Below are 111,744 nucleotides of genomic sequence, written 5' to 3'. Positions count from 1 at the left end.
CTCGCACCATTCGACCGCATCGTTGCGGGTCGGGAACGCCTGGTGAGGCCGATCCGTCCCAAAGAAGCCGGCGCCAAGGAACGCGGCATGCATGGAATCGCTCAGTCCACTGAAGACAAGCGTGACGTCACGCTCCTCGCAATAGTTGCGCAGCTTGACGAGGCTCAAGACGGCCGAGGTGTCGAGCCCCTGCACGGCGCTGAAGTCGAGAACGACATAGCCGACCGGTTTTTCCTTCTGTTCCTCGATCTCGCGCCGAATGCGCTCGAAGAGCCCATTCGAGGATCCGAAGAAGATAAAGCCCGACAGCCAGAACACATGAACGCGCTTGCCTTCCTCCTGGAGAAGGCGCGTCTGCTCCGGCGAGCGGTCCACACTGCTCGACAGCTCGTAGCGCGTCAGGTGACGGCGGATCACGCCGATCCGGCTGTAGGACAGCGCGAAGAGCAGGCAGGCGCCGATGACGCCCAGCACCACGCCGACGAGATAACCGAAATACAGAATGACCAGCGCGATCGCGATGGCGAGCGCGAGGTCCGTGCGGGACCGCTGTGCCGGCGAATGCACCAGCGCTTCGATCAGGATCATCGTACCGAGATAGGCCAGCATGCCGCCCAAAATCGCCTTGGGTACGAAGCTGCCGACATCGGCCCCGGCGAACAGCACCAAGCCGCACACGACCGCAACCGACACGCCGCTGATCCGCGTCACGGCGCCGGCTTGTTGCAACAGCAGGCTGTTGTTGAGCGACAGATTGCCGGCCACGCCGCCGAGCACCGACGCCAGTACGTTGGCGAGACCGTTGGTGCGGAACTCCTTGTCGAGATCGGCGGATTTCTGCCTGGCGACTTCGAGGCTGGAAACGTCGAGCAGCATGGAGATCGCGGTCACGCCGCAGACCGCGCCGATTTCCGCACTGCTCAGCGCCATGACGCCCCAATCGATGTCGTGGGTCGACAGCGCGCCGATGGGCCACCAGAGCTGCAAGGCGCCGACGGCTGCCAGATACCAGTCCGCCTGGGTGTCGGGATCGGTCACGAACCACATGAGAATGGCGTTCAACACGACAAGGAAAACGAGAAAGGCGATGGGCAGCGTTAGATAATCGTCCATCCACCGCTTGAGCAGGACGATGAAGAAGGCGAAGGCGAGCCCCACCGCGATCTGCGGCGCGTAGCGCATATCCGCCATCACCGCCCAGCTCGACGGCGACAGGGTAAGGTTGCTGCCGGTGATGACTTCGACGCCGCCGGTGATGAGCAGAAGCCCGGAGGCGGCAAGGAAGCCGCCGATCACGGGGAACGGTACGAAGCGCAACCACTGACCGAGCTTGAACCCGCCCAGTCCGAACAAGACGGCGCCGGTGAGGAACGTGCTGACCGTAATGGCGACCATCACGTTGATGATCATCGTTTCGGTGTCCGCGCCCTTCGCGGCGAGCCCCGCGGCCACCGTGGTGGCCAGCACGCTCATGACGGCGACGGCTGGCGTATCGGGCCCCGCATCGGCGGGAACGAGCGTCGTGGTCAGCGATACGACGACGCCGGTCACCATGGTGCCCATGATGAGCGCAGCCAGTCCGAGCGGGAATCCGGCGGCGATAGAGCCTTGGAAAATCAGGGCGCTGAACGAGATACAATAGGCGATGTTGACGATCGCCGAGATCGTCCCCGCCATGGCGTCGCGCCCAAGCGTTGCGACGTCAATGTTCTGCGGGCGCTTAGGCGCCAAATTTTCCAGTAAAGACAAAAGCGTATCGGAAATTCACGGGGTTGAATTGTGACCGATCATGGCCGGGCAATACGACAATGCAAGCAAAAACGCTTCGGCCCGCACTTTCTTCGCCGCAAAGCGATGAGCAGGCGCGTCTCACGGTGATCGGCGCAGACGATCAGGCCGACGGCAGAAGCGTGTCGTTGCCGATCCGGCGCGCATGGCCGGTCGCCTTACCCGTGCCGGCATATTGCGGATTCCAATGGGCGGCATCGAGCCCCGTTTCCACGCCCCACTTGCCCACACGGCTCGGATGAAGCACGGCCTTGGACAAGAGCCCATTGAAGGCAAAGCGAGGCACCACCACGAAACCGAGCTGGCTGAGGTGTCCACGCATGCGCTTGCCGTCGTTGAGCGTGAAGCCCCAATGCTGCAAATGACAGCTCAAGGTCACGAAGCCCACATTCGCCGCATCCCGTTCGCGCGCGAACAAGCCCTCGGTGAAGAACGCTCGTCCAATCGCAAGCCCGAATAGACCGCCTGCGAGACGGCCGCTGCGGTCCCAGGCTTCGACAGAGTGCGCATAGCCTGCGCGATGCAGCGCCGTGAAGACCTCGACGAGCCCCTCCTCGACCGCACACCCGCGCAGCACGGCCGCGAAGTCGGTGTCGAAGGTGACGCCGTAAGCCTGCGTCTGGAGCAAACGCCAGACGCGCTGTGAAATACGGACATTTTCGGGAAACGACACGGCGCGCTCAGCCGGCGCCCACCACTTCATGTCTTGGGGGTAGAGCCCTTTCGCGTATGCCGCGACCATGGTCGGTACGTCGAGCGACGAACAACGCCCGGCCAGCCCTTCCGGCTGACGCAGCGCCTTCTCCGGATCGGGCAAGCGCGGACCGAAGCCCACGAATTGTTTGGCAAGGAGGGCAAACGCCGCCGGCTTGCTGTAGAGCCCGGACGTGACAAGGCTTTCTGAGACCTGCTTGAGGACACTCTGTCTCGCGGACACGGGCAACTCCAACGCAATACTCGACGACGCGCGCGGCGGCGCTCACTGGCCACCACACCTCGCGTCAAGCTTGCCCGCAAAGGATTCCCAAGGCGTTAACATCCGTCAGCGCCTTGGATTCCAAGCCCCACGGGACGGAAAAACGCCGCTACGCTTTTCCGCTGCGGACCCGGTCCACGGCTTCGCGCCAGCCGGCATAGCGCGCTTCGCGTTCGCTCTCATCCATCTGCGGCTCATACCGTTTGGACGGCTCCCAGGTCCGCGCAAGCTCCGCATCGTCCCCATAAACGCCTGCCGCCTGACCTGCGAAATAGGCCGCGCCGAGGGCGGTCGTTTCCGCGATGGGCGCCACCTCGACCGCTTCGCCGAGAATGTCGGCGAGCCGCTGCATCGCCCAGCCATTGGTCGTCATCCCGCCGTCGACGCGCAGGACTCCCGTCTCACCGATCCCTGTCCCGGCCATGTCCTCCCGCATGGCGCCCAAAAGGTCGCGCGTCTGAAAGGCGACGGATTCGAGCCCCGCGGCGACAATGTCGGCCTTGTTGGAGGCGCGCGACAGCCCGACGATGGCACCGCGTGCGCCTGCGTCCCAAACCGGCGCGCCGAGCCCCTGAAACGCGGGCACGAGATAGACGCCGCTGTCGGGGTTGGCCTGCCTGGCCAGTTCCTCGCTATCGGCAGCTTCCGCGATGAGACCGAGACTGTCGCGCAGCCACTGGATAGTGGCGCCGGCCATGAAGATCGACCCCTCCAAGGCGAAGGTGCGCGCGCTATCCAACTGCCACAACACGGTGGACAACATGCGGTTGGCTGAACTCATCTCGCTGTCCCCGGTATTGGCGACGACGAAGCACCCGGTTCCGTAGGTCGCCTTGATCATGCTGGGCCGGACGCAAGCCTGGCCTTTGGCGGCGGCTTGCTGATCGCCCGCGACGCCGCGAATTGGCAGCGCCGTACCGAAGGCGTCTGGAAGCGCCTCACCGAAGTCGCCGCGATTGTCGCGCACCTCGGGCAAGATGCCGGCAGGGATTCCAAGGCGGTCGAGAAGTTTGGGATCCCATTGGCCTTTGCTGATGTCGAACAGCATGGTGCGGGCGGCGTTCGTCGCGTCGGTCACATGCAACGCCCCGCCCGTCAGCTTGAAGAGCAGGAAGCTGTCGATCGTGCCGAAGCAGACTTCGTTGCGGGCAGCCCTTTCGCGAAGCCCCGGAACGTTCGCGAGAAGCCAGGCCAGTTTGGTCGCCGAGAAGTACGGGTCGATCAGCAGACCCGTGACGTCCGTGACGTGCGCGCCCCACCCTTCCCGCTCGAGCTCTTCGCAAAGTGGTGCGGTGCGCCGGTCCTGCCAGACGATGGCATTGTGCAGCGGCTCGCCGGTCGCACGATCCCACACCACGGTCGTCTCGCGTTGGTTGGTGATACCGAGCGCGGCGATATTCGATGCGCCGACCTCGCCGATCACCGAGCGGCAGACCTCGCGGACCGCCTGCCAAATCTCGTTCGGGTCGTGTTCGACCCAGCCCGGTTCCGGAAAGATCTGGTTCAACGGGCGCACCGCCGACGCTCCCGGACGCCCCGCCTCGTCGAAGGCGATCGCGCGCGTGCTCGTGGTTCCCTGATCGATGGCCAGTACGTGCCCCATGAGGCTCCCCACCTATGTCTAGGTTCCTTGCGTTTCCTGAACGATCCAAGCGCAGTACTCGGCGCTTCCGCCTGCCGTCGGCAGCACAAGCAATGCCGGCAGGTCGTAGGGATGCAGCCGCTTGACCTCCGCCATCACCTGCTTTGTCAGCCCCTTGCGGGTCTTGATGATCATGGCGACCTCTTCGGCCGTCTCCCGCGCGCCTTCCCATTCGTAGATGGAGACCATGCCGGGGAAGACGTTCACACAGGCCGCGAGGCGTGCATCGACCAGCGCGCCGCCGACGCTTTTGGCTTCGTCGATGCTGGGAAAGGTCGCGTAGATCAGAACCGGAAGATCGGTATCGTCCATGTTGGCTCCCTAGCCGCCCTTCTGAAGAGGCGTTTCGTCACTGTCCCATGTCACACAAGACGGCGGTACTTATTAAGCCTCCGTCTTAAGTGGCACTTGCACGACATTAACACCACAGCTTTAGTGTGGCCTCCCGCAATGGGCAGTTGAAAGCGCAGCAGATCTGTCATGGCCGATTTCGAGAAGATCGCCTTCGTAGCCAGCGAGACGCGCGATGCGGAAGACGCATACGCTGCGCTCGTCAAGCGCTATGGCAACGTGCCGCCCAAGGAGGCGGATGCGATCGTCGCGCTCGGCGGCGATGGTCTGATGCTTCAGACCATGCACGACCACCTCCATAGCCACATCCCGATCTACGGCATGAACCGCGGCTCGGTGGGCTTTCTGCTGAACGACTACAAGGAGAACCGGCTCAAGGAGCGTTTGGCCGCGGCGGAGATCACTGTCATCCATCCGCTGCGGATGGTCGTGCGAGACCGGAACGGGGACACCCACGAGGCTCTTGCGATCAACGAAGTGTCGCTGTTCCGGCAGATCCACCAGGCGGCCAAGCTCAAGATCGGCGTCGATGGGACCACGCGGCTCGGCGAGTTGATTTGCGACGGCGTACTCGTGTCCACGCCGGCCGGAAGCACGGCCTACAACCTATCGGCCCACGGCCCCATTCTGCCGATCACGGCGCCGCTCTTGGCCCTGACGCCGATCAGCCCGTTCCGGCCCCGGCGCTGGCGCGGAGCACTCCTTCCCAACGACGCGCGTGTCCTGATCGAGGTTCTCGAACCCGAGAAGCGCCCGGTCAGCGCCGTGGCCGACCACACCGAATTCAGAAACGTGGTGGCGGTGGAAATCGCCGAAGCGAGCGCGGTCGACATCTTCATGATGTTCGATCCCGGCCATACGCTCGCCGAGCGCATCCTCGCCGAGCAATTCGATTATTAACGGCCGCCGAGCTCGAAGACCTCGTCGATCACCGCGTAGTCCTGATAGCCCAGCCGGGCGATCGGCCGGAGCTTCGTGACATCGACGCGCCCGTCGACCAGCGCATCATCGTCGATATGGATGCCGACGACCTGGCCCAGCACGATCGCATGGTTGCCGGGCCCGCCGTCCACGCCCGGAAGGTCGATAGTCCGCCAATACTTGCATTCGAAGGCAACCGGCGATTCAGCCACCCGGGGCGGCGCGACGATCGTGGACGGCGCGGGGCTGAGACCGGCCAACACCATCTCGTCCACATGCGGTTCCACGTGCTTCGACGTCCGGTTCATGGCATCGCGCAGATCGTATGTCGCGAGCGAGCAGACGAACTCGCCCGTCTCCTCCGCATTCCGCTGACTGTCCTTACGGCCCCCCGACGAGAACATCACGAAATGCGGATTGGTCGAGACAGCATTGAAGAAGCTGTAGGGCGCGAGATTCACGACCCCTTCCGCATCCAGCGTGGAGATCCAGCCGATGGGCCGCGGACTGACCAGCGCCATGAAGGGGTCGCGGGTTAGCCCGTGAGAATTGGAGACTGCGTCGTAGAACATGGTGCCTACCGTAAGGCCCGACTAAGCCAATTCAACATCGATCAGGGCTGCCACGTCGATACGATCTCGTCCAGCGCCGGGCGCGGCCTCTCGTCCGGCTTGCCTTCTGCCGTGCCGATATAGACGAAGCCCGCGACCTTCTCGTTGTCCTCCAGGCCGAGCGCCTGCCGCACGCCGGCGCTGTAGGCGCACCATTCCGTCACCCAGTTGACCCCGAAGCCGAGCGCGCTCGCGGCCACCACCAGATTCTGGCAGGCGGCGCCGGCCGAGAGCACTTGCTCCCATTCCGGTACGGGCGATGGTGACGTGACGCGGGAGACCACGGCAATCACCAGCGGCGCGCGCAGGAACCGCTTCGCCTCCATCTCAAGGCGAACGGCGCTCGCGGCCGGCTCTTCGGCACGGCAGATGTCGGCCAAGGCCCGTCCGAAGGCCTCCCTGGCATCGCCTTGAAAGAGGATGAAACGCCAGGGCGCCAGCTTCTTGTGGTCCGGAACCCGGGCCGCAGCCGTCAGGATTTGGTCGAGTTGGGCCGAATCGGGCCCCGGCTCGCCGAGGGCGTTGGCCGATACCGACCGGCGGGTCAGCAGATGTTCGATCGTAGGTTTGGACATAATATGCACTGTATTGGCTAAGGGCCCGGTGCATATCGCGAAACGGCTGCGCTCACAATGGGGCCAATTGGACGACCGTATAGGGACGGTCTTCCAAAAATCGGCCTCATTCCGCGTCAATTTACAGGAGTGGGGCGCCGACAAAGCCTATAGTGGGCCGGCGTAGGGAAGCGAAATCTGAAAGAGAATTGGTATGCGGGGACAGGTCCTAGCGGCGCGAAGGCTTTTGCTTTTGCCCGTTCTTGTCTTCGGCGCCGTGCCAGCGGCGGCCGAGGAGCCTGCCGCGCCCGCTTCCCAAGCCGCCGTGATCGTCGTCGACGGCTCCCAGGGCATGACTGAGAAGGTCGGCGACAACGCAAAAATCGACGGCGTCACCGGCGTGTTGTCCAAGGCAATCGCCACCCAAGGCGAGAAGAGAGCCCTCGGCCTCGTGGCCTACGGCCACCGCGAGGCCTCCAGCTGCACCGACATCGAAGCCCTCGCCAAGCCCGGCGAGTTGAAGGCCGCGACGGCCGACCCGCTGCTCGGCAAGATCACGCCGAAAGGCCAAGCGCCGGTCGCCGCTTCCATGGAGGAAGCCGCCAAGCTTGGATCTGAGGGACAACCGCTCAATATCGTTCTGATCGCCGGCGGTGCGGATACCTGCAAGGCGGATCCGTGCGCCATGGCTCAGACGCTCAAGCAGCAGCAGAAGGACCTGCGGATACACGTCGTGGGCTTGAGCACGCAGCCGCAAGACCTCCAACCGCTCGCCTGCATGGCCAATGCAACCGGCGGAAAATTCGTCGCCGCGACAAACGAACAAGGATTCGAAGTCGCCCTCGGCGCCGTGTTCGCCGCGATCGATGCCCCCGTCGCCGCACCGCCGCCCGCTCCCGTCGCGGCCGCACCCGCAGCGGCAATGCCGCCGAGGACATCGGCCGCACCCGCCAAATCACCCGGGAGCAGCGCCGGCAAGGGCGCCTCGTCGAAGTCCAGCGACGTCAACACCGTCAACACGGCCGAGAGTATCATCGAGGTGCTGCCGCCTGCCCCCGTCCCGACACCGCCGGCCCAACCCGTGCCGGTCACGTTCCACGCGCTGGCGACGGAAGCGGGCCCGCGGCTGCGGTCGGGGCTCATCTGGAGAATCTTCCACGCCGAGGCCGAGGCCGAAGGCGGCTTCGAGCTCATCAGCACGCACCGCGAGGCCGCCCCCTCTATGACCTTGCTGCCAGGCGAGTATCTCGTGAACGCCGCCTACGGGCTCTCCAATCTGACCAAGAAGATCCGGGTCGAGGGCGGAGAGGAGAAGAACGAAGCTTTCATCCTCAATACGGGCGGTCTGACGTTGAAGGCCGTGTTGGCCACCGGCGAAGACTGTGCCGAAGGCGACGTCGATTTCGACATTCAATCGGACGAGATAGATCAGTTCGGGAAGCGCGAAACGATCCTCGCCGACGCCTCACCGAACAAGGTCGTGCGCCTCAATGCCGGCGCCTATCACATCAATAGCCTGTACGGCGATGCCAACGCCAATGTCGGCGTCGACGTGACCGTCGAACCGGGACGCATCACGCAGGCCACCATCAAGCACACGGGCGCGAAGATCACCTTCCGGCTGGTTCAGAGCCGCGGCGGTGAAGCCCTGGCCGACACGGAGTGGCAGATACTCACATCCGCCGGCGACACCGTGAAGACCAACGTCGGCGCCCTGCCGACCCATATCCTCGCCGCCGGCACTTACGCGGTGATCGCAAAGCACGGCGAGAAATCCTACTCGCGCAAGTTCACCATCGAGCCGGGCAACGACAAACAGATCGAGGTGGCGATCGAGGACGGGCCCACGTCGGCGAAGGAGCTTCAGGTTCTGCTCGAGCCGCCCGAAGCGCCGCGCCCCGGGACGAGCGGCTACGCCGGCCCGCCGCCGGCCGGCGCGTTCGGTGTCGACGGGTTTTCAAATCCCGCCGACCCCAATGGCCCGCTTCTCAATCCGGGTGCTCTGCTGCGGCCTTCGCGCTAAGACAGACGTCTTGGACTAGGCTGCTTTCGCCGCGCCCGACGGTTTCGCGTCCGGCGGAACCGACTCGGCCGCGATCATCGCAACCGCATCCTCCAGGCTCATCACTTCCTGTTTCTGCGAACCGAGACGGCGCACGGAGACCGTGCCCTCCTCCGCCTCGCGCTTGCCGGCAACCAGGATGACCGGCACTTTGGCCACGGAGTGCTCGCGGACTTTGTAGTTGATCTTCTCGTTGCGAAGATCCGCCTCAGCGCGCAGGCCCGCCGCCTTGAGCCGTTCCAACACCATTTGCGCATAGTCGTTCGCATCGGAGACGATCGTCGCCACGACGGCCTGCACCGGCGAGAGCCAAAGAGGCAGATGTCCCGCATGATGCTCGACGAGAATGCCCGTGAAGCGCTCGAGCGATCCGAACATGGCGCGATGGATCATGACGGGGACCTTCTTCTCCCCGTCGGCGCCGATGTAATAGGCCCCAAGCCGCTCCGGCATGTTCAGATCGACCTGGACCGTTCCGCACTGCCAGTCGCGCCCGATGGCGTCGCGCAACACGTATTCGAGCTTGGGTCCGTAGAAGGCGCCCTCGCCCGGGTTCAGCTCGTACGACAGGCCAGCGGCCTCCACCGCGCGCTTCAGCGCGGCCTCGGCCTTGTCCCAGACCTCATCCGCGCCGACGCGCTTCTCGGGACGGTCGGAGAACTTGATCCGCACATCCTCGAAGCCGAAATCGCGGTAGATCGAGAGGACCTGCTCGTTGAGCTTCACGCATTCCTCTGTGATCTGATCTTCCGTACAGAAGATATGCGCATCGTCCTGCGTGAAGTGCCGGACCCGCAACAGACCGTGCAGCGCACCCGAAGGCTCGTAGCGGTGCACCTTGCCGAACTCGGCGATGCGCAACGGAAGGTCGCGATAGCTCTTGAGGCCGTTCTTGAAGATCTGCACATGGCCGGGGCAGTTCATGGGCTTGCAGCAGAACACGCGATCGTCCGGCGTTTCGGCGATGTACATGTTCTCCTGGAACTTCTCCCAATGGCCCGACTGCTCCCAGAGCGTGCGTTCCATCATGTCGGGCGAGTTGACCTCAACATAGCCCCAGTCCTGCTGCCGCCGGCGCATATAGCCGATCAGAGCCTGGAACAACGACCAGCCCTTGGCGTGCCAGAACACAGCGCCCGGCGCCTCTTCCTGGAAGTGGAACAGGTCCATCTCGCGGCCCAAGCGGCGATGGTCGCGCTTCTCAGCCTCCTCCAACTGGTGGAGATAGGCCTTGAGGTCGTCCTCGTTCGCCCAGGCCGTGCCATAGATGCGCTGAAGCATCGGGTTGTTCGAGTCGCCGCGCCAGTAAGCGCCCGCGATCTTGAGCAGCTTGAAGCCCTTCCCGATGCGGCCGGTCGTATCCATGTGCGGGCCGCGGCACAGGTCGAACCAATCGCCCTGATGATAGATCTTGACGTCCTCGCCCTCGGGAATCGCATCGACGAGCTCGACCTTGAAGTGCTCGCCCTTCTCGGCGAACACCTTCCTGGCCTTCTCGCGGCTCCAAACCTCAACCGTGAACGGGTGATTGGAGGCGACGATCTGGGCCATCTTCTTCTCGATGACCGGCAGATCTTCGGGCGTGAAGGAATCCTCGCGGGCGAAGTCGTAATAGAAGCCGTTCTCGATCACCGGACCGATCGTGACTTGCGTGTCCGGATAGAGTGCCTGGACGGCTTCTGCCATCACATGCGCCGCGTCGTGACGGATCAGCGTCAGCGCCTCCGGATCGGTGCGCTTGACGATACGGATGTCGCCATCGTCCTCGATCGGCTCGCCGAGATCGCGGATGGCACCGTCGACCACGACCGCGACCGCGTTCTTCTCGAGCGATTTCGAGATCGAAGCGGCCACGTCGCGCCCCGTGACTCCGGATTCGAAGTCGCGTGCGGAACCATCGGGAAACTTTAGGGAAATCATACTGTCTCTCCTCTCAATCCTGCGTACGAGCGCAGGTAAGATGGAATGGTTGGGTAGGCCGCGGGTTCTAACGGGAATCGCGGCCCAAGTCACCCGTCTTGTCACTCGTATCTAGGTATTCACGCCTTGATACGCCAGCGGCCGTAGCGCCACGGGGCAAAAGGATGGCGTTCGGCGCGGATGTCCGGCACCGGATCGTGCCCGTGGCTGCCCCATGGATTACAGCGGCAAAGCCGCGCCAGCGTCAGCCACCCGCCTTTCCACGCGCCGTTCAGGTCGATGGCTTCGCGCGCGTAGTCCGAACACGTGGGAAGATGGCGGCAATGGGCGCCGACCAGCGCGGAAAAGGTGTAGCGATAGGCCGTGATCGGGGCGAGCATTACCGCTTTCGCGATTTGCCGCCCCAGACGCGCGGGGCCGATGTCGAAGGCGGGTTCATGCGATTGGCGTGCCGTCCTTGCGCGTGAACGCGAAGCCGCCGCTTCCGTCACGCTGGGCTTTCATGTCGATATCGCTGTAATGCGCCGTCTCTTCGGGCGCCCGCGTCCCGACTTCGAGATAGGCGACCGGCGCATCGCTCCTGTTCACCAAATGATGGCCATCCGGCTCGCCCGCAGGGAAGCCCGCCGCCATGCCCGCCTCCAGAGCAAACTCCCCCTCGTCGGTGATGAGCGTGGCCGTGCCCTCGAGGATGTACACGAACTCGTCCTCATTCTCGTGCCAGTGACGCTGGGACGACCACGCGCCTGGAGCAAGCGTAACCAGGTTGACGCCGAACTGGTTCAGCCCGAGGGCGTTGCCAACCGCCCGTTTCACCCGTCCGGCGAGCGGCTCGTCGAACGGAGCCGGGTAGATGCTGCCCGTTCGCGCCGCAACAGCCATCGACTCGATCCTGGTGGGCGTCGTGTCGCTCATGTCCAAGCCTCAAACGGACGGTTGTTCGGGCGCGGCCCGCATAGCCTCGATCTGCGCGATCGCATCTTCGACCGCGTCGAAGACGAGAAGCGTCGACGGCTGACGGGCCTTGTAGTCGCGGACGGACTCGAGCAACGCGAGGTCCCCCCACTTCCCAGTGGGCGGCTCGCCGCCTTGCTTCAGCATCGCGCGCATGGCGGCACCGACCGCACGCAACTCCGCGGCAGAGGACCCGATAATCTCGCGGCCCACCACGGAAGCGGCCGTTTGACCGAGGAGACACGCCCGCACGGTCTGCCCGTAATCGGTGACGACGTCGCCATTCATCGTGAGGTCGACCTCGACGGTGCTGCCGCAGAGTTTCGAGTGGGCTCGCGCCGTTGCCTGCGGCGCAGCCAAGCGCTCGGTCCGGGGTATTGCCGCAGCCAGGGCAAGCAACCGGTCGCTGTAGATGTCCTCTGGCCGCGTCATGAAAATCCTCGTTGAAAGAGCCGCTTGTGTGGTTCTGGTTCCCGCCGCGGGTTGCAGGCCGGGGGTACGCACTATATATGCTCGGAGGAATTTATCTTCTACGCGCCCGTTGCCGCGCTGCCGCACATTTGCGTCAATCGCCTTGCGGGTTCTTTCTCTTTGAAAGAAAATCAAGCGCTTAGACAACCGGAAGGATCTGCCACGTCATGGCTACAAAGTCCGACAGCCGCGCCGACACACGCCAAGGGCGGAAGCTCTACGCAGGCATCGAGATTGGTAAGGGACCCCAGATCACTCGTCCCTCCCGCGAAGAAGCGGAAAGAGCCGTGCGGACCTTGATCGCTTATGCAGGTGACGATCCGGAGCGCGAGGGCCTGCGCGATACGCCGAAGCGCGTTGTCGGCGCCTATGACGAGTTCTTCGCCGGCTACAAGGACGACCCGATCGAGGTCCTATCGCGCACGTTCGACGACGTCGGCGGCTATGACGACATCGTCATGCTGCGCGATATCGAACTGAACTCCCATTGCGAACACCACATGGTTCCGTTCATCGGCAAGGCGCATATTGCCTACTTCCCGACCGATCGGGTCGTGGGCCTCTCCAAGCTTGCGCGCGTGGTGGAAGTCTTCGGACGCCGCCTGCAGACGCAGGAGACCATGACGGCGCAGATCGCCGAGACGATCGATCGCGTGCTGAAGCCCAAGGGCGTGGCGGTGATGATCGAGGCCGTCCATCAGTGCATGTCGATGCGCGGTGTCCGGAAGCCCGGTGTCGCGACCATCACGACGCAGTTCACCGGCGTCTTCAAGGAAGACCCGGCGCAACAAGCCCGTTTCATGCAGTTGGCGGCAGATCGCGGACGCTAGAAGAAGCGCCCGCCGGCCGCAGCGGAAAGACTTTGCGGTGATCGACGCTTCGAGATTCCCAACGATCAAGGACAAGTCCGAGCTCGAGGAAGGCGACACGTTTGCGCCTGCCTTCGACGCCGACGGTCTCGTGCCGGCCATTGTGACGGCGGCGGAGACCGGCGAGGTCTTGATGTTCGCCTATATGAACGACGAGGCCTTGGCCCGGACCATCGAGACCGGCGAAGCCCATTTCTGGTCCCGCTCGCGCAAGGCGCTGTGGCGCAAGGGTGAAACGAGCGGGAACACGCTCCGCATTGTCGAGATGCGGGTAGACTGCGATCAGGACGTGCTCTGGCTCAAGGCCGAGATGACCGGTGCCGGCGCGTGCTGCCACACGGGCCGTGTCTCGTGCTTCTATCGCCGCGTCCCGTTCGGCAAAGAGGCTGGTCAGAAGCTCGTCATGGTGCACACCGACCGTCACTTCGACCCGGCCGACGTTTACGGCGCCGCCTCGCCCAAAACCAAACCTTAAATACCCCTGGTATTGTCCTAATTGACTCGCGCCGCGACAAGCGGATCAAAACGCGTCGGCGCACGTCTTGCGGTAACGTCGTAGCAGCGTTGCGACGTGTCGATACGGGGCCCATATCTCCCGTAAGAGGCTTTTAGAATGGCAAAACCAACTGTCGGCTTAGCGCTAGGGGGCGGCTCCGCCCGCGGATGGGCGCATATCGGCGTTCTGAACACTTTGATCGCTGCCGGCCTAGAGCCGGATGTCGTCGCCGGCACCTCGATCGGGGCCGTCGCGGGCGCCTGTTTCGTGACCGGCAATCTCAAGCATCTCGAGGACTTCGCGCGGCGGCTCACGCCCCGGAAGATCTTCGGCTTTCTGGATTTCAATCTCGCCGGCTCGGGACTGATTACCGGCCAGCGCCTCTCCGGCGAGCTGCAAGACCATCTGAAGGGCCTAAGGATCGAAGATCTGGACCCCCGCTTCGTGGCGATCGCCACCGAGCTCGGGACGGGGCACGAAGTCTGGCTCAACAAGGGCGACCTCGTCACCGCGCTGAACGCGTCGTTCGCCCTGCCCGGCATCTTCAAGCCGGTCCAGATCAACGGCCAGTGGATGATCGACGGCGCGCTGGTCAATCCGGTTCCCGTGTCCGTTTGCAGAGCCCTCGGCGCCCGCATCGTGATCGCGGTCAACGTGACCAGCGATCCGTTCGGCAAGGCCGGCGTAATTCACGACCATGCCTCGTTCAGCGAACCGGCCGATATGGAGGTACCAGCGCTCCAGCCCAACGCCGACGCCGCCCAAGACGGCGGCGCGCTCCGCCTGCTGCACCGTCAGTTGTTTGGCCGCGGCAAGGGTGCACCCGGCATTTCGAGCGTGATGATGGATGCGATCAACATCACGCAGGATCGCATCGCGCGATCACGCCTTGCTGGCGACCCGCCCGATATCACCATCAATCCCAAGACCGGACGCATCGCGCTGTTCGACTTTCACCGCGCGAACGAGGCGATAGCATTGGGAGCAAAGGCCGCGGAGTCTCAGCTGGACGAGATACGGCACACGCTGAAGGCGGTCGCTGCCTAGAGGGCGCGCTCAAGAAACCTGCGGTCAGGATCAGTCGGAAGCCGATCAGCCCGTCGCAATGTACTCGCGCATGGCGGCGGCTTCCATCTCGGCCTCGGCGATACGCATCCGCACTACGTCACCGATAGACACGAGACCAACCAAGCGGCCGCGCTCGATGACGGGCATATGGCGGAAACGGTGGGCGGTCATTTCACCCATGAGTTGATCCGTGGTGTCCGCCTCGCGGCAGCTCACGACAGACTTCGTCATGCAGACCTCGACGGGCTCGTCCATCACGGACGTGCCTGCACGGGCCAGTTCCTGAACGATGTCCCGTTCGGACACGATGCCGATCACATTGCCAACGTCGTCGGCAATCACAATGCAACCGATCTTACGCTCTCCGAGCATCCGGGCGATATCCAACAACTTGGTGCTGGGAGGCGCAGTCAGCACGTCCCTGCCCTTGAGCTTCAAGATCGCTGCGACATTCATGGGGGTGATCCTCCGGCACGGCTCCACAAATTCCAACTGCGGCAGCATTGTGTCGGCAACTCGTGACGCGCGCAAGCAGTCTGGAAAACACTCGAAGATTTCCGCTGCTTACCGCAGTTGCGAAGCATCCGGCGCAGGCCGCGCGGCGTCAAAATACCCGAAGATCAGCAAGCCGCAGACGAACCCGCCAACATGCGCTTCCCACGCGATCTCGCTTTCGGGTCCGGTCCCGAACGACGCGCCGGTCAGACCGAAATAGGCGTTCAGAACCAGCCAGAAAACAATGAACCCCATGACGCGGCCGTCCCGGACTGTCTCCCTCAGGGAGGCCAGCGGCACATGCGCGAAATCGGGGATCTGCCCCCGCGGAGTGCCGCGCGCAAAAAAGATAAAGCGTAAGGCCGCCGCCATCTGTCCCGAAATGGCAGCCGAGGCACCCACCATGGGAGACACTTCGCCCCAATGTAGGACAAGGTGGGTCAGCGCCCCGGCGATCCCGCAGAGGATCGAGAACTGAAAAAACCCGGCCGTCGAGACGCGGCGCGCAACGGCCGTGCCGAAGGCCAGCATCCACAAGACGTTGACGATGAGATGCAGCCAGCCGCCATGGACCACCATGTACGTGACGAATGAGGTCACGGCGGAAATGTAGCCGCCCGGCAGCTCGGGGCGGCGCCCGTGTAACGGGCTGGAATCATTGCCAAACTTAGCAAGACAGTGAGGCCCGTCTGGAGAGGCAGCACGCTCAGGACGAGCTGCATCGCGATCATCGCGCCGGCGGAAAGCGTCACCGCGCGCGGCACGTTCAGGATCGGTTCTCTAGCCGGCATCCGAAGCTCCATGAAAATGCGGTCTCGGCGGCAACCTTAACGGCACCCCTTTCGGTGCCGAGCCCACCCCGCACAGCCGCTGGCACACTCTCTGCTTTCTTAGACCCAATCGCACCGGCTCCTCCGCGGCACCGACGCCCGGACGCAGCCGTGCCTGACAACGAGCGTTTCAAATTGGATGTGTTGAGTACCCGATGCAGCAGGAAACCACCACGAAGCTTTACGCGTATTGGAACGCGATCCGCAACGGCCGGATCGCGCCGCAACGCTTTGAGGTAGACCCATCGCAGATTTCCGGTCTGCTGCGGGAGACCTTCATTGCCGAATGCTGTGAGCCTTCTTCATTCCGTTTTCGCTTGGCCGGAACCGAGGTTTGCCAGCACTTCGGCCGCGAACTGCGCGGTGCCGACTTCCTCAGTCTGTGGTCCCTCGATGACCGGCGGACGATCTCTGCCACGCTCGACACGGTTGTCAGCGAGGGCGCGGTCGGTCACGGGACCTTTTTCGGAGTCACCGAGAACAACCGCGAGGCAGCGTTCGAGTTCGCCCTGTTGCCCCTGATCCATACCGGATCATCGATCAACCGCATTCTGGGAGCCATTACGGCCGTGGACCATCCATTCTGGTTGGGCGCGGATCCCGTCGTTGCTCTGGAACTGCGGGACATCGGCCTTCATTGGCCCGATGGCGGCGCCGGCTTGCTCCCCGCCGGCAATGCCGAAGCGGCCCTCGAGGCACGGCGGAAATTCCGGGTCGTGCAAGGCGGCCTGTCCGGCTGAGAGCCGAAATAGGCGCAATGCGGATAATTGTCGCGTCGCGCGACTCTGTGTAGATACGCTTAGCCATTCCTTAATGCCTTGCGCGCTATACGTGCTTCAGGTTGTATTCAAGAGTGCCTGCTAGAAGGCATGATTAACAGAGCGTGGCATGAGCACTCCCAGACCCCCAGAGCTAGGGCTCGATACGATGTCCGAGCGGTCGAAGCGCCAGACCGACAGACCGAAAATTCTGGAGGAACGTCGCCGGTTCAAGCGCATGGACGTGTCTCTCAACGGGCGCTTCATGGTGGAAAACACCGACGAGTATCCGTGCGAGGTGTTCAACATGTCTCCCGGCGGCATGGCGGTGAAGGCGCCTTTCTTGCCGCGTGTCGGGGAGCGGGTCATCTCCTATATCGAGCAACTGGGCGGCCTGGACGGCACGGTGACCCGGACGTTCGACGGCGGCTTCGCCGTGGAATTCAAGATCAGCGCCCGCAAGCGTGAACGCATTGCCAACGTTCTCACCTGGTACAGCAGCGGTGAGCACAACCTCGAGGACCGCGTGCACGAGCGCTATGCACCGCGCATCGCGGAGCAGAAGCTGATTCTGCCGTCCGGCTCCGTGCATGCATGCCGCGTCATCGATGTCTCTTTGAGCGGCGCATCCGTCGCGACGGATCTGCGGCCGGATATCGACTCCTTGGTCGTTCTTGCACGTCACCGCGGCAGAGTGGTCCGTCATCACGACGAAGGCTTCGCGATCGAGTTTGTCGAAGTACAGGATCCGGACAGCATGGCCCGGACATTCGGCTAACCCAGCCCAAGAATAGCCTTTCCCAATTCTTTCAGCCCTGCCAGGCCCGCTTCGCGCGGCTTAGGTAGAAAAGCATAGTCTATTCAATGACTAAGCGGCTCAACACCAGCCTTCCTAAAAGCCTGGGTAACCAAGCTCATTCAGGTTTAAGTAGGCGCCGCTAAAATTTTCCTACCAACAACCGTTCAAAACTCAGGCTTTCCTTATCCGGATCGCAAATTGTTCCTGCGATAGTTCTCCCTAACAACAGGGGGACGTAATGAAAAACTTTGTTTTGGGGACAGCTTTTCTGATGTTTATTTCGTCGCTTCCAGCAGAGGCGACCAATAAACACACTATCTCGCTGAAGACGTCATCTGACTCTTATCAGATGACCTTCATGCAATCCTTCGGCGAAACCTTGCCGCCCGTTGGCTATGTGAACTTCTGCCGCGCGCGCTCGGCCGAGTGCCGCCCGTCGCGCCGCTTCACCGATCGCATTCAGCTGACGCAGGAGAGAGCCGCAGCGCTGCGCAAGGTGAATGTCGCCGTCAACAAGGCGATCGCACCCGTCACGGACATGGATCTTTACGGCGAGGTCGAACGGTGGACCTACCCGGTCAAGCAGGGCGACTGCGAGGACTATGTGCTGCTGAAGCGCCGCATCCTCATCCAGCGCGGCTGGCCGGCGACCGCCCTCCTCATCACGGTCGTTCGTGACGAGAACAATGAAGGTCATGCGGTCCTGACCGCACGGACCGACCGTGGCGACTTCGTGCTCGACAATAAGGTGAATCAGGTGAAAGCCTGGGCCGATACGCCCTACACCTTCGTGAAGCAGCAATCGGCCCGCAATCCGCTGGTCTGGATCTCGCTCCTGCCGCCGGACCTCGAGCCGCAACCTGCAACTTCGGCGTCGAACCGCCGCTAACAACCGCGTTTTGCCTCCCCAGTCCCCCTCAACGGGAGGCAACCCAAGGGCCCGGTGACAATCCCCCACCGATCCCCACCAGCCGGGCCCTTACTCGAGCCGGTCCTCCTTCCCCGGAGGCCGGCTCCTTCTTTTTCCGAATGCCTATACGTTCAAGAGAATGTCGATCAGCAGACAGCCGATCATGAGGCTCCAGAAGCCCGCGATCCCCGACGCGAGCCAGAACCACCCTTGCGGCCGCTTTTCGAAGTAGACGCCCCGCCAGGCGTTGCGCATGAGGATTTCAGGGCCCGCAAGGACCCGCAGAAGGACGCTTCCGATGGATGCTGCGAGGGACCGGTGCTCCACAAAGAAGCGCATCGGCTGTCCCGAAACGAGCTGAACGAAACTCGAAAGCACACCCGCGGTCACGAAACCGACCGCAATCACGAACGCAAAAACCAGCCCTTCGCTCATTGCCACTCCCCTGGTGGCGCCAATCCCATGGCGCATCTCGACGAGACGCACCATAGCGAGCGAGGCATTTGATGTGACTTTTATTCTTAATGAGTGGTTAACGCGTGACCCACAGCCGACCCGGCCCTGTTACTGCAGGTCGTAATCCAGGATCGCCATCTGGAACTGGTAGGCCGTGTCGTCCGGGTCCTCGTCGTCACGAAACAGAATTCCGATGAACTCGTCGCCGATGTAGACCTCGGCGGAGTCGTCCTTTTGAGGACGTTGCCGGACCTCGATATCCGCCATGCGGAAGGTCTTCTTCAGATAGCTCTCGAGCTTCAGAATTTCGTCGCGTGTCACTGCACTTGCCCCCTTCAGAACCTTAGAATTCGTCGTTGCCGAGGTGAACATCCTCGCCCGGTACGAACTGATCCATGGTCAGCGCCGGCTCTGGGCATGTGTTTTCACCGATATCTCTGGCCGGAACGCCCGCCACCGTGCGGCGCGCCGGAATGTCCTTGAGCACTACGCTGCCGGCCGCGATCCGCGCGCAGTTGCCGACCTTGATATTCCCGAGAATTTTCGCGCCGGCGCCGATCATCACGCCACGGCCGATCTTGGGATGACGATCGCCGTGCTCGTTGCCGGAGCCGCCGAGCGTCACACCGTGCAGGAGCGAGCAATTGTCTCCCACCACGGCCGTCTCGCCGATCACGATGCCGGTGGCATGGTCGATCATGATGCCGCGGCCGATCTGCGCTGCAGGATGAATGTCCACCTGCAGGAAGCGGGAAACGAGGCTCTGCAGATAGAGCGCGAAGTCCTTGCGCCCCGCGTTCCACAGCCGGTGGCCGATGCGGTGCGTCTGCAAGGCGTGGTAGCCCTTGAAATAGATGAGCGGCTCGATCAGCCGGTCGCAGGCCGGATCGCGTTGAATCCAAGCCATCGCGTCCGCCCGGAACTCCTCGCCGAGCGAGGGGTCCTGATCGAGAATCTCATGAAATGTCGTGTGGATCAGGCCGGGATCGAGCACGGCGTGCTGCAGACGCCGCGCCAAACGATGCACGACCGCATCCTCGAAACGCGAATGGCTCAGAATCGAGGCGTAAAGAAACCCGCCCAGAGCAGGCTCGGCCGCGCTGACCTCTTCGGCCTCGCGCCGGACTTGGCTCCACACCGGATCCCAACTTTCGACTTTTGGCTGTGCCGCCACTGCTGGCTTGTTCATGGCTCACCTCTTCGGAGCTCGGCTCAGTTGAGCCCCCCTAGCAGGTACATGTGGTTACGTCTAGCGCGGCCGCCGCTTTTGGCAAACCGGACGTTCACGGGCGCGACGCCAAAAACGCCAGCACGCCCTCTTTGAACTGCTTGTCGCCTACGGCCTTCATATGGTCGCGCCCGGATATGTCCAGGAACTGGGCATTCGGAATCAGTTCCGCAAGCGCCGCTCCCGATCCGCCGATCACATCTTTACTACCGACCGCCACGAGTACCGGTACGGTGAGCTCGCCGAGTTTTTCCCGAGGGACCTTCTCGCGCGGGCCGCGCATACAGGCCGCCAGAGCCTTGAGGTCGCTTTTCGTCTGCTCGGCGAAGACGCGAAAACTGCGCGCGGTGTCGTTGGTGACGTCTTCCAGCCGTGGGGCTTCGAGCGCCGCCGCCAACGGCCCCGCGCCTACCATGCCGCGGACCATGTGGATCCCGAGCCCGCCGAACACGATGCTTCGCACCCGGTCCGGGTGGGCAAAGGCGAGAAACGCCGCTATCCGGGCGCCCATGGAATAGCCAAGCACATCCACGCGATCGATTTCGAGGTGATCGAGGAGACGGATCGCATCTTCGGCCATTTCGGGGCGCCGTAGCGCTCCGGATCGTACAGCTTGTCGCTCTGGCCATGGCCTCGATTGTCGAGCGCGATGACTCGGCGGCCATCCTGCGTCAACGTGCGCACCCATTGCGGATCGACCCAGTTGGTCCCCACGTTGGACGCAAAACCGTGGATCAGAAGGATCGGATCGCCCTCCCCCTCGTCCAGATAGGCGATCCGCACGCCGTCGGAATCGAAACTCTGCATTCTTTGACCTACCGCATTCCGTCAAGGGTCACTATGCTGGAGCCACCGTCCTTCAACCACAGGCGAACGGAATATCATGGCTCAATCGCTCGTGCCCCATTACGTGAATGACATAGGCGTCAACCGGATCAAGATCGGCGTCAAGGAGTTCCAGTGCATGGGCGCGTCGCCGCCGCAGGATCATCCGCACGTCTATCTCGACATGGGCAGCGAAAACGAAGTCATCTGCCCGTATTGCTCGACGCTCTATGTCTACGACGTCGCGCTGGCGCCGACGGAAAGCGATCCCGATGGATGCGTCTACGTGGCCACGGCGCCCGCGGGGGCACCGGCGGCCTAAGACAAAATCTCTATGACGACGAACCGGCCGGTCCTGATTGCGGGCGGCGGCATCGGCGGGCTTACGGCCGCGATCGCGCTGGACCGTAAGGCGATCGATGCCCAAATCCTCGAGCGCTCGACGTTCTCGGAAGAAAGCGGCGCTGGAATTCAGCTCGGCCCGAACGCCACGAGAATCCTCCGGCGATTGGGTGTGCTCGACGCGCTCGACCCGCAGACCTTCCGGCCCGACGCCGTCTGGCTCTTCGACGGCCGGAACGGAAAGAAGCTCGCAACGGTCCCGCTCGGCGCGTTCGCGCAGACGCGCTATGGCGCGCCTTATATCACCGCTCATCGGGCCGATCTGCACGAAGCACTGCGAACCGTCGCTAGCGACTGCACGCACGTCTCGCTCTCCCCTGAATTCACGGTTACCGATGTCCGTGACGAGGACGGGATAAGCGTCACCGGGTCCGACGGCGAGACTCGAAACGGTTCACTGCTCATCGGCGCGGACGGCCTTTGGTCGACGGTCCGCGGCTGGGTCGCGCCGGGCATGGCGCCGTCCTTCACCGGCGCGACGGCCTTTCGCAGCCTCATACCGCGCGATGCGCTGCCCGAGCCGTTCTCTTCGCCCATCGTCGGCCTCTGGCTCGGCCCCCGCTCCCACTTGGTGCACTACCCCGTTCAGGGCGGCGAGGCGGTCAATGTCGTGGCCGTGACGGAGCAAGGCGAGAAGGAAGAGGGCTGGAACAGGTCGGCGGCGAAGGAAACCGTGCTCGGCAACTTCGCGCGCTGGAACGATGCGCCGCTCGGTCTGCTCGATGCCGCGCCGAGCTGGCGCGCCTGGTCGCTGTTCGGCCTGCCGGCCCTGCCCCATTGGTCGCGCGGCGCGACGGTTCTTCTCGGCGACGCCGCCCATCCGGTCCTCCCATATTTGGCGCAAGGCGCCGGACTTGCCATCGAAGACGCCGCCGAGCTCGCAAGTTTTCTCGGCCAAACGCCGTCGCAGCTGTCCCGCGCGTTCCAGGCCTATGAGGCCGTCCGGCACCCGCGCGCGACACGCGTCCAGCAGGCCTCACGGCGCCTCGGCCGTGCCTATCACATGGGAGACGGTTTTCTCGGCGAGGTTTTCCGCAACACACGCAACACGATACTCGGCCTGCGCAGCGAAACAGCGACGTTGCGCGGATTCGACTGGCTCTATGGCCATGGAGGGTAATCCGATGACACAGAAGCAGGTTGGAGTTGCGACCGGAATGGCGATCGCCGTGGCCATCACGGTCATAACGCTCGCGCTGCCGTTCGTCTGGCCGGGATTTCCGGCCGGACCAGACGACCTGGCCGGCACGATGCGGTTGTGGGCCTACGTCACAACCGGAGTGTCGTTCTGGCTGTTGGTGTCGGTGGCCCGTCTTGCCAAACACCGCTTCTTCACGCCGAAAGACATCGATGCCGCAGCGGGATCGAGCGAAACGTCGACAGCGCGAGTGCTGCAGTCGCTGCTGCAAAATACGCTGGAACAGTCGGTTCTCGCCATCGCGATCTATGGGGCTTGGTTCGCCTTGGCGCCTCCCGAGGCACGGCTGCTGCCGCTTCTTTGCGTGGCACTCTTCGGACTGGGGCGACTCCTCTTCTATCTGGGATATGGGCGGGGGGCGGTGGCCCGCTCATTGGGCTTCGCACTGACCTTTTATCCGACCGTGGGGCTCTTTATCCTGCTGCTCGGATTCTCCGCGGCGCGCCTAATCGGCGCGGCGCAGGCAATCCCGCTTCAGACGACTTTCTGCCTTGATCCGTCTATGTTTGGATGACATCAAACGCTGATTCCCGTGCCGCCGTCACGAGTCGCCGCCCTCTCCACAAACCCCGGTAGCCCCACGCATGCTTCTTGCCCTTGCCACGCTCACGCCGTTCCTCGGCGCGGTTATTCCGCTGCTGGCAGACCGTCTGGGGCGTGATGTTTGTGCAATTGCAACCGGCGCGGTCACCCTGACGGCGCTTGCGCTCGTGATGTCGCACGCGCCAGCCGTCTACAGCGGCGAGGTCGTCACCTGGAGCGTGCCGTGGCTGCCCGCAATCGGGCTGTCCTTCTCGTTTTTCGCGGACGGCCTCGGGCTGTTCTTCGCGGGGCTCATTCTCGGCATCGGGCTGCTGATCATTCTCTATGCCCGCTACTACTTGAGCTCCAAGGATTCGCTGAGCCTGCTCTATTTCTATCTGCTGATGTTTCAAGGCGCGATGGTCGGCATCGTCCTCAGCGACAACATCCTTCTGCTGATCGTCTTCTGGGAACTGACCAGCCTCACCTCGTTCCTGCTCATCGGCTATTGGCGGCATCTGCCCGAGTCACGCCAAGGGGCTCGCATGGCACTGATCGTCACCGGCACCGGCGGCCTCGCGCTGATCGCGGGCATGCTGATCCTGGGGCATATCGCCGGCAGCTACGAGATCACGGAGATCCTTCAGCGCGGGGACGCCGTCCGGTCCTCACCGATGTTCCTGCCCGCGATGCTCCTGGTCCTGCTCGGCGCCTTCACCAAATCCGCGCAGTTCCCGTTCCATTTCTGGCTGCCGCACGCCATGGCCGCGCCGACCCCCGTCTCCGCCTATCTGCACTCCGCCACCATGGTGAAGGCGGGGCTGTTCTTGATGGCCCGGCTGTGGCCGGTGTTCTCACCCGCCGATGCGTGGTTCCTCATCGTCGCGCCGATCGGCCTCGTCACCATGCTGATCGCAGCCTGGATCGCCCTGTTCCGGAACGACCTCAAGGCGCTGCTGGCCTACTCGACCGTGAGTCATCTCGGCCTGACGACAATGCTGCTTGGCTTTGGCACACCGCTGGCCGCGGTCGCCGCCATGTTCCACATCCTCAACCACGCCACGTTCAAGGCGGGGCTTTTCATGTGCGCCGGGATCGTGGACCACGAAACGGGCACGCGGGACATCCGGCGGCTCGGCGCGCTGATGACCCTCATGCCGATCACCGCGACGCTGGCGTTGATCGGCGCGGCGTCCATGGCCGGCATCCCCTTCTTCAACGGCTTCCTCTCCAAGGAGATGATGCTCGAGGAAGCCTCGCACACCTCCTATGGCGGACATGCTTGGGTGATCCCGTTACTTGTGACGCTGGCCTCCTTGTTCTCGGCCGCCTATTCGTATCGCTTTGCCATCAGCACGTTTCTCGGACCGGTGCGCGACGACTATCCGAAGAAGCCTCACGATCCGCCCCTCGGCATGTGGCTGCCCGTCGCTCTCCTGGCCGTTCTTGTCGTCGTGATCGGAATCTTCCCGGCGCAGACGGCAGGCGCCATCGTCGAGCGCACCGCGTCGGCCGTCGTCGGCGGGGCGCTACCCGAATATCATCTCGCACTCTGGCACGGCTTCACGCCCGCGCTCCTCATGAGCGCGATCGCACTCATAGGCGGCGCATTCCTGTTCCGGTCCTACAACGCCGCGGATCAGCTGCGCCTCGTCTTCGCCGGCATGGACGCGAAGAGCATGTTCGACGCCGGCGTATCGGGCCTTGTCCGCGGCGCGCGCCGCTTCATCAATGCCACCCATAACGGTTCGTTCTCGCGCTATGCCGGCATCATCTTGGTGACGATCCTCGTGGTCGGCGCGGCGGCCTTTTTCCATGCGCCGCATGGAGCGGGGACACGGGCCGTGATTCCGGGGTCGTTCCCGGCGACCGCCGCCTGGTTGGTCCTCGCCACGTTGTGCATTTCGTTGCTGTTCTGGCACCAGAACCGCCTGCTGTCCCTGGTCCTGACCAGCGGTGTCGGCTTGATCGCCGCGCTGTTCTTCCTCGAGTTCTCCGCGCCCGATCTGTCCCTGACCCAGATCTCGGTCGACATCGTCACGACGATCCTGCTGTTGCTCGCGCTCAATCTCGTGCCGCAGACCTCACCGCAGGAAACAAGCACCGGCGGACGGTTCGCACGCGCGACAGTCGCCGCAGCCGTGGGTCTCGGTATCGCCGCCCTCGCCTACGCGATCATGACGCGCGATTTTCAGACGATCTCGGATTACTACCTGGCCGAGGCCAAGCCCGGCGGCGGCGGGACCAATGTCGTGAACGTCATCCTCGTCGACTTCCGCGGCTTTGATACGTACGGCGAGATCATCGTGCTCGGGATCGCGGCAATCACCATCTACGCGCTGCTCGACAACGCCTTGCGCGGCGCTGCCGCACGCACGCTGGCGTCGATCCGAAGTGACCGCGAGCAAAGCGTCAACGCCCACCCGATGATGCTGGTGGTCGCGACGCGCGTCCTGTTTCCGCTCGTGCTCGTGGTGGCGGCCTTCGTCTTCCTGCGGGGCCACAACATGCCGGGCGGCGGCTTCATCGCCGGCCTGATCGTGGCCATCGCGCTGATCATGCAATACATCGCCAGCGGCTACGGCTGGGCCGCGTCCCGCATGCGCCTGGACAGCCAGGTGCTCATCGGCACGGGCGTGCTGATCGCCGGACTGACCGGCGTCGTGTCGCTGATCTTCGGCTGGCCCTTCCTGACCAGCACGTACACGTATGTGCACCTTCCGATCATCGGCGAGTTCGAAGTCGCCTCGGCCATGTCGTTCGACCTCGGCGTGTTCCTGGCAGTGGTCGGCGTGGTCATGCTGTCGCTCGCCCAGATCTCGCGCGTGGAGGCGCGCGCCGAGCCCGAAGTCGTTCCCGAAGGCCCGATGGACGTTCCCTTGAAGGACGGCCAGGTCGTCAGCTCGAGCAAGAAGGAGAGCTGACATGGAACTCATCGTCTCCAGCGCGATCGGCTTGATGACGGCGGCGGCTGTCTATTTGATCCTGCAGCAACGGACCTTCCCGATCGTGGTCGGACTGACCTTGCTGTCCTATGCGATCAACATCTTCCTGTTCTCGTCGGGACGGCTCGTTATCGACAAGCCGCCGATCATCGCAGGCGCCGACTCCTACACCGATCCCCTGCCGCAGGCCCTCGTGCTCACGGCCATCGTCATCTCGTTCGGCATGACGGCGCTCATCGTCGTGCTCGCGCTACGCGGGTTCCTCGAGACCGCGACGGACACGGCGGACCTTCCGGAGGACGATTTCCCTGACGAGACGGAGACCGGCACATGACGGCTCCTCATATCGCAACAAGCTGGATCATCGCGCCGGCGATCCTACCCGCCATCACCGCGGCGATCATGATTCTGGTGCGGCGGCGCGACATCGAGATGCAGCGCGTGCTCTCGGTCGCCTCCACCGTTGCCCTGCTGGGCATCGCGCTGTTCCTGTACCACGCCGTCAGCGATGGCGAGACGGACGCCTACCGCCTCGGCGCCTGGCCGGCGCCGTACGGCATCGTGCTCGTCATCGACCGTCTCTCCACGACCATGCTCGTGCTCACGGCTGGGCTTGCGCTGGCCGTGCTGCTCTACGCGATCGCCGGATGGGACAGGCGCGGCCGTCATTTCCACGCGCTGTTCCATTTCCAGCTGCTCGGCTTGAACGGCGCCTTCCTCACGGGCGACCTGTTCAACCTCTTCGTCTTCTTCGAGGTCATGCTGATCGCCTCGTACGGCCTCATGCTGCATGGCGGCGGCGCGAAGCGCCTGCGCGCGGGCTTCCAGTACGTGGCGATCAACCTCATCGCCTCGTCGCTGTTCCTGATCGCTGTCGGCCTGATCTACGGCGTGACCGGCACGCTCAATTTCGCGGACCTTGCCGTCAAGGCGCGCGCGGTCGCGGAAAACGACCAGGCGCTGCTGCAGACGGGCGCACTTCTGCTCTTGCTCGTCTTCGCCATCAAGGCCGCGTTCGTCCCGCTGCACTGGTGGTTGCCGGCGACCTATGCCGCCGCCTCAGCACCTATCGCCGCGCTCTTCGCGATCATGACCAAGGTGGGCGCCTACGCCATCATCCGCGTCTTTGGAACGGTGTTCAGCGACGGCGCCAGCACTGATGCACTCGGCGCCGTCGCCGCGCCCTGGGTCGTTCCGGCCGCGCTCGTGACCCTCGCTGTCGGCACGGCGGGTCTGCTCGGCGCGCGAAGGCTGCTTGATCTGGCCGCCTTCAACACGATCGCCTCGATGGGCACGCTCTTGATCGCCATCGGCCAGTTCAGTGTCGATGGGCTGACGGCCGCGCTCTACTACCTCGTCCACAGCACCATCGCAGGCGCCGCCCTGTTCCTGATCGTCGATCTGATCGCCGCGCGCCGTCCGACCAAGCTCGACGCCTTGGTTCCCTGCAACCCGATCAGTCAAGCGCCGGTCCTCGGCGCGCTGTTCTTCCTGGTGGCGATCGCGGTCGTGGGGCTGCCGCCGCTGTCCGGCTTCATCGGCAAGCTTATGGTTCTCGATGCGACATACGGAGCGCCGCGCGCCTGGCTGATCTGGACCACGATCCTCGTGGCCTCATTGATGATGACCATCGCCTTCGCCCGCGCCGGCAGCACGATCTTCTGGAAGACGGACGGTCAGACGACCGGGCCCGGCTGGGAAACCGCATCCAAGACGCCTATGGTCGTGGTGGCGTTTCTCGTGGGCGCGAGCCTGATGCTCGCCGTGTTCGCGGGCCCCGCCGTGAAGGCCCTGCATGCGACCGCGGGCCAGGCGCTCGACACGCAGAACTATGTCGATGCGGTCCTCGGGCCACGCGAGAACACCGAACCGGAGCGGCCGATTACCGAGCCGGCCGATGAGGCCACGGCCGTGCCCGTGCCGGCCGACACGCAGGTGGAGGAGCACTGACGATGTTCGGAAAGCTTGTTCCCCATCCATTGCTGACCGTGCTGATCGTGATCGTCTGGATTCTGCTCAACGGGGTGTCCTGGGGCGCAGCTGTGCTGGGGCTGATCCTCGGCATCGTGGTTCCGCGCGCGACGAGCGCCTTCTGGCCCGACCGGCCCGTGGTCAAGAGCCCGCTGACGATCCTCACCTATGCGCTCATCGTGCTGTGGGACATCTTCGTCGCGAACTTCCAGGTCGCGTATCTGATCCTGTTCCGCCGGGGCGATGATCTGCATTCACACTTCGTTACCATCCCGCTCGACCTCAAGTCGCCGGAAGCCATCTCCGCCCTCGCCGGCACCATCACGATGACGCCCGGCACCGTGAGCGCGACGCTCAGCGCCGACGGACGTGCACTGCTCGTCCATTGCCTTGAAACGGACGACCCCGAGAAGACCGTGGCCGAGATCAAGGCCCGCTACGAGACCAGACTGGAAAGGATCTTCGAGAGATGATCGAAACCGCCTGTGCCATCGCCTTCGTCGCTATCAGCGCGGCCATGCTGCTCTGCCTTTACCGCGTCCTCGTGGGGCCGGACATGCCCACGCGCATTCTCGCGCTCGACACGCTGACGATCAACGCGATCGGACTTGTCGTTCTCGCCGGGATCTATTGGGGCACGGAACTCTATTTCGAAGTCGCCTTGCTGTTCGCGATGGTCGGCTTCCTGACAACGGTCGCGTACTGCAAGTACATCCTGCGCGGCAATGTGATGGAGTAGATCGATGACCGACTTCGGTGACATCGCGGTTTCAGCCCTGATCTGTCTGGGAGCCTTCTTTCTCTTCGTCGGCTCGCTTGGCCTCGCCAAGCTGCCGGACCTGATGCGGCGGTTGCACGGCCCGACCAAGGCGACGACGCTCGGCATCGGCTCGACGCTGATTGCCTCCATGCTCTACTTCATCTTGAAGGGGAATGCGCTGTCGATCCAGGAACTGCTGATCACGACATTCCTGTTTCTGACGGCGCCGGTCACGGCGCTCATGGTGGCAAAGGCCCATCTCTTGCTCGACAAGAGCGAGGCGGCAAATCTGCCGCCGACCGGGCGCAAGGTGGGCTGGTCGGTGTTCGACGCACCGCCTGCCCCGGAGTCGGAGGACGCCCCGTCCAAAGGCAACCAATGACGGTCAATTAACTACCAAGCGCGCCCGGCGGAGAGGCTGCCCGGGCGCCATCAAATTCGAGAAGGACGCAAAGCATGTTCATCGCCATGAACCGGTTCAAAGTACTCAAAGGCGCGGAAAACGATTTCGAGCAGGTCTGGCTGTCGCGCGAGACCCATCTCGAGGATGTCCCAGGCTTCGTCGAATTCCATCTCCTGAAGGGCCCCGAGCGCGACGATCACGTGCTCTATGCCTCGCACAGCATCTGGCGTTCGCAAGCGGATTTCGAGGAGTGGACGCGTTCGGAAGCCTTCCGCAAGGCGCATGCGCGGGCGGGCGAAGGCAAGCCCCTGTATCAGGGCCACCCCGAGTTCGAAGGCTTCACGACCTTGCAGAAAGTGCGCGCGAAGGATGCCGCAGCCTAGCCTCGAGAGACCAGGCCGCCGACAGTCCAAGCGTTAGTTGACGCGTCTCACCTGCACCAGATTGTCGGAGAAGGTGGGCGCGTGGCCTAAGCTCGCGAACTCATCCGAACTGATGCAGTTCACCGAACCGTCCGACCGGTTGAGGCTCCGCCAATAGCCCAGCGTCGCGACGATGACGCCCTTGTTCACGTCGTCGGTGACGCGCGCCAAACCTTCGAAGTCGCCCCGCTCGTTGTAGACCCTGACGGGATCGCCATCGCGGATCGAACGGGCCTTCGCGTCGGCCTTGTTCATCAGAACGAACTGCTCGCCCTGGCCTTTGATCTTGTGCGGCTCGTTGGCGTAGCACGAGTTCAGGAAGCCGTGGCTCTTCGGCGAGATGATGTTGAGCGGATATTGGTCCGCAAGCTTCCGGTTGGTGACCGGAGATTCGCGCGGCGGCAGATAGCCAGGAAGCGAATCCACATCCTCACCGGACTGTTTGTCCTCGTACATCATCCGGAACGGCGGCGCGACGAAGTTCGTGGCGCCGTGTAGGAAGAACTCCACCTTGCCCGAGGGCGTCGGGAAGTTCCCTTCCGCATGCGGCAGCCGGTCGTCAGGCGTACCGACCGCGAGGTGGAAATAGCCGTGCTTACGGAAGTACTCCATGTCGATGCCGGCCATCTGCGGCGCATCCCATTGGATGTAATGCTCCGCAAGCTCCATATCGCTCATAGTGAAGCGCGGATCGTCGTCGAACCCGAAAGCGGCGGACAGACGGCGGAAGATTTCCGCGTTCGATTTGGCCTCGCCGCGCGGCTCGATCGCCTTCTCGTTCAAGGTCAAATAGAAGTGTCCCCACGAGAACATCATGTCGTCGTGCTCGCCCGCCATTGTCGCGGGCAGGATGATGTCCGCATACGCGGCCGTATCCGTGACGAAATGTTCGGCCGCCACGAAGAACAGATCTTCCCGCGACAACCCGTCGACAATGCGATTGGTTTCAGGCGCTTGGCTGACAGGATTCGTGTTGTACACGAATAATCCCTTGATCGGCGGGTCGAGCTGCATGTCGCCGGTGAGCGCGCGGCCCAGTTGGAGATTGTTCACCACGCGCGTGTGGGGGCGGATGTACTCGGGCCGCGAGACCTTGCCCCAGTCGATGGGGAACTCCCAAAGCGGCATCTGCAGAAGGCCGCCGCCCACATGCCGCCACGAACCCGCAAGCGCGGGAATGGCGCACACGGCCCGGATGGTCTGGCCGCCGCCCGCGTGCCGCTCCAAGGCGACTCCCATGCGGATCACGGATGGTTGCACGCTCGCGAACTCGCGGGCGAACTGGGCCACGTCCTCGGCGGAGACGCCGGTGACCTCCTCCACGTAGTCCGGCGTGAAGTCGAGCGCCCGTTGCGCAAGCTCGGGATAGCCGACCGTGTGCGCGTGCACCCATTCATCGTCCACGTAATTGCCGCGGATCATGGCGGCGATGATGCCCATGGCGAGCGCGCCGTCCGTCCCGGGCTTGGGCGCGATGTGCCAGTCGGCGGCCTTTGCCGTGCGTGACCGGTAACTGTCGATCACCACAACCTTCGCGCCCTTCTTCTGCGCTTCCAGCACAAACGGCCAGTGATGCAGGTTGGTGGAGATGGAGTTGCAGGCCCAGATCACGATGTACTTAGAATGGACGAAGCTCTCGGGGTCGACGCCGCCTGTGGGCCCGACGGTCAAGAGCCAGGCCGTCGAGGAGCCGGACGCGCAGAACGTCTTTTCGTTCACGGTCGTGCCCAAACGGTTGAAGAAGGCATCGCCGCAGGTCAGCCCCTGCACCAAGCCTTCATTGCCGAGATAGCTGTAGGGCAGGATCGCCTGCGATCCGTACTCATCGATAATGTCCGTCCACCGCGCGTGGATCTCGGCAATCGCCTCGTCCCAGGATATCTCGATGAACTTGCGGCTCCCCTTGGGGCCGGCGCGGCGCAGAGGGTGCAAAACGCGATCTGGATTGTAGTGGTGCTCGTGGAAGTCCTTGAGCTTCACGCACAACCCGCCGCGGGTCATGGGATGTTCCTTGTTCCCCCGGACGTCGACGAGCCTGCCGCCCTCGACCTCGTAGTACATGGCGCATGTATCCGGGCAGTCATGAGGACACCCACCAAAAAACCTCTCGCGTTTCGGCTGTTCGTTCACAAACTTCCTCCCTCTGTCGCGCTCTCGATGGCAGCTGTTGAAGGAAGCGTACGATGCGCAATCAGGGTTGTCGATTGTGCAGCGCGTCAGCAAAACGCGTCATAGGACTCGACCGAGCGAATGAGATCGCGCCCATCGGAAACAGCCGCACCTGCAACGCCCGCAACTGTTGCGGGCCTCGTTGCCCGGCTACGACCGCCGCACGCCGTGGGAAACCGCCAGCGGTCATATGAGGGATCCACCCCATACACCGAACGGGCGGGCGTCCGTACGTTCCTTCCCAGTTCTGGCGGACAAGCCAGCACACACAGCCTGAACCCACGAAGGAACACATCATGACCCAGATTGCTCAGACCACGACCAAGTTTGCTTTTCTCTCGAAGTTCGCCTTCCTCATCCTCGCCGGCTTCATGTTCGCCGAGATCGCGGCGCCCGTACCCGCGGCGGCGGAGAGTGCTCAGCAGTGCTATTCGCGCGGCAAGTCGGCCGGCTTGAAGGACGGCTACACGGACGGCTTCAACAACGCCTACAAGGCCTCGTTCAACGACACGATCATGGGCACCATGGATCTGTCGGCGCAGGAATGCATGAAGTACTACAAGAAGGGCTACAACGTCGGTTACAAGGCCGGCTGGAAAAACGGCCAGAAGGAAGGCAAGTCCGCCGGCGCGGAAGATGCCCAGGACTGGAAAGACGACCTGCGCGACCGGATGCGTGAATGCATGCGCACAGGCAACAACTGCCCGTAACCGCGAAGGCCTACCCGGCTCCCTGGTTTGGCTCTCTAGGACCGAAACGGTCTTAGGGAGCCGAGCCACGACTCTCCCCGCGCTCTACGACGCTCTCCCCCACGACGCACCCAAGGATCCGATCATGCTCAGAGTCCTCGTCGCCAGCCTCGTTTTCCTCGCCGCCTCTACGCCGTCATTCGCCACCACCGGCCCCGGCTGCCTGAACATCGTCAATGTCGCGCCCGACGATATCTTGAACATGCGCGCGAGCGCATCGTCCAAGGCGCCGATCGTGGACATGATCCCGAACAAGGGCCAGGGCATCCTGCATCTGGACGGCAAATGCGTGCCCCTGGACCGGCCTTGGGGCAGCCGCTGGTGCCCCATCAGCCGTTACTCTGGAGACGGCGTCACAAAGGGCTGGGTCAAGGCCCGGTTCGTACGCGACAGCGAGTGCCCGTGATCGCTTCGGCGTTGTCGCTAGAAGCCTTTGGTGCGGACGGCGGGGGTCGAACCCGCACGGCCTTTCGGCCTCAGGATTTTAAGTCCTGTGTGTCTACCAATTCCACCACGTCCGCGGAGCGAGCGGAACGCGCGCCGCGCGTCCCTCGCCGGAGCCGAACCGCCCTACGGGCGGCCTGGCTTTGGAGAATAGCCCTACTAACCGTTGCGATACGGTTTGTCTAAGGGCACCCGCCCGGCGGACGTGAAGGCGCCCCTTACGAGGGCGCCTTCTTGGTGCGTTTCTTGGTCCCGGACGCTTCCTTGGCGGGCTCTTCATCGGAAGGCTTGTCTTCAGAAGACTTGTCCTCCGCAGGCTTCTCCTCCGAAGAGTCGCCCTTGGGGGCCTCTTCTTTGGAGGTGTCCGCCTCGGACGGCGCTTCTGCCGGCTCGGCCTTCGACTCTTCCTTGGCCTCGGCTTCGGCCTTCTCCTCGGGTTCCGGCTTGGCCTCAGGTTCCAGTTTAGCCTCGGGCTCAGTCTTGGCCTCCGGCTCAGTCGTGGCCACCGGCACCGGCTTGGCTTCGGGGGCCTTGTCGTCAGGCTTTTCCTCGACCGGTTCCGGTAGCGGCTTCGTGCCCGTTTCCAGGCTCGCGCGCATCAGCAGGAAGAGCACGACGGCGTTCAGAAGATGCCAGATGAAGTGCGTGCCAGTGTTGCGCCCCTCGATCACGATGCTGCTGCAATAGGCCATGTCGAGCGACCGCAGCAGGATCGACGCCGCGAAGACGAGCGTCGCGGCCAGAACATAGAGCGCAGCCTTGTGGCGGCGCTCCGCCAGCAGCATGCTGACGATGACAAGCACGCCGAGCGCCGGCAGATAGCCGACACTGCCGTTCATACAGACCTTGGCCCCATCCGGCGCGCCGGTCACAAATCCGACCCCGCCGTCCCAGCAGTGAACCTGGGTGGCCGCGGCCGTCAGTCCGGCGAACAGCACCACCAGGAAAACCGTCCATCCGGGCGGCACATTCAAGAACCGGTTCAAGGCGAAGCCGAGATAGACCAGCATGAACACGGCAATGGGGATCACGTCCGCAAGTTCGGTGCCGCGATCCGCGTAGACATGGAAGGCGACGCTGCCGAAGCAGATCGCAAACACGAGCGCCACGAACAGATAGTGATCGGCGCTGCGTTGCTCCGGCGGCCGCCACAAGACGAGCTGCCAGAAGATCAGAGCGGCTAGAAAGAAGCCGACATTGGAAATGGCGTTGATGGGCTCGGCCCACAGGGCCTCGCTCGTTCCCCGTTCGCAATAGATATAGACGCGCTCGCCTAACGTCATGGTCCCTTATCCTTTCGTCCCGTCACTCCAGGAAAGAGGTTCCCCCTAGCGGCATGCAGCGCACCGCCGACGGCGCTCGTCTGAAACCAGACGCGCTCCGTTGTGTTGTATTTTCAGCAGCACCCTCAGGCTCATGATAACCGCGAAAGAGCCGCGCTGTCAGCGTTGTCATGAAATTGATGCGGACGAAACGGCACGTCGCCTGAGCGAAAGCGAGCAGCAACGCCCTAGCCTTTTGCTTTTCGGAGGGAAATCCGGAAGCTGAGCTTCTGGTGCTACTGGTCGGCGGCCGGCAAAGATGACCGCCAGGGCAAGTCCTCCGCCTGCTGATTCATCGAGATCCAAGTCACTTGCCGCCAAACCGACGTGCCACGAGGTTGCTTGGCCCGAACGGTTGGTTGCCCTATGACTGGCCGTATGACCGATGGGCGATCGTCTTCTCTTTTGAGGCTCCGCGCATGCTGACACGGCTTCTCACAGCCTGGCACCGCATCTGGATGAGCCTTTGGGCGCTCCCGCTACTGATGGTGCTCGTCGCGGCCGCGGCCGCCCTGCTCGCGGTCCATCTGCCGCTGAGCCAAGGCGACAACTCGGTCTGGTTTCTCTACAGCGGCAGCGCCGAGGAAGCTCCGCCGTTCCTGACCAGTCTCGTCACCGCCATGATCACCATGGCGACGCTGGTCATCTCGATCACGATGGTTGTGCTGACACTGGCAGCCCAGCAGCTGGGCCCGCGGCTCATCCGCAGCTTCATGGCGGACCGCCGTACCCAAGTGACGCTCGGCCTCTTCTTCGCGACGGTCGTCTACCTGCTGCTGGTTCTGCGCGGGGCCTACGGCAATGTCGAGCAGGTGCCCAACCTCGCGGTCAGCATCGGAACGCTTCTGGTTCTGCTTTGCCTCGTGGCGCTGCTGGTGTTCGTGCATCACCTCGCCCGCTCTATCATCGCCGACAACACGATCGAACGGGTGGGCGAGACTCTCGACGACGACATCGAGCGCCTGCTCCCCGAGCGAGATGGAAAGAGCGAGAGCGAGCCTGACACGCGTCCCTCCGACACCGGCACCCCCTTAAGCCTGACGGCCAATGGCTACGTGCAGGCCCTCGACTATGAAGGGCTTGTCGATTGCGCAAAGGATGCGGACGCGGTCATCGAGATCTCGTTCAAGCCCGGCCGGCACGTGGTCGAGGGCTCGACCTATGCCTGGATCAGCCCCGCCAGTGCTGCGAACGACGACATTCGGGACCAGATCGAAGACTGCGTCGTGGTCGGCGGCGAGCGCACTTCGGTTCAGGATCTCGAAGCCCCCATACGCCAACTCGTCGAAGTGGCCTTGCGCGCGCTCTCGCCCAGCATCAACGACCCCTTCACCGCCATGGCCGTCATCGACCGGCTGACCACGTCACTCGCCAAGATCATGCGGCGGGGATCGGCGCAATGCGTCTGGACGGACGAGGATGGCGCTGTCCGGCTCATCGCACCGCACTCGACCTTCGCCGACATCGTCCAGGAAGCGTTCCGGCAAATCCGACAGCACGGCTCGGAGCAGCCGGCAATTCTGATCCGGCTGGTGGAGAGCCTCGGACAATTGCTGGCGCTTGCAAACAAGGATCAGCGCGCGGCCCTCAAGGAGCAGGTCGAAATTGTGCTCGAGACCGGACGCCGCGACATTGCGCAGAAGCAGGATCTGGAAGCCCTGGAGCGACGCGCCGCAGAAGCCTTGGACCGTGCGGACGAAAAGAAACCAAAGAAGAACTAGCTCTTCGCCTTTGGCAGGGAAATCCGGATGTTGAGCTCTTTGAGCTGCTCGGGAGATACTTCCGACGGCGCGCCCATCAGCAAGTCTTCCGCCTGCTGATTCATCGGGAACATCACCACCTGGCGCAAATTCTCCTCGCCGCAAAGCAGCATCACCATGCGGTCGATGCCCGGCGCGATACCGCCATGGGGCGGAGCGCCGTATTGCAGCGCACGCAGCATGCCGCCGAACCGGGCCTCGAGCTCTTCCTTCGGGTAGCCCGCGATGGCGAAGGCCTTCTCCATGATCTCCGGCTTGTGGTTCCGGATCGCGCCCGAGGACAGCTCCACGCCGTTGCAGACGAGGTCGTACTGGTAGGCGAGGACTTCCTCCGGCTCCATCGTGTCGAGCGCTTCGAGCCCGCCTTGCGGCATTGAGAACGGGTTGTGCGAGAAGTCGATCTTCTTCTCGTCCTCGTTCCACTCGAACATGGGGAAGTCCACGATCCAGCAGAAGTCGAAACGCCCCGAGGCAGTCAGCTTCAGTTCCTCACCGATCTTGGTGCGCGCCCGCGCGGCGAAGTCGACGAAATCCTTCGGCAGACCTGCCACGAAGAACACGGCATCGCCGTCTTCAAGACCCAGCTGAGTCCGGATCGCTTCGGTGCGCTCGGGCCCGATGTTCTTGGCGACGGGGCCTGCCCCCTCGCCCTCGCGGAAGAAGATGTAGCCGAGCCCCGGCTGCCCCTCGCCTTGCGCCCATGCGTTCAGCCGATCGCAAACCGCGCGGCTGCCGCCCGTCTTGCCGGGGATAGCCCAGACGCGCGCATTCTCGTCCTTGTCCAGCATGCCGGCGAAGACCTTGAAGCCGGAGCCGCGGAAGTGCTCGGACACGTCTTCCATCTCGATCGGGTTGCGCAGGTCCGGCTTGTCCGTCCCGTATTTGTGCATCGCCTCTTTGTAGGCGATGCGCGGGAACTTCGGCGTGACCGGCTGGCCGTTGCCGAAGTCCTCGAACAGGCCGCGAATGATCGGCTCGACCGTATCGAAGATGTCGTCCTGGGTGACGAAGCTCATCTCCAGGTCGAGCTGATAGAACTCGCCCGGCGAGCGGTCCGCGCGCGCGTCCTCGTCGCGGAAGCACGGTGCGATCTGGAAGTAGCGGTCGAAGCCCGCCATCATGATGAGCTGCTTGAACTGCTGCGGCGCCTGCGGCAGCGCGTAGAACTTGCCTGGATGAACGCGGGACGGCACGAGATAGTCGCGCGCGCCTTCCGGCGAAGAGGCCGTCAGGATGGGTGTTTGGAATTCGAAGAAGCCGGCGTCGCGCATGCGCTCGCGGATCGAGGAAATGATCTCGGCGCGCTTCATGACGTTGGCGTGCAGCGTCTCGCGGCGCAGGTCGAGGAAGCGGTAGCGCAGCCGCGTCTCTTCCGGATAGTCCGGCTCGCCGAACACCGGCAGCGGCAGTTCGGCCGACTCCGACAGGATCTCGAGATCGGCGACGCGCACCTCGACTTCGCCGGTGGGCAGGTTCGGATTGACCGTGTCCTCGGAACGCGCGACGACGGTGCCGTCCACGCGCACCACCCATTCGGGCTTCAAAGTCTCGACCGTCGCAAAAACCGGCGAATCGGGGTCGGCGACGATCTGCGTGATGCCGTAGTGATCCCGTAAATCGATGAACAGCAGCCCGCCATGGTCGCGGATGCGATGCACCCAGCCCGAAAGGCGAACGGTATTCCCGACATCGGCGCTACGAAGCGCGCCGCAAGTATGAGTGCGAAAAGCGTGCATGGCTCTATAATCTGTGGCGGAGGGACGGTTTTATAGCTGACGCCTGCTGTTCGAAGGCGAGCGGAACACCGCACGGGAAGGCTCCCCTTGTCAAGGCGGAGGCGCAGGTTTCAGTATCGCGTCGGGCACCCGGCCTCACCGCCCCGGCAAACCCGTTTTTGGGGCCCCGGTATTCAGGGCACTTGGCCATGCGCCTATCCTTAGGCTATATCCGCCATCCATGAATCTCATCACAACCACAGAAGACCTCGAAGCGGCCTGCGCGGAGCTCGCCAAAGCCCCGTTCGTTACGGTCGACACCGAATTCATGCGCGAGCAGACCTTCTGGCCGCGCCTGTGTCTCATCCAGATCGCGGGCGGCGACACCGAAGTCCTTATCGACAATCTGGCACCGGGTATCGACCTGAAGCCGTTTTTCGACCTGATGGTCGACGAAAACGTCTTGAAGGTTTTTCATTCCGCACGCCAAGACATTGAAATCGTTCACCATATGGCGGGCGTCGTGCCCCACCCGATCTTCGACACACAAGTGGCGGCGATGGTCTGCGGCTTTGGCGAAGCGGTCAGCTACGCCATGCTGGTGAAGCGCCTGCTGGGCCGCAATCTCGACAAGAGCTCCCGCTTCACCGATTGGAGCCGCCGTCCGCTCTCGGAGCGGCAACTCACCTACGCCTTGGGCGACGTGACCCATTTGCGCGACCTCTATCCCAAGCTCCAGGCCCAGCTCGACAAGTCCGAGCGGGCGAGCTGGCTCATCGAGGAAATGGCCGTCCTGACCGACCCCGCCACCTACGAGCTCCATCCGGAGCACGCTTGGCGGCGGCTCAAGATGCGCATCAAGACGCAGAAGGCCCTCGCCGTTCTGATGGAGCTGGCGGCCTGGCGCGAACGCGAAGCGCAGAGCCAGGACGTGCCACGCTCGCGCGTTCTCAAGGACGAGGCGCTCTACGATATTGCCGGCCAGGCGCCGCGCACGGTGGAGGACCTCGGGGGCCTGCGATCGCTGCACAACGGCTTCGCGCGGTCCTCGCGCGGTCGCGGCGTGCTGGAGGCCGTGGAGCGCGGCCTTGCGCGCGATCCGGCCACGGTGCCCCCGCTTCAGCGCGGCGAGCCGATGCCGCCCGAAGCTCAAGCGGTGATGGACCTGCTGCGCGTGCTGCTGAAGGCCACGGCGGGCCGGCACGGCGTCGCGCCCAAGCTGATCGCCACGACGGACGAACTCGAGCAGATCGCCCGGTCGAACGATGCGGACACCGCGGCCTTGCGGGGCTGGCGGCTCAAGCTTTTCGGTGAGGACGCGCTGGCGCTCAAGCGGGGCGAACTGGCCCTCACCATCCGCAAAGGCGCGGTGGCGCTGCTAGCGCCGGAAGACCCAGAAGACGGCTCCTAGCAAGAGCGCCACGATCAGTCCCGTGGTGAACGGCACATAGAAATAGAAGCTGCCGAGATCCACGACGATGTCGCCGGGCAAGCGGCCGAGGCCGTACTGCACGCTCGCCATGGTGAGCAGAATCACCAGCAGCACATAGAAGACGACGACACCGTTGGAGCGCATTGCCTAGCCCCGCCGCCACTGCTCGATGCGCAACCGCACCGTCGTCCGCACATCGGGCGGGAGCGCGTCGATGACCTCCACGAAACCGCGCAGTTCCGACCGGAGCCCGTGGATCTGATCGATGAGGTTCAGAAGGACCGGGACGTCCTCCTCGTCGAACCCCATCTCGTCTTCGAGATTGCAGATCAGCGCGGCACGGGCAATGTCGGCCTCCGAATATGCGGGCACTCCGTCTTCTTCCGGCTTGATCAGGCCTTGGGATACGAACACACGCAACCGCGTCACCGTGAGACGCGACACCCGTGCGACAACGTCCTCCTCGGTCAGCATCACGCTTGCTCCTTCATTGTCCGCCGCGGATCGTAGGCATGGGTCTTCTTCCACTCCTCGATGAAGGCCTTGAGCTCATCGTCGACCTTCTCGGGCATCACCACGTTGAGCTTCACCAACTGGTCGCCCTTGCCTTTGACGCCCCGCCCCTTGAGCCGTAGCGTCTGTCCGGAATTGGCGCCCGACGGCACGTTCATGGCGACCTTCCCGCCGATGGTCGGAATCTCGACCTTGCCGCCAAGCACGGCCTCGTCGAGGCTGATCGGCAACTCGACCACGATGTCGTTGCCCTCGCGCTTGAAGACGGGGTGCGGCCTCACGCCGACCTCGACCAGCGCGTCACCCGGCGGTCCTTCGCCGAGACCCGGATGCCCCTTGCCCTTGAGCCGCAGGACCTGGCCCGCGTTGACGCCCGGCGGAATAGTGACATCGAGCGTACTGCCGTCGGGAAGCGTGATGCGCGTCTTGGTGCCGTTGACCGCATCGAGAAACGGAATATCGAGGTGGTACTGCGCGTCCTGTCCCGGCATAGAAAAACGCGCGCCTCCACGCTGACTGCGACCGCCCATCCCCCCGCCAAACATGTCGCCGAACAGATCGCTGAAATCGCCCATGTCTTCGTAGCCGGCCGAGGAGTGATAGCGCGCCCCGCCCGGCCCCCCGGCATATTCGCGGTAGTAGCGCGCCTCGGGCCGCTCCTGGCCGCTCGCGTCGATCTCGCCGCGGTCATACTTCCCGCGCTGCTCCTCGTCTTTGAGGATCGAATAGGCGTGCGAGACCTCCTTGAACTTCTCCTCGGCGACCTTGTCGCCGGGATTGAGGTCCGGGTGCAGCTTCTTGGCGAGCTTGCGGTACGCCTTGGTGATTTCATCGGCGCTCGCGCTCTTAGCAACGCCTAGTGCGGAATAAAGATCGTCTGCCATCGTTATCTCAGGTCTGAACTTTGGTCTGAGCCGGTCTTAGGGCTTGGGTGGTGTGGAAATGATAGGGTCGAAGAGAACAGGAAAGCCCAATGCCGGGCATTTTTCCCTTTGCTCATGGTGATTTGGGGTCTGCACCTGCGTTCAGCAACCTTGAGGTTAGCGGCCATGGGACCCGGTTAGCTCGCGACGAGTTGGAACGGCTCGCCAATCCGAATCTCGGGTTCGCAATCCAGCAGATTGGCGAGGGTCTTGAAGCGGCGGCTGACACGTTCGCCTTCGAGATCCGCATAGGGTTCCGGCAAGGTCCAAGTCAGCCGGTCGCCCTCATAGGTGAGCGGGGTATGCGGCAGCACGCCGGGCATGGCCGCGGAGACCATATGGGCGACGCGGAACGCCGCGCCCAGAATCTTTGCGCGCCTCAGGGATTCTTTGTCGACCAACTCGACCAGGCCCTGGCTCAACTCGTCGCTCACCACGCCTTCGTTGCGGTAGTAGGAGGTCAGAGCCAGGAACGCGCGGCCGGGATGATCGACGCCGATGAGGTCGCCGTTGGTGATCAGATTGAGGCTCTGCGCACCGCGATAATCTGGGTGGGCGCGCCACCCGATATCGGAGAGGAGGCACGCGGCATGACGCAGACGCGTCTGCTCGGGCGTCTCCACCGGCCCCGGAACGCGGAACAGGCCATCCGTCCAGCTCAGCAGCTCATTGGCGTTTTCCACCGAACGGGCGCGCTGCACCGCAAGTACATGGCAAGCCTCGATCAGCGGATCCTTGGCGCGCTCCTCGGCGCTCAGCAGGCTGTAGAGCAGCCCCTCGCGGATACCGAACACCGACGTCACGATGGACCGCGGCTTCATCTGCTTGATGAGGCGTTCGAGCACCAGCGCACCGTAGGGCAACGTCTCGCGCCGGGCGCTGGAGACGTCGCGCAGTCCAGGCATGTCCTCGTCCAGCCGGCCGTACAGGCTGCCGACGAATTTCAGCGCGTCCTGACCGTCCATCCGGTAGTTGTGCATGACGCGCAACGGATAGTCCGTCTGGGCCATATGCAGGCGCGCCACGGCCCGCCAGGTCCCGCCGATCGCGTAGAAGTCCCGGCCCCGGCCCTTCTCGAGCCAGGTCACCTTCGAAAACTCCGAATCGATGACCTCGCGCGCCTTCTTCAGGTTTCCGCCCGACACATCGATCAGACGAAGGCCCCCAAGCGGCAGCGTGAGAGCGTCGGACAAGCGTCCGCCCCGCACATCCACCAATTCCAGGCTGCCGCCACCGAGATCGCCCACGAATCCATCGGCCGCATAGATACCCGAGACGACGCCGAGCGCGGCGAGCTCCGCTTCCATGGTACCGGACAGCACCGTGATTGGATGCCCGAGCACCTCCTGAGCCTTGGCGATAAAGTCGGGGCCGTTTTTCGCATCCCGCGCCGCCGCGGTGGCAATCACCTCGGTCCGGTGCACGTGAAGCTGGGCGATGAGCGCGCGAAACCGCCGAAGGGCCCGAAGAGCGCGCGCGACTCCCGCGGGCTCGAGGCTGCCGGTGCTCGCGACGGTCCGGCCCAGCCCGCACAGCACCTTCTCATTGAAGAGTGGTGCGGGCGCATGCGTGGCGCTGTCATAGACGATCAGCCGCACCGAGTTGGAGCCGATGTCGACTACCGCAACCGGCGCGCGTTTCTTCCTCCCGGCCATGGCGAGAGACTAGAGGGTCTCGTCGACCCGCGTAAAGCGCGGAGGCATGTTTTCCGGTAGAGAAGTGCCCCGTCCAGACAGGCTGGGGTTGGTCATGAAGTAGTTCTGGGCGCTGAAGGGCTCTTCCCCTTCCCGCGGATTGATGCGGACCGAGTTCCCGTCCGGCAGAACGCGCCAGCTCTGAAGATTGTCCTTTAGATTCGCCACCATGATCTGATCCAGAATCTGCTCGTGCACCGTGGGGTTCTTGATGGGCGTCATGGCCTCGACGCGGCGGTTGAGGTTGCGGGGCATCATATCGGCGGAGCTGATATAGACGGCCGCCTTCCGGTGCGGCAGCCCATGCCCTGCCCCGAAGCAATAGATGCGGGAGTGCTCCAGGAAGCGCCCGACAATGCTCTTCACATGGATGTTCTCGGACAGTCCGGGGACGCCGGGCCGCAGGCAGCAAATGCCCCGGCAGACGAGATCGACTTCGACGCCCGCCTGGCTTGCCTCGTAGAGCGCATCGATGATTTCGGGATCGACCAGCGAGTTCAGCTTCATCCAGATGGCAGCCGGCCGGCCCGCCTTGGCGTGATACATCTCCTCGCGCACGTGATCGAGGATGCGCGCCCGGATTCCGCCGGGAGAGACGGCCATGGACTCGAGCTCCGCCGGTTCGGCATAGCCCGTCACGTAGTTGAAGATGCGGGACAGATCGTTGCCGATCGATCGGTCCGCGGTGAAGTAGGACAGGTCCGTGTAGATCTTCGCCGTGACCTGATGATAGTTGCCGGTCCCCACATGGCAGTACGTGGCGAGCTCTCCGCGCTCGCGCCGGACGATCAGGCTGAGTTTGGCGTGGGTCTTCAGCTCGATGAAGCCGTAGACGACCTGAACGCCGGCGCTTTCGAGGTCGCGCGCCCATTTGATGTTGGCTTCTTCGTCGAAGCGGGCCTTGAGCTCGACCACCGCCGTCACCGACTTGCCGGCCTCGGCGGCCTCCTTCAGCGCTTCGATGATGGGCGAGGTCTTGCTGGTCCGGTAGAGCGTCCACTTGATCGCGACAACGTCCGGATCGGCCGCAGCCTGCTTCAGGAACTGCAGGACCACATCGAAGGACTCGTACGGGTGATGCACCACGATGTCCTTCTTGGCGATAGCCGCGAAGCAATCGCCTTGGTGCTCGCGGATACGCTCGGGGAAACGGCTGACATAGGGCGCGAATTTGAGGTCCGGGCGATCCGCCACGATGAGCTGGTCGGTGTCCGTCAACCCGATCAGGCCCTTCTGCACGAAGCTCTCTTGCTCGGTGACCTTCAGCTCCTGCATGACGAAGCGCTGCAGCCGCGACGGCATGGTCGCTTCCATCTCGAGCCGGATGACCGAGCCGCGCTTCCGGCGCTTGAGCGCCGATTCGAACACGCGAACCAGATCTTCGGCCTCTTCCTGGACCTCGATGTCGCTGTCGCGCACGACGCGGAACGCGCCTTGGCTCCGCACCCGGTAGCCGGGGAACAGCCGTGAGACGAAGATGCCGACCACGGTCTCCAGCCGCACGAAGCGAATCCCCGTCGCATCGTCCTTGCCGTCCGGCAGCCGGATAAAACGGTCGAGCTGGGAGGGGATCGGCAGCAGCGCGTGCATCGTACGGAACGATCCTTCGCGCACCAGTTCCAGCCCCAGCGTGAATCCGAAATTCGGAATGAACGGGAACGGATGAGCCGGATCGACGGCGATCGGGGTCAGAACCGGGAAGATCAGATTGAGGAAATGATCCTCGAGCCAGCTGCGCTCCGCATCGGTCAGCTGATCGGCTGTGAGAACGTGAATGCCCGCTTCGCCGAGAAGAGCCTCCAGCGCGACCCAGGTCTCCTGCTGCAGCGCGGTCAGGTCGGCGACGGAGCGATTGATCCGGTCGAGCTGCTGGGCCGGCGTCAGCCCGTCCTGGCTCGGCGTCTCGATCCCGGCCACCATCTGCGCCCGCAGGCCCGCGACGCGGACCATGTAGAACTCGTCGAGATTGTTCGCGGAAATCGACAGGAAGCGCAGGCGCTCCAACAGGGGATGGCGCTCGTTCTCGGCCTCTTCCATCACGCGCTTGTTGAAGTTCAGCCAGGACAATTCGCGATTGAAGTAGCGGCTCGGGCCATAGGCGGCGATTCGGGCAACCGCGCCTTCCGGCTCTATCGCTTCCGGAACATTCATCGATATCCTCTTGGAAAAAAGGGCATTGTGCGCCCGCCAGCTCCTTCAGGGTAGAGCCGTCATGTTAGGCCGACAACTGTATCACCGGCGTAACGGTAAACGTCAAATTCAGTGCCCTACTCAATCGTCGCAGCACGCTCCAGCGCCTCGGCGACCAGTTGCCGGCTGATCTTCCGGCCTGAGCGCAGGGCCGCCTGATCGACCGCCTCCACCGCCGCGGCGGCGGCTTCCAGCGACCGGTCAATCCTGACAGCCAGGAACTCGAGCACCTTGGGCTCGATGGTGAGCTGGCGGTCGGAGAAGTGTTTCAGCATGACCGTCCGCAGCAACACCTCGTCCGGCGCGCCGATCTCCGTCACCGGGACGGCACTGAGGCGCGAAAGCAGGTCCGGCAGAGCGAACGGCCAGCGATTGGGGCTGATCCGCGCGGTCAGCAGTACCGAGAAGCGTTTCTCCGCGGCGAGATTCAGGAGATGAAACAGCGTCCGCTCGTCGAACCCGGCCCGGTCGGCGTCCTCCACCGCGATGGCTGACCCTGGGGCCGCGCATCGAGCGAGCGCACGTCCAGGGTCGTCGGGTCGAGCGCCTCGGCGCCGGATCGCTCCTGCCAAACGCGGACGAGATGGGTCTTGCCACTCGCGGCCGGTCCCACGAGCACCTGCACCGGCCCCGGCCAATCGGGCCACGCATCCACCATCCGGACGGCCGCGAGATTGCAGTCGCTGACGAGGAAATCCTCCGCGCCCAGAGCCGCCCGGTGCGGCAGATCAAATGCAAGCTGCGCCGGACTCACGGCGTCCGGACCTCGGGCCGGGAGGCACCGTTACCGCCTTTCGCGCGTGCCGCCTGCACACCTTTCGGCCGCGTGGCCGCTTGCGGCCGGTGGATTGGCTTGGGCTGCTCAGGCTCGTAGCTCATCATGTGGCGCAGCCATCCGAAGAAATAGACAAGGGCCGACAGGACCGTGAGCCCGCCCGTGACCCAGATGAGCACGCTCACGAGCCAGCTCACGCCAAGGCCGAGCCCTAATTGGGCCAGGACAAACCCTGCCAGGGCGATCTGCGTGAATGTGTTGATCTTGCTGACGATGAGCGGTTTGACCTCGACGGGGCGCCCCATCATCCATGCCAGCAGGACCGCGCCGACGATGAGAATGTCGCGGCTGACCACGATGATCACCAGCCAGACCGGCAGGTGGCCCGAAATCCCCAGCGCCACATAGATCGCGACGAGCAGCGCTTTGTCGGCGATCGGATCGAGATAGGCGCCGAGCTCCGTGCGCCAGCCATAGCGCTTGGCGAGATAGCCGTCGGCCGCGTCGGAAAGTCCCGCCAGCAGGAACACCACAAACGCCGCGTAGAAGTCCTGGTCGATGATCAGCCAGATCAGAAGCGGGACGGACAAGATCCGCGCAAATGTTAGCGTATTGGGGATATTCACCGGCGCTTCTCCCGAGCGTCTTTATGTTCTGGGGTGCTTCGAGCCCGGAGATTATCAGACTGCGGCGGCTCCGCAGCCGAATTTCCGCAAGCTCCGATAAGCCGCAGGAGCAAGCCCCTCATGGTCCAATCGCGCGCATCACGAGCGTCCCGTCTCGCTCATAGAGGCCGACCCCGTTCTGGGCGAGTACGGCCTGCAACTGGTCGGCAGAGCCCTCATAGTCGAACACCACCTCGGCGGCGCGGGCAGACCTGGACACGATCTCGAAGTCCCGAAGATCCTCCACACGCTGAAGCCCAAAATGAATCTGCTGCCAATCCCTTACGCCGAAGAACTCAATGACCGCGCCAACCCGGCCGAGCGCTTCGTCTCCTGAACTCGACGCCTCCTCGGGATAAAGCGCACCGCGCCGCAAGGGTACCTCCGCCGCGGCCCCGAAGGTGGGATCCAGCCGCTGCTTCCAGCGCCGTTCGAGAATGCCCAGCCCCAATTGGGCCGCCCGCTCCTCTGTCGCCCCCAAGTCATCCGCATTGACGGCAGTCGTCGCCACGGCATCGACGTCGCCCGCGGCGTCCTCACCCACAAGGCGGAGGCGAAAGAAACCATCCGCGATCTCTCCGACGGCCACGACGAGACCGCCGTAGCCATAGGTACTGCGCAAGGTCGCGTAGGCCCCCTCGTCGCCCGCGAGAACGGCCTTGATCGTCCCGGCCTCGAGATCGTCGCGGAGTGCGGCCAGCTCTGCCGGTGCGACTCCGTTGTCGATATCCAAACGCTCCCAAGCCTGCCGCCAGTCCGTGCTCGCGTCCTTCGCAACGATGTCGCCCTCAAGCATCACCGGCAGGATCGAAATTGGCGAGGCCTGGCTCTCGACAAACGGTATTGAGCGGCTGGTCAAAAGCTGGCGAACAGCGCCCGGATAGAAGCGCACGTCGACGATGCCGATATAGCGTCTCGCCGACGTCTTCTCGCTGTGGATCGCGATGCCTGCGACGAGCCCTTCGATCTCGCGATGGGAGAATGACGGCAGGCGTTCCTGCCAGCTGAGCGGCGCCAGCCGTTTAAGGAGAATCTGCATCGCCAGGGTCTCGGCCTTCGCCATGCCCTTGTCCCGCGCAACCACCGCATCCTTGGCCGTGACATCGACCCGGACGTTGGCGACATTGAAGAGACTGGCGGCGACGGCGGGACTTGAGCCCAGCAAACCGGTGCCCAGCAGCACCAGGGCCCCCAGCAGGACAACGCGACTCAATTTGGCAGAAGACGGCGCGAAGCCCCTGAAAGCATTGGCTGACTGAAGCGCCATCAACCGCTCCGCGATTCGCGCCGGAACCGCGCGTTCCGGCGCCATTGGCCGAGCATGGACGCCCGGGTTATCCGCGCTCCGGCTCTCTCCTGTGGGCACCCTTGCCTCTATCCCTCTTGCCTGCCAAGAGTGTTATGACAGAACTCTGGAACGTGCACCCCGCTTGGCTGCGGACCCGAATTCTCAACTGCCACCTGAACGCGACGCGCCCCACCAAGCCTGAAGAGTCCATGCCCGAAGACAAGCCGCTGACCTATCGTGAGGCCGGTGTCGATATCGATGCCGGAAACGCCCTCGTGGACGCGATCGGCCCTCTCGCCGCCAAGACGAAGAGACCTGGCGTCCTAGGTAACCTCGGCGGCTTTGGCGGACTGTTCGATCTCGCCGCCTGCGGCTTCAAGGATCCGGTCCTCGTGGCCGCCACCGACGGCGTCGGAACCAAGCTGAAGCTCGCCATCGACACGGGGCTGCACGACGGGATCGGCATCGACCTCGTGGCCATGTGCGTCAACGACCTCGTCGTCCAAGGCGCCGAGCCGCTCTTCTTCCTCGACTATTTCGCGACCGGGCGGCTGGAGGTGGGCGTGGCCGCCGAGGTCGTCGCCAGCATCGCCGACGGATGCCGCCAGGCGGGTTGCGCGCTGATCGGCGGAGAGACCGCCGAGATGCCCGGCATGTACGGGGACGGCGACTACGATCTCGCGGGCTTCGCGGTAGGCGCGGTGGAACGGGACGCGATCCTGCCCCGGCCCGACATCGCCGCGGGCGATGTCCTGATCGGCCTGCCTTCGTCCGGCGTCCACGCCAATGGTTTCTCGCTCGTGCGCCGCGTGGTGTCGGAGAGCGGCCTTGGCTGGGACGACCCGGCCCCGTTCGCGCCCGACGCGAAACTTGGGGCGAGCCTCCTCGCACCGACCCGCATCTATGTCCGCCAAGTTCTTGAAACGATTCGCGAGAATCCAGGCGCCGTAAAGGCCCTCTGCCACATCACCGGCGGTGGCCTGATCGACAATCTGCCGCGCATCCTCCCCCCGACCGTCGCAGCCACGATCGACACAGACTCCATCGACATGCCCGCCGTGTTCTCCTGGCTCGAGACCGAGGCGCGGCTCGATGCCCATGAAATGTTCCGGACGTTCAATTGCGGTGTCGGCATGGTCGTCGCCGTGGCGCCGGACGATGCCGAACGCGTCGCTGCGAGCCTAGGGCCCGAAGCGTTCACGATCGGGAGGCTGACCGAGCGCGGTGACGGACCGGCGGTCGTGCTCGCCGAGGGCACCGGGTCATGAGCGCGAAGACGCGCGTCGGAGTTCTGATCTCAGGGCGCGGCAGCAATCTGCAGGCGCTCATCGACGCCGCCAAGCATCCCGACTATCCGGCCGAGCTCGTGCTCGTGATCTCCAACGTGCCTGACGTTCAGGGCCTCGATCGCGCCGAAGAGGCCGGCATCCCGACCTGTACGATCAACCACAAGGACTTCCCGTCGCGCGAAGCCTTCGAAGCCGCCTTGAACGATGCGCTCGACGGCGCCGGCGTGGAGCTTCTTTGCAATGCCGGCTTCATGCGCCTTCTGACGGAAAGCTTCGTGTCGCGCTGGCTGAATCGCCACCTCAACATTCACCCCTCGCTCCTGCCCGCCTTCAAGGGCCTCGACACCCATGCACGCGTGCTCGAGTCGGGCGCGCGCATCAGCGGCTGCACGGTTCATTTCGTGCGCGCAGCGATGGACGACGGTCCGATCGTGGCGCAAGCGGCCGTCCCGGTGTTGCCGGACGACACGGAGGACGATCTCGCCGCAAGGGTGCTGATGGCCGAGCACCGTCTCTACCCCCACGCCCTGCGGCTGGTGGCCTCAGGTCAGGTCACGGTGGACGGCGAACGTGCCGCAGGCATGCCCTTAGGGCCCGAGGAAGCCGCCCTTTTTTCGCCCCCGCTGAAGGGCAGTTTCTGAGCGGACGTTCGAAAACCTGGAAAAATAGTATGGGTGCTCCAGCAAACTTGACGCATCGCAAGTCTGTGCGGCGCAAGGGCCCGTAGACAATGCAGACGAGCGGATGCTAGGAACAACATCTATTCAGTCGATCTCCGCAACAACGACCGCGCGCGCAAGATTCTTGCAGACCGGAGGTTGCCCGAGACCTAGTGCTGATCTTGCGGTTTGGCCCCAAGCCCTGTCCGGCACACTTGGCCCAACGGGGTTATCTGGCCCAACAATAAGAGGGATGGCGTAAATGGCGGACATGACGGTCGCCTACTCTCCGTCGCACGGCCTCGGAGAAGAAGACAGCATTTGGTTCAAGCTATCGGCGCTATTGAACCAAGAGGACCCCATGCAGGTCCTCATGGCCCTGTGCGAAAAATACAAGGGCGTCCTGCCGGTCAACCTCAAGAACCAGCGCATTGTCCTATTGAGCGAGCCCGAGCACGCCGAGCGCGTCCTTGTGACGAACGCCGATAATTACACCAAGTATTTCGACGGGCTCCGCCCCGTTTTCGGCCGCAGCATGATCACCATCGACGGTGCGCTGTGGCAGAAGATCCGCGTGCCGCAGCAGGCGGCGTTCCACCCGAAGATGTTCGAGGAATACTTCCCCTATTTGATGTCGGCGATCGACTCCAAGATGGACCGCTGGCAGAAGCTCGCCGAATCCGGCGAGACCGTCGAGATGGTGGAAGAGACGTGGACGATGGCCGCCGACATGGTGTGCCGCGCGCTGTTCGACCGCGAAATGCCCTTCAACCCGCACTTCGTCTTCAAGCAGGTCAAGACGTATACGGACGTTGTGAACCACAAGAACGTGCGCCTGAAGAACGTGCGCGGCGAGCTTGAAGAGATCACGGACGAGGATCCCGCCAAGGCCATGGAGGTTTGGCATTCGGTTCCCGACACGGTGATCAGCGCGAACATCATCGATCATCGCGAGAAGACCCTGCTGACGGCGATGCAGGAAGCCGAGGCCGATCCGGACTTCCCGGAGTTCGACCACCGCCAGGTCATCGACGAGATGAAGCAATATCTGTGGGCGGGCACAGAGACGACGGCGCTGACGCTTGCGTGGTCGCTCTATCTTTTGTCGCAGCATCCCGAAGCCATGGAGCGCGTCCGCGAGGAAGCGCATCGAGTCTGCGGCGACGCCGATCCCACTTGGGATCAGGTGCAGCAGCTCAGCTACACCCGCATGGTGATCCAGGAGACGATGCGCCTGTACCCGCCGATCTGGGGCCTGATCCGCATCGCCGCCGGCGACGACGAGATCGCCGGGCACAAGATCAATGCCGGCGACAAAGTCTCGGTCCTCACCTATATCGCCCATCACAGCCCCAAGTGGTGGGAAGACCCGGAGAAGTTCGATCCGGAGCGGTTCGCGCCCGAGCGCGCGAAGAAGCGGCGCAAATACTCCTACCTGCCGTTCGCGGCAGGAAAACGCGCCTGCATCGGCGGGGCGCTGTCGCAGATCGAGAACACGCTGGCGCTGGTTCAGCTCCTGCGGCGCTTCACGCCCGAATATGTGGGGCCGACCCCGGCGAAGATCCGCGCCACCGTCACGCTCTGCCCGCAAGGTGGCCTGCCCTTCAAGATCCGCAAGCTGAGCTAGGCTCAGTTCGCGCCGCTCACGCTGATGAGTTTGGACCTGGAATCGTAACGGCGCGCGAGGATCTTGCGCGCCGTTGGAAGCCTTTCAGAAATCGATATGCCCTGTTAGGGGCCGTGCAAACGCGACGCGTTAACCGACGATCTCGCTCTTCTTGAAGACAAGATCGATTTCGCGCTTGGCGCTCTCGGGGCTGTCGGAACCGTGCACGGAGTTGCGCTGCAGGTTGACGGCGAAGTCCTTGCGGATCGTGCCGGGATCGGCGTCGACCGGGTTGGTCGCGCCCATCACGAGGCGATTGCGCTTGATCGCGTCTTCGCCCTCGAGCACCTGAACCACGATCGGACCGGAAATCATGAACTCCACCAGCTCGTCAAAGAAGTCGCGCTTCTTGTGCATCTCGTAGAATTCTTCGGCCTGCTTCTTCTTCCACCAGACCCGCTTCTGGGCAACCACCCGAAGGCCAGCACCTTCGAGGCGCGCCACGATCAGCCCCGTAATATTGCGCTCGGTCGCGTCGGGCTTGATGATCGAGAGCGTACGTTCGATGGTCATTATTCAAGTCCTTCTAGTCTTTGATTCTTCAGTATTTTCAAATCTCGGCCGGGCTTATAGCCATCGGTCATGACAGCCACAAGGCGCGGGCGCATTATCAATTAGTGTGTGATATGAAAGCCTCAGATGCGTTGCCCATGTAACGCAGCGAGGGAGATGCGATGCTCTATGCCACAATCAAGGTTCTTCTGACGAGCGTACTTGTGGTCGCAGTCTCGGAAGCGGCCAAACGCAGCGCACTCTTCGGTGCACTGATCGCTTCGGTCCCCCTCACCTCGGTCCTGGCCATGATCTGGCTCTACGCGGACACCGGGGATACGGAGAAGATCGCCCGCCTCTCCACCGGGGTTTTCTGGCTGGTTCTGCCCTCGCTGGTCCTGTTTGTCAGCCTGCCCGTGTTCCTACGGGCCGGCCTGGGCTTCCCTGCGAGCCTGGCCATAGCGACCGCCCTGACGGTCTGCGCCTATTTCGCCATGCTCTATGTCTTGGGTCTCGTGGGTATCGAGATCTAGGCGGCCAAGCCCTATCAGGCTTTCTGGTGCCACCGGCCCCCTTCGTCCTGCTGCCAATAGCTCACGGATAGGCCTTGGTCCTTGGCCGATGCCCAGGCCTCGCGCGCCATGGCAACGGCATCCGGATCGTGGCCGTCGAAGATATGGACCACGCGCGCATAGCCGCCCAGGTCATCCAGGCTCGCTCCATCGACTAGGAAGCGGACGTCCGCGTCATTCGGATTGGAGTCCTCGTCCGTGAGATAGACCGGCTGCGCCGCCGGAGCGCCATCCGCATCGGCGCCGTGCGGCAGGAAGCTGTCCTCGCGATAGGTCCACAGCAGCGTGTTGAGAGCCTCGACCCGTTCGAGGCTCGCGGCCTGAACGGCAGCCCGCCAGCCCCGTTCCAAGGACCGCTCCAGAAGCGCCGGCAGCACCTGCTCCAGCGTGCGGCTTTCCAGGTGATAGAAATAGACCTCGGTATCGCCACTCATCGCGCGTTCGCCTTGAGGCCTTGCCGTTACGACTTGGCCTTCACATACGGATTGTTGCCCTTCCGCAGGTTGAAACGGATCGGCACGCCGGGCAAATCGAATGTCTCGCGCAGGCCGTTCACGAGATACCGGACATAGGACTCCGGCAGCGCCTTGGGCTGGGAACAGAAGGCCACGAAGGTGGGCGGCCGCGCGTTGGCCTGGGTCATGTAGCGGATCTTGAGCCGGCGCCCTGCTACGGCCGGCGGGGTGTGCGCATCGATCATGGCCGCAAGCCAGGCGTTGAGCGCGGCCGTGGGCAAGCGCTTATTCCACACCTCATCGGCGGCGAGCACCGCATCCATGAGCCGGTCGACGCCCTTGCCGCTCTGCGCCGAGAGCGTCACCAAGGATACGCCTTTGACCTGAGGCAGCAGGCGCTGACACATCTCGCGCAACTCGGCGAGGCGCGCCTGCTTGTCCTCCACGAGGTCCCATTTATTGACGGCGATGACGAGTGCGCGGCCCTCGCGGACAATCAAGTCTGCGATCTGTAGATCCTGCTTCTCGAACGGCTGTTCGGCATCAAGCAGCAGCACAACGACCTCGGCGAACTTGATCGCCCGCAGCGTATCGCCGACCGACAGCACCTCCGCCCGCGCCTCAATGCGCGCCTTGCGCCGGAGCCCCGCCGTGTCGAACACGCGCAAGCGGCGTGACCCCCATTCGATCTCCGAGGCGATGGCATCGCGGGTGATCCCCGCCTCGGGCCCCGTGATCATCCGGTCCTCGCCGAGAAGCGCGTTGACCAGCGTGGACTTGCCCACATTAGGGCGTCCGGCGATGGCGATCCGCAAGGGGTAGACGCCCTCTTCATCCGGCTCGCCCGCCTCGGGCGCCCCGTGCTCGCCCGCTTCTGCTTGCGCGTTGCGGTAGGCGTCCGCGATCGCCTCCGTCACGTCGCCCACGCCGAGCCCGTGTTCGGCGGACATGGCCAGCGGCTCGCCGAGCCCCAACGAGTAGGCCTCGTAGAACCCCGGCTCCGCGGCTCGGCCTTCCGACTTGTTGGCCGCGAGCACGACGGCCTTGCCGTGCTTGCGCACGAGGTCGCCGAAAATCTCGTCCGCCGCCGTGACGCCCGTGCGCGCATCAATCACAAAGAGGACGAGGTCCGCCTGCTCGATGGCCGCTTCGGTCTGAAGCCGCATCCGCGCGGTCAGCCCCGCGTCGCCGGACTCGAGGCCCGCGGTATCGATAAGCGTCGTCGCAAGGCCTTCGATCACCACATCGGCTTCGCGGCGGTCGCGCGTCAGGCCCGGCTGATCGTCGACCAGCGCGAGCCTCTTGCCCACAAGCCGGTTGAACAGCGTGGATTTACCGACATTCGGCCGTCCGACAATGGCGACTGTGAAAGGCATGGCTCAGCGATCGCGGGATCCGTTGTTTCAGATGAAGGAGCACAAAGGATGCAGCACGCGCAAGCAACGCCGACCAAAATGACGGTGCGTCATGCGCCCCGCCATAGATACTAGTTGGTCGTTGCCTCGCTCGCGTTGGCGTCGTCGGTCTTAGCGTCGTCCGTGTCGGCGTCGCCAGCCTTGGTCTCGTCCGCCTTCGTGTCCGGGGTGGTTGCCGTCTGACTGACGATGAGGGCGAGCAGCACGTTGGCGCGGTCGCGCATGTTCCGGGGGGTTCCGGCGTCCACCAGCAAGGCGCTGAACTGAGCCTCGGCGGCCTTCAGATCGCCGTTCTGATAGGCCGAGAGTCCCAACAGCTCTTTTGCCGAATAGCGCCAAGAACTCTTGCCGCCCGCCAGACCATCGAGGCGCTTCTGCATCTCGGCATAGTCCGCCTGATCGAGCCGGAGCGTCGCGGCCTGCAACGTGGCCAGCCCCTTCAAAATGGCGTCGACCCGGCGATCCGTGGCCAGGGCTTCATAGGACTCCACCGCCTTGTCCGTATCGCCGGCCTTGGCCTGGCTCGATGCGAGCTGGAACCGCGACAAAACGGCGTAACCCGACGGGCCATCCTTGACCAACTCGTCGAACGCCTCGGTCGCCTTCTCCTGCTCGTTGGCATTCTTCAAAGCCAGAGCCGCGGTGAAGGCATCGCCCGCCGTCTCGGCTTCACTCTCCTCGACGTACTTCCAAATATTGTAAGCCGCCACACCGATGATGAGCGCCAACGCAAGGCCAATGACATAGACGCCGAACTTGTCCCAAAGCGCCTTGTACCGCTCCTGCCGAACCGCGTCGTCGACCTCGCGAATGAAACTGTTGTCAGTCATAGGGTTAAGAGCTCTTCCGGCTTTCTTCGTCGGCGCTGGCGCGCGGTTGTGCAGGACTGCTGCGGAACCGGATGGCTCATCCGGCCTAACCCACGCCGTATAGTGAAGCCCGCTTGTTGGCGCAAGACTGAATGCCGCAGGCCAGCGCGGCCACACCCGGCGATCGCGGCCGGACCAGAAAGCCTAACTGACTGACATTTTGAACTTTTTGAGGGCTTCGGGAACCTCTTCCAGCGTGGAATAGGTGTGCTCCTCGGCTGGGAAGGCCCGCCCTCGCACGTCCCGCGCATAGGCTTTCACCGCGTCTTCCACGGCGGTCCGGAGTTCGGCGTATTCCTTCACGAACTTCGGCACCCTCGGGGAGAGCCCAAGCATGTCCTCGAGCACCAGCACCTGCCCGTCGCACTCAGGCGACGCGCCAATGCCGATCGTTGGGATCGGCACGTCTTGCGTAATGCGCGCGGCCAGTCCCTCGGCAACGGCTTCGATCACCACTGCGAACGCGCCTGCCGCGGCGACGGCCTGGGCATCCTGTTCGAAGCGGGCCCATTCGGCCTGGCGCCTGCCGCGGGCCGTAAATCCACCAAGCTGATTGACCGCCTGCGGCGTCATGCCGATATGGGCCATCACCGGAATGCCGCGCGCCGTCAGAAACGCGATGGTCTCGGCCATCTGCACGCCGCCCTCGAGCTTCACCGCACCACAGCCCGTCTCCTTCATGATGCGGGATGCGTTCCGGAAGGCCACGGCAGGGCTCTCTTCATAGGAGCCGAACGGCATGTCGACGACGACCAGCGCGCGCTCCGACCCACGCACGACGGCTTGGGCATGCGCGATCATCAAATCGAGCGGCACCGGCACGGTGGTATCCAAGCCGTGCATGACCATGCCGAGCGAGTCTCCCACCATGAGGACGTCCACGTGCGGGTCGACCAGCGCGGCCGACTGCGCATGGTACGAGGTCAGCACGACAACAGGCTCGCCGCCCTTGCGCGCGGCGATCTCCGGCGCGGTGATACGCTTGATGGTGCTCTGATGCGACACGAGCCTTATCCTCGCGAGTTCCAATGATTAGAGCGTCTTATGCCAGACATATAAGGATTTGTGCAGCGCAATGACAGGCCTTGGTGAAAAGGCCGCCTTTGACCCAAAGTCTACATAAGGCCTTACACGGGCACCACCACCTTGCCGATCAGCAGCGGGTGCAGCCAAAGCAGGAAGACAACGTAGAACACGATGCCGAGCACGACGGCGATGATGTCGTTGCGCGGACTTCCCGGCCCCGGCGTTTCGATCAGCTCGGTCGGCTGGCGATGCTTCAGCGCGATCCGGTCGTAGACGGCATAGGCCAGAAACGATCCGAACAGGATGATGCCGGCCAGATCGCCATTGGCGAGCAGATGCGCCAGCGCCCAGGTCTTGATCGCCGTCAGCATGGGGTGCTTGACGACCGCTTTGATGCGCCCCGGGAAATAGGCGGCCACTAGAAATATGAAGGCCGGCAGCATCAGCAGCATGGCCAGATGACGCATCCAGACCGGCGGCGTCCAAATCGGAATGATGGGCGCGGTGGCGAACCCGTAGACGAGCAGGATGAAGCCCAGGATCGACGCCACCGAGAAGAAGGCCTTGTAGCCGTTCTCGCCGAACTTCTCGATCAACCCTTCACGCGAGCGCGTGAGCGTGGGCAGCAAATGAATACCTAGAAAAACAATGATGCCGACGATGAGCAGCAGCATGACCAACCTCCCTCAATCTCGCGCGCAACCTATCACGCACGGATACCGCTCGCGACAAGGGCCGTCAAAGCCCGACAACCTACGCCGCTGCCGAACCTATTCCTTGATGAAGGCCAATAACTCCGCATTCAAGACGTCGGCATGCGTGGTCAGCATCCCGTGGGGAAGGTCGGGATAGGTTTTGAGAACGCCGTTTGGGAGCAACTCGGCCGACCGGGGACCGGCCGCGGCAAATGGGACGATCTGGTCGTCCTCGCTGTGCACCACCAGGACCGGTATGGCGATGGCCTTCAAATCCTCGGTAAAGTCCGTCTGCGAGAACGCGACGATACCGTCGGAATGGGCCTTGGCGCCTCCCATCATGCCTTGCCGCCACCAGTTCCAGATCACGCCCGGCATCGGCTCGACGCCCTCGCGATTGAAGCCGTAGAAGGGCCCGGCTGGAACGTCATAGAAGAACTGAGCTCGGTTCTCCGCGAGCGCAGCTTGGTAGCCGTCGAATACTTCTTTCGGCGTGCCGTTCGGATTGGCCTCGGTCTTGACCATGAGCGGGGAAACGGAAGCGACGAGAACGGCCTTCGCCGCTCGATCCGTACCATGCCGCGCAAGATATCGAACGACCTCGCCGCCGCCGGTTGAATGGCCCACATGCACAGCGTCTTTCAAATCGAGATGACGGACGACCGCGGCGAGATCGTCTGCGTAGTGGTCCATGTCGTGCCCGTCGTCGACCTGGGTTGATCGGCCGTGTCCGCGACGATCAACGGCTACCACTCGAAAGCCTCGATTATTGAAGAACATCATCTGCGCGTCCCAGTCGTCGGACGTAAGCGGCCAGCCATGGCTGAAGACGATGGGTTGTGCGTCCTTGGAGCCCCAATCCTTGTAGAAGATCTCGACTCCGTCCTCGGTGGTCACTGTCGGCATGGTGTCTAACCTTTCGGGGAAACGCCTCGCGAAAAGGCGTCGGCGCTGTGGTTGCTCCGACGATGCTATGCCCAAATGATGACAACACACCGGCATCACACTGCATCGATGTCGCAGGCTGTTGCAGGGATATGAGCCTGCCTAACCGGATCTGCAGACGGGCAGCGGGCGCGGCGGCGGGCTGGGGTGCGCTTTTCTATACTTGGCGATGATCGGCTCGAGTTTTTCCTTTGGCCAGAACATCGGCGAACCGATCTCGCGCAGACATGTGGCGTTCCAGTAGAGCCCGGCGCTCGACAGGCTCTTGTGCGCCTTCGCCGCTTCTCGCACGGCTTCGATGTCGCGCGACTCCGGATAGATGTAGACCGTAGTCGGACGTTCCTTGATCATGTCCACGATCAGCGCGGAGTCCTCGGGCGTCCAGCTGGTGCAGCCATTGCTGCGGCCTGAGCTGTAATTCAAGAGACTGCCGTAGGGAACGTATCCCTTCTCGTTCGCAAAGGGGCTGTCGGGATTCTTGCGCAGGCACATGCGCCGCAGCAGCACGGCGGAGTGGCCGCCGATGGCCCGCTCCCGTGCATTGGCCGTGTCCCCCTCGCCTTCGAATTGCACGAAGGCGCGCAGGAGCGGCACGGACTTGCCACGTGTCCGGTAATAGCCCTTGAACGAGGTCCGCGTTTCGGCGGTCACATAGCCCCCGCCCGTCGTCAGCTTGGACCCTTCGGCATTGCTGAAGTTCTTCGCGCAGCGCCGCCCGTTCGCGAAGTTCGCACCCGGCAAACGACGCCCGTTGCCGTAACCAGACGAAATCGCGCGGAAGGAGAGGTCGTGTTCGCAGATGATGTAGAACCGGCGCGCCACCCCGCCGCTGCCCGAGACACTCGGGCGTGTCGCATCCATGGCGAAGTAGCAGGGGTTCTTGGCCAACCCCTCCATGACCTTCTCCATGTATAAGGCGCGGGCCCGTTGCAGAACGACCTTCGAAATCTGACCGTCGCCGTCCCCGACATGGGCTTGAAGCCAGGGCGGGATTTCCTCGTACTGTTCGTCGGCAAGCGCGCGAGGGATGAGAGGCCAAGCCACCATGGCGGCGGCGCCCAAAATGACCAGCAGACTGACAACTCTCTGACTGAGAGGAATCAATCGCACGAGATTCAGTCTCCCCGTGTTTCGCACCCCTCCGATGTTGCGCGAAAAAATGCCGTCATTAGGGCATTTCACTGGCGCGAATCGGGTGCACAGAACGACCGGCAGCAATCATAACCGATTACTCCTCCGTGCAAGCCCCATCCCGTGTAGAGACCATCGATCGCAGCCGCGTTGCGATGGGTCAGGTGCCAAACGCATAGGTGTGCAGAGCGCCGCCGAGCACGCCCCGCTCCAGGCACTGACGCATGTCAGCGTATTTCTTCCGGACCTCGTCGAAGAACGCGGGAGAGCGGGCAGTGCCGAGCGCCTCTCTGTTTTCGTCCATGCGCGCGAGGAAGCCGCCGTACCACGCGATGTAAGCCTGATCGAGATTGACGATGCCCGTGCAGGTCCATCCCTGCCGCTCGGGCGCCTGGCGCATCTCCGCCATCGAATGCACGCTTGGGGGCAGACAGTCCGCCTCGGCAAGCGCGGCGGCGTCGTACGCGATGTAGTCGAACACCGCGATCCGCGCGCCCGGATTGGCCACCTCTCGGAAGGCGGCAAAACAGGCTTCCAAATCCTCGCAAGCGTAGAGAGAATTGAACGCGTAGATCACGTCCACCGTCGGCAGACCCAATTCACCGAGCTTGGTGATGTCGCCGGGGATGAACTGCCGGTCCGCGTAGCGGCTGTTGGCGTAGCCCACGGACTCCGCATCGAGATCGACCCCGACGACAGAGGCGCCTGTCTTCCGTCCGATGGCATCGGCCGTGGCGCCGAGCCCGCTGCCGGCATCGAGCACCGTCTCGCGCGGTGCCGGGCGAACGTGAGACAAGACGAGGTCGATAGCGTCCTCCTCGCCGGGATGGGCGAAGTCGCCCCCGCGAATGCGCGCAAGGAAGGACTTGTTGTCGAAGCTGTTCATGCCGGTCATCGGGGTAACTCTACTCTCGCATATCGAGGCAGGGGATGCCCCAACGCCGCGCCAATTGTCACTGGCTCGGCGGGCAGGAGATGGTAGCATTTCGCCCTATGCCGGACCTGATCAAATTCGTGGCCAAGCAATACGCGATCGGCATCGTGGCGGTGGCCCTGTTCGCGGTGACGTTGCTCGTCACCGACGCCTGGGGGCTTGGTACGCTCGTGCGTTCGGACGTGACGCCCCTCACCACCGCGGTCATCTTCATCGTGTTCGGAGTCATCTTGCTGTCGCCGCTCGTGGTCGGCACAGCCATCTTCCTGTCGAGAACAATTCCGGACGAGCACCGCTGAGTCTCGTTGATGCGCGGGGCCTAGCGCGCCGAGCCGACGACCGTCTTGCACAACGGCAAATCCGACAGGGTGCGTGCGCGGCCCGGCTTGTGCTTCTTCGCGTATTGGAGGAGCGCGGGCTCGAGCTTCTCGCGCGGCCAGAAATTCGGCTCGCCGATCTCCTTCAGGCAGGAGGCGTTCCAATAGGCGCCCACGCGCGACGGCGACTGTCCCGCCCGCACCGCGCGTCCCACCGCGACGATGTCTTTCGCCTCGGGATAAATATAGACCGTCGTCGGACTATCCGCGATCGCCAGGAACTGATCGTCGGCGTCCCGGGGCCAGCTTGTGCAGCCGCTCGAACGACCGGCGCTGTAGTTTATGAGCTTGCCGAAGGGCACGTAGCCGCTCTTATCCGCATATTTGCTCGACGGCATTTTCAACCGGCACTGCCACCGCACGATTGCCGCCGAATGGCCGCCAATGGCGCGCGACCGCGCGTTGGCCGTATCGCCCTCGCCCGTGTATTGCACGAACGACCGGACCAGCGGCTGATAGCCACCGGCCTCGCTGTAATAGCCCTTGAAGGAGGTGCGCGTCTCGGCCGTCAGGTATCCGCCGCCGGTGGTCAAATGCGAGTTCGCCGCATTCGAGAAATTCTTTGCGCACCTCGCGTTGTTGGAAACATTGGCGAGACCTTCGAAATTGCGCCCTGCGCCATGACCCGAGGTAACAGCGCGGAAGGTCTGCTTGTTCTCGCAGATGGCATAGAACCGTTTGGCGCCCTCGCCGGGCCGCGTCGCATCGAAGGCGAAATAGCAGGAATTCTTGACCTTCCCGGCGCGCACCTTCGCCTGATGGAAGTCGCGCGCACGCTTCAGCACCGTGGCGGAGATCTGCCCCTCGCCATCGCCGATATGCGGATTGAGCCAGGCGGGCACGCCGGGAATAACCGGGCGGACGGGTTCCGGCGGCGGCGCAGGCGCAAGTGCGGGCCGCATGGCAGGCGCCAGCAGCGCGGGAGGCGCGGCTTGGTAGGTGGGCGCGACCGGCGCGTTCGGCACGGGCATCACCGGCGACGGGGCGGCTGCAGCAGGCGCATATTGGCCGGCCGGCATTGTCTGGGGCGCCGGTGCGGCAACGGGAGCCGGCGCTGCCTGCGGCGGCGGTGCCTGAACGTCCGGCACATAGCGGGATCCCGGCACGACCCGTGTCTTCGGGACGATGGTGACCGCCTGTGGTGAGCCTTGCGGCGGCGCGGCGAGCCAGGGGAGCTGCTCCGCGCCGGCAGGGACGGTCGCGAAGGTGGTCCCAAGCAGAAGCGCGCCCAGGCCCAAGGCCGGAGCGCCGAAACCGCTTTTCACCCGATTTGCCCCTCGCACGAGACAGGCTCCCTCAAATCGCACAGTCCGAACCGCCTGGGATGGGCCCGGCCCGGCCAAAAACCGAACGCGGACACACGCAAGGCGGGTTGTTCCGCGTATTATACCTCACTTTGCGACGTTAGAGCGGCGAGGGTTAATCTGCCGTGAACCGGGACATTTGCCGGATTCGTGGGGCCCCGGGGCAAGGAGCGGCGCTGTGGAGGCTCAACGGTGCGGACAGCCAGGCCAGCAGCAGGGTCTGCGCTTGCCGTCATTGAGGTTGGACCGGCCCCATTCGATACGGCGCTCCCGCGTTTCGACTTTCTTGGCGGACTCGATCCAGCAGATCCATTCGTTGCGCGCGAGCGGCGTGATGTCTTCCCACGTTTCCAAGGCCTTGGCGTCGGCGAGCAGCGCCTTGCGGAAGTCCGCCGGCAGGTCGTGAACCACGCCGCCTGAGATAAGTTTGGCCGCCATTCCCCTCGCCCTCTCCCCTACTCGCTTCCGGACACTCGCCCGATCCGTCCAGTTTGCCTCATCGAGCCGGGCAAACAAGCTACGCCGACCTACTCAAGCGGCGCCAATCGCCCTAACATGGCGGCCAAGACGTCCGGCAAGCACACCAACAACCCCGAAGAGCACGATGCGGAGAATTTCGCCATGACCTCACGAACGACGACCGGACAAGGAAAACTCTACGAGAGCATTGTCGACACGATCGGCAACACGCCGTGCATCCGCGTGAAGCGCCTGGCGCCGGACAATGTGCGGCTCTACGTCAAAGCCGAGTTCTTCAACCCGGCGGCGTCCGTGAAGGACCGGCTGGCGATCAGCATCATCGAAGAGGCCGAAAAGCGCGGAGACCTCAAGCCCGGCCAGACCGTGGTCGAGGCCACGAGCGGCAACACGGGCATCGGCCTCGCCATGGTCTGCGCCGCCAAGGGCTATCCGCTGGTGGTCACCATGGCAGAGAGCTTCTCCATCGAGAGGCGCAAGCTCATGCGCTTCCTCGGCGCCAAGGTCGTCCTGACCCCGAAAGAACTCAAAGGCTTCGGCATGTATCAAAAGGCCGTGGAGCTCGCCAAGGAACACGGCTGGTTCCTCGCCCACCAGTTTGAGACGCCCGACAACGCGCTCATCCACGCGAACACCACGGCACGGGAGATCCTCGCCGACTTCGACGGCGAGCGTCTCGACTATTTCGTGAGCGGCTACGGCACGGGCGGCACGGTAGCCGGCGTCGGCCGCGTGCTGCGTGAAAGAAGGCCCGAGACGAAGATCATTCTGAGCGAGCCAGCGAACGCGGGGTTGGTGGGCAGCGGCATCGTCCAGGAACGGTCAGAGGATGGCGCCCCCAGCGTGAGCCATGCCGCCTTCGAGCCCCACCCGGTACAAGGCTGGACGCCCGACTTCATTCCCCTGGTGCTGCAGGAAGCGATCGACGGGCACTACTACGACGAGCTCGTTCCCGTCACCGGGCCCACCGCCATCGAGTGGTCGCGTAAACTCGCGGCGCAGGAAGGCATCATGACGGGCATCTCCGGCGGCGCCACCTTCGCCGTCGCCCACCAGATCGCCGAGAAAGCAGAAGACGGCGCTGTCATCCTCGCCATGCTGCCCGATACCGGCGAGCGCTATCTTTCGACACCGCTGTTCGAGAACATAGAAGAGGTGATGACCGAGGACGAACGCGCCCTGATGAAGTCCACGCCGGGGTATCAGATGGCTTAGGCTCGGCGGGCGAAGCGCAGGTGTGACTCTGTAACTCACCCTTGATCTCGCACAACGCGCACAACCCTCGCTAGATTAGAATTTGAAGAATTCAAATCTAAGAGGGGGCGTCATGCTGCGGTTTCTCATAGCTTTACTGATACCGGCATTGGCCAGTTCAACCGTCATGGCCGATGAACTGCGCGACCAAGCCGCGGCGATGTTCAAGCCGTTGCCTTCGACCATTCCAAGCGTGAAGGACAACCGGATCACCCCGGAAAAGATCGAGTTGGGGCAAGCGCTGTTTTTCGACCCGCGGCTATCGGCATCGGGCGTGTTCAGCTGCAACTCCTGCCACAACCTCGCGACCGGCGGCGACGACAACCTCGAGACCTCCATCGGTCATGGCTGGCAGAAGGGACCGCGTAACGCGCCGACCGTCCTGAACTCCGTGCTCAACCAGGCGCAGTTCTGGGACGGCCGCGCGGAAGACCTGAAGGAGCAGGCCAAAGGCCCGATCCAAGCCGGCGTCGAGATGGCCAACGAGCCGACCGCTGTCGTCGCAACGCTGAAGAGCATGCCCCAATACGTCGAATGGTTCGAGGAGGCGTTCCCGGACGAGGACGATGCCGTGACATTCGACAACATGGCGCGCGCGATCGAGGCTTACGAGGCGACACTCATTACCCCGGCGCCGTTCGACTCCTATCTCAACGGCGACGACGCCGCGCTGACGCCCGATCAGAAAGAGGGCCTGGCTCTATTCATGAACAAGGGCTGCGTCGCCTGCCACAACGGCGTCAATGTCGGCGGACACGGCTATTACCCGTTCGGCGTCATCGAGAAGCCCGGCTCGGACGTCCTGCCCGAGGACGACAAGGGACGCTTCGCGGTGACCAAGACGGCCACCGACACCTACGTCTTCCGCGCATCGCCCTTGCGCAACATCGCCCTCACGGCCCCCTATTTCCATTCCGGCAATGTGTGGGATCTGGAGCAAGCCGTCGGGATCATGGGCAGCTCCCAGCTCGGCCAGGAACTTAGCGACGAGGAGGTCGAGAAGATCACGGCCTTCCTCCATTCGCTGACCGGCAAGCTGCCGGAAGTCGTCTACCCGGTCCTTCCCGTGGAGACAGAAGACACGCCCCGTCCCAATATCGAGGTGCTGCCGCAGCAATAGCGGCCGAGGGCGGCGGCGCTTTCGTCGTCACCCACCAGATCGCGGAGACGGCCGAGGACGGCTCTGTCATCCTCGCCATGCTGCCCGATACCGGCGAGCGCACTCTCTCGACGCCGCTGTTCGAGACCAACGAAGAGGTGATGACCGAAGACGAACGCGCTCTCATGAAATCCACCCCGGGGTATCAGATGGCTTAGGGGTGGTGGCGGGGCGGGACGGGCTCGGGAACCAGCGATGCTCGTTCGCCCGCACGTTGTCAATTTCCGCGGCTCCTTGTGTTTGGGCCTGACAGCGCCTACCTGGTTATCGCCGATGTCTCTGGCCAGCAGAGCGAGGTCCATTGCGGCCTGAGAACATAGCCACAGCCCCGTGCATCGTCCCGCGCGCACCCTTCAAACGCAAATTTCGACAATCAAAATGCAATTCAAATCTCAGGGATTCTATACAGACGACTTCATGTTCGACGTCATGGGCATCGAACAGCTTCCACCTGTTCTCTATCAATACACATCGGTAGAGAGTCTTCGCCGCATCCTGGAGTCACGCTCAATTCGCTTCTCGCGCTTGGACAGTGTCAATGACCCGGAAGAAGCGATTGCCTCAGATGTGCCCTTGGCTGCGAGTTCAGTTTTTGTATCGTGCTGGTCCAGTGTAGAAGCTGAGCAGATCCCGATGTGGTCCATGTATGGTGACAGGTTCTGCGGCGTCCGTATGCGCCTGCCCGCAAACATGTTCGCCGGCCGACGTGAGCCGGTAATTTACGAGAAGGGTGGCGCTCTCACAATTTTCGATGGGTCTTACACGATTCTTAGGAAGGCTCCGGCAATGCAAACTCAGGGGTGCGCGATTATCGGACCAAACAAAGTGTACTATAGTGACGATGCCTCCTACAGGAGCCATAGGCTTGTATACCACTGCGGCGACACTGCCGCGTTCTATCCATACGATCTCGGGATGGTGAAAAGCACGCACTGGTCCTATGAGCAGGAATGGCGCTTCAAGATCGCCGCGCTTGCCTTTGAGGCCGAATACCCAAACGACAAATACTTTAACGAAGTGACTCTCGACTTCGAACGATATCCTATCGAGAACAATGCTCTTTTCGTTCCCCTCGATGAATCGGCACTGGCTGACATGGAGGTCACGGTTGGCCCGAAGATCACCAAAGCGTCGGCGGACGAGGTCGGTGACATTCTCAGGGAATTTGCGCCAAGGGCCAGCTTGGTTCCCAGTCAGCTCCGCATCCGTTAGAAACCAGCGTTCAGCAAGCTGCTCGTCGCGAAGCGGAGCCTAGTCATGTAAGGGCACCCCAAGCGCAGCCCTCATCAAGGCTCGATGTGCCCCGCCAGTTCCGAGAACAAGCGTTCGAAGGACTCGCCCAGCACATATGATTGATTGGTCCAGCCAACGAGGACGTCGTCCGCCACCTCAGTCGCGAGAGGCAGCAACTCACGCGCCTGAGACTCCGAGATCGCCATCGCCGGTGTAGACACTCCAGTCTCGTCAATGTGAGCGTACAAAGCCCGTTCTCGAAGTCGAACCAATTGGCCCGTGTTGGCATCGCGCTGTAGTCGAGCGCAGTTCTCAGCACCTAACAGGTCCGGAAGCCTGCCCATAAAGGCGGTCCGCCGCACGGCTAGTCTATGCTTGCTTGCATGGTCGCGCATTGGATCGCGTCCCTGCCCGCGCCCGTCTGCCGATTTGAGCGTGCGAAACGCGAGGACCTCTGCCTTGGCCGTCTCCTCCATCGCCGAAATCGCTAGAAAGACACTAGTGCCGAACGAACGTCGCCCAAAGGCTTCTTTGGCATCGATGAGCAACCCGTTGACGTGTTTGGCTACTCGATCGAACAGTTCCGTCGCTGACGTTCCATGTGCAGGCCCGCCAAAAGCAATGGCCGCCTCTATCTCCCGAATGAAATTGAGTTGGTCGTCGCGTTCGGAAGTCAACGCGGTGCTCCTTTCTCGCCCTAGTTCGCCCCTTTCGCCCACTCGATAGTCCGGGGAGGTTCGGGCGAGATATCATACACGACGCGGTTGATGCCGCGCATCGTTGCTGTTGCGGGGGCGCGGCTGCTAAACATCCGGCCATGTGTGAGCCCATCCTGATCCTCGTCGATGCCGATGCCTGTCCTGTAAAAGACGAGGTTTTTCGGGTCGCCGCAAGATACGCGGTCAAGACCATCGTCGTGTCCAACGCCTATATGATGCTGCCGAAGGACGCGAACATCGAGCGCGTGGTCGTCGATCAGGGTCTCGACGTCGCCGATGATTGGATCGCGGAGCGGGCCCGGCCCGGCGTGATCGTGGTGACAAACGACGTGCCTCTCGCCCATCGCGCCGTTACGGCGAGGGCCGAGGCCATCGCGCCGAACGGCAAACCCTTCACCGACGCATCCATAGGCATGACGCTGGCCATGCGCGATCTGATGACCGATTTGCGCTCGGCGGGCGAGATCACGGGCGGCCCGCGACCGTTCTCGAAGGCCGACCGCTCGGCCTTCCTGCAGGCGCTCGATGCGGCCATCGTGCGTCTGAAGCGCGACGGCCACCCCACATAACAGTCAGAGGCGTAGTGCTACCGCCGAAGGCGGTCACTCCCACTCGATGGTGCCGGGCGGTTTCGAGGTGATGTCGTAGACGACGCGGTTGATGCCGCGCACCTCGTTGATGATGCGCGTGGCCGTGCGCCCCAGAAAGTCGTGTGAGAAGTCGAAATAGTCCGCCGTCATCCCGTCCGTGGAGGTGACGGCGCGCAGCGCGCAGACGAAGTCGTAGGTGCGCGCATCGCCCATGACGCCGACAGTGCGCACGGGCAGCAGCACGGCGAAGGCCTGCCAGATCGTGTCGTAGAGGCCGGCGTTGCGAATCTCTTCCAGGTAGATCGCGTCGGCGGCGCGCAGGATTTCCAGCTTCTCTTGGGTGATGTCGCCGGGGATGCGGATGGCGAGCCCCGGCCCCGGGAACGGGTGACGGCCCACGAAGGTCTCGGGCAGGCCGAGCTCGCGGCCGAGCCGGCGCACCTCGTCCTTGAACAGCATGCGCAAGGGCTCGACGAGTTTCAGCTTCATCGTCTCCGGCAGGCCGCCCACATTGTGGTGCGATTTGATGGTGACGGAAGGCCCGCCCGTCGCCGAGACGCTCTCGATCACGTCCGGGTAAAGCGTGCCTTGCGCGAGGAACTGCGCGTCCTCGAGCTTCTCGGATTCTTCCTCGAACACCTCGATGAAGAGCCGCCCAATGATCTTGCGCTTGGCTTCCGGGTCGGAGATGCCGTCCAGCGCGCGCAGGAAACGCTCGGACGCATCCACATGCACGAGCGGGATGTTGTAATGCCCGCGGAACAGGTCGACGACTTCCGTGGCCTCGTTCTTCCTGAGCAGGCCGTGATCCACGAAAATGCAGGTGAGCTGATCGCCGATGGCCTCGTGGATGAGGAGCGCCGCGACGGAGGAATCCACGCCGCCCGATAGCCCGCACACGACCCTTCCCGAACCGACTTGGCTGCGGATGCGCTGCACCTCCGCCTCGCGGAACTGCGCCATGCTCCAGTCGCCGTGACAGCCGCCGATCTTCCGCACGAACGTCTCGATGATCGCGGCGCCCTTGGGCGTATGCACCACTTCCGGGTGGAACTGCACGCCATAAAGCTTGCGCTCGTCGTCCGCGATGGCCGCGAAAGGCGCACCGGTGGACACGCCCACCGCGCGGAAACCGTCGGGCAGCGCCGTAACCCGGTCGCCATGGCTCATCCAGACCTGCGCCCTCTCGCCCTCTTCGAACACGCCGTCGAACAGCGCCGTGTCGGCGACCACCTCGAGCTCGGCCCGGCCGAATTCGCGTTCGTGCCCGGCTTCCACCTGCCCGCCGAGCGCCGCCACCATGGCCTGCTCGCCATAACAGATGCCGAGCACGGGCACCCCGGCTTTGAAGATCTCATCCGGCGCGCGGGGCGTGCCGGTCTCATGCACGGACGCCGGGCCGCCCGACAGGATGATGGCCTTCGGCTTCGCGGCGGCCAGCACCGCCTCGGCCCGGTCGAAAGGCACGATTTCCGAATAGACGCCCGCTTCGCGCACGCGCCGGGCGATGAGCTGCGTCACCTGGCTGCCGAAATCGACGATCAGCACCCAATCCTCGGTGCCTTCTATGGGGTCTTCGTGTGCGGTCTCTTGATCCATATGCGCCATTTTCGGTTTCGCCGTTTCGGCCTCTCTGGCGGCCGTTATAGCAGGAGTCTCCGCAAGGCCAGGGGCTTCGCGCCGGGTTCTTGCGAGTTTTCCGCTCGGAAATGCGCAACATTCCCCCTATCAAGGAATTAGGACGCCAAGCCGGGGGGACGAGCCGCATGGACGAGACGGAGCAGCGCGAGATCGAGGAGCGGCTCAAGGACAGGATAGCCGCCTACCACGAAGCGGCCCTGCTCTTCACGGCGGTCACGGCTGGCCTGCCTGATCTTCTGAAGGCCGAGCCGCGCAACCCCGAAGCGCTCGCCTCCGATCTGGGGCTCGAGGCAGGCCCCCTGCGGCGCCTCCTGCGCGGCCTCGTGGCGATGCGGCTGTGCGAGGAGCTGGACGACGGCCGCTTCGCGCTGACGCCCGCCGCCGAATGCCTCACCCATGGCAGTCCCTCGAACCTCAGCGAGAAGGCCTTCGTCGTGGTGGGGCAGTATTGGATGCCCTGGATGTCCATGATGTATTCGCTGCGCACGGGCGAGCCCTCGCTGCCCTTCGCCCTCAACAAGACCGCCGCAGACTGGCGCGGCGCCAAATCCGACGAAGGCCGGTTCCTGTTCCGCTACGTGGCCAAGGAGGAGCTGGCCAATCCGGGTAGCATGCACGAAGCCCTGGGCGACGTCGCCGAGGGCGCGGTGATCGCAAGCGTCGGTGGAGGCTACGGCGCCTGGCTGGCGGATGTGCTGGAGCGCGACCCGTCGCTCAAGGGCATCGTCTACGATGCGCCACCCGTGCTGGACGACGCGATGCGGCTGTTCGATGTCCTCGGGTTCGCGGACCGGATCGAGTTCCTCCCCGGCGATGCCCGCGAGGAGGTTCCCGCCGTCGCCGACATCTATGTCCTGAAGAGCGTGCTGCAGCGGCACGACGACACGGACGCCGCCGCGGTCCTGGAGAACTGCCGCCGGGCGATGACGCCGGGCGCGCGGCTCGTCATCTACGAGCGGCTGATGCCCGAAGACGCAAGCGCCGACCCCGAAGCCATCATGACCGACCTGCATATGATGGCGATCACGGGCGGCAAAACGCGCACCCTGGCGGAGATGGAAGCGTTGATCGCAGGCGCCGGGTTGAGCGGCGCCGGGCACCGCAAAACTGCCGACGGCATGACCGCGATCGACGTCCGCACCCCGTGAATCAAAAACGCAAGGCTAGGCGCCAACCGATTCAAAGGAATCGGGAATTTCGCGGCGCGCTCTAAGCCTGCCGTTCGAGCGTTGCGACGAAGAAACCGTCCGTGCCGTGGCTGCGCGGCGTCATCAGCAGCGTCTCGTCGGACCCGTCCGCGGAGGACGGCGCGTCTGCCTCGATCGCGCCCTCCCACGCCTCCCGCCAAGGCTTCAGCACAAAGTCCGGATGGCGCTCGAGGAAGCTGTCCACCTGCTCGCGGTTCTCTCCCGGCAGCACCGAGCACGTAATGTAGGTGAGCCGGCCGCCGGGTTTCACGAGGCCCGCGCCCGCATCGAGCACCGCGACCTGGTCGGCCATACGCCCCGAAAGCATCTCCGGCGTCAGGCGCCATTTGGCATCCGGCCGCCGCCGCCAGGTTCCAGAGCCCGTGCAGGGCGCGTCGATGACGACCCTGTCCATGCGGCCCTTCAGGGGTGCAAGCCCCGCGTCGACCCCGCCTTCCAGCACCTGCACGTTGCGGGCGCCCGCGCGCCGCAAGCGATCGAAGATAGGGCGAAGACGCATGCGGTTCGCGTCATAGGCATAGAGCTGGCCGGTGTTCTCCATCGCCGCCGCCAACGCCAAGGTCTTCCCGCCGGCGCCGGCGCACAGGTCGATGACCTGCTCGCGCGGTCCCGCGCCGGTCATGGCGGCTGCGATCTGCGAGCCCTCGTCCTGGACCTCGAGCCATCCTTTTCCATGGGCCGCGTCCGCCTCCACATGGGGCGTCCGCGCCGACCCTTGCCGGGGAGCGATGCGCAGTCCGTGGCGCGCATAGGCGGTCGGCTGCGGCGTGAAACGCGCCAATGCTTTCAAGACCTTGTCACGGTTGGCTTTGAGCGTGTTCACCCGCAGATCGACCGGCGCACGCACCGAGAGCGCCGCGCCTTCGGCCACCGCGTCCTCCCCGAACACGGCCGCGAAGGAGTCCTCCAGCCATTCGGGATAATCCCCGCGCACCCAGGCCGGAACGTCCGGCGACAGCACGCGCGTGAGGCCGGCCCGCTCCGCCTCGGTCAGCGGCTCTGGCGCGAAGCGGCTCCCGTCGAACAGAGTATCGACGCTGTCGGCACTCATGCCCCACGCGCTCACCAGAGCCCGCAAGACGAGCGCCCGGGGGCCGTCATCTTCCATGGCCGCGCCGAGAGAGGCGCGCTGCCGCAGGCAATCGAACACAAGGCTGCCGATCGCCGCCCGGTCGCCGGATCCGGCGAAGCGATGGGCGCTGCCCCAATCCTTCAGCGCCTCGGAGGCCGGCCGTTTGCGCGCCCCCAAGTCGGTGAGCACTTCGATGGCCGCGCTTGCTCGTCCTGCCGGTGTCATCAGTTTGTCTGGAACACGATGATCCGCCCGGCAACGAGGACCCACATCAGCGCCAGAGCGATGGCACCGAGCAGGAACATGGGCGTCCGATGCGCGAGCTTGTTGCTCGTCACATGGATGGCGGTGTGGCCGATCCGGGAAAGGGTGAACATCCACATGAGTACATAGACCGTCGTGTCGAGGGTCTTGGTCATGAAGCCGAGAAGCACGACGACGTAGAACAGCGTGGGCATCTCCATCGCGTTGTGGAAGGCATTGCTGACCTGCTGCACGTAAGGGGGCCAATCCGCCTGACGCGACGCCGCTACTTCGGGGTGCACGTCGCCCTTCCGGATGGCCCGGAGCCGCAAGATGATCATCCAGAACAGCAGGGCAAAGGTCAGCGCGACCTGCAGAAACATGGGCAACAGTATGGCTGCGAGCGACATGAGCTTTCCTTTTGGGATTCGTTGCGCGCAGCGATCTGCGCAGTTCGCGCGCTTTGCGTTGTTATACTCCGCCGGCGCTGCAGTTGTAGATACGCTCTTTGTCGGAGGTATCGGCGCCCTCTCCTAGCCCTCAAGCCTGCCAGAATGTCCTGGAAACATGGAGGGATGTTCAATTGACGAGAGCGTCCCGCCCCTTCTAAACGTACACAAAACAGCAAAGTTCAAAGCGTTTCTAAGGAGGATTTCCATGCGCATCCGCGCTTTTCCCATGTTTTCCGTCGGAGCGGCCCTCGCGGCCGGGCTTCTCGCCGCTGCGCTTCTCGCGCACCCCGCCGCCGCCAAGGACGACAAGGCCTCGGACCCCTGCTTCGACGGCAAGCTGAGCATCAAGGAAGTGCTCGACGCCTGCCAGGCCTTCATCGACGGGGGCAGCGACGACAAGACACTCCTCATTCGCGCCCATAGCGTGCGCGCCATGGGCCTCTCGGCCACCGGCAATCTCGATGAGGCGATGGTCGACATCAACGCTGCCGTCGAGATCGATCCGAAGCGCGCCAACAGCTACTTCATGCGCGCGGCTGCCTACGACGCCATGAAGGATTACGACAACGCGATCACCGATCTGGACCAGGCCATCGAGCTGAAGGACGACGACGGGGACTATTATTTGCTGCGCGGCCTCGTCTACACCCACAAGAACGATCTCGACACAGCGCTCACCGATCTGAACAAGAAGGTCGAGTTGGACCCGAAAGCCGTCAACGGCTATTCGAGCCGCGGCGAGATCTACCGCAAACGCAAGGAATATGATGAGTCGATCGCCGACTACACGAAGGTGATCGAGCTCGACCCCGAGACCGCGAAAGGCTACGTCGATCGCGGCTGGGTCTATGTCCTGAGCGATGATCTCGACAAGGCAGGCCCCGACTTCGACACGGCCCTGAAGATTCAGGGCAACAACGCGCTGGCCCTGGTCGGCCGGGGCGTCGTGAAGAGCCGGACCGGCGAGCCTACAGACGGCAGTGCCGACCTCAGGATGGCCGAGAAGCTGGAGCCCGGCGTCTTCGACCAGGTCCGCGCAATGGGCGTCAAATAGCAACGACGCTGCACCCAGGCATCGAGATGAGCGGGCGGCTACAGAAGCCGCCGCTCAAATCGCGCTTCTAGTTCTCCCGCGGATAGTTCGGCGACTCGCGCGTGATGGTCACGTCGTGCACGTGACTCTCGCGGAAGCTCGCGGTCGAGATGCGGATGAACTTCGTGCGGTCCTGGAAATCATCGATGGTGCGGGACCCCGTATAGCCCATGGAGGCCCGCAAGCCGCCGATAAGCTGGTGCAGCACGCTGCCCGCAGGTCCCTTATAAGGCACCTGCCCTTCGATACCCTCGGGTACCAGCTTCAGGGTGTCCTTGATTTCCTGCTGGAAGTAACGATCCGCCGAGCCGCGCGCCATGGCGCTGATCGAGCCCATGCCGCGATAGGACTTATACGACCGCCCCTGGTAGAGGAACACCTCGCCCGGACTTTCGTCCGTGCCCGCAAGCAGCGAGCCGAGCATCACGCAGTCCGCGCCCGCGGCAAGGGCCTTGGCCATGTCGCCCGAATAACGGATGCCGCCATCGGAGATCACCGGCACGCCCGCTTTCTTGGCCTCCTCGACCGATTCCAGCAGCGCGCTGAACTGCGGGACGCCCACGCCGGCGACGATGCGGGTGGTGCAGATCGAGCCCGGTCCGATGCCGACCTTGATCGCATCCGCGCCGGCATCGATGAGCGCCTTGGTGCCTTCCGCCGTCGCGACGTTTCCGGCGACGACCTGCACGACGTTGGAGATGCGCTTGATGCGGCCCACCTGATCCAAGACCAGCCGCGAATGACCGTGGGCCGTGTCCACGACGATAAGATCGACCCCGGCGTCGATCAGCTGCTCGGCGCGCTCAAACCCGCTGTCGCCCACGCTCGTGGCGGCGGCCACGCGCAGGCGCCCTTGGTCGTCCTTGCAGGCGTTCGGATGAGCGCGGGCCTTTTCGATGTCCTTCACCGTGATGAGGCCGATGCAGCGATAGTCGTCGTCGACCACAAGCAGTTTTTCGATGCGGTGTTGATGGAGAAGCCGCTTGGCCTCTTCCATATCCACATTGTCCTTCACAGTGACCAGGTCCTTGGTCATCAGCTCGGACACGGGCTGCTCCTCGTTGGTCGCGAAGCGCACATCCCGGTTGGTCACGATGCCCACGAGACGGCCCGAGTCGGGTTCGACCACGGGGATCCCGGAGATGCTGTAGCGGGCCATCAGGCCCAACGCCTCGGCGAGGCGCGCGCCGGGATTGGTCGTGACCGGATTGACGACCATGCCGGATTCGAACTTCTTCACCTGCGCCACCTCGGCGGCTTGCAGGTCCGCATCCATATTGCGGTGGATAACGCCGATGCCGCCGGCCTGGGCCATGGCGATCGCAAGACGGGCCTCCGTGACCGTGTCCATCGCAGACGACAGGATCGGAATCTTCACGGAAATCGATTTGGTGACTTTCGAGGCGACGTCCACCTCGTTCGGCAGGACTTCCGACGGCCCTGGGCGGATCAGGACGTCATCGAAGGTGAGCGCCATGGCGCTGTCGGGAAAGCGGGAATTTTCGTGTGAAGACTGCCCGTCGGGCATAGGCCAACCTCTCTTGGATATGAAACGCCCGCGTGGCGGCGGAGCCGAACGCGGGGCCGGTTGACGCGGTTCCATAGCAGCTTGCCCCGCCGTTGGAAAGCCATGGCGGAGCGTTACCCTCAGACTTCAGAGGGCCTTGAGAGCCTTGCGCAACAAAGGCACCGCAATCTCGGAAAACGCCTGGACCTTCGGCTGCGGCAAACGGTCCTCCCGATGCACGAGGCTCACCGGCAGCGGCTCCGGTTCGAAGTCTTCGAGGACCCGGCGCAACGACCCGTCCTTCAGGGCGGCCTGAGCCTGGTAGGAGAGGACCCGGACGATGCCGAGACCAGACACCGCGGCGTCGATCCCCGTCTCGGCCGTGTTGACGATCAAGCGCGGCTCGACCGGAACGTTCTGGGCCTTCCGCTTCTCCGGACCTCCGCTGCCTGGAAATCCCCAGCGATCGGGCTGTGAGAACGAGGTGAAGGTGATGCAGGAATGGTCGAGCAGATCTCTCGGCTCCGCTGGCACGCCGGCCGCCTCGAGATAGGCGGGACTGGCGCAGCAGATCAGCCGGACCGTGCCCAACGTGGTGGCGCGCATGGCCGAATCCGGCAGATGACCGATGCGGATCCCGACATCGAGCCCCTCCTCGACGAGGTTCACCACGCGGTTCACCAGGAGCATCCGCGCGGTCATTTGCGGATAGGCGTCCAGATAGGCGCTCACCACCGGGCGTACATGCAACCGCCCGAACAGGCTGGGCGCCGTCAGCGCCAGCAGACCGCGGGGCTCCGCCTTCTCGCCGGCCAGGTGGCGTTCGGCCATGTCGAGATCGCCGAGAACCCGGCGGCATGTCTCGAGATAATTCTGCCCCGGCTCCGTCAGGGCCAGTCGCCGCGTGGTCCGGGTGACAAGGCGCGTGTTGAGGGCCTCTTCCAGCGCCTTGAGATGGCGGCTCACCGTGGTCAACGGCATGCCGAGCCGCTCACCGGCCGCCGATAGCGAGCCTGCGTCGGCAATCGCCACGAACACCCGTATCGCTCCAAGCCGGTCCATTTATTATCCCGTATTATGGAAGGATATATCCAATATTTCATCCATACCGCACAAAATCGGAATACGCCATATGGATGGGGACACACCGCAGCCACACCGCCGGAAGGAAACGCTCAATGACCGCTCGCACGCTGTACGACATGGAACTCTCGGGAAATTGCTACAAAGTCCGGCTCTTTTGCGCCCTGCTCGGACTGGACGTTACGCTTGAGCCCGTCGACCTCATGGCGGGCGCGCACAAGAAAAGCCCGTTCATCGACTTGAACTCGTTCGGCCAGGTTCCCGTGCTGCAGGACGGCGACGTGGTCTTGCGCGACTCCCAGGCGATCCTGGTCTACCTCGCCCGCAAATATGGCGGCGAGAGCTGGCTGCCCCTGGACCCCATCGGCATGGCGAGCGTGGTGAACTGGCTGATGGTGGCGGAGAACGAAATCGCCCGCGGCCCTGGGGACGCGCGTCTCCATGACAAGTTCGGCTTCCCCGTCGATGCGGACGGAGCGCGGGCAAACGCGGCCCGCATCCTCGGCCTGCTCGAGGCGCACCTCGGAGAGAATGAATGGCTGGCGCTCGACCGGCCCACCATCGCCGATATTGCCTGCATGCCTTATGTGGCCCTTGGCCACGAAGGCGGCGTGCCGCTGGACGCCTATCCCGCGATCCAGGCCTGGGTCGGCCGCATCAAGGCCCTCCCCGGCTTTATCTCCATGCCGGCGCTGTAGGCCACCCCATGCGCACCTGGATGGACATAACCTTCACCCCCTCGGTCAAGGCGGCTCAGACCCGCCGTGGCTCGCGTGAGGGCTATGCCCGGATGGAAGCCAAAGGCACGACACGGACGTTCGTCGATGACGGCCTTGCCGAGTTCATCGCGAACGCCCGCTCGTTTTACCTCGCGACCACCAGCAGCGACGGTCAGCCCTACATCCAGCATCGCGGGGGGCCGCCCGGCTTCCTGCATGTGCTCGACGAGAACACGCTGGCCTTCGCGGACTTCTCGGGCAACCGCCAATACATCTCGACGGGAAATCTGGACGAGAACCCGAAGGCGATGATCTTCATCATGGATTACCGCCTGCGCCGCCGCGTGAAGATCTGGGGCACGGCGAAGGTGGTGGAGAACGACGACGCGCTCATTGAACAGCTGATGCCCGACAACTACGTCGCGCGTCCCGAGGCGGCCATCGTCTTCACCGTGAACTCGTGGGACACGAACTGCCCCCAGCACATTCCGCTGATGGTCTTTGCCGAGGACGTCGAGCCGCTTGCCGAGCGCGTCACCGCGCTGGAAGCGGAGAACGCGCGGCTGCGGAAACAGGTGGCCGTCGACCGGCCTTAGAATTGCAAAAATCGAAAGGCACGCTTCGCGCCAGGGTAGGTTCGGAGCGACTCACAATGACGACGGCAATGGAGGCGGACTGGGTCCTCAGGACCATGGCCGCAATGGCGGCGGCCGATCAAAGGCTCGACGCCCGCGAGGTCGACCTCATCCAACGCGTCTATCAAGAGCTGACCGGAAGGCCTGTGGACGTGGGCGGCGTCGTGTCGGCGGTCCAAGTCTATGCCCGGCGAGACGTGGCCGAAGACCTTTCGCGTGTCGCCGGCAGCTTCTCGCCTGAAGCGAAGACGGCCATCATGCACGGGGCCTATCGGACCCTCGCCGTCAACAATCACATTTCGCAAGCCGAGCGCGACACGCTCGGTAGGGTCGCCGGCGCACTTCGGCTCACGGAGAGTGAGTTGGAGGCGATCCTGGCGGAGGTCGACACGCCTCGCTCACCAACCTAGCTGCCGTGGCTCTCCGAGCCGGGCCTGAGCAACCAACCGAACAACAGAACCGCCGCGGCAGCACCCACGAACTGCGCCAGCAGAAATGCCGGCACATGGGCCGGCGCGATGCCTGAGAACGTGTCGCTGATGGCGCGGGCGATCGTCACCGCCGGATTTGCGAAAGAGGTCGAGGACGTGAACCAATACGCGCTCGTAATATAGAGCCCAACCGCAGCAGGGATCGCGGCGACGTTGAAACGGATGCAGCCCAGGATTGTGGCGACAAGCCCGAACGTGGCGATGAACTCGCCGAGCCACTGCCCGAACCCGGTCCTCGTGTGCTGACTGATCTGAATTGCGTCGAGGCCGAACATCAAATGGGCCGCAATCGCGCCCAAACATCCGCCCACGATCTGCACGGCCATATACGGCAGCACTTCGCCGCGCGGGAGCGATCCGCGCAGGAGCATGGCGAAACTAACCGCCGGGTTGAAATGCGCCCCCGAGACGCCGATGAAGATGGTGATGATGACGAACAGGACCGCGCCTGTCGCGATCGTGTTGCAGAGAAGCGCCAGCGCCACGTTCCCGCCAGCAAGGGTCTCCGCCATGATGCCGGACCCGACGACCGCCATCACAAGAAAAAACGTGCCCAGCGCCTCGGCACAAAGCCGCCGCGTGAAATCGAACGTCATAGTCCCCCCGTCTGCCGCGCTAGCAGCAGCTGACTGATCCGTTCCCCGCTTTGTCCGCTTCCTCAAATGGCGACGGCGTTCCGCAGCCCGGGAAGATACCGAAATGTTTGGAGAAGTCACCGACGAAATCGAAATACGGCGCGAAGCGCGTACCGGCAAGCATGCGCCAGACATTGCCGCACACCGGAAAGATCCGGTCTTTCTCGATCAGGTGATGGTCGTCGAGGACGAACGTCTCCGGCTGTTCGAAAACGCCGCCGCGGTAGATGACCGCCTGGCCGTAGTCCTCACAAGCTGGCTCGAGATCGTCGAGCTTGAAGAGCCGGTAGGTCGCCGAGAAGAAGCGCGCGTTGCCGAGCTTCTCGCGCATGTCCGGGTTGTCGATTTCGATGGGGCGGCTGCTGACAAGGCGCGGGTCGAGAAAACCTGCTTGCTTCGCCATCGGCAGGAAGTCGTTCCAGTAGAGCGCTCCGCCGAGACACTCGCCATAGAGGAGCGGATCGGCGCGCAGCTCGTCCGGCAGCCGCCGGTCGCAATAGACATCGGCGAAGTAGAGTTCGCCACCCTGTTTCAGAAGATCGTAGGCGCCGCGCAGCACCGCCGGCTTGTCCATACACAGATTGATGACGCAGTTGGACACGATGACATCGAACGAGCCGGGTTCGAGATTGAGCGCGTCGAGCTTCTCCAGATAGCCTTCCAGGAACCGAACGTTGGACTTGGCGTACCCGAACTTCTCGGCGTGCCAGTCGCGATGGGCGTCGGCGGTGGCCAGTTGTTCGGCCGTCATGTCAACGCCGGTCACGGAACCGCCCTCGCCGACGAGTTGCGAGAGGATGTAGACGTCGCGCCCAGTCCCGGAGCCGAGATCGAGCACGTTACAGTTCTGAAGCGCCGTGGGGATGCACAACCCGCATCCGTAATAGCGGGCGACGACTTCGTCGTGGACGTTGGCAATCAGCTCGGTGAGATACCGGGGCGTCACGGCGCCGTCGCAGCAGGCGCTCGTCTGCAGATCTCCCGACCCCTTCAGGACCTTGCCGTAATACTCCTTGACCACCTCGATGTTCATCGCACCGCTCCGGAATTCCCCGCTAGCCCCAATGCCGCCGGTTCGTGGCAGCACCCTATCAAAAGTCGGCGGCGCGCTGCAGCACACGGGCGCGCACAGTCGCGTGAACGGGTGCTAAGAAGAATCCTCGCGGCTCGGCCCACGATAGCCCATGGCCAGCACATAGACTTCCGCCGAGTCCTGCCGGCTGGCCTTCGGCTTCACATGGGCGACCTTGGCGAAGTTCTGGCGCAGCCGGGTCAGCAGGTCGCCGCTAGCCCCGCCCTGCAGCACCTTGGCGAGATAGGCCCCGCCCGGCTTCAACACGTCCTCGGCAATGTCGAGCGCGGCCTCCGCCAGCGCGATAACGCGGAGGTGGTCCGTCTGGCGGTGGCCCGTGGACGAGGCCGCCATGTCCGACATCACCACGTCGACACGCGCGCCGCCCAGCGCGTCGCGGATCGCGTCCCCGGCACCGGCATCGGTGACATCCAGTTGCATGAAGTCCGCACCCGGCACCGGCTCGATCTCGTTGATATCCGCGGCAATGACCCGGCCTTTGCCGGAGTCCGCCTTGACCCGCGCGACCGCCACCTGGCTCCATCCGCCCGGCGCCGCGCCGAGGTCGACCACGATCCCGCCCGGCTTGAGCAGATGCTGCTTGTCGTCGATCTCCAGGAGCTTGAAGGCCGCCCGGCTGCGATAGCCCTGGCGCTTTGCCTCTTCGACATACGGGTCGTTCAGCTGGCGCTGCAGCCAACGCGTCGAGGCGAGCTTCCGCCCTTTCGCGGTCTTGACGCGCACCGTCAGCCCGCGCCGCCCCGTTCCGTCCCTCGGTCCGCTCTTTCCGCCTCTCGCCATATCGCCTGCTTCTATCGCCGCTTGTCGGTTACGACCAGCCTGCCTGCCCTATCGCCGCACGCTCTTGACCGAATAGGCAGGGGGGCGCATGTCCTGCCCACCACTCTTGTAACACCCGCCCCATGCCCCGCTACTTCATTACCCTGATCGTCGCGGTCGCTCTGTTCATGGAAACCATGGACTCGACCATTATCGCCACGTCGCTACCGGCGATCGCGGCCGATCTCGGCGAAGATCCGATTGCGTTGAAGCTGGCGCTCACATCCTATCTGCTGTCGCTTGCGGTCTTTATACCAGTCAGCGGCTGGATGGCAGACCGGTTTGGCGCCCGGACGGTTTTTCGCGCGGCCATTGTCGTCTTCACGGTGGGATCGGCGGCGTGCGGCTTCGCCACCTCGCTGCTGGACTTCATCCTCTTTCGCGTCCTGCAAGGCATGGGCGGCGCGATGATGGTGCCGGTCGGAAGGCTCGTGATCCTGCGCTCGGTCCCGAAATCGGAACTGATCTCGGCCCTCGCCTGGCTCACCGTGCCCGCGCTCATGGGGCCGGTGATCGGCCCGCCCTTAGGCGGGTTCATCACCACCGTGTTCTCCTGGCGCTGGATTTTCTGGATCAATATCCCGGTCGGTCTGCTCGGTATCTACCTCGCCACACGCTTCATCGAGAACTTTCGCGAGGACAAAGTCCCGCCGCTCGACGTCAAAGGGTTCTTCCTGTCCGGCATTGGGCTCTCGGGGCTTGCCTTCGGCTTCACCATTATCGGTCAGCCGCTGTTTCCGCCCTGGTTCGTGGTCGCCCTCCTCACGACGGGCGCCATTTCTTGCGTCCTCTACGTGCGCCACGCCTTGAACATTCCGGCGCCGCTGCTCGACTTGCGCCTGCTTAAGATCCCCACCTTCTTCGCCAACATCGCGGGCGGGTTCCTGTTTCGGATCGGCGTCGGCGCGACACCCTTCCTGTTGCCGCTGTATTTTCAGCTCGGCTTCGGCATGACCCCCTTGCAGTCGGGGTTACTCACGTTCGCCATCGCCGTCGGCGCCGTCGCCATGAAGACCACGGCCGCGCCCATCCTGCGCCGGTTCGGGTACAGGCCCATTCTTGTGTGGAACGCCCTCGTCGCGGCCTTCTTCATCATGGCGTACGCCCTCTTCACGGCCGCCACGCCGCATGCTGTGATCCTCGCCACACTGCTCGTCGGAGGCTTTTTCCGTTCCCTGGAATTCACCGCGATCAACACGATTGCTTACGCGGATATCGACGAGCACGAGATGAGCAAGGCGACGAGTTTCGCCAGCGTGTCGCAGCAACTCTCAATGTCGGCCGGCGTTGCGGTCGGCGCGCTCGTGCTCGAATTCCAACGCGCGGGCCGCGAGAGCCACGAAGTTCTGGCCAGCGATTTTACCTTGGCGTTCCTGATCGTCGGCGCGATCTGCGCAAGCTCCGCACTCGTCTTCATGCGCCTGCCGAAAGACGCGGGCGCAAGCCTCTCGCGCAAGGCTCACCAGCTCGGTGAACCGGACAAGCAGCCCGAACTCGTCCCTGAAGACTAAGCGTTACGCGTTGGGGGCCTTGCTGTTAGCGGACTTGCCGCTTGCAGACTTGCCACGTCCTCGCCCCTTCCGCCGGCGCCGGCGCGGCGTCTTGCGGTCATGTCCATCCTCGGCCATGAGCGTCGTGAGGATGCCTTCGCGCAATCCCCTGTCGGCCACGCGCAGCCGCTGGCAGGGCCAGGTGCGAAGCAAGGCTTCGAGAATCGCGCAGCCCGCCAAGACGAGATCGGCCCGTTCGTGACCGATACAAGGCTGGGCGATACGCTCGGCATAGCTCATGGCGATCAGATCGCCCGAGACCCGCCGCACATCGGTGGCCTTGAGCCAGCAGCCGTCCACGCGCGACCGGTCGTAGCGGGGCAAGCCCAGGTGTATGCCTGAGATCGTCGTCACCGTGCCGGACGTACCGAGGAAATGCGCTCGGTCGTGGGCGACTCGCTCGCCAAACCGGTACTGGGACTCGAAACCCGCGAGCGCGCCCGCCACGTCTTCGACCATGGCTTCGTAATTCTCGGCCGTCACGTCCTGGCCGCCATGGCGCTCGGCCAGGTTCACGACGCCGAGCGGCAAGGATGTCCAGGCCGCGATCGCGTCTTGGATGGCCGCGCGGCTCTGCACGGACTGCTTCCAGTCTTTCCCGAGTTTGCGCAGGTCGAGCCAGATCAGTTCCGAACTACCGCCGCCGATGTCGAACACGAGCGCCCAGTCGCAACCGCTGTCCAACAGAGACGCGCACCCCGAAACGGCGAGCTTGGCCTCCGTCTCCCGCCCGACAATCTCCAAGGCGAGGCCCGTCTCGTTCTCGACACGGTCGATGAAGGAGGCCCCGTTGGTGGCGATCCGGCAGGCTTCGGTCGCGATCAGCCGTGAGCGCGTCACGCCACGGCGGCGCATCTTGTCTGCGCAGATGCGCAAGGCGGCGATGGTGCGTTTTTGCGCGCGCTCCGCGAGTTCACCCGTGGCCTGCACGCCCTCGCCCAGACGGATGATTCGCGAGAACGCATCGACCACCACGAAACCCCGGCGCGACGGCTTCGCGACCAGCAGACGGCAGTTGTTGGTTCCGAGATCAAGGGCGCCGTAGACTGCTTGGCCGAGACGTGCGGATCCGCGCGCGTTGCGCACGCCGCCGCCCATATCACTGGCTGCCCCGGCAGGGCTTGCCACTGGAACGCCCGCAGGCGCGGACATCCTGGCGCCGCGGCGCTCACAGCGCCGCTCTCGCCGGCATCGCTCCGCATGGCAGTGGCGCAAGGCAGCGCCCCCGCGTCACGCGGAACATCGGGATTTCGCGCCAAATCCTCGCGGCGCGGATTCCCGGCAGCCGTGCGGGCAATTCCGCTCGGCCCAGTCACAATTTCAACCTCTCGAGCCTGCCGGAGGGCGCTTCCTCGCCCGTTCCCAGCGGCCACAGTATTGGTCCTATGAGACCAATCTACCAATCTGTTCAGGCAGGTAAAGCCCGAGAGCGAGACGGGGCCGTACGGGCAGGGTCGGCGCGCCGGTCAGCAGGCTTTTCAGTGGGCCGGCGTCGGCTCCGGAGGTCCGGCAGCGACGGTCTTCGAATCGGCTTCAGACTGCCAGCGGCCGGGATGAATGGGCGGCTCCCAGTGCTCCGGCAACTGAGCGAGATAATCTTTGCGGGGGATATCCTTGAAGCCCGCGCGTTCCGTCGCGGGCGTGAGCCACTTGTTGTCCATCAGAACGAAGCCCCACTTCGCCAAATGCCACGCCAGCACCGCAAAGCCGATCTTCGAGGCGTTCGACTCCCGGAAGAACTGCGACTCAATCACGAAGACGCGGCCGACGGCGACGCCGTAACCGCCGCCCGCCAGCTCGCCATCGCTGTTCCAAACCTCGAACGAATGCACATGGCCTTGGTCGTACAGCTTGGCGTAGGCCGCCATGATGCGCGGCGTGATCCAGGTGAGGCTGAGCCAGCCGCGGCGGGGCTCGGCGCATGCCGCAATCACGCCCTCGAAATCCGTGTCGAAAGTGATCCGGTAGCGGTTCTTCCGCATCATGCCGCGCAGGCGGCTGGAAATGTGAAAGTCGCCCGGCCGCACCACGGCGCGCTCCCGCGGGAACATCCATTTGGGCGGGGCAAGGTGTCCAAGCGGAAAGAGCCCGCGCAAATAGCCGTCCATCAGGACGTCGGGCGAGAGGTCGGTCGCTATGCCAATGATCTCCTGATCGGCAGGGAGCGTCGTGGGATCCGGTAGGGCCCGGCTTGGCTGAAGGACATGCGCAAGCATGACCCGGGCGGTCGTTATGAAGTTGGCGATGCGCTTCGGCCGCAGCGCCCACGCGGTGCCGAGCACCCAGCGGTGGAGTGCGGCCGTGGGCGTCTCCCGGAACAGCGCGGCACGGCGCGATGCCACGGATGGCTCCTCTGAACGCGTCGATGGCTCGTTCAAGTTCAAGTCCCTTTAGGCCGCCTTTGACCTTTTCGCCCAAGACGATTTTAGCAGGGCGTTGTGCCCCACCTGTCCGTCTGCGGATCAAGCTTAATTGGGGATGCTAGCCTGCCTGCCGCCTGGCCTGACGCCGGCGGTCCCAAAGCTTTTCGCTCAGCGCGGCATGGACGCGCTGCGCCGGCGGTATGTCATCGAGCTCCCGGGCGAAAGCGGCATATTCCACGCGCGCTTCTTCCGGCCCGCCACCGTGAACCAGCGTGTTGCGAAACTCGAGGAGCCGGCGCCAGCCGCGAGAGTCGCCGCCCCGCTCGGGCGCAGGCACGCCCGCAACGAGCAAATGCCGCATGACCGTCTGCGCGGCCCCCTCCTCGCCTTGGCCATTCTTGACCAGGAGGTCGATCACGGCCGCCGATCTGGCTAGCAGCGCATTGCTTGGAGGGGCTTTTCGGCGCCGGTCGCGCTGACGTTCAGCCAGAGCGGGCGCAGGAGCAGGTGCCGCGGCCGCCGCGACCAACGTTTCGAGGTCCGCGAGCGGCTTGAGGTCGTCGGCCGGAACGCCGTCCGCCGCCAATTCGACCATCACAGCCTGCAGGCATTTCAGCCCCAGAACGGCCTTGTCCGTGGCGCTGTCGGCATAGACCTGCCGCAGGGCCCGGAGCGCCGCGGAGATGCGATTCGCCGATGCGGAAACCTCGTTCATGCGCGGCAGGATAGAGTGAGTTTCTGGACAATGTGTTACTGGGGCCCTGTTGGGCCCTCCACCGCCCCCGTCGCGGATGGCGGCAAAAACCTGCTTGATGAGGACTTTGCCGCACAGACGGACTTGCCAAGCGCCCTCCCCAGCGACTAGAAGAAACGCCCAATTCCGTGCTTCGGATCGCGACCTGGCCCCCGAAGCGGGCCGGCACCGCCAGGCTTGGTGGGAGATCGTCTAATGGTAGGACAGCGGACTCTGACTCCGTCAATCTAGGTTCGAATCCTAGTCTCCCAGCCAAATCTTCAGTCTTCAGCAGTTTTCCAACCGCAGCCTCGGAGCGAGGCACACCCGCAATAGGTGGCCCCCTGCGCGCATTCGCGCGTTTGTCCTCGCGGCGATCTCCGATATCAAGCACCTGCGTTGCCGGGCCCTAGCCTCCGCCGGGATTTCCGCCGACCGCCAATCTTCCTGACCATCGTCTAGCTGCCGCATGTCCCGTCCGAATGGCCGAAGCGACGGCCTTATCTCGGGGTGAGCATGAACGCACTTTACGCCTATCGCGACCAATGGATCGGAAACGTCCGCGGCGACATTCTCGCCGGGCTCGTCGTGGCGTTGGCGCTCATCCCCGAGGCCATCGCGTTCTCAATCATCGCCGGCGTCGACCCGAAAGTCGGTCTTTACGCGTCCTTCTCCATCGCGGTGATTGTCGCGATCACCGGCGGCCGGCCGGCCATGATCTCCGCCGCCACCGCGGCCACGGCTGTCGTCATGGTGACTTTGGTGAAGGAGCACGGCCTCCAGTATTTGCTGGCCGCGACCGTATTGGCGGGCGTCATTCAGATCGTCGCCGGCTTCGCGAAGCTCGGTCATCTCATGCGCTTCGTCTCGCGGTCCGTGATCACCGGGTTCGTCAACGCGCTGGCGATTCTGATCTTCCTCGCGCAGCTTCCCGAACTGACAAACGTAACCTGGGTGACCTATGTCATGGTCGCCGCCGGGCTCGCGATCATCTACCTGTTTCCCATGCTGACCACGGCAATCCCCTCGCCGCTCGTCACCATCATCGTCCTATCGGCAGTCTCCATGGCGCTGGATCTCGACGTGCGCACGGTCTCCGACATGGGCGACCTGCCTGACACGCTGCCCGTGTTCCTGATCCCCGACATTCCCCTCACCCTGGAGACGCTGCAGATCATCCTGCCCTATTCGCTTGCCATAGCCGCCGTCGGGCTGCTCGAGAGCCTGATGACCCAAACCATCATCGATGATCTGACCGACACGCCCAGCGACCGCAATCAGGAATGTATCGGCCAGGGAATAGCCAACACCTGCACCGGCTTCATCGGCGGCATGGCGGGCTGCGCCATGATCGGACAGTCGATGATCAACGTGAAGTCCGGCGGTCGGGGCCGGCTTTCGACATTTACGGCGGGCGCGATGCTGCTGTTCATGATCGTCGTGCTCGGCGACATCGTGGGCCAGATTCCGATGCCGGCGCTGGTGGCGATCATGATCATGGTCTCGATCGGCACTTTCTCCTGGTCGTCGATCAAGAATTTGCGCGATCATCCCCGCTCGTCCTCGATCGTGATGCTCGCGACCGTGGTAGCGACCGTCTACACGCACAATCTCGCCATTGGGGTACTGACGGGCGTCTTGCTGTCCGGCATCTTCTTCGCAGGCAAGATCGCCCAGCTCTTCCGCGTCACATCCGAGATTTCGCCCGACGGGCGAGAGCGGACCTACGTCATCGAAGGGCAGCTCTTCTTCGCCTCGGCGGAGGACTTCATGGCCGCATTCGACTTCAAGGAGGCGCTGGAGCGTGTCACCATCGACGTCAGCCGCGCTCATATCTGGGACGTTTCGTCGGTCGCGGCCTTGGACATGGCGGTGTTGAAGTTTCGCCGCGAAGGCGCCGAGGTGAAAATCGTCGGTATGAACAAGGCCTCGGAGACGATCGTCGACAGCCTGGCGGTGCACGACAAGCCAGGCGCGATGGACAGGCTGATGGAGCACTAGGGGGAATCCATGTCCGCAATCCTGATGGCGCTGGTCGACGGATCGGCCTATTCCGAAAGTCTGTGCCGCTATGCCGCCTGGATCGCCTCCCGCACGGGCGCTCAGGTCCAGCTCTACCACGTGCTCGACCCGCGTCATGCCCTCGGCAAGCGCGATCTCTCCGGCTCCATCGCGCTCGGCGCCCGCACGGAGCTCCTGGAAAAACTCAGCACGCTGGACGAACAGCACGGCAAGCTCGCCCAGGCGCAGGGGCGCGCGATCCTCGACGACGCCAAAGCACTGATCGAGGCGCAAGGAGTCTCCGACGTCGTCACACGCCTGCGCTATGACGACATCGTCGCAACCGTCACCGCCAAAGAAGGCGAGGCCGATATGATCTTGATCGGCAAGCGCGGCGAAGCGGCCGGCCTCGACAATCCCCATTTGGGTTCGAACTTCGAGCGGATCGTACGCGCCAGCTACAAGCCGGTATTCGTTGCAAACCGCTCTTTCCAAGCGATACGGCGTGTGCTGATCGCCTATGACGGCGGCGCGTCATCGATGAAGGCCGTGGAGTATGTCGCCCGCGACCCGCTCTTTACAGGGCTCGACGTCGTCGTCGCGACGGTCGGCGATGAGAACGGCGAAACGCGACACACCGACCTCGACGAGGCCGGCGCGACGCTGACCGCCTGGGGTCACAAGGCCGAGACGCGCGTGCTGAAGGGCCAGCCCAGCACGGCACTGGGCGATTTCGTCGAGCGCGAAGGAATTGATCTCCTGGTGATGGGCGCCTACGGCCATTCGCGCATCCGGACACTGGTGATCGGCTCGACCACCACCGAGATGATCCGCTCCTGCAAGGTGCCGGTCGTGCTCATGCGCTGAGCGGGACCGTGGCTTCGGCATCTACAGCAACGGCACTGTGTAGTTCACGATGGTCCGGAACTGGGTGAGATCATCGCTCGGCAAGGCATCGTCGAAGACCGTCCAGTCGATGTATTCGACCTCGACGCGCAGGCCCTGCAACGCCCCGCGCGGCGGCTCGTAGACAAAGCGGAGATCGAGTTCCTGCTGGTTGGAGAAGTCTCCATTCGTCACAGGATCTTCGATCCCCCAGCCCTTACCGAAGGCTGCCTTGAACTTGACGCCGTGCAAGCCGAGGCGCGCGAAATCGTAGGATAAAGACAGGAGAAAGGCGTCGACACCGGCCTGCTCGAAGTTCGTCACCAGCATCCCGGCGTAGGAGGCGCTGTAACCGAACGGCTTCTGAATACTGGCTTCGTCACCGGTCTTGGACACCGCCCCTTCGACCACGAGGCCCCGGTAGCTCGCGACGAAACGCGCCGAGGCCTGATAGGTCTCATATGGCGCACCTGGGATCATCGAGGCGCCCACCGTGCGCTGATCCAGAATATTCGCGCCCACGCGCAATTGCGGCCCGCGCCCGCCATTGCCCTCGCCGAACGGCAGAAGATAGTCGATCTCACCGTAGGCCGTGTTGAGCGTGTCGGCGATCCAATAATTGGTGCCGCCGATGTTGAAGCCGTTCTTGTGGTAGCTCGCACCGGTGATGAGAACCCCTTCGTCTTGCGGGACGCCGAGCCCTTCGCTGAACGGGATGAAGTTTGCCTGATCGCGCGGCTTGTATTGCGTGAGATAGGAGGCGATGTAGTCGACGGTCTGGTCGGGGCCCTGGTCGTCCGGCACCAGAACGATGCCCTCGAAGGTGATCGGGATCATCCGCGAGTCGTAAGGGTTTACGTAGGGCGTCCGCACGATCTGACGCCCGACGGTCACTTGCTGACCGGCAAACCGTATGCGGCCGTTGAGCTGGCCCAGTGTCGTGATCTGATTGCCATCCCATGACAGATTGAGTGACCTCCCGGCAGCCGCGTTCGCGTAGAGCGGCTGTGACGTGTAGAGGACGCTCCGCAGCTGGAAAAAGTCGGCGAGATAACCGGACTCGAGGGAGATCGAACCGCCCGTCGTGAAGGCTTTCGGCGTGCTGTACCCGAAATCATGTTCGTCGAACCAATAGGTACGGTTGTCGAGGCGCATAGAACTGTCGCGAATAAAGGCCGGCAGATTGGGCCAACGCGTCTGCCGCGCCGCATCGAGACGCACTTCGCGCGGGTCCACCATGGGCGCCGGCCCCCGCAGATCATCCCGCGGGTGCAGCGGTACCGTAAAGCCTTCTCGAATGGGGCTCAGGGCCTCGCCGGCATTCGACGGGATAGGATAATCGAGGGCTTCCTGCGCCGGGGCGAAAGACGGCGCGGCGCAAACGAAAACAGTCGCTGCGAAGACGGCAAGATATCGGATTGCCCGCCCCGGCCCATGCCGCCTCACTGGATTGCCCTCTTTGATTCCCCCGTCGGCCCGCCACCAGTCTACCGCACCAGGCCCGATTCCGGCCCTGATATCACCATCCGGCAAGGCCATGCTGGGAGGATGGACTCGCCGCCCGCCTGCCGTTAAGCCCCTGGCTTTGCTAGGATCGCCTCCACCAGACTCACCAACCGCCCCAAAAGACAGCCTGATGTTGACACAGACCCGCCGCCGCGCGCTCGGCATTCTCCTGGGCACACTCGCCGGCTCCCGCTTGCTGGCACTTCCCTTGCCCGCCAGAGCCCAAGACGAGAAGCCGGAAGACGAAGAGCCGGACGACGAGACCGCGTCCGAACCGGACTGCTTCGACACCAAGACCTTCGGAGGCTGGACGGCGCAGGCCAGCGATATCAGCGCGGGCGCAATTCAGAACAATATTGCGGCGGTCGATCCCAAGACCTGCACTGTTCTGCTGAGCGCCGAGGTCAATTCGGAGTTCGTCGGACGCATCTTTCTCGAAGGCAGTGCCGAGGGGACGGCGTTGCCGGAAACGCTGCTCCTGGACCCGGACAGCCGCTTCAAGGCCACAGCCCCCGGCAGCGACGTGGTCGTGGATACCCCGCTCTGCGGCAACTGCACCGACATCTACGACAACACGGTCGGGATCGTTCTACCGCTCGCGACAGCGCCCTTGCTCCGTGACGCAGATAGCATGGACATCGTGCTGCATCTTGCGCGCCAGGACGCGGACTGCCGCTTCTCGCTCGACTGCAAGGTTTTGCGGCAGGCCCTCGACTGGGCGACCGCACGGCGCGACGCACTGGCGACCGAACGCGACAACAAGCAGTGCGCCTCGGCAGAAGGCTGTTTCATCACCACGGCCTGCTGCGAGGCTCTGGGACTGCCCGACGACTGTTTCGAGCTCCGAACCCTCCGCCGCTATCGCGACGATGTCCTAGCCGAGCGCGCGGGTGGACCCGCCGAGATCGCACGCTACTACGACTTGGCGCCGCGGCTTCTCAAACGGCTTCGCGCGAACGCAGATGACCCTGATAAGGCCCTGCTCCGTGTCTATGCCCGCTACGTCCTTCCGGCCGCGCTTGCGGCCCGGTTCGGTCTCGACCGGGTCGCCTACGCGCTCTACCGGCGGATGCTGGCGGCGATGTCCCGCCCGCATCGCGGGTCGCCCGGAAAGGCGTAACGAGACGTACCCGAGCGCCGATCCACTAAATTTCAATACCCCTACAATTGTCGGGAACTGAACTTCCCGTTCGCGCATTGGGTCTCAAGGAGCGCCGCCACTCGGCAGGACCGAGGCGGCGTCCTCACGGGCTGTCAGCGGGCCCCAGCGCGGCACCAAAAGAGGTCTTGGCTGCCGCGCATTGGGCCGACGGTCTGGGGAACGGGGGCGTGAGGCGCGTACGGACCGGCTTTCAAGCTCGGGACGCTGCCGCCAAAAGAGGGAACTTCTTCGATGCCTGAATTCAGCCTGCCATTGCCGACGAGTCCGTCTCGCAACCCCGTCACGCATCCCGTCCACCGGGCGACGGCGTTGCTCCAGGAAGCGCTGCACGAGTCCCGGCGCGCCACCTTCACCCAAGAGTTCGGCGAGGTCCGCGGCATCCACCGCCTGTCCGCACCGCCCGCGGCCGAAGTGTTCGTCGACGCCGATACGACCGCCGACTTCGTCTCCCCGCCGGCCAATCTCGACTTCGTCGAGGCCTATCTCGGCCGTCAGGCCGGCGAGCCACGGCAGGACGTCCCGGAGAGCCCTCACGCAGGCGAACGCGAGGATGGCAAGACGGCGGCAACCCAGCAGCGTCGCAACATGCAGGCCCGATCGACCCAAGCGGCCGACCCTCAACTTCGGGGGCTGATCCGGGACTTCAAGGAACGGCAGCGCAGAGCCGGCCTGATCGTCGCAGGCTCGGTCGTCTCGGCGGTGACCCTGACGGTACTGACGATCGCGCTTGTGTTTGCGCTCGCGGCCTAACACCGGACGCCGCCGTGCCTACCCTATGCGGGCACGGCGTCGGTGCGATGGGCGCGTGCTAGACGACGTCCCGGCGTCTGAGCTCGACTAGAACGCGCTCGGCCAAGACTTCCGGCGTCAATTCGCTCGTATTCAGATCGAGTTCCGGCGACTCCGGGCGTTCGTAGCTCGAGTCGATACCGGTGAAGTTCTTGATCAAACCGGCGCGCGCCTTGCGGTACAGGCCCTTCGGATCCCGGGCTTCGCAGACCTCGAGCGGCGTATCGACATAGATCTCGATGAACTCGCCTTCACCGACCATGTCGCGCGCCATGCGCCGCTCCGAGCGGAACGGTGAGATGAACGACACCATCACGATGAGACCCGCATCGACGAACAGCCGAGCCGCTTCCGCGACGCGCCGGATGTTCTCAACCCGATCCGCATCCGTGAAGCCGAGGTCCTTGTTGAGCCCGTGGCGAATGTTGTCGCCGTCGAGCATGTAGGTGTGGCGGCCCAGCGAATGCAGCCGCTTCTCGAGCGCGTTGGCGATGGTCGACTTGCCGGACCCGGACAGACCGGTGAACCACAGCACACAAGGCTTTTGTCCCTTGAGGCCCGCACGGGATGTTTTGTCGACCGACAGTTCCTGCCATTTGACGTTCGTGGCGCGGCGAAGACCGAACTCGACCATACCGGCCGCGACCGTCGCGTTCGTGAAACGGTCGATCAGAATAAAGCTGCCAGTCTCGGGGTTGTCGCCATACGGATCGAAGACGAGCGGCTTGGTCATGCTGAGATTGCACAGCCCCACCTCGTTCATTTCCAAGGTCTTGCCAGCGACGTGATCCAGATTGTCGACATTGAGCTTGTACTTGAGCGACGACACCGTGGCCGTGGCGCTCTGGGTGCCACACCGGATCGTGTAGTTGCGCCCCGGCAGCATGGCCTCTTCGTCGAACCAGATGATCCTCGCGGCAAGCTGATCCGCGACGGACGGTTCGGAGTCGGGTGTCGTGATCACATCGCCCCGGCTTGCGTCGACCTCCTCCGCGAAGGTCAGCGTCACCGCATCCCCTTCCTGCGCGGCATCCAGATCGCCATCGGCCGTCACGATCCGCGCGACATGCACGCGCTTGCCGGACGGATGGATGACAACCTCGTCGCCCGGCGCGATGCGGCCACCGGCTACGGTGCCCGAGACCCCGCGGAAATCCAGATGCGGCCGGTTCACCCACTGCACCGGGAACCGGAACGGATCCTTGTCCCGGCTGCGGCTGACCTCGACCGTCTCCAAATGTCCGAGCAGAGTCGGGCCGTGATACCAGTGCATATGAGCGCTGGGGGCCGTGACATTGTCGCCCTTCAAGGCCGAGACCGGGATGGCCTCGATGGATTCGAAACCCAGAGGCTCGGCGAAAGCCGTGAAGTCGTCCACGATCGCCTGGAACTGCTCCTGGTCGAAATCGATCAGGTCCATCTTGTTGACGGCCAGCGCGACCTTCTTGATGCCGAGCAGTGACAGGATGCAGGCGTGGCGACGCGTCTGGGTCAGCACGCCCTGGCGCGCATCGATCAGGAGCACGCCGAAGTCGCAGTTCGACGCGCCGGTCGCCATGTTCCGTGTGTACTGCACATGGCCCGGCGTATCGGCCACGATGAACTTCCGCTGGGGCGTCGAGAAATAACGATATGCCACGTCGATCGTGATGCCCTGCTCGCGCTCGGCCTGGAGACCGTCGACAAGGAGTGACAAATCGATCTCCGCACCCATGGTCGAATTAGGCCGCTTCGACTCCCGTTGCACGTTCTTCAACTGGTCTTCGAAGACGAGCTGGGAGTCGTAAAGAAGACGGCCGATCAGCGTGCTCTTGCCGTCGTCCACGCTTCCGCAGGTCAGGAACCGCAAGAGGCCGCGATCTTCCTCGGCGACGAGACGCGCAGCGAGCCGGTCGCTGGCACCGTCGTTCGTGCCGCCAACAACACTAAGACGTGCCATTAGAAGTAGCCCTCCTGCTTTTTCTTCTCCATCGACCCGACCTGGTCGTGATCGATGACGCGTCCCTGCCGTTCCGAATGGCGGGATGCGATCAGTTCTTCAATGATCTCGGGCAATGTCGTCGCTTCGGATTCGATGGCGCCGGTGAGCGGATAGCAACCCAGCGTGCGGAAGCGCACTTTCCGCATCTGCGGCGTCTCGCCCTCTTCGAGCGGCAGCCGGTCGTCGTCCACCATAATCAGCGTACCGTCGCGCTCGACCACGGGGCGTTCCTTCGCGAAATACAGCGGCACTACCGGAATGTCTTCCAGGTAGATGTACGTCCACACATCAAGCTCAGTCCAGTTGGACAGGGGGAACACGCGCATGCTCTCGCCGGGATTCACCTTGGTGTTGGCGAGGTGCCACAGCTCCGGCCGCTGACGTTTGGGATCCCAGTTGTGGGAGGCGTTCCGGAACGAATAGACACGCTCCTTCGCGCGCGACTTCTCTTCGTCGCGGCGCGCACCGCCGAAAGCCGCATCGAAGCCGTATTTGGCGAAGGCCTGCTTCAAGGCTTCGGTCTTCATGATGTCCGTGTGCAGAGCACTTCCGTGCGTGATCGGCGAAATGGCGTTGCGAACGCCTTCCTCGTTGATGTGAACCGTGAGGTCCACCCCGAGGCGCTTCGCTTCCGCATCCCGGAACGTGATCATCTCCCGGAACTTCCAGGTCGTATCGACATGGAGCAGCGGAAACGGCGGCTTGCCGGGATAGAAGGCCTTCATCGCCAGGTGCAAGAGCACCGCCGAGTCCTTGCCGATGGAATACAGCATCACCGGGTTGCGAAACTCCGCGGCAACCTCGCGCATGATGTAGATGCTTTCCGCCTCGAGCTGGCGGAGATAGGACGAAAGAACCTGCTTCATAAATCCGTACTCATACGTGTCGTCTCAGGCTCCTTATCCGAGCCAATGTCTCGTTCCGTGCCCGCACCGTTCTGTGCCTTGGCAAATGCTTCCGCTTTCCGTTTTGCGATGAGGTAGCGGTACGCGCTGACGGGCAGCAGCGCAAGATAGACCAGGGACCCCACAAACAGGGTCTGGGCTGGATAGGTCAAGAGCAAGGCAACAAAAAGAGCCGCCAGAACAAAAAGGGGCGGCACATATTCGCGATGGATGCGCTGGCCCACCATCTTGATGGAGAACGTCGGCACGTTCGACACCATCAGCAGCGCCACGCCAATCGTGTAGAGCAGCACCAGGGGCGTGAGGCTGGGCCAATGAAGCCCCAGATCCTGGGCGTAAATCGGCAGCAGGACGATGATGGCGCCGGCCGGCGCGGGCACGCCCACGAAGAAGGATTTCTTCCAAATGGGCTGATCGGTCTGGCTGAGCGAGACGTTGAAACGGGCCAGGCGCAAGGCAGAACAGACCGCAAAGATCAGGACCGCGACCCAGCCGAGGCTGCGCAGATCCTCCAAGGACCAGGCGAAGAGGATGATCGCCGGCGCCACGCCGAAATTGACGAAATCCGCGAGGCTGTCCAGCTCGGCCCCGAAGCGCGTCGAGGCTTTGAGGAGGCGCGCCACGTGTCCGTCGATCCCGTCCAGAAAGGCCGCGAAGACGAGCGCCGCCACCGCCATGTCCCAACGATGCTCGATCCCCATACGGATCGCGGTCAGCCCCGCACACAGCCCGACCAGCGTGAAGATGTTGGGAATGAGAACACGGATGGGGACCTCGCCGCGCACCAGCAGCCGCTGCCGCAGCTTGCGGTCGTCGCGATCCGGATCGAAAGGAGGAAACATCGGCCCCTACGCCCTTCCCTTGGCCTCGCCCGGCAGAACGGCAAGCACCGTCTCGGCGGAGATGGCCGTTTGACCGACCTCGCCCAAGACGTCGCTGTCCTGCGGCAGATAAAGATCCACACGGCTTCCGAAGCGGATCAAGCCGATCCGCTGTCCGGCCTCCAGACTATCACCATCGCCCACAAAGGGGACTATCCGGCGCGCGACCAGGCCGGCAATGAGGACCACACCGATCTTGGTGCCCGACTTGGTTTCGATCACGAAGGCCTGGCGCTCGTTCTCCTCGCTCGCCTTGTCGAGCTCGGCATTGAAGAAGGCGCCGTGCACATACGTGCTGTGGATGATCTTGCCGCCGACCGGCGCACGGATGATGTGCACGTCGAACACGGACAGGAACACGGACACGCGCGTCAGCTCCGCCGTCCCCAGCGCCAGCTCGCGCGGCGCCATGACGTCTTCGACCACGGCCGACACTTTGCCGTCCGCCGCGCTTACCACGAGCCCCGGCCGATCCGGCGTCACGCGTTCCGGATCGCGGAAGAAATAGGCGCAGAACACGGTCAGAAGCGCGCAGAGCCAGCCGAGCGTCGGCGCGAACAAGAAGAAGACCAGCGTCGCGATCGCGCCGATGGCCACGAACTTGTAGCCATCCGGATGGATGGGCACGAAGGCGTTCGCAATAGTATCAAGCAGGTTGTGCCGGTCGTCCATAACCTCTCCCGTTCCCGTGGCTAGCTCGACGCCAGCATCTCGTCCTCTTCAAGCCGGTCGCCGTCAACAGGCTCTTCCGGCGAACCGGTACCTTGACGTCCGTCGTGCTGTTCTTCAGCGTCTTCGGCTTCGCGTGCATGCGCCAAGATTTCGCGAGCCTCGTCCGCTTCGCGCTGGCGAGCCCACAGGCTCGCATAGAGGCCGTCCTTGGCCAGAAGCTCGGCATGCCGCCCCTGCTCCACGATCCGCCCCTGGTCGAGCACGATGATGTTGTCCGCATGCACCACGGTCGAGAGCCGGTGCGCGATGACGAGGCTCGTGCGGTCGCGCGCCACCTGCTCGAGCGCATCCTGGATTTCTTTCTCGGTATGGCTGTCGAGCGCGGACGTCGCCTCGTCCAGCATCAGAATAGGCGGCGCCTTCAGAATTGTCCGGGCGATCGCCACGCGCTGCTTCTCGCCGCCGGATAGTTTCAGACCGCGCTCACCGACAAGGGAGTCGTAGCCTTGCGGCAGCGCCAGAATGAATCCATCGATCTGCGCCAGCCGGGCCGCCTCGTGAACTTCGGCCTCGGTCGCATCAGGGCGCCCATAGCGGATGTTGTATTCGATCGTGTCGTTGAACAGCACCGTGTCCTGCGGAACCATGCCGATCGCCGCGCGCAGCGAACGTTGCGTCACGTCCTGGATGTTCTGTCCGTCGATCGTGACCTCGCCCTGGTTCACCTCGTAGAAGCGGAACAGGATGCGCGAGATGGTCGACTTGCCCGCGCCGGAGGGCCCCACAATGGCGACCATCTTTCCCGGAGGCACCTCGAAGGAAATGTCTTTCAGAATGGGCCGGCCCGGCTCGTAGGCGAAGGAGACGTTCTTGAAAGCAATTGCGCCGTTGTCGACGTGCAGCGGCTTCGCGTCCGGATGGTCGACGATCTCGGCGGGCTCCTTCAGCAGCGCGAACATGGTCTCCATGTCCACCAGTCCCTGCTTGATCTCGCGATAGACCATGCCCATGAAATTCAGCGGCATGAAGAGCTGGATCAGAATGGCGTTGATCATCACAAAGTCGCCGACGGTCAGGATGCCTTGGGAGACGTCCCGCGCGGCGAGCAGCATGCACACGACCATGCCGGTGCTGAAGATGATGGCCTGTCCGGAGTTCAAAAACCCGAGCGTGGTGAAGGTGCGGACCGCCGCCTTCTCGTAGCGTGCCATGGACGCATCGAAGCGCCGGGCCTCGAGATCCTCGTTGCCGAAATATTTGACCGTCTCGAAATTGAGCAGGCTATCGACGGCCTTGGAGTTGGCCTCCGTGTCGCTCTCGTTCATGTCGCGGCGAATGGCGAGGCGCTTCTCGGTGGCGAAGAAGGTGAACCACACATAGGCCACGACCATTACGAACAGCACGGCGACATACACCCAGCCGAAGTACCAGGCGACAAGCCCCGCGATCATGACGAGCTCCACCGCCGTCGGGATCATGTTCAGGATCGCCATCCGCAGAATCGTGTCGACGCCGTTCACACCGCGCTCGATCACGCGGTTCAGCCCGCCCGTGCGCCGTTCCAGGTGGAACTTGAGAGACAGGCTGTGCAGATGACGGAAAGTCCGGTTCGCGAGCTGGCGAACCGCATTCTGGGTCACGACCGTGAAGATCACGTCCCGGAGCTGGGCAAACAGCACCATCAGGATGCGCCCGACGCCATAGGCCACGATCAGCATGGCCGGGACGATCGCGAGACCCAGGAAGCCCGTGCCCGCCGCGGCGCCCGAGCCTTGCTCGGCGCCGGTCAGGTAGTCGACCGCGTTCTTGTAGGCGATCGGGACCGCCAGCGTGACCACCTTGGCCAGCACCAGTGCGACGATCGCCAGGACCACGCGCGTCTGCAGATCGCGCCGCCCCTTCTGCCAGACATAGGGCAGCAGCTCGCCTAAGACGGACGTCTGGCTGGCCCTGCCCGAGAGCAGGGCGTCGCTGGTCGATTGCGGCAGTCGATCTCTCATAAAAACGGCTTTACTTTCAACGGTCTATCGCGCCGCGCTCTCGCTTGTACCGGTTGGATGCTCAAGGCGCGAGGCCGCGGCCGCTAAAGTGGGCGGGGTCGGTCGCGCATCGGAAAAGGGGCAGCCTTCACGGCCGCCCCCTCCATGCCTATCGATATAGCCCGCGTGCGGCCCAGCGCCAAGCCCGCTGACCGCAAGTCCGCCGGGGTACCCGTTACTCAGGACGGGGCGGCGGAGCGGCCAAATCCTCCGGATTCGGCGGGGTGAGCTTCAGCCGGAACATCGCGGTCGCGGCGGGCATTTGGGTCTTCTCGTCGAACTGCTGGACTCGCACCAGATGCACGGCGTCATCCAGCTGGATCTCATCCTCGGTGCTCCACGTGCTCTCGCCTTCCGGCACCTTCACCAACGCGAAGGGCCGGCCGTCTACGAAGATGTGTAGGTCGAGGCCCGGGATGGCCTTGCCCGACATCTTCAAGGTTCCGGGACCGTCCTCCCCGCGCTTGTAGTCGACGACATCCACCTTGATCGGCGCCTTGTGAGAGGCCGACGATGCGGACCCGACCACATCGGCGTCCGGCGCGGCGTCCTCCGCCAGGGCCCCGGTGCCCTGGAAGAGACACACCGTGGCGGCCATCGCGGCCACACCTGCGAGTATTCTGAACGCATTCATTGTACTTGTTTCCTCGTTCGCTCAACCGTTTCGGTCTGTTGTTGCGGCGGCACTGTCGCGGTGATCGCGCCACAAGCCGCCCTGCCGGGCTGAACCCTATCCAATCGTTCACGCCACTGCCACACCGATCGGCAAGAAGCATATGCCACTCGGATTCTTGACGATTCACCCGAGCCGATGCCAGATGCCGGCAAACAACCAGCCGCCTTAGGGGGCATGCCGCAGGAGCTTTCATGACCCAACATCGCGGAAAAGTTGAGACCATCTGCGTCTATTGCGGGTCCGGCGCCGGACAGAATCCGGCCTTCACGGAAGCGGCCCGCGCGCTGGGAGAAGCGCTGGCGGAAGCCGGAACCAACCTTGTCTATGGCGGCGGAGACTTGGGGCTCATGGGCATTGTGGCCCGCTCGGTCATTAACAGCGGCGGCCACGTCACCGGCATTATGCCCGAATTCCTTCACGACCGCGAACGCATGCTCGTCGACGTGCACGAGTTGCACATCGTCGACACTATGCACGAGCGCAAGCACCTCATGTACGAGATGTCCGACGCCTTCGTTGCCCTGCCCGGCGGCATCGGCACGCTCGAGGAGTTCGTCGAGCAGCTCACCTGGTCGCAGCTCGGACAGCACAAAAAGCCGATTGTGCTGGTGAACATTCACGGCTTCTGGGATCCGTTGCTGGAACTCTTCGACCGGATGATGGAGCACAACTTCATTCGCTCCGGCTTCGAGCTCAAGATGAGCGTGGCCGACAGCGCGGAGGACGTACTGCCCGTCATCCACCGCTTGCTCGCGGAGATGGAAGCAGAGCCCGAGCCCGGTTATCGCGTAGTCGAAAAGCTCTAGGCAAAGAGTTCTAGGAAGGTGCCGGCGCGCCGTCGCGGATCAGCTTGTAGTTGATCGAGTCGAGCAGCGCCTCAAAGGATGCATCGACGATATTCGGCGATACGCCGACCGTGAACCAGCGGCGCCCCTCGCCGTCGCGGCTCTCGACCAGAACCCGCGTGACCGCGTCCGTGCCCCCGGTCAGGATACGGACCTTGTAGTCCACGAGCTTCAGATCATCGATATAGCTCTGATACGGACCGAGATCTTTGCGGAGCGCATTGTCGAGGGCATTGATTGGGCCGTTGCCCTCGCCCACCGACATCACCGAGTTGCCGTCGATGCGGGCCTTCACCGTCGCTTCCGAGACTGTCACCAGCTCACCGAGTGCGTTGTGGCGGCGCTCGACCATGACGCGGAACGAGTCGACATCGAAGAACTGGGGCACGGTTTCGAGCATGCGCCGCGCCAGGAGTTCGAACGAGGCTTCCGCCGCTTCATAGGCGTAGCCAACAGCCTCGCGTTCCTTCACCAGATCCACAAGACGGCCGACCCGGGGATCGTCCTTGGACACGGTCAGACCGATGCTCTCGAGCTGCGCCAGAATGTTCGACCGGCCGCCCTGGTTGGACACCAGCAGCTTGCGCACATTACCGACGCTATCCGGCGGCACGTGTTCATAGGTGCGCGGATCCTTCTTCACGGCCGAGACGTGAATCCCGCCTTTGTGCGCGAACGCCGCCTCGCCAACATACGGCGCATGCCGGTCGGGAGCCTGATTCAGCATCTCGTCCAGAACGCGCGAGGCATGAGTCAGTGTGCTGAGCTTCTCCGGCGAGATGTTCGTTTCGAAGCGATCCGCATATCCGCTCTTGAGCAGCAGCGTGGGAATGATCGACGTCAGGTTGGCGTTACCGCAGCGCTCGCCGACGCCGTTCAGCGTGCCCTGGATCTGCCGCGCGCCGGCGCGCACCGCCGCCAGCGAATTGGCAACGCCGTTGTCGGTGTCGTTGTGCACATGGATGCCGACATGATCGCCCGGGATGCGCGCCACGACGTCCGTCACGATCGCCTCGACCTCTTCAGGCAAGGTGCCGCCATTGGTGTCGCACAGCACGATCCAGCGTGCGCCCGCGTCATAAGCGGTCTTGGCGCATTCAAGCGCGTAGCCGGGATTGGCTTTGTAGCCGTCGAAGAAATGCTCGCAGTCCAGCAGCGCTTCGCGTCCCGACGCGACGACCGCCTCGACGGACTCCTTGATGCCCGCGAGATTCTCCTCGAGCGTGATCCCGAGCGCGACATCCACATGGAAGTCCCACGTCTTGCCTACAAGACAGATCGCATCCGCCTCGGCCGCGAGAAGCGCCTGGAAGCCGGGATCGTTGGAGATCGACCGCCCCGGCCGCTTCGTCATGCCAAAGGCCGTGACCTTGGCGCCGAGTTTGCGGTCCTTGGAAAAGAGTTCCGTATCGATAGGGTTCGCGCCCGGATAGCCGGCCTCGACATAGTCGAGACCGAGCTTGTCGAGCTGCTCGGCGATCAGCAACTTGTCCTCGAGCGAGAAGTCGACGCCGTGGGTCTGGGCGCCGTCCCGCAAGGTTGTGTCGTACAGGGAAAGAGTTTCGCGTGTCATGACCTACACCACACCGAAGACGAAGCGCAGCGCGAGCAGCACGGCCAACACGAGCACCGCCAGTTTGATCACGAGGTAAACGCCCTTCGAGCCCTTGAACGGGGTGTCTTTGAGGAAGTCGCTCATTGCACGGTCTCCGGCCCTGGCAGGGTCTTTTTCATCGTCGTATTGGACAGCCACTCGTCGCCACACCGGACGCTGTTGCGCTGCTGTGCGGTATAACCGCGCTTGTTGAAGAAATCGAAGGCGCTGTCGCTGGCGTCCACGCTCAAGTCCTTGGCGCCCCGGCCAGCCGCGATCTTCTCCAGCGCATCGGCCAGCAACGTGCCGACGCCGCGTTCCACCGCCGCGGGGTGCACGTAAAGGAACCCGACCTTGTTGTCCGTCTCGAGCGAGGCAAAGCCTACCGGCGATCCGCCCATGGTCGCGACGATCGTCGTGTGGCCGGCAACGGTCTTGGCGAAAGCATCCTCGTCGTTCGCGGACGCGATCCAGGCTTCCTGCTGCTCGACTTCGTACTCGTCCTGGGTCAACTCCATGATGCTCGCGCGAAAGATCTCCGCCAGCAACGGCGCCTCGCCGGGCAACATGGGCCGCAGCGCGAGTTGCGGATTGGCTTCGGCACTCATCGCGCCACCTCCCAGGTCGTTTTCAGCTCGCCCGTATCCGGGTCCTTCGCGTCCATCAAGACGATGCCCATGGCCTGCAGCTCGTCGCGAATGCGGTCGGCTTCGGCGAAATCTTTTGCTTTGCGGGCTTCGAGCCGGCCTGCGATCAGCAGATCCACGGCAGCAGCGTCCACCTGGTCGCCGCCGTGCAGGCTCTTGCGCTCGATATTGGCACGCTGTCCGGAAAAGCCGAGGAAGCCGAGCGCGGACCTAAGCGCCGCAAACTCTTTGGCGCCATGAAGCTTGTGCAACTCGGCGATGACCTTCGGCGTGTTCAAATCGTCCGACAGCGCATCGACGATCGCCTGCGGGACTTCGGACGCGGGCTCGTGGGCCTCGACGTCCCCGTACCAATCCCACAGCGTCTTGTGGGCCTCGTCGAGACTGACAAACGTCCAGTCGAGCGGCTGGCGATAATGGGTGCGGAACATGTTGAACCGGAGCGCCTCGCCCGGCCAGGCATAGCCCTGCCACCCGGTCAGCAGCTCGTGCACGGTGACGAAGTTGCCGAGGCTCTTCGACATCTTCTCGCCTTCCACCTGCAGGAAGCCGTTATGCATCCACACCTGCGCCATGATGTCGGTGCCGTGGGCGCAGCGCGACTGAGCGATCTCGTTCTCGTGGTGCGGAAAGGCGAGATCAATCCCGCCGCCATGGATGTCGAACACCTCGCCGAGATGCGCGGCGGACATGGCCGAGCACTCGATGTGCCAGCCTGGTCGTCCGGGCGTCTCGATGCCCCCCGGCGACGGCCAGGACGGCTCGCCGGGCTTCGACGGCTTCCACAACACGAAATCCATGGGGTCCTTCTTGAAGGGCGCGACCTCGACCCGCGCGCCCGCAATCATCTCATCCACGGATCGGCCGGAGAGCTTCCCGTAATCCGGCATCGACGAGACGCTGAAGAGCACGTGGCCCTCGGCAACATAGGCGCTGCCCTTGGCGATCAGGCGGTCGATCATGGTGCGCATCTGCTCGATGTGCTCGGTCGCGCGCGGCTCGACCGTGGGGTCGAGCGCCCCGAGGGCGTGCATGTCCGCGTGGAACTGCGCCTCGGTCTGCTCGGTAACCTTGCGGATCGCTTCGTTCAGCGGCAGGTCCGGATAGTCGCGGGCCGCGCGCGCGTTGATCTTGTCGTCCACGTCCGTGATGTTGCGGACATAGGTCACATGATCGGGCCCGTAGAGGTGCCGCAGCAAGCGGAACAGCACGTCGAACACGATGACGGGGCGCGCATTACCGATATGCGCGTAGTCGTAGACGGTCGGCCCGCAGACATAGAGGCGCACATTGCGCGGATCGAGAGGCGTGAAAGCCTCCTTGCTGCGGGTGAGCGTATTGTAAATCGTAAGCGACACTGACTAGGCCCTTCGGCTTGAGGCCCGCCGGATGTTCGTCGGAGATGGATGGATAAATAAAAAGAGGACGACCCGTGCGAGCTATTTTGCTAGCGCGGAATAATGCAGCCAGAAATGCTAAGGTTCGATTGCGGGTTCATCATCTTGGTCCCGCTTATGGCGGCAAACCGCCAAATCGTCAAGCAAACCATCTTATTCATGCCGCATTGACCGAAGATTCTTTGCGCGCATAATGTGCAATTGAGGTTTCCCCAAGGATTGGATTGACCGTCGTGAGGATCCATCGCGGTTTTCGGCGTGTTTTCGCGCCAAGCGCGGCGCATCCGGCGCCTTTTGCAGCGCGGGCCATTGCCGGCCTGGGCGTGCTGGCGCTCGGCTGCCTGACGCTCTCCGGCGACGGCTTCGCCCAGTCCGAGCAGGATATCCGCTGCATGCAGCTGCAGCAGGAACTGGATGCGGCCAGCGGCGGCGGCGGCAACAATCCTGAGCTGATCTCGCTCAATCAGGAAATCAACCAAGCGACACAGGCGCACCGGGCCGTGAAGTCGGAAATGGACCGGGCCGGCTGCTATGAACGCATGCTCATCTTTGGGCGGGCGCTGAAGCGGACGCCGCGCTGTCTCAGCCTCAATGCCCGCGTCGAGGACGCGCGGCGCCATGTCGAACGCCTGCAGGCGCAGCGCGCCTCCCTAGGGGGCGGCGGCAACCGGCGGCGGCAGCAGGAACTCCAGCGCGCCATGCAGCAGAACGGCTGTAGCGGCGCGCCGCAGTCAGGCGGCGGAATCTTCGACTTCTTCGGCGGCCCCCGCCAGGAATACCAGACGCCGATCTATCGCAGCATCAATCCCAACGGCCGCTATCGGACCGTGTGCGTGCGCCTCTGCGACGGCTTCTATTTCCCGATCCACTACTCCACCTACGGCAGCCAGGCCGGCCAAGACGCGCAGAAGTGCCAGGCCAGCTGCGCCGCGCCGGCCGAGCTCTATGTCTACCGAAATCCCGGCCAGGAAATCGAACAGGCCATCTCTCTGAGCGGCTCGCCCTACATGGATCTGCCGGTGGCCCTGCGCTACCGCAAGGAGTTCGTGAAGGGCTGCTCGTGCAAGAAAGCCGAGTACAACCCCATGGAGATCGAGGCGGCGAACAAGAGGGCGCAAGGGATGCCGGCCGACGGCGCGACCCAGGCTTCCGCCGCGCCAGCAGCACCGGCGGCGCCTCAAGCGCAGCCCGAGCCGAGCGGACCGCCGCCGCAGCTCAATCTGGATATCGGAGGCACGTCGCCGTCCGAGCTGCAGATCACCCCGCCGCCACAGGCGGCTCAAAACGGCGCACCGAGCTTGCAGGTCCCCGTGCCCCCGGGCTTCCAGCCACCGCCGGCTGCAGCCCAAGCGCCGGCCCAGCCCGCGCCGCAAGCCTCGTCCGAAGCCCCGCCTCAGGGTCAGTCTTCGTTCGTCAAGAAATCCGCGCCGACCCCGAACTAGCGGGCGTGCCTATGCGGCCTCGCCGCGAAGGCGCTTAAGCGCCCGCTCCCGGCCGATCAACGGCAGCAACTGCTTGAGCTCAGGGCCATTCGGCCGGCCAGTCAACGCCAGCCGCAACGGGTGGAACAAGGCCTTGCCTTTCGCTCCCGTCTTCGCCTTCACGTCGGCGGTCCAAGCGCTCCAAGTCCCCTCGTCCCACGGCTCGGACGGCAGCAAATCCGCCGCCACAGCGCAGAAGTCCGGGTCTTCAACGACCGGCTCGATCGGGCCCGTCACCACGGACCACCAGCCCTTGGCGTCGTCCAGCACATCGAGGTTGCCCCGCACAGCGTCCCAGAACGCTTCCCCGCCGGTCACGCCCTGTTCCTCGAGACGCGCGGCAACGTCGGAGAACGGCAAGGCATGCAGCAGCTTGGCGTTCAGCAGGCGCAACTCGTGCACATCGAAGCGGGCCGGTGCCCGCGATAGCTTTGCGAAGTCGAAGGCCTCGGCGAGCACGTCCAAGCTGTCGTGGGGCGCAATCGGGTCGCTGGTGCCGATCGTCGCCGCATAGCTGACCACGGCGAGCGGTTCGAGCCCCTCCTCGCGCATGCCCTGGATGGACAGGGACTTGTCGCGCTTCGACAAGGCCTGCCCCTCGGCGCCCACGAGAAGGTTGTGATGCCCGAAATCGGGCGCGACCGCGCCCAGCGCCTCGAAAAGCTGAATCTGCGGGGCCGTGTTGGCCACATGGTCCTCGCCACGAATGACGTGGGTGATGCCAAGATCGATGTCGTCGACCACGCTCGGCAGCGTGTAGAGGAACGTGCCGTCGCCGCGGATCAGGACGGGATCAGACAGGGAGCCCGCATCCACATGCTGTCGACCCCGCACGAGGTCTTCCCAGACCACGTCGCGCGGCTCCAGCTTGAAGCGCCAATGGGGTTTGCGACCCTCGGCCTCGAACGCCGCCCTGTCGTCATCGGTCAGCTCAAGCGCCGCCCGGTCGTAGACGGGCGGCCTGCCGCGCGCGAGCTGACGCTTGCGCTTGAGCTCCAGCTCTTCGGGAGTCTCGTAGGCCGGATAAAGACGGCCCATCTCTTTCAGCGTCTCGACGGCCGCGTCGTACCGCGCGAGCCGGTCCGACTGCTTGACCTTCTCGGACCACGCGAGGCCCAGCCAGGCGATATCCTCTTCGATGCCGCGCGCGAACTCTTCCGTCGAGCGTTCCTTGTCCGTGTCGTCGAGGCGCAGAATGAATTTCCCTCCGGCCTTCCAAGCGAACAGCGCGTTGATGATCGCGGTGCGGATATTGCCGGCATGCAGCCGTCCCGTGGGGCTCGGCGCGAAGCGGACGGTGACACTCATCTAGGTGGTCTCGCGGAACTTGTTGGTGATCGGATAGCGCCGGTCGCGGCCGAAATTGCGCTCGGTGATCTTGACCCCAGGCGCAGCCTGGCGGCGCTTGTACTCGGCGAGATAGAGCATGCGCTCGACCTTTTTCACGGTCTCGATGTCGTGGCCGCGCTCCACGATCTCAGGGACGGAAAGCTCCTGCTCCACGAGGCAATTGAGAATGTCGTCCAGCACCGGATAAGGCGGCAGGGAATCCACGTCCCGCTGATCGGGTTTCAGTTCCGCCGACGGGTCCTTGGTCAGGACATTCTCCGGAATGATCACGCCGTCGGGCCCGAGGCATCCCTTCGGCCGGTTCTGATTGCGGTAGCGCGACAGAGCGTAGACCTGTCCCTTGTAGAGGTCCTTAATGGGATTGAACCCACCATTCATATCGCCGTACAAGGTCGCGTAACCAACGGAAACCTCTGACTTATTTCCGGTCGTCAGCACGAGCGGCCCGAGCTTGTTCGACACCGCCATCAGGAGCGTGCCGCGTGTGCGCGATTGCAGATTCTCCATCGTGAAGCCGTCCGGCGCACCGCCCAGTATCTCCGCCAGGCAAACGCCCAACCCCTCGACGCCGTCATGGATCGGCACAATGTCGTAGCGGACACCCAGCGCCTTCGCGATCTGCTGCGCGTCCGTCAGGCTCTCGCTGCTGGTGTACTCATACGGCAGCATGATGCAGTGGACGCGATCAGCGCCCAGCGCATCGACGGCCATGACAGCGCACAGGGCCGAGTCGATGCCGCCCGAGAGGCCCAGAACCACGCCGGGAAAGCCGTTCTTGTTGATGTAGTCGCGCAGGCCCGTGACGCAGGCGAGATAGTTGGCCGCCTCGCCCGTTTCGATGCCTGCGATCTCGCCTTGCGCGCAGCGCCAGCCGTCCGCGTCGCGGTGCCAATCGGTGACAACCGCCGCATCTTCCCAAGCCGGCACTTGCACCGCGCAGGTTCCGTCTGCGTTGAGCACGAAGGAGGCGCCGTCGAACACGAGCTCGTCCTGTCCACCGAATTGGTTGAGATAGACGAGCGGTCGCTTCGCCTCGGCCACGCGCGCCTCCGCCATGCCGTAACGGATCGCCTGCTTGCCCATCCAATAGGGCGAGCCATTGGGAGCGATCAGGATGTCGGCGCCGGCCTCGGCCAGGGACCCGCAAATGCCCGCCTCCCAGATGTCCTCGCAGATGGGGACACCGAGCTTCAGCCCCCTGAACGCAATCGGCTCCGGAATCGGCCCCGGCGCAAACACGCGCTTTTCGTCGAACACGCCGTAGTTCGGCAGGACATGCTTGTAACGCACCGCGGCGATGCGGCCCTCCTCCAGCAACGCCACCGCGTTGTAGACGTCATCGCCTTCCGCCCATGGCAAACCCATGAGCATGGCCGGACCGCCATCCTTGGTGCGGGCCGCCAAGTCCTCGCAGGCGGCGCGCGCCGCGCGCTGCAGGGCCGGCTTCAATACAAGATCCTCGAGCGGATAGCCGGTCAGGAAGAGCTCGGAGAAGACCACAAGGTCCGCGCCGGACGCGGCAAACCCCTCCCGAAATCGCAACGCGGTCTCGAGATTGCCTTCGAGGTCGCCCACGACCGGGTTGGCCTGCGCGAGCGCGAGCTTGAATGAGTCCTTGGTTTCACTGCCCATGGAGTCAACTCAATTGGATGAATTGCGGCGACCGAAGCCGGGCTGCCCCTGAAACGGGGCGTGCGCAAAGCCCGCCCCCCGCATCCCGACTACTCGCCAGCCGCGACGGAGACTTGAGGCATGGGCCGGCCTTCCCGCTCGCGGCGCAGACGCTCTGCCACGATGAAGGCCAGCTCGATGGACTGATCGGCATTTAGCCGGGGATCGCAATGGGTGTGGTACCGGTCCGACAGATCGGTTTCGGTGACCGCCTTCGCGCCGCCGACACATTCGGTGACGTTGTTGCCGGTCATCTCCACGTGGATGCCGCCCGCATGAGTTCCCTCGGCGCGATGCACGTCGAAGAAGGCTTCCACCTCCTTGACGATCAGATCGAAAGGCCGCGTCTTGTACCCGCTGCCGGCCTTGATCGTGTTGCCGTGCATCGGGTCGCAGGTCCACACAACCGACTTCCCTTCGCGTTTCACCGCTCGGATCAGCGCCGGGAGATGGTCGCCCACCTTGTCCGCGCCGAAACGGCAGATCAGCGTCAAGCGTCCGGGCTCATTCTGCGGGCTTAGCAGATCGATCAGCCGCAGAAGCTCGTCCGAATCGACGCTCGGTCCGCACTTCACGCCGATCGGATTCTTGACCCCGCGCAGGAATTCAAGATGCGCATGGTCGAGTTGGCGCGTCCGGTCGCCAGCCCACAGAAAGTGGCCCGACGTGGCGTACCAATCGCCCGATGTGGAATCGATCCGGGTCAGCGCCTGCTCGTAACCGAGCAGCAGTGCTTCGTGGCTCGTGTACAGGCTCGTGGACCGCAGCTGCGGCGTGTTCTCAGGTGTCAGCCCGATCGCGCGCATGAAGCGCAGCGTTTCGGCGATGTGATCGGAGAGTTCCTGATAGCGGTGGCCCGCCGGGCTGTCTGCGACAAAGCCGAGATTCCACTGATGCACGTGCTCGAGATTCGCATAGCCGCCTTGCGAGAACGCGCGAAGCAGATTGAGCGTCGCCGCGGCCTGACGGTAGGCCATGTGCATGCGCTGCGGATCGGGATTGCGATCGAGCTCCGAAAAATCGATGCCGTTGATGATGTCGCCGCGATAGCTCGGCAGCGAGACCCCATCCGAGGTCTCGGTGGACGACGAACGCGGCTTCGCGAACTGGCCGGCGATGCGGCCGACCTTCACCACAGGCGACCCGCCCGCATAGGTGAGCACCACGGCCATCTGCAGAAAGACGCGGAAGAAGTCGCGAATCGTGTCCGGACCGTGCTCCGCGAAGCTCTCCGCGCAGTCGCCGCCCTGCAGCAAAAAGGCCTCGCCTTGCGCGACGCGGGCGAGCTTGGCCTTCAGCTCCCGCGCCTCGCCTGCAAAAACCAGCGGCGGAAACGTGGCGAGCTGCTGCTCGACCTCGGACAGGGCTGCGGGATCCGGGTAGTCCGGAACCTGCTCAATCGGCTTTGAACGCCAGCTATCGGGGCTCCAACGCGGTGCCATTCTCATTCTCCAGTTAAGTCCCCGCTATATAAGCACTTGAAATGACTGTGGCTAGCAGGGGATCGCGATCACTTCTCTATCGCGGGGCCTGCCAAATAACCGATAATGACGCGGGAAGGAACCAAAAGCCGTGCCTTTGCTGGAGCATAGCCATAAGCCGCGCGATATCGCCAAGCGGCTCGCCCAGGGACCCAAGGTCAGCTATTTGCGCGATTGGGTCTATGGCGGGATCGACGGCACGGTGACCACATTCGCCATCATGGCGGGCGTGGTCGGGGCCGACCTATCCGCCACGATCGTTATCATCCTGGGCCTCGCCAACCTCTTCGCCGACGGCTTTTCGATGGCCGCCAGCAACTACACCGGCACCAAGGCGGAGAGTGACGAATACGAACAGCTCCGCCGTACGGAAGAGCGCCATATCGAGCTCGCGCCCGAGGGCGAGCGGGAAGAAATCCGCCAGATCTTCCGGGCGAAGGGCTTCGAAGGCCAGGAGCTCGAAACCGTCGTCGCGGTCCTCACCAAGCATCGGAAGAGCTGGATCGAGACCATGATGCGCGAGGAGTATGGCCTGGCTGCCGCCGTGCACTCGCCTACACGGGCCGCGTTCTTCACGTTCGTCGCCTTCGTGCTGTGCGGGAGCATTCCGCTCCTGCCTTATCTCTTCGGGCTCGATCATCCGGAATGGCCGTCTGCCATCATGACCGGAGCAACATTCTTCGCCATCGGTTCGATCCGGAGCCGCTGGTCGCCGAAGCCGTGGTGGCTCGCAGGCCTTGAGACCTTTGTCATCGGCATGGCGGCCGCGACCGTTGCCTATGTCATCGGGGCCGCGCTGAAAGGACTTGCCTGAGCGCCTTTCACTTTCGCCCTTCCGAGGGATCGTGCAAAAATCGCCCAAAGAGCGAATCGAACGTCGCGTACACGCTGACACACCGGGCTGATCCTTATGGCGACCAAAGAACCGACATTCAGCATCGGCATCGAGGAGGAATATCTCCTCGTCGACAAGGAGACCCGCGACCTCGCCCCCGAACCGCCGGCCGAGTTGCTCGCCAAGGCGGAACAAGCCTCGGGCGGCCAGGTCAGCCCGAATTCCTACGGTCTCAGATCGAGGTCGGCACCCATGTCTGCCGGTCGGTGCAAGAAGCGCGTGACCAGCTGGTCGAACTTCGTTCGACCGTGGGCGCAACCGCCGCGGAGTTCGGACTGGCTCCCATCGCCGCGTCGACGCACCCCTTCGCGCATTGGGACAGTCAGCATCACACCAACAAGGAGCGTTACAACCTGCTCGCCCAGGACCTTCAATACGTGGTCCGCCGGCTGGTGATCTGCGGCATGCATGTGCATATCGGCATCGACGACGACGACCTTCGGATCGATCTCCTCAGCCAGGCCCCTTATTTCCTGCCGCACCTCCTGGCGCTGTCGACCTCGTCTCCGTTTTGGCAGGGTGAGGCGACGGGTCTCAAATCCTACCGGCTGTCCGTGTTCGACGAGTTGCCGCGCACGGGCATACCGCACACCTTCTCCAGCTACAGCGAATATGAGCGCACCATCGAGCTCATGGTCAGCGCCGGCCTGATCGAGGACGCCACCAAGATCTGGTGGGACCTGCGCCCGTCCGCACGCTTCCCGACTCTCGAGATGCGCGTCACCGACGTTTGTCCGTTGGTCGAGGACGCCATCGCCATCGCCGCCCTGTTCCAGTGCATCCTTCGCCTGCTGTATCGGCTGCGACGCCAGAACCAACGCTGGCGCCACTACCCGCCTTTTCTTATCCGCGAAAACCGCTGGCGCGCCCAACGCTATGGCATCGAGGAAGGCATGGTCGATTTCGGCCGCGGCGCCATGGTGCCCTTCTCGCATCTGATCGAGGAACTGTTCGAACTCGTCGCCGAGGACGCGGCCTATTTCGGTTGCACGCGCGAAGTTGCCCATGCCCGCACGATCATGCAACGCGGCACCAGCGCCGATCGCCAGCTCAAATGCTACGAGAAGGCGAAGGCCGCAGGTGCGTCCCAGCACGAAGCCCTGATCGCCGTTGTCGACGAACTCGTGGCGGAGACCGCCGCCCTGCCCGGCGCCAGCACCAAAGCTGTCCTGGAAGGCGAGAACGCCTAAGGCCGCTTTACTCTACGGCCGCATCTTCCAAAGCATCCTCTCCGTCCCTCCAGCGGCTTTTGGCCCCTGGTCAGGTCATCCGTGTGCTGTACATATAGAGTGCAGAACCCACAACTACACGTAATTCGCGAAAAGGCATAACGTACCGTAATGTATGGGGAAATTGCCGCACGCAGACTGTCTAAGACCCGACCAATCGATTTTACAAATTCTTAGTTGTGCCCTCTCAACCATAGGATAGTTTTGAAGCAGGGATGAGGATCACAGATGGGGCTCCGCTATCACAACCTTTGCCGGCGCGTGCGCCGATGCATGACGTCGGAGTTGGATATCGAAAGGCCCCACGAGATAACGCCTGAAGCTGTAGCGCCTAATGAAGGCTCTCCAGAGCAAGAGTTCGCTCCCCAACGGGGCGACCTCACAGTCTGCGTGGATGACCTCCGCGAAGCCGCGGCACACCACAACGACGACTGGCTAGCGCAACGGCTGATCGAAGAAGCTGTCGCCCTCGACCGCAAACGCCAGAAACGAGGCGACGGGGTCTACTGGCGGTATGTCAACATCGCTTACGCTGCTCAGACAACCGCCGAGAACGAATTCAACAAGCTGTACATCCGGGGCGTATGCCGCTTCGCCATCGAGTCCGGCATCGACAAGGTTGAAGTCTATCGAGCGAAAACACTCTCGGCCGCACCGCACGATCCTGCCCAACTGCTGGGGAACACCGCTGACCCGGAATCGCTGCTCTCTGTGCTCAGAGGCGACAAGACCGTGGAAGATCCCCCGTTGAAAGAAGCCTACTTCACCGACACGGGGCTCAGCGTCCGCCTGCCTGAGAACCACGCTGCCGACACATCCCGTTAGAGCGTCGTCTGCATCCCGCCATCGACGTTGAGCGCGGCGCCCGTAATGTAGGCAGCCTCGTCGGACGCCAAAAACAACGCGGCGTTGGCGATGTCCTCGGGCGTCCCGAACCGCCGGAGCGGCGTTTGAGTGAGAAGCGCCTTGGCAATACCGGGATTCTTCAAATAGCGGCCGATCAGCGCCGTCTCCACATAGCCCGGCAACAGCGTGTTCACCCGAATGCCGTAGGGCGCGTATTCGACCGCAAGACTGCGTGACAACGATGACACCGCGCCCTTGGTGGCCGAGTAGACCGCCATCTGCCGCGTATGCTTGGCCGACATCACCGAAGACAGATTGACGATCGAAGCCTTGCCCGACGCGCGCATCAAGTCGAATGCCTCGCGCGCGCATTTCACCGTCCCATCGAGATTGACGGACCAGACCTTCTCCCAATCCTCGTCCGTGAGATGACGAAAGTCCGCACGCGCGCCCACGCCCGCATTGTTGACGAGGACATCCAGCCGGCCATGGGCGTCCTTGATGGTCGCCATCAGCGCCTGCACTTCAGCCGTGTCGGTGATGTCGACCGTCTGCGCCTCGGCGGCACCGTTCGACTTGACGATTTGATGGGCCGTCTCCTTGGCCGCATCGCCGTCGATGTCGGCAACGATCACGTGCGCCCCTTCGCGCGCGAAGGTCTCGCTGATGGCGCGGCCGATGCCTGCGCCTCCGCCCGTTACGAGCGCTATCTTTTCCTCAAGCCGCCGCATCTGATCCCTTGATAGGTGTTGGCGGCTCCCACTTCTGCCGCAGGGTTACGAACTCTTCCGCCATGCTGGGGTGAAGCGCCATGGTGGCGTCGAAATCGGCCTTGGTCGCACCGAGCCGCAAGGGGATCGCCGCCATCTGAACGATTTCGGCCGCGTCGGGCCCGACCATGTGCAGGCCGAGAACCTTGTCGGTCTCGACGTCCACGATCAGCTTCATGAAGACCTGCTCGCCGCGC

Annotated in this window: 112 protein-coding genes, 2 tRNA genes and 1 pseudogene (2 of these 115 cut by a window edge); 47 read left to right on the top strand and 68 right to left on the bottom strand. The window is 63.7% G+C overall.

The features are described from left to right. The 4 genes from DCY11_RS13995 to cutA all read right to left on the bottom strand — a co-directional run. Positions 1-1,677, bottom strand: the 5' portion of a protein-coding gene (locus tag DCY11_RS13995) for a SulP family inorganic anion transporter (protein ID WP_108683398.1). It extends 477 nt beyond the left edge of the window; 1,677 of the gene's 2,154 nt are visible here — the first part of the coding sequence; its start codon is at positions 1,675-1,677; the stop codon falls past the left edge of the window. Between the two features lie 214 nt (positions 1,678-1,891). Further along, positions 1,892-2,725, bottom strand: coding sequence for a leucyl/phenylalanyl-tRNA--protein transferase (locus DCY11_RS13990; protein WP_159080042.1), 834 nt, complete (start codon positions 2,723-2,725; stop codon positions 1,892-1,894). A gap of 148 nt (positions 2,726-2,873) precedes the next feature. Next, the gene (gene glpK / locus DCY11_RS13985; RefSeq protein ID WP_108683396.1) at positions 2,874-4,367 is read right to left on the bottom strand and encodes a glycerol kinase GlpK; all 1,494 of its coding nucleotides are present in this window, start codon (positions 4,365-4,367) and stop codon (positions 2,874-2,876) included. Between the two features lie 18 nt (positions 4,368-4,385). Continuing rightward, on the bottom strand, positions 4,386-4,718 hold the full coding sequence (gene cutA, locus DCY11_RS13980) for a divalent-cation tolerance protein CutA (RefSeq protein WP_108683395.1): 333 nt from the start codon (positions 4,716-4,718) through the stop codon (positions 4,386-4,388). A 168-nt stretch (positions 4,719-4,886) separates the two neighbouring features. On the opposite strand from cutA, the gene DCY11_RS13975 reads away from it, so the two are divergent. Then, on the top strand, positions 4,887-5,657 hold the full coding sequence (locus tag DCY11_RS13975) for an NAD kinase (protein WP_108683394.1): 771 nt from the start codon (positions 4,887-4,889) through the stop codon (positions 5,655-5,657). Here the strand turns inward: DCY11_RS13975 and DCY11_RS13970 are convergent. Further along, complete coding sequence (locus DCY11_RS13970) at positions 5,654-6,250, bottom strand: flavin reductase family protein (RefSeq protein ID WP_108683393.1); 597 nt, start codon at positions 6,248-6,250, stop codon at positions 5,654-5,656. The two genes, DCY11_RS13975 and DCY11_RS13970, sit on opposite strands and share 4 nt — an antisense overlap. Positions 6,251-6,291: 41 nt before the next feature. Then, complete coding sequence (locus tag DCY11_RS13965; protein WP_108683392.1) at positions 6,292-6,864, bottom strand: nitroreductase; 573 nt, start codon at positions 6,862-6,864, stop codon at positions 6,292-6,294. A gap of 232 nt (positions 6,865-7,096) precedes the next feature. Between DCY11_RS13965 and DCY11_RS15625 the strand changes: the two genes are divergently transcribed. Beyond that, entirely contained in the window at positions 7,097-8,866 is a 1,770-nt protein-coding gene (locus tag DCY11_RS15625; RefSeq protein WP_159080041.1) for a hypothetical protein, read from the top strand. 15 nt (positions 8,867-8,881) lie between these two features. Here the strand turns inward: DCY11_RS15625 and thrS are convergent, their stop codons facing one another. The 4 genes from thrS to DCY11_RS13930 form a co-directional block, all read right to left on the bottom strand. Then, entirely contained in the window at positions 8,882-10,825 is a 1,944-nt protein-coding gene (thrS, locus tag DCY11_RS13945; protein WP_108683388.1) for a threonine--tRNA ligase, read from the bottom strand. A 119-nt stretch (positions 10,826-10,944) separates the two neighbouring features. Beyond that, positions 10,945-11,205 (bottom strand): membrane protein insertion efficiency factor YidD, encoded by a 261-nt coding sequence (gene yidD / locus DCY11_RS13940; RefSeq protein ID WP_208430473.1) that lies wholly within the window; start codon positions 11,203-11,205, stop codon positions 10,945-10,947. A 55-nt stretch (positions 11,206-11,260) separates the two neighbouring features. Next, positions 11,261-11,740, bottom strand: a complete 480-nt coding sequence (locus DCY11_RS13935) for a cupin domain-containing protein (protein WP_108683387.1) — start codon at positions 11,738-11,740, stop codon at positions 11,261-11,263. 9 nt (positions 11,741-11,749) lie between these two features. Further along, on the bottom strand, positions 11,750-12,211 hold the full coding sequence (locus DCY11_RS13930; RefSeq protein ID WP_108683386.1) for an iron-sulfur cluster assembly scaffold protein: 462 nt from the start codon (positions 12,209-12,211) through the stop codon (positions 11,750-11,752). A 206-nt stretch (positions 12,212-12,417) separates the two neighbouring features. Between DCY11_RS13930 and folE the strand changes: the two genes are divergently transcribed. The 3 genes from folE to DCY11_RS13915 all read left to right on the top strand — a co-directional run bounded on the left by folE (position 12,418) and on the right by DCY11_RS13915 (position 14,662). Further along, positions 12,418-13,080 carry a GTP cyclohydrolase I FolE gene (gene folE, locus DCY11_RS13925; protein ID WP_108683385.1) on the top strand — a complete coding sequence of 221 codons (663 nt, stop codon included), beginning with the start codon at positions 12,418-12,420 and terminating at the stop codon, positions 13,078-13,080. A gap of 37 nt (positions 13,081-13,117) precedes the next feature. Beyond that, on the top strand, positions 13,118-13,594 hold the full coding sequence (gene hisI / locus DCY11_RS13920; protein ID WP_245409383.1) for a phosphoribosyl-AMP cyclohydrolase: 477 nt from the start codon (positions 13,118-13,120) through the stop codon (positions 13,592-13,594). A gap of 138 nt (positions 13,595-13,732) precedes the next feature. Beyond that, the gene (locus tag DCY11_RS13915) at positions 13,733-14,662 is read left to right on the top strand and encodes a patatin-like phospholipase family protein (protein ID WP_069444935.1); all 930 of its coding nucleotides are present in this window, start codon (positions 13,733-13,735) and stop codon (positions 14,660-14,662) included. A 45-nt stretch (positions 14,663-14,707) separates the two neighbouring features. On the opposite strand, the gene DCY11_RS13910 is transcribed toward DCY11_RS13915, so the two are convergent. After that, positions 14,708-15,139: a CBS domain-containing protein gene (locus tag DCY11_RS13910; RefSeq protein ID WP_069444936.1), complete on the bottom strand. Its 432-nt coding sequence runs from the start codon at positions 15,137-15,139 to the stop codon at positions 14,708-14,710. A gap of 108 nt (positions 15,140-15,247) precedes the next feature. Continuing rightward, positions 15,248-15,778, bottom strand: coding sequence for a rhomboid family intramembrane serine protease (locus DCY11_RS13905; RefSeq protein ID WP_245409382.1), 531 nt, complete (start codon positions 15,776-15,778; stop codon positions 15,248-15,250). Between the two features lie 385 nt (positions 15,779-16,163). Here DCY11_RS13905 and DCY11_RS13895 point away from each other — a divergent pair, with 385 nt between their 5' ends. The 3 genes from DCY11_RS13895 (at position 16,164) to DCY11_RS13885 (ending at position 18,454) form a co-directional block, all read left to right on the top strand. Continuing rightward, entirely contained in the window at positions 16,164-16,748 is a 585-nt protein-coding gene (locus DCY11_RS13895) for a PAS domain-containing protein (protein WP_108683382.1), read from the top strand. A 148-nt stretch (positions 16,749-16,896) separates the two neighbouring features. Continuing rightward, positions 16,897-17,544 carry a PilZ domain-containing protein gene (locus DCY11_RS13890; protein WP_208430472.1) on the top strand — a complete coding sequence of 216 codons (648 nt, stop codon included), beginning with the start codon at positions 16,897-16,899 and terminating at the stop codon, positions 17,542-17,544. Between the two features lie 259 nt (positions 17,545-17,803). Next, positions 17,804-18,454 carry a transglutaminase-like cysteine peptidase gene (locus DCY11_RS13885; protein ID WP_245409381.1) on the top strand — a complete coding sequence of 217 codons (651 nt, stop codon included), beginning with the start codon at positions 17,804-17,806 and terminating at the stop codon, positions 18,452-18,454. Positions 18,455-18,598: 144 nt separating this feature from the next. On the opposite strand, the gene DCY11_RS13880 is transcribed toward DCY11_RS13885, so the two are convergent. From DCY11_RS13880 to DCY11_RS13865, 4 genes and pseudogenes are all read right to left on the bottom strand, one after another. Next, positions 18,599-18,910, bottom strand: a complete 312-nt coding sequence (locus DCY11_RS13880) for a hypothetical protein (RefSeq protein WP_108683380.1) — start codon at positions 18,908-18,910, stop codon at positions 18,599-18,601. 129 nt (positions 18,911-19,039) lie between these two features. Next, on the bottom strand, positions 19,040-19,252 hold the full coding sequence (locus tag DCY11_RS13875; RefSeq protein ID WP_045367706.1) for a DUF3126 family protein: 213 nt from the start codon (positions 19,250-19,252) through the stop codon (positions 19,040-19,042). 22 nt (positions 19,253-19,274) lie between these two features. Continuing rightward, positions 19,275-20,120 carry a serine O-acetyltransferase gene (gene cysE / locus DCY11_RS13870; protein WP_108683379.1) on the bottom strand — a complete coding sequence of 282 codons (846 nt, stop codon included), beginning with the start codon at positions 20,118-20,120 and terminating at the stop codon, positions 19,275-19,277. 94 nt (positions 20,121-20,214) lie between these two features. Beyond that, positions 20,215-20,966, bottom strand: a pseudogene (locus DCY11_RS13865) (alpha/beta fold hydrolase). Between the two features lie 76 nt (positions 20,967-21,042). Between DCY11_RS13865 and DCY11_RS13860 the strand changes: the two are divergent. From DCY11_RS13860 to DCY11_RS13815, 10 genes are all read left to right on the top strand, one after another. Continuing rightward, positions 21,043-21,306 (top strand): zinc-finger domain-containing protein, encoded by a 264-nt coding sequence (locus DCY11_RS13860; protein ID WP_108683378.1) that lies wholly within the window; start codon positions 21,043-21,045, stop codon positions 21,304-21,306. A 12-nt stretch (positions 21,307-21,318) separates the two neighbouring features. After that, a complete protein-coding gene (locus tag DCY11_RS13855; protein WP_108683377.1) occupies positions 21,319-22,506 on the top strand; it encodes an FAD-dependent monooxygenase in 1,188 nt (395 codons plus the stop codon). Positions 22,507-22,543: 37 nt separating this feature from the next. Continuing rightward, positions 22,544-23,098, top strand: coding sequence for an MAPEG family protein (locus DCY11_RS13850; RefSeq protein ID WP_159080040.1), 555 nt, complete (start codon positions 22,544-22,546; stop codon positions 23,096-23,098). 70 nt (positions 23,099-23,168) lie between these two features. Continuing rightward, positions 23,169-26,030, top strand: coding sequence for a monovalent cation/H+ antiporter subunit A (locus DCY11_RS13845; protein WP_108683375.1), 2,862 nt, complete (start codon positions 23,169-23,171; stop codon positions 26,028-26,030). 1 nt (position 26,031) lies between these two features. Beyond that, complete coding sequence (locus DCY11_RS13840) at positions 26,032-26,385, top strand: Na+/H+ antiporter subunit C (RefSeq protein ID WP_108683374.1); 354 nt, start codon at positions 26,032-26,034, stop codon at positions 26,383-26,385. Then, positions 26,382-28,001, top strand: a complete 1,620-nt coding sequence (locus tag DCY11_RS13835; RefSeq protein WP_108683373.1) for a monovalent cation/H+ antiporter subunit D — start codon at positions 26,382-26,384, stop codon at positions 27,999-28,001. Before DCY11_RS13840 ends, DCY11_RS13835 begins: the two co-directional genes overlap by 4 nt. Before the next feature lie 2 nt (positions 28,002-28,003). After that, entirely contained in the window at positions 28,004-28,495 is a 492-nt protein-coding gene (locus DCY11_RS13830; protein WP_069444946.1) for a Na+/H+ antiporter subunit E, read from the top strand. Continuing rightward, positions 28,492-28,761 (top strand): K+/H+ antiporter subunit F, encoded by a 270-nt coding sequence (locus DCY11_RS13825; RefSeq protein WP_045367721.1) that lies wholly within the window; start codon positions 28,492-28,494, stop codon positions 28,759-28,761. The genes DCY11_RS13830 and DCY11_RS13825 overlap by 4 nt, the downstream gene beginning before the upstream one ends. 4 nt (positions 28,762-28,765) lie before the next feature. After that, positions 28,766-29,164 (top strand): Na+/H+ antiporter subunit G, encoded by a 399-nt coding sequence (locus DCY11_RS13820; protein ID WP_108683372.1) that lies wholly within the window; start codon positions 28,766-28,768, stop codon positions 29,162-29,164. Positions 29,165-29,238: 74 nt separating this feature from the next. Next, positions 29,239-29,568 carry an antibiotic biosynthesis monooxygenase gene (locus tag DCY11_RS13815; RefSeq protein ID WP_108683371.1) on the top strand — a complete coding sequence of 110 codons (330 nt, stop codon included), beginning with the start codon at positions 29,239-29,241 and terminating at the stop codon, positions 29,566-29,568. Between the two features lie 33 nt (positions 29,569-29,601). Here the strand turns inward: DCY11_RS13815 and DCY11_RS13810 are convergent, their stop codons facing one another. Beyond that, positions 29,602-31,737, bottom strand: coding sequence for a molybdopterin-dependent oxidoreductase (locus DCY11_RS13810; protein WP_108683370.1), 2,136 nt, complete (start codon positions 31,735-31,737; stop codon positions 29,602-29,604). A gap of 335 nt (positions 31,738-32,072) precedes the next feature. On the opposite strand from DCY11_RS13810, the gene DCY11_RS13805 reads away from it, so the two are divergent. Together DCY11_RS13805 and DCY11_RS13800 are read left to right on the top strand one after the other, a co-directional pair. Beyond that, positions 32,073-32,486: a hypothetical protein gene (locus DCY11_RS13805; protein ID WP_108683369.1), complete on the top strand. Its 414-nt coding sequence runs from the start codon at positions 32,073-32,075 to the stop codon at positions 32,484-32,486. Positions 32,487-32,610: 124 nt separating this feature from the next. Further along, positions 32,611-32,931: a hypothetical protein gene (locus DCY11_RS13800; RefSeq protein ID WP_108683368.1), complete on the top strand. Its 321-nt coding sequence runs from the start codon at positions 32,611-32,613 to the stop codon at positions 32,929-32,931. A gap of 28 nt (positions 32,932-32,959) precedes the next feature. On the opposite strand, the gene DCY11_RS13795 is transcribed toward DCY11_RS13800, so the two are convergent. Both DCY11_RS13795 and DCY11_RS13790 read right to left on the bottom strand, forming a co-directional pair. After that, a tRNA-Leu gene (locus DCY11_RS13795) sits at positions 32,960-33,046 on the bottom strand. Positions 33,047-33,187: 141 nt separating this feature from the next. Next, on the bottom strand, positions 33,188-34,252 hold the full coding sequence (locus DCY11_RS13790; RefSeq protein WP_108683367.1) for a ceramidase domain-containing protein: 1,065 nt from the start codon (positions 34,250-34,252) through the stop codon (positions 33,188-33,190). Between the two features lie 458 nt (positions 34,253-34,710). Here DCY11_RS13790 and DCY11_RS13785 point away from each other — a divergent pair, with 458 nt between their 5' ends. Further along, positions 34,711-36,012, top strand: a complete 1,302-nt coding sequence (locus DCY11_RS13785) for a DUF2254 domain-containing protein (protein ID WP_108683366.1) — start codon at positions 34,711-34,713, stop codon at positions 36,010-36,012. Here the strand turns inward: DCY11_RS13785 and aspS are convergent. Continuing rightward, positions 36,009-37,787: an aspartate--tRNA ligase gene (gene aspS / locus DCY11_RS13780; RefSeq protein ID WP_108683365.1), complete on the bottom strand. Its 1,779-nt coding sequence runs from the start codon at positions 37,785-37,787 to the stop codon at positions 36,009-36,011. The two genes, DCY11_RS13785 and aspS, sit on opposite strands and share 4 nt — an antisense overlap. A gap of 220 nt (positions 37,788-38,007) precedes the next feature. Between aspS and rnd the strand changes: the two genes are divergently transcribed. Continuing rightward, entirely contained in the window at positions 38,008-39,177 is a 1,170-nt protein-coding gene (gene rnd / locus DCY11_RS13775; RefSeq protein WP_108683364.1) for a ribonuclease D, read from the top strand. On the opposite strand, the gene DCY11_RS13770 is transcribed toward rnd, so the two are convergent. From DCY11_RS13770 to DCY11_RS13735, 9 genes are all read right to left on the bottom strand, one after another. Next, entirely contained in the window at positions 39,145-39,342 is a 198-nt protein-coding gene (locus DCY11_RS13770) for a DUF2905 domain-containing protein (RefSeq protein WP_108683363.1), read from the bottom strand. The two genes, rnd and DCY11_RS13770, sit on opposite strands and share 33 nt — an antisense overlap. A gap of 3 nt (positions 39,343-39,345) precedes the next feature. Continuing rightward, entirely contained in the window at positions 39,346-39,672 is a 327-nt protein-coding gene (locus DCY11_RS13765; RefSeq protein WP_108683362.1) for a MerR family transcriptional regulator, read from the bottom strand. After that, positions 39,672-40,595 (bottom strand): DnaJ C-terminal domain-containing protein, encoded by a 924-nt coding sequence (locus DCY11_RS13760; protein WP_108683361.1) that lies wholly within the window; start codon positions 40,593-40,595, stop codon positions 39,672-39,674. Before DCY11_RS13760 ends, DCY11_RS13765 begins: the two co-directional genes overlap by 1 nt. Positions 40,596-40,771: 176 nt before the next feature. After that, positions 40,772-42,289, bottom strand: coding sequence for an exopolyphosphatase (gene ppx / locus DCY11_RS13755; protein ID WP_108683360.1), 1,518 nt, complete (start codon positions 42,287-42,289; stop codon positions 40,772-40,774). Positions 42,290-42,298: 9 nt separating this feature from the next. Beyond that, positions 42,299-44,479, bottom strand: coding sequence for an RNA degradosome polyphosphate kinase (locus tag DCY11_RS13750; protein ID WP_108683359.1), 2,181 nt, complete (start codon positions 44,477-44,479; stop codon positions 42,299-42,301). A 116-nt stretch (positions 44,480-44,595) separates the two neighbouring features. Then, positions 44,596-45,000: a DnaA ATPase domain-containing protein gene (locus DCY11_RS15790; protein ID WP_208430471.1), complete on the bottom strand. Its 405-nt coding sequence runs from the start codon at positions 44,998-45,000 to the stop codon at positions 44,596-44,598. Next, positions 44,946-45,272: a hypothetical protein gene (locus DCY11_RS15785; protein WP_208430470.1), complete on the bottom strand. Its 327-nt coding sequence runs from the start codon at positions 45,270-45,272 to the stop codon at positions 44,946-44,948. The genes DCY11_RS15790 and DCY11_RS15785 overlap by 55 nt, the downstream gene beginning before the upstream one ends. Next, positions 45,269-45,919 carry a CDP-alcohol phosphatidyltransferase family protein gene (locus DCY11_RS13740; protein WP_108683358.1) on the bottom strand — a complete coding sequence of 217 codons (651 nt, stop codon included), beginning with the start codon at positions 45,917-45,919 and terminating at the stop codon, positions 45,269-45,271. Before DCY11_RS13740 ends, DCY11_RS15785 begins: the two co-directional genes overlap by 4 nt. Before the next feature lie 118 nt (positions 45,920-46,037). Continuing rightward, positions 46,038-47,225, bottom strand: coding sequence for a hypothetical protein (locus tag DCY11_RS13735; RefSeq protein ID WP_159080039.1), 1,188 nt, complete (start codon positions 47,223-47,225; stop codon positions 46,038-46,040). Positions 47,226-47,455: 230 nt separating this feature from the next. Between DCY11_RS13735 and purM the strand changes: the two genes are divergently transcribed. From purM to DCY11_RS13720, 3 genes are all read left to right on the top strand, one after another. Further along, positions 47,456-48,514: a phosphoribosylformylglycinamidine cyclo-ligase gene (purM, locus tag DCY11_RS13730; RefSeq protein ID WP_108683856.1), complete on the top strand. Its 1,059-nt coding sequence runs from the start codon at positions 47,456-47,458 to the stop codon at positions 48,512-48,514. Further along, positions 48,511-49,176, top strand: a complete 666-nt coding sequence (gene purN, locus DCY11_RS13725) for a phosphoribosylglycinamide formyltransferase (protein WP_108683356.1) — start codon at positions 48,511-48,513, stop codon at positions 49,174-49,176. Before purM ends, purN begins: the two co-directional genes overlap by 4 nt. 280 nt (positions 49,177-49,456) lie before the next feature. Further along, the gene (locus DCY11_RS13720; RefSeq protein WP_245409380.1) at positions 49,457-50,821 is read left to right on the top strand and encodes a cytochrome P450; all 1,365 of its coding nucleotides are present in this window, start codon (positions 49,457-49,459) and stop codon (positions 50,819-50,821) included. A gap of 129 nt (positions 50,822-50,950) precedes the next feature. Here the strand turns inward: DCY11_RS13720 and ndk are convergent, their stop codons facing one another. Beyond that, a complete protein-coding gene (gene ndk, locus DCY11_RS13715) occupies positions 50,951-51,373 on the bottom strand; it encodes a nucleoside-diphosphate kinase (RefSeq protein WP_069444965.1) in 423 nt (140 codons plus the stop codon). A 161-nt stretch (positions 51,374-51,534) separates the two neighbouring features. Between ndk and DCY11_RS13710 the strand changes: the two genes are divergently transcribed. Continuing rightward, positions 51,535-51,885 carry a DUF3147 family protein gene (locus DCY11_RS13710; protein ID WP_108683355.1) on the top strand — a complete coding sequence of 117 codons (351 nt, stop codon included), beginning with the start codon at positions 51,535-51,537 and terminating at the stop codon, positions 51,883-51,885. A gap of 14 nt (positions 51,886-51,899) precedes the next feature. Here DCY11_RS13710 and DCY11_RS13705 read toward each other — a convergent pair whose 3' ends face one another. The 8 genes from DCY11_RS13705 to DCY11_RS13670 all read right to left on the bottom strand — a co-directional run bounded on the left by DCY11_RS13705 (position 51,900) and on the right by DCY11_RS13670 (position 59,355). After that, positions 51,900-52,358, bottom strand: a complete 459-nt coding sequence (locus tag DCY11_RS13705; RefSeq protein ID WP_108683354.1) for a DNA polymerase III subunit chi — start codon at positions 52,356-52,358, stop codon at positions 51,900-51,902. Positions 52,359-52,384: 26 nt separating this feature from the next. After that, positions 52,385-53,755 carry a ribosome biogenesis GTPase Der gene (gene der, locus DCY11_RS13700; protein ID WP_108683353.1) on the bottom strand — a complete coding sequence of 457 codons (1,371 nt, stop codon included), beginning with the start codon at positions 53,753-53,755 and terminating at the stop codon, positions 52,385-52,387. A 110-nt stretch (positions 53,756-53,865) separates the two neighbouring features. Continuing rightward, positions 53,866-54,624: a tetratricopeptide repeat protein gene (locus DCY11_RS13695; RefSeq protein ID WP_108683352.1), complete on the bottom strand. Its 759-nt coding sequence runs from the start codon at positions 54,622-54,624 to the stop codon at positions 53,866-53,868. Positions 54,625-54,807: 183 nt separating this feature from the next. Further along, a complete protein-coding gene (gene panB / locus DCY11_RS13690; protein WP_108683351.1) occupies positions 54,808-55,668 on the bottom strand; it encodes a 3-methyl-2-oxobutanoate hydroxymethyltransferase in 861 nt (286 codons plus the stop codon). Positions 55,669-55,790: 122 nt separating this feature from the next. After that, on the bottom strand, positions 55,791-56,363 hold the full coding sequence (locus DCY11_RS13685; RefSeq protein WP_108683350.1) for an NnrU family protein: 573 nt from the start codon (positions 56,361-56,363) through the stop codon (positions 55,791-55,793). A gap of 96 nt (positions 56,364-56,459) precedes the next feature. Further along, positions 56,460-57,290: an alpha/beta fold hydrolase gene (locus DCY11_RS13680; protein WP_108683349.1), complete on the bottom strand. Its 831-nt coding sequence runs from the start codon at positions 57,288-57,290 to the stop codon at positions 56,460-56,462. 141 nt (positions 57,291-57,431) lie between these two features. After that, positions 57,432-58,439 (bottom strand): hypothetical protein, encoded by a 1,008-nt coding sequence (locus DCY11_RS13675; protein WP_108683854.1) that lies wholly within the window; start codon positions 58,437-58,439, stop codon positions 57,432-57,434. A gap of 181 nt (positions 58,440-58,620) precedes the next feature. After that, a complete protein-coding gene (locus DCY11_RS13670) occupies positions 58,621-59,355 on the bottom strand; it encodes a class I SAM-dependent methyltransferase (RefSeq protein ID WP_159080038.1) in 735 nt (244 codons plus the stop codon). A 98-nt stretch (positions 59,356-59,453) separates the two neighbouring features. Here DCY11_RS13670 and DCY11_RS13665 point away from each other — a divergent pair, with 98 nt between their 5' ends. Then, the gene (locus DCY11_RS13665; protein WP_108683347.1) at positions 59,454-59,693 is read left to right on the top strand and encodes a hypothetical protein; all 240 of its coding nucleotides are present in this window, start codon (positions 59,454-59,456) and stop codon (positions 59,691-59,693) included. A gap of 20 nt (positions 59,694-59,713) precedes the next feature. Here the strand turns inward: DCY11_RS13665 and DCY11_RS13660 are convergent, their stop codons facing one another. Next, positions 59,714-61,036 (bottom strand): hypothetical protein, encoded by a 1,323-nt coding sequence (locus DCY11_RS13660; RefSeq protein WP_108683346.1) that lies wholly within the window; start codon positions 61,034-61,036, stop codon positions 59,714-59,716. Between the two features lie 225 nt (positions 61,037-61,261). After that, a complete protein-coding gene (locus tag DCY11_RS13655) occupies positions 61,262-61,513 on the bottom strand; it encodes a YdeI/OmpD-associated family protein (protein ID WP_108683345.1) in 252 nt (83 codons plus the stop codon). A gap of 183 nt (positions 61,514-61,696) precedes the next feature. Between DCY11_RS13655 and cysK the strand changes: the two genes are divergently transcribed. The 3 genes from cysK to DCY11_RS13640 all read left to right on the top strand — a co-directional run bounded on the left by cysK (position 61,697) and on the right by DCY11_RS13640 (position 65,177). Continuing rightward, on the top strand, positions 61,697-62,767 hold the full coding sequence (gene cysK / locus DCY11_RS13650) for a cysteine synthase A (protein ID WP_108683853.1): 1,071 nt from the start codon (positions 61,697-61,699) through the stop codon (positions 62,765-62,767). A 166-nt stretch (positions 62,768-62,933) separates the two neighbouring features. Further along, complete coding sequence (locus tag DCY11_RS13645; RefSeq protein WP_305791432.1) at positions 62,934-63,926, top strand: cytochrome-c peroxidase; 993 nt, start codon at positions 62,934-62,936, stop codon at positions 63,924-63,926. Between the two features lie 456 nt (positions 63,927-64,382). Further along, positions 64,383-65,177: a DUF2971 domain-containing protein gene (locus tag DCY11_RS13640; RefSeq protein ID WP_159080037.1), complete on the top strand. Its 795-nt coding sequence runs from the start codon at positions 64,383-64,385 to the stop codon at positions 65,175-65,177. 74 nt (positions 65,178-65,251) lie between these two features. On the opposite strand, the gene DCY11_RS13635 is transcribed toward DCY11_RS13640, so the two are convergent. Then, positions 65,252-65,875 (bottom strand): AbiV family abortive infection protein, encoded by a 624-nt coding sequence (locus DCY11_RS13635; protein WP_159080036.1) that lies wholly within the window; start codon positions 65,873-65,875, stop codon positions 65,252-65,254. A gap of 140 nt (positions 65,876-66,015) precedes the next feature. Between DCY11_RS13635 and DCY11_RS13625 the strand changes: the two genes are divergently transcribed. Beyond that, a complete protein-coding gene (locus DCY11_RS13625; protein ID WP_108683340.1) occupies positions 66,016-66,486 on the top strand; it encodes a YaiI/YqxD family protein in 471 nt (156 codons plus the stop codon). A gap of 33 nt (positions 66,487-66,519) precedes the next feature. Here the strand turns inward: DCY11_RS13625 and guaA are convergent, their stop codons facing one another. Continuing rightward, on the bottom strand, positions 66,520-68,115 hold the full coding sequence (gene guaA, locus DCY11_RS13620) for a glutamine-hydrolyzing GMP synthase (RefSeq protein ID WP_371515011.1): 1,596 nt from the start codon (positions 68,113-68,115) through the stop codon (positions 66,520-66,522). Positions 68,116-68,273: 158 nt separating this feature from the next. Between guaA and DCY11_RS13615 the strand changes: the two genes are divergently transcribed. After that, positions 68,274-69,296: a methyltransferase gene (locus DCY11_RS13615; RefSeq protein ID WP_159080035.1), complete on the top strand. Its 1,023-nt coding sequence runs from the start codon at positions 68,274-68,276 to the stop codon at positions 69,294-69,296. Between the two features lie 61 nt (positions 69,297-69,357). Here the strand turns inward: DCY11_RS13615 and DCY11_RS13610 are convergent, their stop codons facing one another. Further along, entirely contained in the window at positions 69,358-70,653 is a 1,296-nt protein-coding gene (locus DCY11_RS13610; protein ID WP_108683337.1) for an RsmB/NOP family class I SAM-dependent RNA methyltransferase, read from the bottom strand. After that, positions 70,653-71,081: an MAPEG family protein gene (locus DCY11_RS13605; protein ID WP_108683336.1), complete on the bottom strand. Its 429-nt coding sequence runs from the start codon at positions 71,079-71,081 to the stop codon at positions 70,653-70,655. Before DCY11_RS13605 ends, DCY11_RS13610 begins: the two co-directional genes overlap by 1 nt. 247 nt (positions 71,082-71,328) lie before the next feature. Between DCY11_RS13605 and DCY11_RS13600 the strand changes: the two genes are divergently transcribed. Beyond that, complete coding sequence (locus DCY11_RS13600) at positions 71,329-72,177, top strand: tetratricopeptide repeat protein (protein WP_159080034.1); 849 nt, start codon at positions 71,329-71,331, stop codon at positions 72,175-72,177. A 67-nt stretch (positions 72,178-72,244) separates the two neighbouring features. On the opposite strand, the gene guaB is transcribed toward DCY11_RS13600, so the two are convergent. Further along, complete coding sequence (gene guaB, locus DCY11_RS13595; protein WP_245409379.1) at positions 72,245-73,744, bottom strand: IMP dehydrogenase; 1,500 nt, start codon at positions 73,742-73,744, stop codon at positions 72,245-72,247. Between the two features lie 126 nt (positions 73,745-73,870). Then, the gene (locus DCY11_RS13590; protein ID WP_108683334.1) at positions 73,871-74,785 is read right to left on the bottom strand and encodes a LysR family transcriptional regulator; all 915 of its coding nucleotides are present in this window, start codon (positions 74,783-74,785) and stop codon (positions 73,871-73,873) included. Positions 74,786-74,901: 116 nt separating this feature from the next. Between DCY11_RS13590 and DCY11_RS13585 the strand changes: the two genes are divergently transcribed. Genes DCY11_RS13585 through DCY11_RS13575 form a run of 3 tightly spaced genes read left to right on the top strand, consistent with a single transcriptional unit; the run spans position 74,902 to position 76,570 of the window. Continuing rightward, positions 74,902-75,504, top strand: a complete 603-nt coding sequence (locus DCY11_RS13585) for a glutathione S-transferase family protein (RefSeq protein WP_108683333.1) — start codon at positions 74,902-74,904, stop codon at positions 75,502-75,504. Positions 75,505-75,512: 8 nt separating this feature from the next. After that, positions 75,513-76,121 carry a pyridoxamine 5'-phosphate oxidase family protein gene (locus tag DCY11_RS13580; protein ID WP_108683332.1) on the top strand — a complete coding sequence of 203 codons (609 nt, stop codon included), beginning with the start codon at positions 75,513-75,515 and terminating at the stop codon, positions 76,119-76,121. 56 nt (positions 76,122-76,177) lie between these two features. Further along, a complete protein-coding gene (locus DCY11_RS13575) occupies positions 76,178-76,570 on the top strand; it encodes a TerB family tellurite resistance protein (RefSeq protein WP_108683331.1) in 393 nt (130 codons plus the stop codon). Here the strand turns inward: DCY11_RS13575 and DCY11_RS13570 are convergent. The 3 genes from DCY11_RS13570 to DCY11_RS13560 all read right to left on the bottom strand — a co-directional run bounded on the left by DCY11_RS13570 (position 76,567) and on the right by DCY11_RS13560 (position 79,159). After that, on the bottom strand, positions 76,567-77,247 hold the full coding sequence (locus DCY11_RS13570; protein ID WP_108683330.1) for an MIP/aquaporin family protein: 681 nt from the start codon (positions 77,245-77,247) through the stop codon (positions 76,567-76,569). The two genes, DCY11_RS13575 and DCY11_RS13570, sit on opposite strands and share 4 nt — an antisense overlap. A gap of 19 nt (positions 77,248-77,266) precedes the next feature. Further along, entirely contained in the window at positions 77,267-78,319 is a 1,053-nt protein-coding gene (locus DCY11_RS13565; RefSeq protein WP_108683329.1) for a methyltransferase domain-containing protein, read from the bottom strand. Positions 78,320-78,433: 114 nt separating this feature from the next. After that, entirely contained in the window at positions 78,434-79,159 is a 726-nt protein-coding gene (locus DCY11_RS13560; protein WP_108683328.1) for an RlmE family RNA methyltransferase, read from the bottom strand. A 122-nt stretch (positions 79,160-79,281) separates the two neighbouring features. Between DCY11_RS13560 and DCY11_RS13555 the strand changes: the two genes are divergently transcribed. Beyond that, positions 79,282-80,709, top strand: a complete 1,428-nt coding sequence (locus DCY11_RS13555) for a DHA2 family efflux MFS transporter permease subunit (protein WP_108683327.1) — start codon at positions 79,282-79,284, stop codon at positions 80,707-80,709. 3 nt (positions 80,710-80,712) lie between these two features. Here DCY11_RS13555 and DCY11_RS13550 read toward each other — a convergent pair whose 3' ends face one another. The 3 genes from DCY11_RS13550 to DCY11_RS13540 form a co-directional block, all read right to left on the bottom strand. After that, positions 80,713-81,900, bottom strand: a complete 1,188-nt coding sequence (locus tag DCY11_RS13550) for a Ppx/GppA phosphatase family protein (protein WP_108683326.1) — start codon at positions 81,898-81,900, stop codon at positions 80,713-80,715. Between the two features lie 326 nt (positions 81,901-82,226). Beyond that, positions 82,227-83,090: a leucyl/phenylalanyl-tRNA--protein transferase gene (locus DCY11_RS13545; protein ID WP_108683325.1), complete on the bottom strand. Its 864-nt coding sequence runs from the start codon at positions 83,088-83,090 to the stop codon at positions 82,227-82,229. Between the two features lie 139 nt (positions 83,091-83,229). Next, entirely contained in the window at positions 83,230-83,826 is a 597-nt protein-coding gene (locus tag DCY11_RS13540) for a hypothetical protein (protein WP_108683324.1), read from the bottom strand. A gap of 220 nt (positions 83,827-84,046) precedes the next feature. Here DCY11_RS13540 and DCY11_RS13535 point away from each other — a divergent pair. The 3 genes from DCY11_RS13535 (at position 84,047) to DCY11_RS13525 (ending at position 86,712) form a co-directional block, all read left to right on the top strand. Further along, positions 84,047-84,120 (top strand) — tRNA-Gln (locus DCY11_RS13535). 240 nt (positions 84,121-84,360) lie between these two features. Beyond that, on the top strand, positions 84,361-85,845 hold the full coding sequence (locus DCY11_RS13530; RefSeq protein ID WP_108683323.1) for a SulP family inorganic anion transporter: 1,485 nt from the start codon (positions 84,361-84,363) through the stop codon (positions 85,843-85,845). Positions 85,846-85,854: 9 nt separating this feature from the next. Then, a complete protein-coding gene (locus DCY11_RS13525; protein ID WP_108683322.1) occupies positions 85,855-86,712 on the top strand; it encodes a universal stress protein in 858 nt (285 codons plus the stop codon). A 21-nt stretch (positions 86,713-86,733) separates the two neighbouring features. On the opposite strand, the gene DCY11_RS13520 is transcribed toward DCY11_RS13525, so the two are convergent. Continuing rightward, positions 86,734-87,969 (bottom strand): OprD family outer membrane porin, encoded by a 1,236-nt coding sequence (locus DCY11_RS13520; RefSeq protein WP_159080033.1) that lies wholly within the window; start codon positions 87,967-87,969, stop codon positions 86,734-86,736. Between the two features lie 397 nt (positions 87,970-88,366). Between DCY11_RS13520 and DCY11_RS13515 the strand changes: the two genes are divergently transcribed. Further along, positions 88,367-89,356: a CFI-box-CTERM domain-containing protein gene (locus tag DCY11_RS13515; RefSeq protein WP_159080032.1), complete on the top strand. Its 990-nt coding sequence runs from the start codon at positions 88,367-88,369 to the stop codon at positions 89,354-89,356. A gap of 273 nt (positions 89,357-89,629) precedes the next feature. After that, a complete protein-coding gene (locus DCY11_RS13510; RefSeq protein WP_159080031.1) occupies positions 89,630-90,148 on the top strand; it encodes a hypothetical protein in 519 nt (172 codons plus the stop codon). A gap of 58 nt (positions 90,149-90,206) precedes the next feature. Here DCY11_RS13510 and cysN read toward each other — a convergent pair whose 3' ends face one another. The 6 genes from cysN to DCY11_RS13480 form a co-directional block, all read right to left on the bottom strand. Next, positions 90,207-92,126: a sulfate adenylyltransferase subunit CysN gene (cysN, locus tag DCY11_RS13505; RefSeq protein ID WP_108683318.1), complete on the bottom strand. Its 1,920-nt coding sequence runs from the start codon at positions 92,124-92,126 to the stop codon at positions 90,207-90,209. Continuing rightward, positions 92,126-93,034, bottom strand: a complete 909-nt coding sequence (cysD, locus tag DCY11_RS13500; RefSeq protein WP_069445003.1) for a sulfate adenylyltransferase subunit CysD — start codon at positions 93,032-93,034, stop codon at positions 92,126-92,128. The genes cysN and cysD overlap by 1 nt, the downstream gene beginning before the upstream one ends. Further along, the gene (pssA, locus tag DCY11_RS13495) at positions 93,031-93,915 is read right to left on the bottom strand and encodes a CDP-diacylglycerol--serine O-phosphatidyltransferase (RefSeq protein WP_108683317.1); all 885 of its coding nucleotides are present in this window, start codon (positions 93,913-93,915) and stop codon (positions 93,031-93,033) included. The genes cysD and pssA overlap by 4 nt, the downstream gene beginning before the upstream one ends. Before the next feature lie 6 nt (positions 93,916-93,921). After that, complete coding sequence (locus tag DCY11_RS13490; RefSeq protein ID WP_108683316.1) at positions 93,922-94,626, bottom strand: phosphatidylserine decarboxylase; 705 nt, start codon at positions 94,624-94,626, stop codon at positions 93,922-93,924. Positions 94,627-94,646: 20 nt separating this feature from the next. Beyond that, on the bottom strand, positions 94,647-96,626 hold the full coding sequence (locus tag DCY11_RS13485) for an ABC transporter ATP-binding protein/permease (RefSeq protein WP_108683315.1): 1,980 nt from the start codon (positions 96,624-96,626) through the stop codon (positions 94,647-94,649). A gap of 214 nt (positions 96,627-96,840) precedes the next feature. Then, entirely contained in the window at positions 96,841-97,299 is a 459-nt protein-coding gene (locus tag DCY11_RS13480) for a hypothetical protein (protein ID WP_159080030.1), read from the bottom strand. A 233-nt stretch (positions 97,300-97,532) separates the two neighbouring features. Here DCY11_RS13480 and DCY11_RS13475 point away from each other — a divergent pair, with 233 nt between their 5' ends. Then, positions 97,533-98,147 carry a TIGR00730 family Rossman fold protein gene (locus DCY11_RS13475; protein WP_108683313.1) on the top strand — a complete coding sequence of 205 codons (615 nt, stop codon included), beginning with the start codon at positions 97,533-97,535 and terminating at the stop codon, positions 98,145-98,147. Between the two features lie 10 nt (positions 98,148-98,157). Here DCY11_RS13475 and cimA read toward each other — a convergent pair whose 3' ends face one another. Genes cimA through cysS form a run of 4 tightly spaced genes read right to left on the bottom strand, consistent with a single transcriptional unit; the run spans position 98,158 to position 101,785 of the window. Beyond that, a complete protein-coding gene (cimA, locus tag DCY11_RS13470) occupies positions 98,158-99,759 on the bottom strand; it encodes a citramalate synthase (protein WP_108683312.1) in 1,602 nt (533 codons plus the stop codon). 3 nt (positions 99,760-99,762) lie between these two features. Further along, entirely contained in the window at positions 99,763-99,885 is a 123-nt protein-coding gene (locus tag DCY11_RS16070; RefSeq protein ID WP_256385624.1) for a hypothetical protein, read from the bottom strand. Beyond that, positions 99,882-100,388, bottom strand: coding sequence for a GNAT family N-acetyltransferase (locus DCY11_RS13465; protein ID WP_108683311.1), 507 nt, complete (start codon positions 100,386-100,388; stop codon positions 99,882-99,884). The genes DCY11_RS16070 and DCY11_RS13465 overlap by 4 nt, the downstream gene beginning before the upstream one ends. After that, positions 100,385-101,785 (bottom strand): cysteine--tRNA ligase, encoded by a 1,401-nt coding sequence (cysS, locus tag DCY11_RS13460; RefSeq protein WP_108683310.1) that lies wholly within the window; start codon positions 101,783-101,785, stop codon positions 100,385-100,387. The genes DCY11_RS13465 and cysS overlap by 4 nt, the downstream gene beginning before the upstream one ends. Before the next feature lie 272 nt (positions 101,786-102,057). On the opposite strand from cysS, the gene DCY11_RS13455 reads away from it, so the two are divergent. After that, the gene (locus DCY11_RS13455) at positions 102,058-103,266 is read left to right on the top strand and encodes a DUF2865 domain-containing protein (protein WP_159080029.1); all 1,209 of its coding nucleotides are present in this window, start codon (positions 102,058-102,060) and stop codon (positions 103,264-103,266) included. Between the two features lie 9 nt (positions 103,267-103,275). Here the strand turns inward: DCY11_RS13455 and gltX are convergent, their stop codons facing one another. The 3 genes from gltX to DCY11_RS13440 all read right to left on the bottom strand — a co-directional run bounded on the left by gltX (position 103,276) and on the right by DCY11_RS13440 (position 107,768). Continuing rightward, positions 103,276-104,613, bottom strand: coding sequence for a glutamate--tRNA ligase (gene gltX / locus DCY11_RS13450; RefSeq protein WP_108683308.1), 1,338 nt, complete (start codon positions 104,611-104,613; stop codon positions 103,276-103,278). After that, a complete protein-coding gene (locus DCY11_RS13445; protein ID WP_108683307.1) occupies positions 104,614-106,287 on the bottom strand; it encodes an NAD+ synthase in 1,674 nt (557 codons plus the stop codon). An 89-nt stretch (positions 106,288-106,376) separates the two neighbouring features. Next, the gene (locus DCY11_RS13440; protein ID WP_108683306.1) at positions 106,377-107,768 is read right to left on the bottom strand and encodes a class II 3-deoxy-7-phosphoheptulonate synthase; all 1,392 of its coding nucleotides are present in this window, start codon (positions 107,766-107,768) and stop codon (positions 106,377-106,379) included. Positions 107,769-107,898: 130 nt separating this feature from the next. Here DCY11_RS13440 and DCY11_RS13435 point away from each other — a divergent pair, with 130 nt between their 5' ends. The 3 genes from DCY11_RS13435 (at position 107,899) to DCY11_RS13425 (ending at position 110,756) form a co-directional block, all read left to right on the top strand. Further along, a complete protein-coding gene (locus DCY11_RS13435; protein WP_108683305.1) occupies positions 107,899-108,621 on the top strand; it encodes a VIT1/CCC1 transporter family protein in 723 nt (240 codons plus the stop codon). Next, positions 108,618-109,892 (top strand): carboxylate-amine ligase, encoded by a 1,275-nt coding sequence (locus tag DCY11_RS13430; RefSeq protein ID WP_371515048.1) that lies wholly within the window; start codon positions 108,618-108,620, stop codon positions 109,890-109,892. The genes DCY11_RS13435 and DCY11_RS13430 overlap by 4 nt, the downstream gene beginning before the upstream one ends. A 267-nt stretch (positions 109,893-110,159) precedes the next feature. Further along, positions 110,160-110,756 (top strand): hypothetical protein, encoded by a 597-nt coding sequence (locus tag DCY11_RS13425; protein ID WP_159080028.1) that lies wholly within the window; start codon positions 110,160-110,162, stop codon positions 110,754-110,756. Here the strand turns inward: DCY11_RS13425 and DCY11_RS13420 are convergent. Beyond that, positions 110,753-111,508, bottom strand: coding sequence for an SDR family NAD(P)-dependent oxidoreductase (locus tag DCY11_RS13420; protein WP_108683303.1), 756 nt, complete (start codon positions 111,506-111,508; stop codon positions 110,753-110,755). The genes DCY11_RS13425 and DCY11_RS13420 overlap by 4 nt on opposite strands. After that, positions 111,495-111,744 carry the 3' end of a glutathione-disulfide reductase gene (gene gor, locus DCY11_RS13415; RefSeq protein ID WP_108683302.1) on the bottom strand. 1,142 nt of this gene lie beyond the right edge of the window, so 250 of the gene's 1,392 nt are visible here — the last part of the coding sequence; its start codon lies off the right edge, out of view; its stop codon occupies positions 111,495-111,497. Before gor ends, DCY11_RS13420 begins: the two co-directional genes overlap by 14 nt.

It is taken from the genome of Methyloceanibacter sp. wino2 (genome assembly GCF_003071365.1).
Taxonomy (GTDB): Bacteria; Pseudomonadota; Alphaproteobacteria; order Rhizobiales; family Methyloligellaceae; genus Methyloceanibacter.
This window is presented reverse-complemented; position numbering and strand designations above follow the sequence as displayed.

Excerpts from the sequence above, each read along its gene's own strand:
- DCY11_RS13680 (WP_108683349.1), bottom strand. The coding sequence starts at position 57,290 with ATGCCGACAGTGACCACCGAGGACGGAGTCGAGATCTTCTACAAGGAT.
- cutA (WP_108683395.1), bottom strand. The coding sequence starts at position 4,718 with ATGGACGATACCGATCTTCCGGTTCTGATCTACGCGACCTTTCCCAGC.
- DCY11_RS13930 (WP_108683386.1), bottom strand. The coding sequence starts at position 12,211 with ATGACGCGGCCAGAGGACATCTACAGCGACCGGTTGCTTGCCCTGGCT.
- DCY11_RS13440 (WP_108683306.1), bottom strand. The coding sequence starts at position 107,768 with ATGGCACCGCGTTGGAGCCCCGATAGCTGGCGTTCAAAGCCGATTGAG.
- DCY11_RS13540 (WP_108683324.1), bottom strand. The coding sequence starts at position 83,826 with ATGAACGAGGTTTCCGCATCGGCGAATCGCATCTCCGCGGCGCTCCGG.
- DCY11_RS13670 (WP_159080038.1), bottom strand. The coding sequence starts at position 59,355 with ATGACCGGCATGAACAGCTTCGACAACAAGTCCTTCCTTGCGCGCATT.
- DCY11_RS13445 (WP_108683307.1), bottom strand. The coding sequence starts at position 106,287 with ATGGGCAGTGAAACCAAGGACTCATTCAAGCTCGCGCTCGCGCAGGCC.
- DCY11_RS13915 (WP_069444935.1), top strand. The coding sequence starts at position 13,733 with ATGGCAAAACCAACTGTCGGCTTAGCGCTAGGGGGCGGCTCCGCCCGC.
- DCY11_RS13835 (WP_108683373.1), top strand. The coding sequence starts at position 26,382 with ATGACGGCTCCTCATATCGCAACAAGCTGGATCATCGCGCCGGCGATC.
- DCY11_RS13575 (WP_108683331.1), top strand. The coding sequence starts at position 76,178 with ATGACGACGGCAATGGAGGCGGACTGGGTCCTCAGGACCATGGCCGCA.
- DCY11_RS13720 (WP_245409380.1), top strand. The coding sequence starts at position 49,457 with ATGGCGGACATGACGGTCGCCTACTCTCCGTCGCACGGCCTCGGAGAA.
- ppx (WP_108683360.1), bottom strand. The coding sequence starts at position 42,289 with ATGGCCGGGAGGAAGAAACGCGCGCCGGTTGCGGTAGTCGACATCGGC.
- DCY11_RS13770 (WP_108683363.1), bottom strand. The coding sequence starts at position 39,342 with ATGCGCTCCAACGGTGTCGTCGTCTTCTATGTGCTGCTGGTGATTCTG.
- DCY11_RS13555 (WP_108683327.1), top strand. The coding sequence starts at position 79,282 with ATGCCCCGCTACTTCATTACCCTGATCGTCGCGGTCGCTCTGTTCATG.
- thrS (WP_108683388.1), bottom strand. The coding sequence starts at position 10,825 with ATGATTTCCCTAAAGTTTCCCGATGGTTCCGCACGCGACTTCGAATCC.
- DCY11_RS13885 (WP_245409381.1), top strand. The coding sequence starts at position 17,804 with ATGAAAAACTTTGTTTTGGGGACAGCTTTTCTGATGTTTATTTCGTCG.
- DCY11_RS13790 (WP_108683367.1), bottom strand. The coding sequence starts at position 34,252 with ATGACGTTAGGCGAGCGCGTCTATATCTATTGCGAACGGGGAACGAGC.
- DCY11_RS13480 (WP_159080030.1), bottom strand. The coding sequence starts at position 97,299 with ATGAATGCGTTCAGAATACTCGCAGGTGTGGCCGCGATGGCCGCCACG.
- cimA (WP_108683312.1), bottom strand. The coding sequence starts at position 99,759 with ATGACACGCGAAACTCTTTCCCTGTACGACACAACCTTGCGGGACGGC.
- DCY11_RS13975 (WP_108683394.1), top strand. The coding sequence starts at position 4,887 with ATGGCCGATTTCGAGAAGATCGCCTTCGTAGCCAGCGAGACGCGCGAT.
- guaA (WP_371515011.1), bottom strand. The coding sequence starts at position 68,115 with ATGGCGCATATGGATCAAGAGACCGCACACGAAGACCCCATAGAAGGC.
- yidD (WP_208430473.1), bottom strand. The coding sequence starts at position 11,205 with ATGCTCGCCCCGATCACGGCCTATCGCTACACCTTTTCCGCGCTGGTC.
- DCY11_RS13515 (WP_159080032.1), top strand. The coding sequence starts at position 88,367 with ATGTTGACACAGACCCGCCGCCGCGCGCTCGGCATTCTCCTGGGCACA.
- DCY11_RS13890 (WP_208430472.1), top strand. The coding sequence starts at position 16,897 with ATGAGCACTCCCAGACCCCCAGAGCTAGGGCTCGATACGATGTCCGAG.
- purN (WP_108683356.1), top strand. The coding sequence starts at position 48,511 with ATGAGCGCGAAGACGCGCGTCGGAGTTCTGATCTCAGGGCGCGGCAGC.
- DCY11_RS13805 (WP_108683369.1), top strand. The coding sequence starts at position 32,073 with ATGACCCAGATTGCTCAGACCACGACCAAGTTTGCTTTTCTCTCGAAG.
- DCY11_RS13710 (WP_108683355.1), top strand. The coding sequence starts at position 51,535 with ATGCTCTATGCCACAATCAAGGTTCTTCTGACGAGCGTACTTGTGGTC.
- DCY11_RS13850 (WP_159080040.1), top strand. The coding sequence starts at position 22,544 with ATGGCGATCGCCGTGGCCATCACGGTCATAACGCTCGCGCTGCCGTTC.
- DCY11_RS13840 (WP_108683374.1), top strand. The coding sequence starts at position 26,032 with ATGGAACTCATCGTCTCCAGCGCGATCGGCTTGATGACGGCGGCGGCT.
- DCY11_RS13825 (WP_045367721.1), top strand. The coding sequence starts at position 28,492 with ATGATCGAAACCGCCTGTGCCATCGCCTTCGTCGCTATCAGCGCGGCC.
- DCY11_RS13625 (WP_108683340.1), top strand. The coding sequence starts at position 66,016 with ATGTGTGAGCCCATCCTGATCCTCGTCGATGCCGATGCCTGTCCTGTA.
- DCY11_RS13800 (WP_108683368.1), top strand. The coding sequence starts at position 32,611 with ATGCTCAGAGTCCTCGTCGCCAGCCTCGTTTTCCTCGCCGCCTCTACG.
- DCY11_RS13610 (WP_108683337.1), bottom strand. The coding sequence starts at position 70,653 with ATGACACCGGCAGGACGAGCAAGCGCGGCCATCGAAGTGCTCACCGAC.
- DCY11_RS13580 (WP_108683332.1), top strand. The coding sequence starts at position 75,513 with ATGCGCACCTGGATGGACATAACCTTCACCCCCTCGGTCAAGGCGGCT.
- DCY11_RS13820 (WP_108683372.1), top strand. The coding sequence starts at position 28,766 with ATGACCGACTTCGGTGACATCGCGGTTTCAGCCCTGATCTGTCTGGGA.
- DCY11_RS13490 (WP_108683316.1), bottom strand. The coding sequence starts at position 94,626 with ATGGACGACCGGCACAACCTGCTTGATACTATTGCGAACGCCTTCGTG.
- DCY11_RS13765 (WP_108683362.1), bottom strand. The coding sequence starts at position 39,672 with ATGCTGACCGAGGAGGACGTTGTCGCACGGGTGTCGCGTCTCACGGTG.
- DCY11_RS13785 (WP_108683366.1), top strand. The coding sequence starts at position 34,711 with ATGCTGACACGGCTTCTCACAGCCTGGCACCGCATCTGGATGAGCCTT.
- DCY11_RS13705 (WP_108683354.1), bottom strand. The coding sequence starts at position 52,358 with ATGAGTGGCGATACCGAGGTCTATTTCTATCACCTGGAAAGCCGCACG.
- DCY11_RS13655 (WP_108683345.1), bottom strand. The coding sequence starts at position 61,513 with ATGGCGGCCAAACTTATCTCAGGCGGCGTGGTTCACGACCTGCCGGCG.
- gltX (WP_108683308.1), bottom strand. The coding sequence starts at position 104,613 with ATGAGTGTCACCGTCCGCTTCGCGCCGAGCCCCACGGGACGGCTGCAT.
- DCY11_RS13750 (WP_108683359.1), bottom strand. The coding sequence starts at position 44,479 with ATGAATGTTCCGGAAGCGATAGAGCCGGAAGGCGCGGTTGCCCGAATC.
- DCY11_RS13475 (WP_108683313.1), top strand. The coding sequence starts at position 97,533 with ATGACCCAACATCGCGGAAAAGTTGAGACCATCTGCGTCTATTGCGGG.
- DCY11_RS13510 (WP_159080031.1), top strand. The coding sequence starts at position 89,630 with ATGCCTGAATTCAGCCTGCCATTGCCGACGAGTCCGTCTCGCAACCCC.
- DCY11_RS13525 (WP_108683322.1), top strand. The coding sequence starts at position 85,855 with ATGTCCGCAATCCTGATGGCGCTGGTCGACGGATCGGCCTATTCCGAA.
- ndk (WP_069444965.1), bottom strand. The coding sequence starts at position 51,373 with ATGACCATCGAACGTACGCTCTCGATCATCAAGCCCGACGCGACCGAG.
- DCY11_RS13425 (WP_159080028.1), top strand. The coding sequence starts at position 110,160 with ATGGGGCTCCGCTATCACAACCTTTGCCGGCGCGTGCGCCGATGCATG.
- der (WP_108683353.1), bottom strand. The coding sequence starts at position 53,755 with ATGCCTTTCACAGTCGCCATTGTCGGACGGCCGAATGTCGGTAAATCC.
- DCY11_RS13645 (WP_305791432.1), top strand. The coding sequence starts at position 62,934 with ATGGCCGATGAACTGCGCGACCAAGCCGCGGCGATGTTCAAGCCGTTG.
- DCY11_RS13910 (WP_069444936.1), bottom strand. The coding sequence starts at position 15,139 with ATGAATGTCGCAGCGATCTTGAAGCTCAAGGGCAGGGACGTGCTGACT.
- DCY11_RS13530 (WP_108683323.1), top strand. The coding sequence starts at position 84,361 with ATGAACGCACTTTACGCCTATCGCGACCAATGGATCGGAAACGTCCGC.
- DCY11_RS13685 (WP_108683350.1), bottom strand. The coding sequence starts at position 56,363 with ATGCTGCTGCTCATCGTCGGCATCATTGTTTTTCTAGGTATTCATTTG.
- DCY11_RS13760 (WP_108683361.1), bottom strand. The coding sequence starts at position 40,595 with ATGGCAGACGATCTTTATTCCGCACTAGGCGTTGCTAAGAGCGCGAGC.
- DCY11_RS13735 (WP_159080039.1), bottom strand. The coding sequence starts at position 47,225 with ATGGCGCTTCAGTCAGCCAATGCTTTCAGGGGCTTCGCGCCGTCTTCT.
- DCY11_RS13605 (WP_108683336.1), bottom strand. The coding sequence starts at position 71,081 with ATGTCGCTCGCAGCCATACTGTTGCCCATGTTTCTGCAGGTCGCGCTG.
- pssA (WP_108683317.1), bottom strand. The coding sequence starts at position 93,915 with ATGTTTCCTCCTTTCGATCCGGATCGCGACGACCGCAAGCTGCGGCAG.
- DCY11_RS13895 (WP_108683382.1), top strand. The coding sequence starts at position 16,164 with ATGCAGCAGGAAACCACCACGAAGCTTTACGCGTATTGGAACGCGATC.
- DCY11_RS13970 (WP_108683393.1), bottom strand. The coding sequence starts at position 6,250 with ATGTTCTACGACGCAGTCTCCAATTCTCACGGGCTAACCCGCGACCCC.
- DCY11_RS13485 (WP_108683315.1), bottom strand. The coding sequence starts at position 96,626 with ATGAGAGATCGACTGCCGCAATCGACCAGCGACGCCCTGCTCTCGGGC.
- DCY11_RS13815 (WP_108683371.1), top strand. The coding sequence starts at position 29,239 with ATGTTCATCGCCATGAACCGGTTCAAAGTACTCAAAGGCGCGGAAAAC.
- DCY11_RS13880 (WP_108683380.1), bottom strand. The coding sequence starts at position 18,910 with ATGAGCGAAGGGCTGGTTTTTGCGTTCGTGATTGCGGTCGGTTTCGTG.
- DCY11_RS13520 (WP_159080033.1), bottom strand. The coding sequence starts at position 87,969 with ATGGTGGACCCGCGCGAAGTGCGTCTCGATGCGGCGCGGCAGACGCGT.
- DCY11_RS13860 (WP_108683378.1), top strand. The coding sequence starts at position 21,043 with ATGGCTCAATCGCTCGTGCCCCATTACGTGAATGACATAGGCGTCAAC.
- DCY11_RS13570 (WP_108683330.1), bottom strand. The coding sequence starts at position 77,247 with ATGACGTTCGATTTCACGCGGCGGCTTTGTGCCGAGGCGCTGGGCACG.
- DCY11_RS13845 (WP_108683375.1), top strand. The coding sequence starts at position 23,169 with ATGCTTCTTGCCCTTGCCACGCTCACGCCGTTCCTCGGCGCGGTTATT.
- DCY11_RS13565 (WP_108683329.1), bottom strand. The coding sequence starts at position 78,319 with ATGAACATCGAGGTGGTCAAGGAGTATTACGGCAAGGTCCTGAAGGGG.
- DCY11_RS13855 (WP_108683377.1), top strand. The coding sequence starts at position 21,319 with ATGACGACGAACCGGCCGGTCCTGATTGCGGGCGGCGGCATCGGCGGG.
- DCY11_RS13830 (WP_069444946.1), top strand. The coding sequence starts at position 28,004 with ATGTTCGGAAAGCTTGTTCCCCATCCATTGCTGACCGTGCTGATCGTG.
- DCY11_RS13695 (WP_108683352.1), bottom strand. The coding sequence starts at position 54,624 with ATGACTGACAACAGTTTCATTCGCGAGGTCGACGACGCGGTTCGGCAG.
- DCY11_RS13560 (WP_108683328.1), bottom strand. The coding sequence starts at position 79,159 with ATGGCGAGAGGCGGAAAGAGCGGACCGAGGGACGGAACGGGGCGGCGC.
- glpK (WP_108683396.1), bottom strand. The coding sequence starts at position 4,367 with ATGGGGCACGTACTGGCCATCGATCAGGGAACCACGAGCACGCGCGCG.
- DCY11_RS13465 (WP_108683311.1), bottom strand. The coding sequence starts at position 100,388 with ATGAGTGCCGAAGCCAATCCGCAACTCGCGCTGCGGCCCATGTTGCCC.
- cysE (WP_108683379.1), bottom strand. The coding sequence starts at position 20,120 with ATGAACAAGCCAGCAGTGGCGGCACAGCCAAAAGTCGAAAGTTGGGAT.
- DCY11_RS16070 (WP_256385624.1), bottom strand. The coding sequence starts at position 99,885 with ATGAGCGACTTCCTCAAAGACACCCCGTTCAAGGGCTCGAAGGGCGTT.
- DCY11_RS13420 (WP_108683303.1), bottom strand. The coding sequence starts at position 111,508 with ATGCGGCGGCTTGAGGAAAAGATAGCGCTCGTAACGGGCGGAGGCGCA.
- DCY11_RS13600 (WP_159080034.1), top strand. The coding sequence starts at position 71,329 with ATGCGCATCCGCGCTTTTCCCATGTTTTCCGTCGGAGCGGCCCTCGCG.
- guaB (WP_245409379.1), bottom strand. The coding sequence starts at position 73,744 with ATGCCCGACGGGCAGTCTTCACACGAAAATTCCCGCTTTCCCGACAGC.
- rnd (WP_108683364.1), top strand. The coding sequence starts at position 38,008 with ATGAATCTCATCACAACCACAGAAGACCTCGAAGCGGCCTGCGCGGAG.
- cysD (WP_069445003.1), bottom strand. The coding sequence starts at position 93,034 with ATGAAGCAGGTTCTTTCGTCCTATCTCCGCCAGCTCGAGGCGGAAAGC.
- DCY11_RS13585 (WP_108683333.1), top strand. The coding sequence starts at position 74,902 with ATGACCGCTCGCACGCTGTACGACATGGAACTCTCGGGAAATTGCTAC.
- folE (WP_108683385.1), top strand. The coding sequence starts at position 12,418 with ATGGCTACAAAGTCCGACAGCCGCGCCGACACACGCCAAGGGCGGAAG.
- aspS (WP_108683365.1), bottom strand. The coding sequence starts at position 37,787 with ATGCACGCTTTTCGCACTCATACTTGCGGCGCGCTTCGTAGCGCCGAT.
- DCY11_RS13640 (WP_159080037.1), top strand. The coding sequence starts at position 64,383 with ATGTTCGACGTCATGGGCATCGAACAGCTTCCACCTGTTCTCTATCAA.
- DCY11_RS13615 (WP_159080035.1), top strand. The coding sequence starts at position 68,274 with ATGGACGAGACGGAGCAGCGCGAGATCGAGGAGCGGCTCAAGGACAGG.
- DCY11_RS13665 (WP_108683347.1), top strand. The coding sequence starts at position 59,454 with ATGCCGGACCTGATCAAATTCGTGGCCAAGCAATACGCGATCGGCATC.
- cysN (WP_108683318.1), bottom strand. The coding sequence starts at position 92,126 with ATGGCACGTCTTAGTGTTGTTGGCGGCACGAACGACGGTGCCAGCGAC.
- DCY11_RS13935 (WP_108683387.1), bottom strand. The coding sequence starts at position 11,740 with ATGAGCGACACGACGCCCACCAGGATCGAGTCGATGGCTGTTGCGGCG.
- cysK (WP_108683853.1), top strand. The coding sequence starts at position 61,697 with ATGACCTCACGAACGACGACCGGACAAGGAAAACTCTACGAGAGCATT.
- DCY11_RS13965 (WP_108683392.1), bottom strand. The coding sequence starts at position 6,864 with ATGTCCAAACCTACGATCGAACATCTGCTGACCCGCCGGTCGGTATCG.
- DCY11_RS13550 (WP_108683326.1), bottom strand. The coding sequence starts at position 81,900 with ATGTCCGCGCCTGCGGGCGTTCCAGTGGCAAGCCCTGCCGGGGCAGCC.
- DCY11_RS13590 (WP_108683334.1), bottom strand. The coding sequence starts at position 74,785 with ATGGACCGGCTTGGAGCGATACGGGTGTTCGTGGCGATTGCCGACGCA.
- purM (WP_108683856.1), top strand. The coding sequence starts at position 47,456 with ATGCCCGAAGACAAGCCGCTGACCTATCGTGAGGCCGGTGTCGATATC.